The organism is Paeniroseomonas aquatica, from assembly GCF_030409335.1.
In the GTDB taxonomy this organism is placed as follows: Bacteria; Pseudomonadota; Alphaproteobacteria; order Acetobacterales; family Acetobacteraceae; genus Belnapia; species Belnapia aquatica.
On sequence record NZ_JAUFPN010000153.1, the window covers coordinates 109,907 to 220,941 of the forward strand.

The following is a 111,035-nucleotide window of genomic DNA, read 5'->3' on the forward strand; positions in this document are numbered from 1 at the left end:
CGGTGTCTTCATCGTGGCCAGCGGGGTGGCGATCTCCACCTCCTCAAGCGGCAGGTCGCGTGTCACCTCATAGGCCAACAGCATGCCGATTTCGTTCAGCAGGCGGCGGAAGCCCTGGGTGGACCGCTCCGCGCTGCGCATCAGCGACAGCTTGTGCTGGACCAGCGGGTGACGGACGACATGGACTTGCCTCATGACCGGGTCCTTCAAAACAAGGTGCCATCGCTGGCGATGATCAAAGGCGGGCCCCCATCGGCGCGCCGCTCCGCCGCCAGGCGCCGGCCGGCCCACCAGCTGCCCCCTTCCAGCACGCGGGCAAGGGGGAAGGCTTCGGCCGTCATGCCGAGCCGGTCGCGTACCAGGGGGGCCAGGGCATCCAGCAGGGCGACGGTCAGCGCCCGCCAGCCGACGATCAGCGGCGAGCCCGGCGCATGCTCCCGCGCCGCATCTTCGGGATCGACCAGGCGAATGACGCCGAGGTCGAGGAAGAGCCCGCCATTGCGATACTCCGGCAGGCCGGTGAGGGCATCGATTCCGCTGACGCGCAGGCCTGCTGCCTCCAGCGGTTCGATCAGCGAATAGGCCAGCCATTGGGACAGCTTGTGGAAGGGCACCAGCCCATCCGCGGCGTCGATGCCGGGGTGGCGCCAGCAGTCGCCGAGGTTCACGCCGCCCAGGGTCTCCCGCCCCGGCCAGATGCCGCCGAGGTGGTGCAAGATCGCCAGCAGGATGGCCCGCGCCGGAAGGATGCCGGCATCGGCCTGCGCCGCCAGATGATCGAACAAGCCGCCGGGACGGCCGGCGAAGACCGTGGGGGCCGCAGCGACGACGCCGCCCAGGCGGCGGAGCAGGGCAGCGCGCCCTTCCAGGCCGATGAGCGGGTTGCCGGGCCCGACCTGGAACCCGGTGGCGAGATCGTCTGCGGTGAGGCCGGCGAGGCGGGCGGCATCGGCCCGCGGGCTGCGGCGATCGGTGGCGAAGGCGCCAGCGGTGAACATGGCGAAGCTGGCGACGGCAAGCCCTTCCGAACGGGCGAACTCGCGGCCGGTGCCGCTCTCCCGGTAGCGCCAGGCCATGCCTGCGCCGGCATCGAGCAGGACGGAGGTGATTGCGAGGTCGAAGGCCATGCGGGGATCACGCGCCTGCACCGCAGCCCAGCGGTCGATACCGCCGATGGCGAAGTGGCGCCAGCGGGCGTGGAAGGGCACCTCCAGGCTTGGGTAGTTCTGCCGGATCACCGCGGTGACGAGGTCGGCGGCAGCCGGCAGACGGGCGAGGTCCAGGCTCCAGCCGGCCAACCGCCCTTCCTGGGCGAGGGCGAAGAGTTCGCCGCAGCGCTGGCGCACGGCCTCCGGTGTCAGCAGGCGGCCAGCCAGGGCCCGGTCGCCCTCGGGTTCCGAAACGGTGCTCACATGCTGTCCATGGGCCGGCCGATGGTGCGGGCCAGTTCGGCCTCCGTCGGGGCATCGGGGGCGAAGTAGCCGGCGGCCTTCTTCGCCTCCATCTCCACCGAGGCATCGAGCGGGATGCGGTCGGCCGGGATCGGGACCCGCTCGCCGATATCGATGCCCTGGTCCACCATCGCCTCGTACTTCATATTGGACATCGAGATCAGGCGGTGGATCTTCGTGATGCCGAGCCAGTGCAGCACATCCGGCATGAGCTGCTGGAAGCGCGCATCCTGCACGCCAGCGACGCACTCGGTGCGCTCGAAGTAGGTCGCCGCCTGGTCACCGCCCTCCTGGCGCTTGCGGGCGTTGTAGACCAGGAATTTGGTGACCTCGCCGAGGGCCCGGCCTTCCTTGCGATTGTAGACGACAAGCCCAACCCCGCCATCCTGGGCCGAGCGGATGCTCTCCTCGATCCCCTGGATGAGGTAGGGGCGGCAGGTGCAGATGTCGGAGCCGAACACATCCGAGCCGTTGCACTCGTCGTGGACGCGGCAGGTGAGGGGCACCTTGCGGTTGGCCAGGTCGTGGGGCTCGCCGAAGATATAGACGGTGATGCCGCCCACGGGCGGCAGGAAGACCGCGAGGTCAGGCCGCGTCACGAGCTCTGGATACATGCCGGCGGTCTGCTCGAACAGGGTGCGCCGGAGCTCATGCTCGGAGGTGCCGAAGCGTTCGGCGATCCCCGGCAGCCACCAGACCGGATCGATGGCGGCCTTGGTGACGGATACGTCGCCGCCCCGGTGCAGCACCCGACCGTCGGGCTGCAGGCTGCCGGCCTCGATCAGGGCATTGAGCTCGGCCATGTTCAGCCGCGCCTTGGTGATGGCGATGGTCGGGCGGATGTCGATTCCCTCGCCGATCGCGTCGCCGAAGGCCTCGCCCACCACATGGCCCCAGGGATCGAGCGAGACGATCTTCCCCGGCTCCGACCACTGCGGATAGGGGCCGATATCGGTCACCGGCTGGGTATTGGCCAGGTCCGGCCGTTGCAACGGGGAGAGGGTACCGGCGGAGACCGCCAGGGCCCGGTACAGGGAATAGGAGCCTCCGTGCGTCCCGATGACGTTGCGGTCGGCCGGGCGCGTGACCGAGCCGATGACCGGGCCCCGCTCGGCCGCCGTGGGGGCCGCCCAGCGCAGCGGCCAGCGATGCGCCTGCGGCTCCGGGTGCGAGGTCAGGCGGATATGGCGCGGGGCGTTGCTGCTCATGGATCCCATCGGTTACGGGTGCGTGGTTAAGCTTGGCCGGATGTTGTGTCGCATCAAGGGTAAAGCGTCGGTTGCCCCATCCGGCCCCTGCGTCTTTACTCGCTGCAACATGAGGGGGGCATCCCATGGCAGGCGCCCTGGATGGGCTGGTGGTGCTGGATCTGACCAGTTTCCTGTCGGGCCCTTATTGCACGATGCTGCTGGGAGACATGGGCGCCGACGTCATCAAGGTCGAGCGGCCGGATGGCGGGGATGATGCCCGTCGGATGCCGCCCTTCGTCGACGGCCCCCGGGGACCCGCGAGCGCCCCGTTCGGCATCTGGAACCGCAACAAGCGCAGCATCGCGCTCGATCTGAAGGCGCCGGCCGACCTCGACATCGTGCGGCGGATCGCGCTGCGGGCCGATGTGCTGGTTGAGAACTTCCGCCCGGGCGTGCTGGCGCGGCATGGCCTCGGCTGGGAGGCGATGGCCGAGGCGAATCCGCGGCTGGTCTACGCCAGCATCTCCGGTTTCGGCCAGACCGGCCCCTGGGCGGCGCATGGTGGCCTCGACATGATGGCCCAAGGGATGTCCGGCCTGATGGCCGGCAACGGGCCGCCGGACGGGGAGCCCTACCGGCTGCCGGTCGCCATCACCGACGTGACCTCCGGCATGTATGCCGCAATCGCCGTCCTCGGAGCCCTGCAGGCGCGGCAGCGGACCGGGCTGGGGCAGCGGATCGACCAGTCGCTGCTCGAGGCTGGCCTGTCGCTCGGGGTCTATGAGGCGGCGCATGTCTTCTCCCAGGGCACCAAGCCGCCGCGGATGGGCCAGTTGCACCGCGGCTCGGCGCCTTATCGGGTGTTCCGGACGCGGGATGGCTGGATCACCCTCGGCGCTTCCAAGGAGAAATTCTGGCGGGCCCTGTGCGGGATCATCGGCCTGCCGGAATTGGCCGAGGACCCGCGCTTCGCGGTGAATGCCAAGCGCGTGGCGAACAATGCGGCGCTGATCCCGCTGATCCAGGCACGGCTGGAGGCGGCGGACAACGCTCACTGGCTGACAGCGCTGGGCGAGGCCGGCATCCCCTGCGAGCCGGTGCTGTCCTATGATGAGGCGCTTGCGCATCCCCAGGCCCAGGCCCGCGGCGTGGTGGTCGACGGCGCCGACGGGAAGCCGGCGCTGGCGCCGCCGCTGCGGCTCGGTGGCACGCCGGCGAGCCTGCGGCGGCCGGCGCCCACCCTTGGCGAACATGACGCGGAGATCCGCGCCTGGCTGGCCGAGGGGTAGCGGCCACGGTCTGGCCTTCGGCGGCGCCGCATGCGTAACTTCCCGGCGTCAGCCCTCGGGAAAAGAGGGCAGCCCAGGGAAGGATCCTCATGAATCGTCGCCGCATCATCGCCAGCGGAGCCGCCGGCATTGCGGGCGCTTCCGCGCTCGCCGCCCCCAACCTCGCCTCCGCCCAGCCGCGCATCCGCTGGCGCTGCCCGAACAGCTTCCCGAAGACGATCGACACGCTCTATGGCGCCGCCGAGATCATCGCGCGGCGGGTGCGGGAGATGTCGGACGGCGCCTTCGAGATCACCGTCTCCGGCCCGGGCGAGATCGTGCCCGGCCTGCAGATCCTGGACGCGGTCGGACAGGGCTCGGTCGAGTGCGGCTTCACCTCCAGCCTCTTCTACTTCGGCAAGGACCCGAGCCTCGCCATCAGCACGACTTTGCCCTGGGGCATGGCGAGCCGGGGGATGTTCGCCTGGCTGAATTACGGCGGCGGCCGGGACCAGCTGCGCGAGGTGTTCCGCGACCAGGGCGTCGTCGCCATCCCCGCCGGCTGCACCGGCGCCCAGATGGGCGGCTGGCTGAAGAAGGAGATCAAGACGCCGGAGGATCTGCGGGGCCTCAAGTTCCGCATCGCCGGCCTCGGCGGCAGCGTGATGGCGAAGCTCGGGGTCATCCCGCAGCAGATCGCGCCCTCGGACATCTACCCGGCGCTGGAGCGGGGGGTGATCGACGGCGCCGAATACATCGGCCCCTATGACGACGAGAAGCTCGGCTTCGGTCAGGTGGCGAAGTACTACTATTACCCGGGCTTCCAGGAGATCGCGCCGAGCTCCGACCTGCTGATCAACCAGCGCGCCTGGGACGGGCTGCCGAAAGCCTACCAGTCCATGCTGGAGGTCGCCTCCGCCGAGGCCTGGGCCGCCACCGCAGCGAAATACGACGTGCTGAACCCGCCGGCGCTGCGGCGGCTGATCGCGGGTGGCACCCAGCTGCGGCCCTACCCGCGGGAGGTGATGACGGCGCTCTACCGCGCCGCCCAGGAGCTGTATGCCGAGATCGGCGCGCAGAATGCGCGGTTCAAGCGCATCCACGAGCATTGGGACAAGTTCCGGCTGGAGCAGGTCCAGTGGTTCCGCGTCGCCGAGGACAGCGCGGCCAATTTCGTCGCGGTGACGACGTCGCAGCGCTAGCCGCAACCCGTCAGGCGGCCGCCGCCGCCTGACGCCCGAGGATGAGGTCCGCCGCCTTCTCCGCGATCATCAGGGTGGTCGCATAGGTATTGGCCGAGGGCATGCTCGGCATGATCGAGGCATCGACCACGCGCAGCGCCTGCATGCCATGGACCAGAAGACGGTCGTTCACCACGGCGGTGGGGTCGGTCTCCGGTCCCATGCGGGCGGTGCCGATCAGGTGGTAGGTCGTGCTGCCGTTCTTCTTGGCGAAGTCCAGCAGCTCGTCGTCCGATTCGACCGAGGGTCCGGGCAGGGTCTCAGCCTCGAGGAAGCGGCCCAGCTCCGGCGTGTTCAGCATCCGCCGCAGCAGCCGCATGCCGCCGAGATGGACCCGCACGTCCATCGCATCCGAGAGGTAGTTCGGGTTGATCTCGGGATCCTCGAAGACATTGGTGCTGCGGGCCTTCACCCAGCCATGGCTTTCCGGCCGGTGCTGCCAAGCGCCGGCGGTGACGCCGGGGTAGTCGTCCAGCACGTAGACCTTGCCCTCGGCATAGCTGCCGGGGGTGAAGACGCATTGCAGGTCCGGCGCGTCGAGGCCCTCGAAGCTCTTCCAGAAGACATGGACGTGGGAGGGGGCGGTGGCCAGGATGCTCGGCCGCTTCAGCCCCCAGCGGGCGACCTGCAGGCCGAGGTTCAGGCCACGGGCTAGGCCGTTCAGGGTCTCGGTGCCCGGCTTGGCCCGCATCACGAAACGTGAGGCATAGTGGTCGCGGAAATTGGCGCCGACGCCGCGCAGGGCCTGCACCACCGGGACGCCGAGCTGGCCGAGCAACTCCGCCGGGCCGACGCCCGAGATCTGCAGCAGCCGCGCGGTATTGACCGTGCCGGAGGAGAGGATGACCTCGCGCCGGGCCATCACCTGCTTCGCCGGCGCCCCGGGCGCGGTGACGTAGCGGATGCCGGTGGCGCGCTTGCCCTCGAACAGGATTGCGCTGGCCCGCGCATTGGTGCGGACCTCGAGATTGCGGCGGGACCGGGCCGGCTTGAGGAAGGCGGTGGCGGCCGAAACCCGGCGGCCGTTCTGGATGGCGCGCTGGAAATAGCCGACGCCGGCCTGGTCGCCGCTGTTGTAGTCGGGGTTGCGGGGGATCCCCATGCCGACGCAGCCGGCGATGAAGGCCTCCGAGATCGGGTTGATCCAATCCATGTCGGTCACCGGGATGCCGCCCTCGGAGCGGCCCCGGTTGTCCTCGCCGAAGCCGACGCGGTTCTCGCTGCGGCGGTAGTAGGGCAGGCAGTCCTGGTAGCCCCAGCCGCGGTTGCCGCGCTGGGCCCAGTGGTCGAGGTCGGCGGGCTGGCCGCGGTTATAGATCATCCCATTGACCGAGGAGCCGCCGCCCAGGGTGCGCCCCTGGGTCGTGGCGATCCGCCGGCCGCCGGTCATCGCCAGGGGCTCGGTCTTGAACTGCCAGGTGACGCCGGGATCGGCCAGGGTCTTGATGAAGCCCGCCGGGATATGGATCCAGGGATTGCGGTCGGGCGGGCCGGCTTCCAGGACGCAGACCGTGGCGGTGCCATCCGCGGTCAGCCGGTTGGCGAGGACAGAGCCGGCGGCACCCGAGCCGACGATGACGTAGTCGAAGGTGTCGGCATCCGGTGGCATGCAGGCGTCCTCGTCAGGAAAAGCTCACGCTATAAACCGAACCGCGATGCTGCCAAGCACCCCGAAGTCGATCTCCACCGCATCGCCGGCCTGGATCTCGAGCGGAACCATGCAGGTGCCGGTGGTGATGTAATGCCCGGCCGCGAGGGTCACATCCTGCGCCGAGAGCTCATTCGCCAGCCAGGTCAGGGCGATGCGCGGATCGCCCAGGACATTGGCGCCGGAACCCTCGCGCCGGAAGCGATCGCCCACCCGGGCCGTGGCGGGATGGGCGGCCAAGTCCAGCTCGCGCCAATCGGCCGTGGTGGCCGGGCCGAAGACGAATTGGTTGGCGCAGGCATTGTCGGCGATGATCTGCGGACCGCCGGCCGAGACCACATCCTCGAAGCGGCTGTCCGGGATCTCGATGCCGAGGTGCAGGGTGCCGACCGCGGCCATGACCTCGGGCACCGTATAGGGCGCAGTGCGAGGCGGCAGGTCGCGGGCCAGGCGGAAGACGAATTCCGGCTCGGCCACCCGCATGGCATTGGCGCCGAGCGGCACCGCCACGCCCGGCGCGAGCAACTGGCTAACCAGCACCCGGCCGGCGATGGGACCATCGAGGCCGATATGCGCCTGGCCCGCGGCGCTGGTCGCGGCGATCTTCCAGCCGGCCTGCGGGCGGCCGTCCCGCGTGCCCAGCCGTGCCTGGATGGCATAGCCTTCCGCCCGGTTCTCCGGCCGCAGCACCGGCGGCAGCGCCGGCAGGCGACGGCCCTCGCGCCAGTGTTGCCATAGCAAGGCGGCCGCGGCTTCCATTCGCCCATCGTCGAGCATCATCATTCCTCCCCATGGTCGGTCGAGCGGACCGCGCTTGGTGGCGCGTTAGGCCGCTGTCCCGTTCAGTTCGGCGTGGCTTCGAATCCTGCAAGCACGATCTTGCCGACGACGCGGCCCGCCTCGACCGCGGCATGGGCCCGCCGCAGGTTCGCCGCGGTGATGCTGCCGTACTGCGTGGCCGGGCCGGGCCGGATGGTGCCCTGGTCGAGCAGGGTGGCCATCTCGGTCAGGATCTCGTGCTGGCGCTGCATATCCGCGGTGCGGAACATCGGCCGGGTGAACATCGCCTCCCAATGGATGGAGACGCTCTTGAACTTCACCAGCCGGAGGTCGAGCGGCTCCGGGTCGTCGATCAGGCCGAAGCGGCCCTGCGGCGCGATTAGCCTGGCGATCTCGGCCCAGGCGGCGGCATCGGTATGGGTGGAGAAGACGTAGCGGATCGGGCCGAGCGCCTTGGCCTGGGCAGCCAGCGGCCTGGTGTGGTCCAGCACGTGATGGGCGCCGCGGGCCCGCACCCATTCCGCGCTTTCCGGCCTTGAGGCGGTGGCAATGACCGTCAGCCCGGTGAGGACCCGGGCCAGTTGGATGGCGATCGAAGGCACGCCGCCGGCGCCGCCGAGGATCAGCACCGATTCGCCGGCCGTCCGGTCGCGCGGGATCGCCAGCCGGTCGAACAGCATTTCCCAGGCGGTGAGGGTGGTCAGCGGCAAGGCTGCCGCCTCCGCATGGCTGAGCGAGGCCGGCTTGTGGCCGACGATCCGCTCATCGACCAGCTGCAGCTCGGCGTTGGAGCCCGGCCGGTCCAGCACCCCGGCATAGAAGACGGCATCGCCGGGACGGAACAGGGCGCAATCGGGACCGACCGCCTCGACCACGCCGCTGGCATCGTAGCCCAGCACCATCGGCTTGTCGGGCGAGGCGTCGAAGACCGCGCGGCTCTTGGCGTCGCGCGGATTGACCGAGACGGCCTGCACCCGCACCAGGAGGTCCCGGCCGAGCGGCGGGCCGGGGTCCGGCAGGACCAGATCCTGCAGCGCGGCCGGATCGGCGATCGGCAGGCCTTTCGTCGTATAGCCGACGGCCTTCATGGCGTGGCCTCCCGCAGGCTGCGGAAGAAGGCGGCGATCTCGCCGGCGAGGGCTTCGGGCTGTTCCATGGCGGCGAAGTGGCCACCCTTGGCCATCGGCGTCCAGCGGCGGATATCGGTATAGGTCTGCTCCGCGATGCTGCGCGGCGGCCGCCGGATCTCCTTCGGGAAGGCGGCATAGCCCATGGGGACATCGACGGTGCGTCCCTCCGGGATGGGCCAGGAGCCATGCGCCCGGGCGTAGTAGGGCCAGAAGGATGCGCCGATGCAGCCGGTGAACCAGTAGAGCGCGATGTTGGCGAGCAGCCGGTCGCGGGGATGGGCGGCTTCGACATCGCCGTCGCAATCCGACCAGGCCCGGAACTTCTCCACGATCCAGGCGGCGAGACCGGCCGGGCTGTCGCTGAGGCCGAAGGCGAGGGTCTGCGGGCGGGTGCCCTGGATCCACTGGTAGCCGGTCTCCTCCTTCAGCCAGATGGCGACGTCTTCCGCGTAGCGGGCCTCCTCCGGCGTCGGGTTGGCGGGCGGCGGCTGGTCCGGCTTCAGCGACAGCAGGTTGAGATGGATGCCGAGCAGCTTCTCCGGATGCGCCACGCCCAGTCGGGAGGCGGTGAAGCCGCCCCAGTCGCCGCCCTGGGCGCCGAAGCGGGGATAGCCGAGCACGCCGGTCATCAGATGGGCGAGGCAATCCGCCACGGCCTCGATCGAGAAGCGCGGCTGTCCCGGACGGAAGGAAAGACCGTAGCCGGGCAGCGAGGGGGCGACGACGGTGAAGGCATCCGCCGGGTCGCCGCCGAAGCGGGCTGGGTCCGTCAGGCGCGGGATGATGTCGAGGAATTCGAAGACCGAGCCGGGCCAGCCATGCATCAGCAGCAGCGGCGTCGGATCGGGGCCGACCCCGGGGACATGCAGGTAGTGCAGGTCGATCCCGTGCAGCGGCACGGTGAATTGCGGGAAGGCATTGAGCCGGGCCTCCTCGGCGCGCCAGTCGAAGCCGTGCTGCCAGTGGTGGAGCAGGCCCTGGAGGTAGCCGACATCGGTGCCGAAGGCCCAGGCCTCGCCCGGGGCCTGATCGGGCAGGCGGGTGAGGGCGAGACGAGCCTTGAGATCGGCGATCGCTGCATCGGGGACGGCCAGGCGGAAAGGCTGCGGCTGCGGCGTCATGGATTGAATCCTCCGCCGTCCAGGCGAGCGCGGCCAGCGGGGCGCGTCAAGACCGTGCCGGGCCTGCCGTATTGACGGGGCAGCGTCCGGCATCGCCAATACGCGGCCTGACGGGAAGGACAACGCCATGAAACGCCGCCACATGCTGGGGGCCGCCGGCCTGCTATTCGGCACGCGCCATGCCGTGGCGCAGGAGGAGTGGCCCAGCCGCCCCGTCACCATCCTGGTGCCCTTCGCCCCGGGCAGTTCCTCGGACATCATCGGCCGCGCGGTGGCCCAGGGCATGCAGCAATCCCTGGGCAAGCCCGTGGTCGCGGAGAACCGGCCGGGTGCGACCGGGGAAGTCGGGGCGCGGGCGGTGATCCGCAGCGCCCCGGATGGCCACATGCTGATGCATGCGCCGATCAGCACCTGGGCCATCAACGTCGCCCTGCGGCCGAACCTGGCCTATGACCCGGTGACGCAGCTGACCCGCATCACCCAGACGGTGCGGACCCCGAATGTGCTGGTGGTGCATCCCGGCCAGGTGCCGGCGAAATCCCTGCCAGAGCTGCTCGACTGGCTGAAGGCCAATGGCGACAAGGCGGCCTACTCGACCAGCGGCATCGGCTCCTCCGACCATCTCACCATGGAGATGTTCAAACAGGCGACCGGGACCACCGCGGCCCATGTGCCCTATGCCGGCGGGGCACCGGCGACGACCGACCTGATTGCCGGCAACGTGCAGCTGTCCTTCCAGAACCTCGGCTCGATCGCGCCGCAGATCCGCGATGGCCGGGTGCGTCCCATCATCATCACGAGCGATGCCCGCAACCCGCTGCTGCCGGAGGTGCCGACCGCCGAGGAAAGCGGCCTCCACGACTTCGTGGTCTATTCCTGGCAGGGCTTCGGCGGGCCGGCGGGGATGCCGGCGCCGTTGGTGACCCGCATCCATGCTGCGGCGGTCGCCGCGCTGCGGGTGCCGCAGACCGAAGCGCGGCTGCGCGAGAATGGCTTCGAGGTGGTCGGCAGCAGCCCCGAGGAATTCGCCGCCTTCCAGCAGGCCGAAATCAGCCGCTGGAAGCGGGTGGTCACCCAGGGCGGGATCACCGCCGACTGATCAATCGGCGATCGGCGGCCGGCCCAGGAGCTTGAGGGTCAGCCGCCGTCCGGCCACCATCGCGGGATACAGGAATTTCCCGAGCCTCGGCCGGCTGAAGACCAGCCGGTTCAGCTTGTTGAAGGCACCATCCTCGCTGCCCAGCATGGCCAGGACATGCAGCGCATCGGCGCCGTGGTACAGGCGCCCGTTCCACTTCACCGCCATGCCATTCTCGAGGCTGAGGCCGCGTGCCTTGACCTCGGCCACCACCGGATGGTCGGAGCGCGCATCGATCATGTGAACCTTTTCCGCCAGCTGGCGGATGCGGTAGAGCATGACGTAGCGAGTGCAGAACGGGCACAGGCCGTCATAGACCACGAAGATTTCGCGGGCCGACGGATCCGCGGCGGACTGGCCCGTCGGGGCCGGGCGCATCGCGCCCGGCGTGGTGTCAGCGGACATCGAAGCGGTACTCGTCGCGCTTCTTCACATCCCGGACGAGCTGGCCGTCGCGGAGCGTGAGGCAGACCGACTCGACGACGTATTTATAGCCCACGATATCCTCGATGTTCAGCCGGTTGAACTCCCGGAACATCCAGGGGTTCGGCTGCATGTGGTGAGGGTAGAAGTAGTAGAGGTTGTCGTTCTTGATATAGGGATGGCGCAGCATGAAGCTATGGGTGTCGCGTACCAGATGCTCCATGTCCTTCAGCGTCGCGCCCGTCGTCTGCACCTCGGCGGTCCTGGGGCCGCAGGAAGTGGCGTCGTGCCAGTCGTTCAGGTTCAGATTGTTGCCGCCGATGCGGAAGTTGAAGTGGCCTTCCGGCACGTAGGTGGCGGCCTGAGCGATGGTGTAGGAGTAGATCCCGTAGTAGACCTGCGGCACCCACACGTCCCGGCCATCCCGCGTCACCGCGTAGAACTGTGGGCTGGCGAGTTTGGCGCCGTCCAGCCAACCGAGCCAGTTGGTATAGAAGATGGTGTGGCCGAACATCACGGTCAGCACGCAGACCAGCTTCATCATCGAGGTGATCTCATTCTCCTTCAGCCGCCAGGCCGAGGTGTAGATGATGAGATTGACCGCGATCCAGAAGTGGAACAATGCGCCAAGCGTCATGTAGACGCCGATGTGAAAGATATCGAACAGCAGCGTGAAGAACAGCAACCAGCGAACCCGAAGGATGGCCAGGGGGGCGAGCAGCTGCGCCGCGAGCACGAAGAAATTGAAGGCTAGGCCGAAGGTCGAAATGGTGTCCCAGCTGAACTGCAGCAGGGAGGGGAACATGGCCAGCGGGTTGTCGCCCCGCTCCGTGCCGATGACGATGGCCGTCTGCGTTGGATTCTGCAGCAACCAGGTCCAGGGTGCAGGCCCACCCGCCATCAGCTTGGCGACGCCGGAGCAAAAGTAGTTGCCGAGATGGGCGCCGACGATGACCGCCCAGACCAGGTTGGTGGCCTTCTGCCGCAGGACATCCGGCGGCATGTCCGCCATCATGGACCTGAGGGTCGGAAACCGGTTCAGGGTCCAGTCGCTGGTGGCGACGACCGCGATGACACCCCCGAACACGGCGAAAACGCCGGCGTCGAGCATCGACAGGAAATCCGTGTCGGACACCCAGATGCCCGCGGCCGGCCCTATCAGGAGCCGAAAGGCCACATAGTAGATGAACAGCGGCATCAGGAAGATCGGCCGCCACAGCGACGCGAAGCCGGCAATGACCGCGATCAGCGCGCCCCAGCGAAAGAACAGGGTATGCTCGTTCGCTGCGCCGAAGATGATGTTGGGCGCGGGCGGTACGGGGCCAAAGGCATCGAACAGGACCTGGACCAGCACCACGACACCGATGCCGCGCAGGATGGCGCGCAGCAGGCGCGGCACGTCGGCATAGCGGACACCGACGAAAGGCAGGGCGGCGACGCAGCAGAAGACCACCAGCGCGAAGCCATGCAGCTCCGACTGGCCGGAAGCGTAGAAGGTCACCTTCTTCGCCGCACTGAAGCCGACCAGCGCCAACAACAACAGCAGGAAGGGCAAGGAGACCGCAACCGAAGGGATGCGGAGCGCCTGGGGGCGGAGCCTCGACGAATACACCGATCTCTCCATGACAAATGGCGATGGAAGTTGCTAGCCGGGGAAATTCAACCCGGCCGCGATGTGTTTGGCATTAATGGACGGCCAGAGGCGACTCCGGCAAGCCAACGATCGCGATAGCGGATGCGAAGCCGCCGTGGCGAGGGCGGCAGGAATGCCAGGCCACGGGCGGCCAGGCGATAGGCAACGAGACGGACCAACAGGCCGAGCGAAAGCGATTTGGCGTAGTTGCGGCCCTCGCCGACGCCGTACCGAAAGGCGCGATCCAAGATCCATCGCTCCTCCATCTGCTCCGGCCGGATGATGTGCCGGACCCGGGCGTCCGCCGCGAACCAGCCGCGATGGCCGGCGGTGCCGAGGCGACGCAGCAGTTCCGTCTCGCTGCCCATGGCATACATTGGGTTTGTGCCGTCGGGGCCGACATGCTCGCCAAAGCGGGTGCCTGCCGCGAAGATGGCGCTGCGGACGGCCATGTTGGGCCCGAAGATGTCGGCATGGTCGCAGGGGCCGCTCGCCCGCCGCTGTTGCGCATAGAGCACGCTGAACTCGACGGCCTGCTCGGAGAGCCAGAGGGGAGGGGGACTCGGCCAATCCGGCAGCACCGTGCCGCCGAAGAGATCGGCCTCCGGATGGGCATCGGCCGCTGCCCGGAGCTGCACCAGCCAGTCCGTGTCCGGCAGCACGTCGTCGTCGGTGAAGACGGCGAGGTCCCCACGAAGCTCAGGCAGTGCCAGGTTGAGGGCGCGGTTCTTGCCAGGCGTGGGACAGGACAGCAGGGTCAGCGGCAACAGGTGACTGAAGCCCGCTATTACGGCCGCGGTGCCGTCATTGCTGCCGTTGTCGACGATCACCAGCTTCCAACCGGAATGCGGGGCCGTGAGGCCCGCAAAGGCGTTCAGCACGCGCGGCAGGGCCTGTGCACGGTTGCGCGTCGAAAACACAACCGTCATCGAGGGTTCGGTCACTGCGGCGGCTCCGCGGCTTCACGGGCCCGGGCGCCGATATCGAGGGTCGGGATGACAGGCTGCCCGCCGGGTTGCAGCAGGGCCCGCCAGATCCGCTGCGGCAAGGTCCGTTTGCGTTGCTCCCCCATCAGTGCCATGCGGGTGAAACCACGGGCATAGGCGAGACGCCAACGGAGCCCCAGAAGCACGGTGCTCTGCTTCGGCAGCAGCGAGGCTGGAAGGGTGAGGACCTCGACGATCAGGCGGCGCGGCAACTCCTTCCACACCGTCTGCGGTGCACCAAGGATGCGGCGGGTTGCAACGGCTGAGGCGCCTTGCCAATAGAGCCGGTCCAGCAGCCACTCCGGGCACATGCGGACGGCCTGGATCTGGTGGCGCACCAGGACCCGGCTGTCATACCAGGCGGAAAACCCGCGGTCCTGGAGCCGCCAACCGACCTGCACATCTTCGTCCGACAGCAACAACCTGCCGAAGCGGCCAAGCCGTTCGGCAAAGCCTCCCATCTCCAGCAACGGCTGGCGCTGGACGACCATGTTGACGCCATAGGGCTCGAGACCGGCAGGGACCGCCGTGGTCCGGAACTCGCCGCGGCCCTCCCATTCGATGATCGAGAGAACGCCCCGGAGGTCCTGCGGCCACCAGCCCGGCAGCGGAGCCTCCCAGACCGGCAGCACCCGGCCTCCGAGCACGCCCGGCCAAGGCCGCTGTTCGGCCAGCACGCGCTGGATCTGCTCGATCCAGTCCGGCATCGCCAGCCCGTCGTCGTCGATGTAGGCGATGAAATCCGCCGTGCTGGTTGCCGCACCGTAATTCCTGGCAGCGCTCGCGCCCGGGCGATCGATGCGCAACAGTTTTGCGTTCGGCATGGTTGCGACCAGCACGCCAAGCTCTACGTTGACATCGGCGCTGCTGCAGCTATCGACGACGATGATATCGAAGGCGTCCAGCCCCACGGTCTGCTGCCGGAGGCTCTCCAGGCAGGAGCGGACGTAGTGGGGGCGGTTATGCGTCACGATGCAAGCGGTGACGCTCGGTACCTGAACCAGGGTGGCCGGATCCGAGGATCGGACCGGTGCCTGGGGCATGTCGTCCTGGGTGCTCGCCGCGGTGTGCATTCGCATCCTACCCTGGGGGACTTGCTGTCAGAATAGTGGTCGTTGCCACAAAAACGGAAGATGTCCAGGGAACCTTGACGGGGGCGAAGCAGTCACGTTGCGTAGCGTTTTGATATCGGACGCGCCATGACGCATAAGGTGCATCAACATAAGGTGAAAAACAACCTTTTGGTTTGCGCCCCAGCCGCCGCAATTCATTGCAAAACGCTTTCTTTCTCTCACGCCAATGGCACTATCGCAGCCCCGGACGAAATGGGATTTTGCCCTGCGGCACGAGGATCAGTTCCTGCCATGCATGCTGTAGACAAGATCAAACCATACCCTGCCGCAAGTGCTCCGCTGCCGCTTGCGGTGGACCTTGATGGCACCTTGGTCGCCACCGATACATTGCATGAGGGTCTGGTCGCGGCCTTGATGCACGCACCTACCAGTGTTCCCTCGCTGTTGCGATCGCTGCCGCAGGGGCGTGCGGCCTTCAAGCGGCGTGTCAGCCGGCAGATGCCGGCCGACGCGACCAGCCTGCCGGTGCGCCAGAATTTTCTCGACTGGCTGCGCGTGGAGCATGCGGCTGGCCGTGAGTTGCATCTGGTGACCGCGGCCGACCAGTCGATCGCCGATGCCGTGGCGGCGCATGTCGGGTTGTTCCGCAGTGCCACCGGGAGCGATGGCACCCGGAATCTGCGAAGCGAGGAGAAGGCGCAGTTCCTGCAGAACGCCTTCCCCGGAGGCTTTGCCTATGCTGGCGACAGCCATCAGGATCTGCCGGTATTCGCAGCGGCGCAGGATATCGTCCTGGTGAATGCAAGCCCGTCGACCGCTGCTGCGGCACGGGCCATCAACCCGCGCATCATCGCAGAATTCCCGCCCCAGGCCGACCGGTTGCGGACCTGGATCGGGGCGTTGCGGATCCATCAATGGTCCAAGAACGTCCTCGTGCTGGTGCCCCTGGCACTCGGCCACAAGCTCGGCGACCCGACCGCGATCATCCACAGCTTGTTAGGGATGCTGCTGCTCGGGCTGGCTGCATCCGGCACTTACCTGCTGAATGATCTATCCGACCTCGTGTCGGACCGCGCGCACCGGACCAAGCGTTTCCGCGCCATCGCGGCCGGCCGGATCGCACCCCTGCATGCGCTCGCCGCCGCAATCGGTCTCATCGTCCTGGCGCTGGTCTTGCCGCTGTTGTTCAGGCCGATGCTGACGGTGGCGATCCTGGGCTACTGCAGTTTGTCGCTGCTGTACTCCGGGGTTTTGAAACGGATAGCGCTGATCGACACCCTGACGATCGCCGCGCTCTTCACCATCCGCCTGTCACTGGGCGTGGAACTCGCCGACGTCCCCTATTCTCCCTGGCTGATCGCCTTCGCCGGTTTCTTCTTCTTCTCCCTCGCCCTGGCCAAGCGGCATTGTGAATTGATGGAGGCCCGCGCCGCGGGCGGGACCGCGGTGGCGAGGCGGGGATGGGAGGTCGAGGATTGGCCGCTGACGCTGGGCTTCGGCGCGGCGGCCGGAATCGGCGCCTTGCAGATCATCATCCTTTACGTGGCGGATGACGCCTTGCCGTCCCGTATGTACGAGCATCCTGCCTGGCTTTATGTAGCGCCCGGGGCGGTCGCGGTATGGCTGATGCGCATCTGGCTGCGCGCGCATCGGCGGCTGCTGCGCGATGATCCCGTGGTCTTTGCGCTGCGGGATCCATGGTCCTGGGCCATCGGATCGGTCGTCGTCGTCGCCATCGTTTTAGCCTTGTAAGGAACTGGCGATGCCGGAGAGTTTCGCGCCCGCGATCCAGGAGGGTGCACGGGCCATGGGGTGGAAGGCGGTCACCCTGCAAGGCTGGGGGCGCAGCAGCAGCGCTGACTGTCTCGCCGCCCGGCCCGAGCGCTCGGGAGAGATGGCCGCCGCCCTGGCGCCGCCCGGGAACCGGACCCTCATTGCGCATGGGGGCGGGCGCAGCTATGGCGACGCTGCCCTGAACACGGGCGGCGCCGTCGTCCTCACCGGTCGGCTTGACCGCATACTGTCCTTCGATCCGTCGACGGGCCTGCTGGTCTCCGAGCCGGGCGTCACCTTCGCCGAGCTGCTGGCGATATTCCTCCCGCGCGGCTTCATCGCACCCGTTTCGCCGGGGACGGGCTTCGTGACGCTCGGGGGTGCCCTGGCGAATGACGTCCACGGCAAGAACCACCATGGCCTCGGCAGCATCGGCGACCACGTCGCGTGGTTCGACCTGCTCCTGCCGGACGGCCGTCTCCTGCGGGTGGCGGAAGCGACGGACCCGGACCTTTTTCGTGCGACCATCGGCGGGATCGGGCTGACCGGCATCATCACCGCGATCTGCCTTCGGCTGGCAGCGGTGCCGTCCAACGCCCTGACCGTGCAGCGTCGCCGGGTCGCCAACCTCGACGACTTCCTGCAGGGCTTCAAGGATGCGGCCGGCACCGCCTATTCCGTCGGCTGGATCGATGCCTTGGCACAGGGAGCGGCGCTGGGTCGCGGCGTGCTCGAGACCGCCGAAGCCAGTCCCCACGATGGCACCTTCCCCTCGCGCAAGGCCAAGCGCTTCCCGATCGACGCCCCCGGCTGGCTCCTCAACGGTCTGAGCGTCCGGGCCTTCAATGCCCTGTATTGGCGACGAGCCTCGATTGTCGGTCAGCAGACCACGGCGTCCTACGCCCAGTTCCTCTACCCGCTCGACGCCATCGAGGGATGGAACCGGATGTACGGCAAGCAGGGCTTCCGCCAGTTCCAGTGCGTGGTGCCGTTCGAGACGGGTGAGCGGGCCTTGCGCCGGCTTCTGGAAACGATTGCTTCGGCGGGGGCTGCGTCCTTCCTGGCGGTGCTGAAGGTCATGGGTGCCCAAGGCCGAGGCATGCTGTCCTTCGGCATGCCCGGCTATTCCCTGGCCTTGGACATTCCGTCCAGGCCGGGCAGCGAAGCGGTGTTTGCCGCCCTGGAGCGGATCACCCGCGATGCCGGAGGCCGAATCTACCTTGCCAAGGACAGCGTGATGTCGTCGGACGGCTTCAATGCCATGTATAGCGAGGCAGGGGCCTTCCGGGCGCTGCGCGAAAGGATCGATCCGCAACGCCGTCTGGCCTCGGACATGTCGCGGCGGCTCAAGCTATGAGCAGCGAGACCTGGTTGATCCTGGGTGCGTCATCGGCCGTCGCCCGCGCTTTCGCGCGGGAGGCTGCGGCGCATGGAGCAGCGCTTCTCCTGGCCGGGCGCGACATGCCGGATCTCGAATGTCAGGCCGCCGACCTGACCATACGGCATCAGGTCGCGGCCGTCCCGCTGCGGTTCGACGCAGGGGATTTGGCGTCGCATGCCGGCTTCGTAGCCCGATGCCTGTCCCAGGCCGGTGGCGGTTTTCTCAATGTCTTCCTGGCCTTTGGGGTGATGCCGGATCAAGCGGACGCCGACGCGGATCCGACGGTCGCGGCATCCATGGTGACGGCGAATTTCACCGGCGCGGCTTCGATTCTCGCCGCGCTGGCACCCGCTCTCGAGGCACAGGGCGGTGGCAGGGTCGTCGCGCTCGGGTCGGTCGCCGGCGACCGGGGGCGCAAGCGCAATTTTCTGTACGGGGCGACGAAAGCGGCGTTGCGAACCTATCTGCAGGGCTACGCCGCCCGCCTGGCAAAAGCAGGGGTCCGCGTCCTGTGCATCAAGGCGGGACCCGTCGACACCGCCATGACCTGGCCATTGCCGGGGCTACCTTTCATGGTCTCACCCAGCGCCTTCGCCAGTACGGCGTGGCGCCGGGCACGCCGCGGCTCCGGCAGCACCTACCTGCCGTCGATCTGGTGGCCGGTCATGAGCATCATCCGGCTGCTGCCCACGTCGATCTTCAACCGTCTCGATATCTGAATGATCAAGCCGCCGTTCCTTCCCGGTGCGAATTCCGCTGCATGGGTGGCCGTCGAGACGTTGGGCGCCGCGATCTTCGCCCTGGTGGGGCTGTTGTTCATTGCGCGGTTGATCGGACCTCATGCGGCCGGAGTCGGCGCCATCGCCGCCAGCGCCTTTCTCACCATCGACTTCCCTATTGCTGCCCTCTTCGGTGATGCGCTGCTGCAGCGGCGCGATCTGGAGGAAAAGCACCGATCGTCCGCCCTCTGGGCGACACTCGGCGCCGCCTTGCTCGGTACCGGCCTGCTGGCCCTGGCGGCACCTTGGATTGCCCTCGCCATCGGCGTGCCAATGCTGACCGACATGATCCGCATGCTGGCCTTGCTGCTGCCGGCATCGGCCGTGGCGGGGCTGCTGGCGGCATTGGCCTTGCGGGGACGCCGCTATCGGCTGCTTTCGCTGCGGGTGCTGATCTGCCAGCCGCTTTCGGTCGGCGTCGGAGTTATGGCGGCGCTGGCCGACTGGGGGGCCTGGGCCATGGTCGCGCAGCAGGCGACGGCGACGCTCTCGGTGTTCCTGCTGCTGGCGGCACTCTCCGGATGGCGGCCACGGTGGTTGCTGGATCGCGCGGCGCTCGGCGATCTTTGGCCGGTGGCCGGACCGCAGATCCTCGCCCTCCTCGTCTTCAACGGGCGCTACCGGATCTTCATCCTCGTCCTGGGTAGCATGGTCGCGGAGACGATCGTTGCCGTCACCCATATCGCCTTCCGCCTGCTGGATGTCGCGACGGCGGTGGTGACCGGCGCTGCCTCCCGTCTGGCGATGCCCCGGCTCTCGGCGCTGCAGCACGACCGGCCAGCCCTGGCTGCGGCCTACGGCGACCTGGCGCAGCTGCAGGCGCTCATTGGCTTGCCTGTCGCGGCCGGTCTCGCCATCACCGCACCGCAACTGGTCGAGCTGCTGATGGGTGGCCCCTGGGCGGCGGCGGCGGAGCCGGCGCGCGTGGTGGCCCTGGCGGCGATCCCCGCCTTCCTGATCGGCCCCGCCTCCGCGCTCTGGTTGGCGCTCGGTCGGACCCGGATCAACCTTCTTGTGCAGGTGGTCGCATTCACCGTTCCGCTGCTGGCATTGCTGGTGGTGCAGCCGAAGGATCCTGCCGGTGCGGCGCTCTGCTGGGCTTTGGGGAGTCTCGCAGTGCCGCCGGTCCAGCTGGTGATGGCGTTGCAGGCCCTGGGTCAATCAGCGCGATGGATGGCGGTGCGGCTGGTGGCCCCCATGCTCGGGACCGCGGTGATGGCCGTCGTGGCCCTGTTCGTTGCCAGGCAGGTGACGCAGATGCCGCCGATCCTGGCGCTGTCGATCATCGCCGGCTCCGGTGCCGCGGCCTATCTGATGACGCTCGCGGTGGTCCTGGGTGGGCGGATGCCGGCCGCCCTGCGTCAAGCGGCCTAGCAGGGCCAGGCCGGGGCGCTTCCGGCCCGACCCGTGAGACCTCTCACGGGCGCAGGTGAGACCCAGGCGCTTCGGTGGCGAGAGCGGCGTTGCTGGTGAGGTGCCGGCCAACGATGTAGAGCGGCCGGCCCTTGGTCTCGTTGAAAACCCGTCCGAGATACTCGCCGATGACGCCTAACGTCACCAGCTGGACGCCGCCAAGAAACAGCACCACCGCCATGATGCTGGGATAGCCCGGCACCGGGTTGCCGTAGAGCATCGCCTTAGCCACCACCTCCCCGCCATAGCCGAGGGCAAAGACGGCCGTTGCCACGCCAAGCCATGTGGCGAAGCGCAGGGGCAGGGTGGTAAAGCTGGTAATGCCCTCGACCGAGAGATTGAAGAGGCGGCCATAGTTCCACTTCGTGGTCCCGGCCGCCCGAGGGGCACGGTCATAGATCACGGCGCGGGAGGGAAAACCGACCCAGGCGAACAATCCCTTCATGAAGCGATGACGTTCGCGCAATTGCAGAAGCGCATCGACCGAGCGCCGGCTCATCAGACGGAAGTCGCCGACATCCGGCGGCAACCGCACCGGTCCCCCGAGACGCGCCATGAGGCGATAGAAACCGCTTGCCGTGGCCTTCTTCAGCCAGGTCTCGCCGGCCCGGCTGCGGCGCTGGGCGAAGACGACATCGACGCCCTCCTGCCAGACACTGACCAGCTCCGGAATGACTTCGGGGGGATCCTGCAGGTCCACGTCGATGACGATGATGGCGCCCGAGGCGCGGGCGTGATCAAGCCCCGCGGTCATCGCCGCCTCCTTGCCGAAATTGCGGCTGAGGCTCACCACCCCGATCTCGGGATGCCGCGATCGCAATGTTTCCAGAACCGCGAGGCTTCGGTCCTGCGATCCATCATCGACATAGACGGCTTCCCAGGGCATTCCCAGTGTGGCCATGACGAGAGCCAGCCGGGCCTGGAAAATCGGGATGACCGCCTCTTCGTTGAAAACAGGAACGACCACCGAAAGAATCGGCTCGGAACGCGTCAGCTGCGACGCGTCTGGCGACGTGGCGCCACTCAGATGGAGTCCGTCGTCCACGGCAGGGATCCGTATGAAAGGTTACCCATCCTAGTGAGATCGGTACGGATCTCAGAAGTCTCATGGGCGCGAGCGCATGGGCCTCACTGTTCTGTGAGAATCGCCTGTGGCGTGCTTTGCGGAGCAAATAAAACACCGCGTGAGAAACCATTGAGCGCATTGCGGCTCAGGCGGGCGACACGATACTTGACTAAGCCAGCGGCGCAAGGCCGGTACTGGAACCAACCTGTCGGCCGTAGGTAGCTTGCGCATGAACCAAAAGACCGCATTGCCCCGCATGCCGCTTGGCTCGCCTTCCCTGGCCTTGTTTGGAGCCGCTGCCAGCCCAGGCAAACGTGATCTCCTCTTCACCGTGCCCAGTCTGGCGCTGGCCCTGGTATTCGTGCTGCGGATGGCGCGCCACCTGCCCCTGCTGCCCATCACCACCGGCGACTCAGCGGCCTATCTGCAGATGGCGGGCTATCGGCCGCCAATCTATGGCTGGCTGGCCAATTGCTGGATATTTCTGACCGGTGGGCTGGAAGGCCTGCCGCTGGCGCAGCTGGTCGTGCTGGGCTGCGCCATAGCGGTCTTTGCGACCGAATTCGGCCGCTTGCTGCGCAGCCCGCTGGTATCCATCCTCGCCATTCCGCTGATCCTGCTGCAGACGGCCGTCTACGACAGCAGCCGGTGGCTGCTGACCGAATCGGTGTTCATCTCGCTGACCTTGATCGGCCTGGCGATGCTGTGCCGCCATGCCCGCCGGGGCGATCTGGCTCCGCTGCTGGTGGCGGCGGCCTGCTTCGGCATGTCCACCCTGCTGCGCAGCACCGGCATGGCCTTCCTGCCGCTGCCGCTTCTGGTCGCCGTCTTCGACCGACGCTTCCCGCTGTGGCCGGCATTGCAGCGTGCGGCGATCGCCGGGGTCATCGCGGTGAGTGTGCTGCTGTCCGGCATGGGTTGGACCTATGTGCGGCACGGCCATTTCGAGATCGGATCCTGGGCCGGCATTTCCCTTCTTGGCAAGGCACTGGTGCTGCTGCGGCCGGAGGATGCGGTGGGTAAGCCCAGCGCGGTCCAGGCCGTGCTGCCGGCCGCCGCCGAGGCGCGGCGCCTGATGGCGGAACAGCCGGATATTGCGGCGCGCCTGCGGGCGCAGGTGCAGTCCTCCGGCGACGTCCGCTTTCCCGCCTTCTGGCCCACCGCCGCCCGCGAGTGGCCGGAGTGGATCGCCGCCGATGGACGGGGCAAGGACCTGTTGGCGAGGGCCATCGCACGCGACCTGATCAGCGCGCATCCTGGCGAGTATTTGCAGCTCTGGGCGCATGACTGGCTCAGCCTGATCATCCAGCCCGCCTACTGGCCAGCCTGGGCCACCACCGTGCCGGCTGACCGGAATGCCTTTGCCTTCTGCCGTGAGATGAACAACTGCTGGGGGTTGGAACGCTATGATCTGCCCCTGCATGGTCAGGTGCTTCTCATCGGCGCGGCGGTCGGCGGCGCCGTGCTGGGGCTGGTGCTGATACCGCTGCTGGCCTGGCCGGTGATCCGGCGCCGTGCCTCGCCTGACATGGCGTTGATCTGGGGTACGGCCATCGTGCTGCACGGCAGCCTGCTGGTCACCTCCGCCGTGGAGGCGGGCCATGTCCGCTACACCGTGGCCCTCCACGTGCTCGACATCGTCATGCTGCTTTGGCTGCTGGTCCGCCTGCTGCCAGGACCCATGCGGCTCGGGTCCGCCCGCACCGAGGAATCGCTTCCATGACCCTTCGCCTCGGTCTGCTGCTCAGCGCGCTTGTGGTCCTCACCGCAGCCATGACGCCTCTGCTCGGCGTGCCGGTCTATGGCCGCAACTTCGCCCATGACGCCAATTTCGCGCTCACTGCCCTGTCCTTCATGGACGCCGGCATCAGCGAGGGTCGTTGGTGGCCGCGCTGGGTGATGGAGACGAATTTCGGCCTCGGCGGCATCACCTTCTTCACCTATCCGCCGATGGGCTATTGGATCGCCGCGCTGGTCCGTCGGGCCACCGGCCTGAATATCGCCGATACCTTGGCGGTGACCATGACCCTGTGGCGGCTGGTGTTCCTCGGCGGCTGCTTCCTCTGGCTGCGCCGGCACGTGCCGCCGGCAGCGGCGCTGGCGGCGGCGGCCCTGGCGGCCCTGCTGCCCTACCCGGCGCTGGTCAATCCCTGGATCCGCTTTTCCTATGCCGAGGTGGCCGGGGCGGCCATGCTGCCCTTCCTCCTGCTGGCCATCGAACGCGCCGCGGAAAGCCGCGACGGCCGCGGCATCCCCGGCCTGGCCCTGGTCTTCGGCGCCCTGGCGATGACGCACCTGCCAAGCTGCGCCCTCGTGGCCCATCTCGCCCCGATCTATGGCTGGGCCTATGGCGGCCCGCGTGGGGCGCTGCGCACCCTGGCGGGAGGCATCGGCGGTGCCGGCCTCGCCGCCTGCTTCATCCTGCCCGCGGCGGCGCTGCTGAAGGACGCCAATTTCGAGGGCCTGGACGGCGGCATCTGGCAGAACAGCCTGATGTTCTACGGCGGGCTCAATGGGACCGCGGTGTGGGTGCAGTTCCTGCTCGTGGTCTGGACGACGGGCTGGGCAGCGGTGCTCATGGCCCTGACCTTCCGCTGGCTGGCGCGGGCCATGCCGCAGTCGCCGCTGCGCCGGGCGGCGATGGTGCTGCTGTTTTCCTCCTTCGCGCTGATGACGGTGGTGACCCTGCCGCTGTGGATCGTGCTGCCGCAGCTCCGCTCGATCGAGTTCCCCTGGCGGGCGACCGGGGTGCTGACCATGCCGGTCGCCGCCCTGGCGGCCCTGGCGCTGGCCGGCGGTGCGCGCATGACCCGGCCGGCGGTGCTGCTGCTCGGTCTGGGCAGCGCGGCGCTGCCGCCGCTGTTCGTCTGGGTGATGACCGCCTTCGGCAATCCGGAATGGCCGCGGTTCCTGCCGCCCGAGCAGCGGCTGGAGCGTGCCCTGGTCTCACCGCGCGGGACCTCGCCGGAACACCTGCCGGTCTGGGCCCTGCACGCGGGATGGGACAGCCTGTGGCGCGGGACGGAGACGGAGAAGGGTCCCGAGCCCTTCCCCCGGCCGCCCCTGCCGGCCGGCACCCAGCGCATCCCCGGCGGCTTCGTGCTGCCGGAGGCCACCACCACCTTCAGCCTGCCGCAGTTCTACTTCCCGGCCTGGCAGGCCACCGATGGCAGCGGGCACGCCCTCCAGGTGCGGCCCGGGCCGGATGGCCTTGTCCAGGTGGTCGTGGATCGGCCGGTGCGGAACCTGCGGGTGGCGATCGGCCTGACCCAGTGGGAGTGGGGCGGCTGGGCGGTAACCGGCCTGACCGCCGCCAGCCTGCTGTGCCTGGCCTTCTGGCGCCGGCGGCCGGTGGCAACGCCGGCGGTGGCCCAGGTGGTCCCGCGGGTCGGCTCTAGATGACCTGGTAGCGGGCCCGCGCCGCCCGCTCGATGGCCCCGGCGATCAGCCGGTCGAGATCCATGGCGATGCGGAAATCCTGCAGGAATTGCAGTTCCTCCTGGGTCAGGTCGCCGTCGGCCGCGGCGACCTCGCAGGCCAGCACATAGGCCGTCTCCCGCAGGCGGGACGGCAGTGCCTCGCGGATCAAAGTGCAGGCGCGATCCAGCCCGTCGGTCCTGTCCAGCAGCGTCAGACAGGTCTCGGTGACGCTCGAGATGCCGTTGGGATGGAAATCGCTGAAGGCGGGGAGGGTCTGCACCAGCCGGGACATCATGGCGAGCTCGGCATCCGACATGGTACGGTCGGAGGCCGCCATCAGCACCATGGCGCAGACCAGGGCTTCCTGCGGATTGAATCGGGTATTGGGCATGGGGCCTCGCTTTCCCGGGGGTGGTCGCGCGCCGGGCGGCTGGCGTCAACAGCCCGCCCTGTCACCCTTCTGCCAGGAAGGACCGGGTTTCCGCCACCACTTCGGCAAGCCCGGTCCGGCGGATCGAAACCCCTTCCGGCAGCCCGGCCAGCAGGCGGCTGGGGCAGGAGCGGTCGAGCAGGACGAAGACCCCCTTGTCGTCGGCCCGGCGGATCAGCCGGCCGAAGGCCTGGCGCAGCCGGTGCCGCGCCAGCGCGTCGTCATAGCCCTTGGGGTCGCCGCCCGAGAGATGGATGCGCCGCTCCCGGTGCAGGATCGAGGGCCGCGGCCAGGGCACCCGGTCGAAGACCAGCAGCCGCAGCGACCGGCCGGGGACATCGACGCCGTCCCGCATGGCATCGGTGCCCAGCAGGCAGGAATTCTCCTCCGCCCGGAAGACATCCACCAGGGTGGCATTGTCCATCGCATCCATGTGCTGGGCGTACAGCGGGATGCCCGAGGCTTCGAGGTTCGGGGCCATGTGGCGGAAGCTGTCGCGCAGCCGGCGGATGGCGGTGAACAGCCCGAGCCCGCCGCCGCCGGAGGCCTGGAACAGCGCCTGCATCGCCGCCGCGACTTGGCCGGAGCGGGCCTTGTCGACGTCGGTCACCACGAAGGCGCGGGTATTGGCGGCATAGTTGAAGGGCGAAGCGACGGCGGCGCGGATCGCCGGCATCGCCAGATGGCTGGCGCCGGTGCGGGCCTCGGCTGCAACCCAGGCGGCCTCCTGGTCCTCGGCGAGACTGGCATCCCGCAGGGTGGCGGAGGTGATGAGCAGCCCATGCGCCGGGGCGGCGACATTCAGCGCGAAGGGGGTGGTCGGGTCCAGCCAGTGCCGGTGGAGGCCGGCATCCACCTCGCGGCCCTCGCGCCGGGTCAGCGCCAGCCAATCGACGAAGGTGCGGCGCTCGCCGGGGACCGGCGGCGCGGCGCGCAGCGCCTGCAGCATGCCCTGCCAAGCCGCCAGCGGGATCAGCGCACGGCGCTCGATGCCCTTCGCCGCGGTCTCCAGCCGGATGCGGTCGGCCGTCTCCAGCTCCTCGACCTCGTCCTCCAGCCGCGCCTTCAGCTTGTCGCAGAGGCTGACCAGGGGCTCGGCGATACGCTTCATCGCCCGCTCCAGCGCCTCGGCGGCATCGGGCAGGTCCTCGCCGAGCGGGAAGAGGTCGCATTGCACGTCGTACACGCCGTCCTCCTCCGGCGCGCGGGCCAGCACCTGGCGGCGGACGGCGCGGAGGAAGACCTCGGTCGGGTTGGCCAGCCGCTCGGCCGCGGCCTCGCTGGTGGGCTCGCGCGGTTCCTCCGAGAGGCGGCTCACCCAGCCGAGGCCGGGCAGGGCACGGGCGGCGTTCAGCGCGGCCTCCATCGGCGGCAGCACCTCGGGCAGGTCGCTGGCCAGTTCCTCGATCCGGCGCCGCAGTCCGCGGGCCCGGCTGCGGCCGCCTTCGGCGCCCAGCAGCCAGCGGCGCAGCTCGGCCGTCTCGGCGCCGCAGAGCGCGGCCGAGAAGGCGGCATCGGCGGCATCGAACAGGTGGTGGCCCTCGTCGAAGACGTAGCGCAGCGGGCGCGCATCCTCGGCCCCGCCCATCGCCGCCTGCACCATGACCAGCGCATGGTTGGCGACCACCAGCGTCGCGGTGCGGGCGCGGCGGATGGAATGCTCGACGAAGCACTGCTTGTAGCGCGGGCAGGCGGAGCGGATGCATTCGCCGCGCCGGTCGGCCAGCGGCCAGATCGCCGCGGGGCCGTAGAGTTCGGTGACCCAGCCGGGGAAGTCGCCGGCCATGAGGTCGCCGTCCTTGGTCGCCAGCGCCCAGCGGGCGACCAGGCCGAGCGGCACCGCCATGTCGGGATGGGATGCTTGGCCGAGCATCTCCTCGAGGTTCAGCAGGCAGAGGTAATTCTCGCGGCCCTTGCGGACCACGACGCGGCGGCGCCGCTCCTCCGGATCCGGGTAGAGCCGGCCAAGCTCCTGGTCGATCTGCCGCTGCAGGTTGCGGGTGAAGGTGCTGATCCAGACCGGGGCGCCGTTGCGTTCCGCCCAGAGGCTGGCCGGGGCGATGTAGCCCAGCGTCTTGCCGGTTCCGGTTCCCGCCTCGGCGAGGATCACGTGCGGCGAGCCCTTGTCCTCGCGCGGGGCGAAGGCGCCGCTGGCGGCGGAGGCGTAGTCGGCCTGCTGCGGCCGCTGTTCCGCGCCGTCGCCGAGGATATGCGCCAGCCGGGCGCGGGCATCGGCGGAGGAGACGTCGAAGCTGCCGGCCGGCTGGGCCGGACCCGGGTCCTCCCAATCCGGCAGGCGGCGCCAGACCTTGTAGGGATCGAGCGAGGCCTTCGCTTCGGCGCTGCCCCCGAGCGCGGCGATGACCGAGGGCGCCCAGGGCCAACCCGCCACCCGGTCCATCTGCGCCGCCAGCATCGCCGCGTCGCGGTTCAGCGGCAGGCCGCGGCCGGCGGCGAGGTGGCGCAGCATGATGGTCGCCATCTCCGGCAGCAGCGCGGCGGCGGCGGAGTCATCGGCCGGGGATGGCAGGTCGAGCGCCATGGCCAGGCCGCGCGGCGTCGGCGCGGCAGGGCGGCCGGGCATGCAGAAGGCGAACAGCTCCAGCAGGTCGAAGGCGGCATCGAAGGGCGGCAGATCCAGACGGCGTGCGGTGGCAGGGCCATGGACCAGCAGCGGCGGTGTGCCGGCGAGGTGGCGGGCGAGCTCCCTCGCCGGGATCTCCAGCAACTCCCCATCCGGGGTCAGCAGCGTGGCGCGCCCAAGCCCGGCGATCAGCGCGGGGGCATCGGGCAGCAACAGGCGGGGCGGCGCGGGTCGGGACTGCGACATCCGCGGCACCATAGGTGCGCAAGGTGCCGGGGGGAACAGATGTTCTCCAGCCGGGCTAGAGCTGGATCACCTCCAGCAGGCTGAGCGTCAGGAACACCACCGTACCCCAGGCCAGGAAGGCGCCGCCCAGGGTCACCCAGGGATTGCCGCCGCGTTGCAGGTCTAGCAGCCACTGCACCACGTCGATCCGGTGCGCGTGCCGGCGCCGGCGACGGGTCGGGGTGCTCGCCTTGGCCTGGGCACGCCAATGCCGCTGCGCCTCCGACCAGGTCGAATACGGCATCGTGCCTGCCGCGGTCCTGACGACCGAGGCGCTGGCACCGTGATCTGGTCGTTCCTTGGTCGCGGTCTCCACTGTCCCACCGTCACGCCGTTACGGGATGAACCATGGACCGAGTAAGCCGAGCCCGCACGTCAACCGCCCGTGCATCGCGCATCGGTGCATTCGGACGCGTCCGAGGCAGAAATACGATCCGGCCCGGATGACGTTGATGGCTTGCCTGTCAGGAGCTTCACCATGCCGGATGCCGCCCGCCTCGCCCGCATTCGCACCCGTGCCTATCTGCTGTGGCTCGACGATGCCTGCCCGGAAGGCCTGGCGGACGAGTATTGGCAGCGCGCCCGTACCGCCGAGGCCCTGGAGCGGATGGCCGGGATCGGCAGCAAGGCGCCGACCTCCGCCAGCCAGCCGGCGCCGCACCGTGCCGGGACCGCCGTGCTGCACTCCGCTTGACCCTCGCGTCCCCTGCCGTTGAGATGGGCGCCGGGACGAAGCAGGGCAGGGGGCGACAGCCATGCAGTGGACCATCGGCAAGGTCACCGTCAGCAAGCTCGTCGAACTGGAGGCGACCGGCGGCAGCCGCTTCCTCCTGCCGCAGGCGACCCCGGAGGAGGTGCGGCGCATCGACTGGCTGGTGCCGGATTTCGCGGACGAGAATGGTCGGCTGCGGCTCAGCATCCACGCCCTGGTGATCGAGGCACCCGGCCGCCGCATCATCGTCGATACCTGCCTCGGCAATGACAAGCAGGGTCGCAAGATCCCGCATTGGAACGACCGCCAGGGCCGGTTCCTCGCGGAGATGACGGCCGCGGGCTTTCCGCCCGAGAGCATCGACACCGTGCTCTGCACCCATCTGCACACCGACCACGTCGGCTGGAACACGCGCCTGGTCGATGGCCGGTGGCAGCCGACCTTCCCGAATGCCCGCTATCTCTTCGGTCGCCGGGAATTCGAGCACTGGTCGCAGGCGGCCGTTCCTGCGGCGCAGGCGGCGGTGATGGCGGATTCGGTGCTGCCGGTCATCGAGGCCGGGCTGCACGAGCTGGTCGCGCCCGACCACCGGCTGTGCGACGAGGTGCGGCTGGTGCCGAGCTTCGGCCATACCCCAGGCCATGTCAGCGTCCACATCGCCTCCGAAGGCGAGGAAGCCTTCATCACCGGCGACATCGCCCATCATCCCTGCCAGCTCGCCCGGCCCGAGTGGAACTCGACCGCCGATGCCGACCCGGTCCAGGCGGAGGCGACACGGCGCCGCATTTTCGGCGGCTTGGCTGGCAGGCCGGTGCTGGTCATCGGCACGCATTTCGCCGGCCGCACCGCCGGGCGGGTGGTGCGGGACGCCGGCGGCCTGCGGATGCTGATGTGCTGGTGACCGGCAGCCTCCGGCACGGCGATGGCCGGCCCTGCCGCAGCATGGCCTGATGCGCGGAAGCTGAAGGATCGGACCGCATGCCCGGATCGTCAGGCGACGCCCCGCCGAGCATCGAGACCCGCGCCTCCTGGGTCATCGCCATCACCGCCGTGACCATGCTGTCGGTATCCTTCGGGGCGCCCCTGCTGGTGGTGGTGGCACTGCCGGCGATCGCGGCCGACCTGGATGGGGCGCGATCGATCCCGGCGCTGGCCTCCTCGCTCGCCTATCTCGGGGCCGGCGCCGGCGGCATGCTGATGGGCTGGCTGGCCGGGCGGACCTCGACCCGCCTCGTCGCCTTCGTCGGCGGCGCCATGGTCGGCTGCGGGCTGCTGCTCGCCGCGGGCGGCGCGGCCTGGCAGCTTGTCGCCGGCTTCGGCCTGCTGGTCGGGTTCTTCGGCAATGGCGCGCTCTATCCGCCGATGATGACCTATGTCTCGCTCTGGTTCGACCGGCGGCGGGGCACGGCGCTGGCGCTGGTGTCCTCCGGGCAGTATGTCGCCGGCGCGATCTGGCCCATGGTCTTCGAGCGGGCGATTGCCGCCTATGGCTGGCAGCGGACGATGCTCGGCTACGGGGTTTTCGCCGCCGCCGTCATCCTGCCGCTGGCGGCGCTGGTCCTGCGTCCGGCGCCGCGGCCATTGGCGGTCGGCGGTGCCGCCCGAGACGCGATGGCGGCCCCACCGGTCTTCGGCCTGCCGCCCAACCAGGCCCTGGGGCTGCTGGCCTTCGCCTCCTTCCTGTGCTGCATCCCCATGGCGATGCCGGCCGCGCATCTGGTCGCCTTCTGCGGCGACCTCGGCATCGCCGGCTCGCATGGCGCGGCGATGCTGTCGGTCCTGCTGACCATGGCCTTCGTCGCCCGGCAGCTATGGGGCTGGGTCTCCGACCGCATCGGCGGGCTGAACACCGTGATCGCCGGCAACATCTGCCAGGCCGTCGGCATGGCCGCCTTCCTGGCCACCCAGGACGAAGCCGGGCTGTTCTTCATCGCCGCCGCCTTCGGCCTCGGCTTCAGCGGGATCGTGCCGGCCTACGTGCTGGCGGTGCGGGAGCTCTTTCCGGCACGGGAGGCTGCCTGGCGGGTGCCGGCGCTGCTGTTCCTCAGCCTGTCCGGCATGGCGGCGGGGGCTTGGCTGGCAGGCGTGCTCTATGATGCCTATGGCTATTATGCGATCGCCTGGCAGGTCGGCATCGGCTGCAACCTGGCCGCGCTGGCGCTGCTCGGGACGCTGGCGCTGCGGCGGCGGCCTGCGGCGGTGCCTGCCTGACGGCTACTGGCTGCCCCAGACGATCCGGTGCATCCATGTGATCTCGGTAAGGTCGAAGGCGTAGTCCGGATGCGCCGGGTTCAGGCTGCGCAGGTCGATCCGCCGCGCGGACTGCCGCTTGAGTTCCTTGGCCATGACCTCGCCCTTCTCGGTGCGGACCACCACGCGGTCGCCCCGGCGGATCGGTGCGCCGGGTGAGACGATGACGATGTCGCCGTCGCGGAAGACCGGCTCCATGCTCTCACCCGAGATCTCCAGCGCATAGGCATTGGGGTCGCCGACTTCCGGCACCGAGATCTCGTCCCAGCTGCCGCCGACGGGATAGCCGCCATCGTCGAAATAGCCCTCGCCGCCCGCCTGGGCGAGGCCGATGAGCGGGATGCGCCGTGCGGCGGGGCCGCGGCTGCCACGGGGCAGGGCGGCGGCCATGCCGGTGACCAGGGCGGCGAAGTCGGCCATGCCCGTGCTGGTCGCGGTCAGCACCTTGGCCAGGCTTTCGGTCGAGGGCCAGCGTGCCCGGCCATCCGCGCCGATGCGCTTCGAAGGATTGAAGGCGGTGGCATCAAGCCCGGCCTTGCGCGCCAGGCCAGAGGCCGAAAGCCCGTTCTCGGCGGCCAGGGCATCGAGTGCCCGCCAGATCTCGTCGTGTGTCACGCCCGCTCCTGCCGCCCGCTCCTGCCGCCCGCTCCTGCCGCCGCGCTCGACGGCAGACCCGCCATGCCCGCGGCCGCGGACGATGGACTAGATGTGGGGTCACTCCATGGGCATAACATCCTAGGTATGGGATCAAAGATCAATAGGCGAATTATCCTTTCTTTCCGCTTGCCGAAGCATCGGCGCGAGGTTTACGTTCTCGAAACGTTCTCATGCCCAGGAAGGACATGCCTCGATGACCTCCATCCGCGCCAGCCGCATCCCGGGTCGTGCCGGTCAGGCCGCCGAGGTGCCGTTCCACACGGTCGAGGAGGCCTGGTTCTGGACCATGGCGGCGCTGGTCGCCCGGCGCGACGGCGCGCGGATCGTCTCCGGCGCCGGCCTGGTCACCCGGCCCTGCGAGCCGGACGACGTGGTGAAGTGCCTGGACCGGCTCTACCGGCACCGGCGGGTCGACCTGCAGCATGCCCGCATCCTGCGGATCTGGGGGGAGCGCGGCACCGCCCCCGATGCCCGCCAGCCGGGCGAGGCCGGCGACTGGCGCCTGTGGCACGAGGCCATGAGCCGGCTCGACTGGCCGCTGCGGGTGAAGGGCATCGTCACCGGTCCGCTGCTGGTGGCCGGCCCGGCCCAGGTTCTGGCCTTCCCGCCGGGCGGGCGGTGACCGGACCGGCCCATCGGCGGGCCGCCCGGTCGGTCGGCCAGCAGGCCTTCATCGTCTTCGGCGGCCAGGCCGACCAGCCCTGGCTGCGGCTGCTGCGGCCCGGATTCCGGCACTGCTTCGCGGCCCTGGCCGACGAGGCCGGCTGGACCGTGCTGGATCCGCTGACCGGCCGGCTCGTGGTGGCGCGCCTCGACCTGCCGCCGGGCTTCGACCTGCCCGCCTTCTACCGCCGGGCTGGCCTCACCGTGCTCGGCCCCTACGCCCCCACGGAACCGCGACCGCAATGGCTGCCGCCGCTGGCGCCGTTTTCCTGCGTGGCCCTGTGCCGCGCGGTCCTGGGCGGCGGCGCCCCCTTCGCGCTGACGCCCTTCGGCCTGTTCCGCGCCTTGCAAGCCGGACTGCCGGCCGCATCCTGACGCGGGCGGCCCTGCCTCGGTCTCCTGCCTCCGGCCGGACCGACGCCGTCCCTGTCCACCCCTCGGATGACTGCGCGCGCTCCGGATGCGGCCTCGAGGTGGCCTGCCATGCAAGGCCATCCCGACATCGGACTTTCATCAACAATAAGAAATAAATCTTGCATTCCTCGAAATCATAGGATAAACAACCTTCATCAACGGGCGAGCTGCGCCCGCTGACCCCCCTCCCGTTCCCCAAATTGCCGCGAGCCCGGTCCCGACAGGGCCGGGCTCGCGGGCTTTTCGGGCCCGGGCCTTTTCCCCCTATCCCGAGGTGACGCGCATGGGTGGCCTGTTCCGTGCCCCGAAGCCGGTGATCATCCCGCCGCCCCCGGCCCCGACGCCCGCCGTCGCGCCGCCGACGCCGGAGCAGGCGGGCCAGCAGACCCAGGCCGAGGCCCGCAGCCGGGCTGCGCGCGGGCTCGAAGGCACCATCGCCACCTCCGACCGGGGCGTGCTCGCGCCGCTGCCCCGGGTGGCCCGCAAATCGCTGCTCGGCGAATAGGAAACAGCCGCATGCATGTCGAAGAGATCCTCCGGCGGCACGCCGCCGCGGTCGAGCGGCGCCGGCCGCTCGAGCCCCTCTGGCAGTCCTGCTACGAGCATACCCTGCCGCCCCTCGGCAGCGGCCCGGCGCTGTTCGACGCGACCGCCGCCGATGCCGCCGAGCAGCTCGCCGCCTCCCTGCTCGCGGAGCTGACGCCGCCCTGGTCGCGCTGGTTCGGCATCGCCCCGGCCCGGCCGTTGCAGGACGGGCCCGAGGCCCGTGCCGCCGCGGAAGCCCTGGAGGATGTGGCGGTGACGCTGCAGGGGCATTTCGACCGCTCGAATTTCGCGGTCGAGATGCACCAGGCCTTCCTGGAACTGGTCGTGGCCGGCACCGGCGTGCTGCTGGTGGAGGAAGCGCCGCTCGGCGAGGCGTCCGCCTTCCGCTTCGCCGCCGTGCCGCTGCGTGGCGCGGTGCTCGAGGAAGGCGCCGATGGCCGGCTCGATACCGTCTATCGCCAGCTCGCGTTGAGCGCCGGCCAGTTGCGCCAGCGCTTTCCCGCGGCCGAGCTGCCACCCGACCTCGCGCGCGCCGCGGCCAGCGACGACCCCGCACCGCACCCGCTGCTGGAAGCGATCTGGGCCGAGCGCGGCGGCAGCCGCTACGCCGCCATCCTCACCACGGATCCCGGCCGGCCGCTACTGCTGGCGGAGGGGCGCTTCGCCGAAAGCCCCTGCATCGCCTTCCGCTGGCTGAAGGTGCCGGGGGAGCTCTACGGCCGCGGCCCGGTGATGAAGGCGCTGCCGGATATCCGCACCGCCAACAAGGTGGTGGAACTGGTGCTGAAGAACGCCTCCATTGCCGCCACGGGCATCTGGCAGGCCGAGGATGACGGGGTGCTCAACCCCGCCACGGTGAAGCTGGTGCCGGGTGCCATCATCCCGAAGGCGCCCGGCAGCGCCGGGCTGACGCCACTCGCGGCGCCGGGCAATTTCGACGTCTCCCAGCTGGTGCTGCAGGATCTGCGCGGCCGCATCCGCGGCGCGCTGCTGGCGGACCGGCTGGGCGCCCTGCAGGACAGCCGGATGACCGCGACCGAGGTGCTGGAGCGCAGCGCGCAGACCGCGCGTCTGCTCGGCGCCACCTATGGCCGGCTGCAGACCGAGCTGCTGACGCCGCTGGTGACGCGCTGCCTCGGCATCCTGCGCCGGCGCGGCGAGATCCCCACGGTCCTGCTGGACGGCCGGGCGGCGGCGCTGCGCTACGAGAGTCCCTTGGCCCGGATGCAGGGGCGGGCGGATGCGGCGAATACGTTGCTGTTCCTGCAGGCGGTCGGCCAGCTCGGCGGCGCTGCCGCCGGGCAGGTCGATGCCGCCGCCGCGACGCGCTGGCTGGCCCGTACCCTCGGCGCGCCGGCCGAGGTGCTCATCCCCACCCAACCCAACCGGGAGTGACCCGACCGATGCCCGAGGATCTGTTGCAGCCCGTCGACGCCGCCCCGCCGGCCACCACGCCCCGCCCGGCCCCCCGTCCCGCCGACGTGCCGGAGAAATTCTGGGATGCCGAGGGCGGCATGCTCCGCATCGAGGCGCTGCTGAAATCCTATCGCGAACTGGAACGCCGGCTGTCGCAGCGGACCGCGCCGCCGGCCGCGGATACGCCGCCTGAGGATCTGCTGCGCTTCCGCCAGGCCATGGGCATCCCCGAGACGCCGGATGGCTACAGCATCACCTCCCCGCACGAGCTCTGCGGTGCCGATCCGGACGTGAACTGCCGGCTGCACGCTGCGCATTTCTCGAACGAGCAGGCGCAGCTCGTCTATGACCTCGCGGCCCAGCGGCTGCTGCCGCTGATCGCCGAGGCCGCCGCCGAATTCGAGGCCGATCGTCAGCGGGAGAGGCTGGTGACGCATTTCGGCGGCGCCGACCGCTTCAAGGCCATGGCCGCGCAGCTCGCCGCCTGGGGCAAGGCGAAGCTGCCGGGCCCGGTCTATGCCGCGCTCGCCTCCACCGCGGAGGGGGTGCTGGCGCTGGAGCGGATGATGCAGACCGAGGAACCCGGCCTTGCCCGGGACGCGGCAACGCCGCCGCAGGAGACCGAGGCGGAGCTGCGGGCCATGATGCGCGACCCGCGCTACTGGCGCACGCGCGAACCGGCCTTCGTCCGCCGCGTCACCGACGGCTTCCGCCGCCTCGTCGGCAGCTGATCCGCATCCGGCAGGGCTCGAGCCGCACACCCCCCCGGGTGCGCTCGCCCTGCCGAGGGGGCCCGCGGCATGGCCGCCGCTGGCCCCGGCGGGGGCGGGCCACGGCGCCGGCCAGGGCCGCGCCGCCCGCCCCCGCGTCATTTCCGCCACGAACAACCCCATCCGGCCGACGGACGGAGCCGTGGCGCTGCGTGCCGGCGCGGTCCCGCGAGGGGCAAACCGCGCCGGCGCGGCCTCCGCAACCGCAAGCAAAGGGCAACCCATGTCCAGCTCGATCGACCAGGCCTTCATCAAGCAGTACCAGGCCGAAGTGCAGGAAGCCTACCAGCGCCAGGGCAGCAAGCTGCGCCCCGCCGTGCGCAGCAAGGTCGACGTCCGCGGCGCCTCCACCATCTTCCAGAAGGTCGGCAAGGGCACCGCCGCGGCCAAGGCGCGCAACGGCGTCGTGCCGGTGATGAACATCGACCACACCAACGTCGAGTGCTTCCTGCAGGACTACTACGCCGGCGACTGGGTCGACCGGATGGATGAGCTGAAGACCAACATCGACGAGCGTTCGGTGGTGGCGAATGCCGGCGCCTATGCCCTCGGCCGCAAGACCGACGAGCTGATCATCGCGGCGCTCGACGGCGGCACCCGCGAGGCGCTCGGGGCGCTGTCCGGCCAGACCGATACGGATGGCCTGACCCGCGCGAAGGTGCTCCTCGCCTTCGAGATGCTGGGCGAGGCGGATGTCCCGGACGACGGCGGCCGCTTCGCAGTGGTCGGCTGGAAGCAGTGGAGCGAGCTGCTGACCATCCCGGAATTCGCCAATACCCAGTACATGGGCCCGGACGAACTGCCCTGGAAAGGCACCCAGGCCAAGCGCTGGCTCGGCGCCACCTGGATGCCGCACAGCGGCCTCACCAAGAACGGCCTGCTGCGGTACTGCTACTTCTTCCACAAGACCGCGGTCGGCCACGCCTCGGCCGCCGAGATCTCGACCGACGTGACCTGGCACGGCGACCGCGCCGCGCATTTCGTCAACACGATGATGAGCCAGGGCGCGGTGCTGGTGGACGACACCGGCGTGGTCCGGATGCGCTGCAAGGAATAACCGCGCCGCCCGCCCCACCCCCGCGCGGGGGTGGGGCATCCCCGTCATTGCCGGAGTTCCCCACCGATGGCCCTTTCCGCCCTCGCGCTGTGCACGCGCGCGCTGCTGAAGATCGGCGCCCAGCCGATCGCCTCGCTCGACGAAGGCACCGCCGAGGCCGAGGTGGCGGCGAACCTCTATGCCGGCACCCGGGATGCGTTGCTCTCGTCGCATCCCTGGAGCTTCGCCACGGGCCAAGCCTGCCTGCCGCGCCTGGCCGCCCGGCCGACCGCCGACTTCGCCTATGCCTACCAGCTTCCCGCCGACTTCCTGCGCGCCCTCTCGGCCGGGGTGCCGGACAGCGGCCGCGGCCTGACCTTTCGGCTGCTCGAGGACCGGCTGCACTGCAATGCCCAGCAGGTGGTGCTGAGCTACATCTTCCGCCCGGTCGAAGGCGCCTTCCCGGCCTTCTTCGCCGCGGCCTTGACCGCCCGCCTGGCGGCCGAGTTCTGCATCCCGCTGACCGAGAACACCGGCCGTGCCCAGCTGCTGCTGGCCCAGGCCGAGCAGGAACTGCGCAGCGCCCGCCGCACCGACAGCCAGCAGGCGACGCCGCGCGCCTTCGAGGACTTCCCCCTCATCACGGCGCGAGGCTGAGCATGTCGCAGTCCCGCACCCTGAAGACCAGCTTCACCGCCGGCGAGGTGGCGCCCGAATTGCTCGGCCGGCCGGACCTGCGCGCCTGGGCCAATGGCGCGCGGGTGCTGCGCAACGTCTTCATCCAGCCGACCGGCGGCGTCACCCGCCGCCCCGGCCTGCGCCACGTGGCCATGCTGCCCGGCGCGGCGCGCCTCATCGCCTTCGAGTTCAACACCGAGCAGACCTACCTGCTGGTGCTGACCGCGGGTCTGCTGTCGGTCTATGTCGACGACGGGCAGGTGGCCCAGGTTGCCGGCCCCTGGACCGCGGCCATGCTGCCGCAGCTCGCCTTCACGCAGAGCGCGGATACGCTGCTGCTGTGCCATCCGGAGATGCCGCCGCAGCGGGTCACCCGCAGCAGCCACACCAGCTGGACCGTCGCGCCGTGGTCCTTCGCCGGCGAGCCTTTCCATCGCTTCGCCGCCCTGGCGGTATCGCTGGCGCCATCCGGCACCGGCGGCTCGGTCACCCTCATCGCGTCCGCCCCGGTCTTCGTCGCGGCCCATGCCGGGGTCCGCTTCCGGATCGCCGGCAGGCGGGTGGTCGTCACCGGCATCGCCTCCGCCACCGTCGCGGTGGCCAATGTGGAGGAGACGCTGGCCTCCACTGCCGCGACGACGGACTGGGACGAGGCCGCCTTTTCCGCGGCGCGTGGCTGGCCGGTCTGCCTCTGCTTCCACCAGGACCGGCTGGTGCTCGGCGGCTCGCGGGACCTGCCGAACCGGCTCTGGCTGTCCCGCACCGGGGATCTGTTCAACTTCGACCTCGGCACCGGGCTCGACGACCAGGCGATCGAGTTCGGCCTCGTCTCCGACCAGGTGAATGCCATCCGCGGCGTCTTTTCCGGCCAGCACCTGCAGGTCTTCACCTCCGGCACCGAATGGATGGTCACCGGCGCGCCGCTGACGCCCGGGAGCATCCAGCTCACCCGGCAAACCCGCGTCGGCTCCCTCGTGACGCGGCTGGTGCAGCCGGTGGACGTCGACGGCGCGACCATCTTCGCCGCCCGCAGCGGGCGCGGGATCTTCGAGTTCACCTATACCGACCTGCAGCAGCTCTATCAGGCGAACGACCTCGCCCTGGTCGCCCAGCACCTGGTCCGCGACCCGGTCGGGATGTGCTACGACCAGCGTCGGCGCCTGCTGCACGTGGCCATGGCGGATGGCGGGCTGGCGACGCTCACGCTCTACCGGGCCGAGCAGGTCACCGCCTGGACCCGGCAGGAGACCGACGGCGCCTTCCGCGCCCTGGCCGAGGTCGAAGGCACCGTCTGGGCGGTGGTGGAACGCGACGGCACGCCGCGGCTGGAGTGCTTCGACGATGCCCTGGCGCTGGATGCGGCGCTGACCGGCACCGCGGCCGCGCCGCAGGACGACTGGTCCGGCCTCGCCCACCTCGAGGGCCGCGGCGTCGGCGTGGTGGCCGAGGGCGCCCCGCGCGGGGCCGCCACCGTCGTCGCCGGCCGGGTGACCATCGACCCGGCCTCGACCCGGGTGCAGATCGGCCTGCCCTTCCGCCACGTGATCGAGCCCCTGCCGCCCGACCTCACCGGGGTCGCCGGCACCCGGGCCGCGCCGTTGCGGCTGGTCGCGGTGACCTTCCGCCTGCTGGACACGGTGGCGCTCGCCGTCGACCTCGGCCGCGGTCCGGTGCCGGTGCCCTTCCGCCGGCTGGACACCGCGCTGCTGGATGCCGCGCCGCTGGCCTTCACCGGCGACGTCCGGCTGCGCGCGCTCGGCTGGCACCAGGATGCGATGCGGCCGCTCTGGCGGATCGAGGACGACACGCCGCTGCCGATGACGCTGCTTTCCGTCACCACCGAGACGAGGATCACCGACTGATGGGCGCACTCGCATCGATCGCCACCGTGCTCGGGGCCGGCGCCACCATCTACGGCAACGTGCGCCAGAGCCAGGCGCTGCATGCCAGCAACCGCGCACAGGCGCAGGTCACCGCCACGCAGGAGACCGCGCGGCAGGAGACGCTGGCGGCACAGGAGCAGCAGCAGGCGCTGCAGCGTCAGCAGACCCTGGCCCGCACCATCGCGGCCGCCCGCGCCCGTGCCGCGGCCAGCGGGATCTCGCCGGACGGCGGCTCGGCCGCGGCGCTGGCCGCCGGCCTCGCCGCCGAGTCGGCTGCGGCCCAGGGCGCCGACACCGCCACCCTGCAGGCCCGCATGGCGCAGGGCCGCAGCAGCCTGCTGAACCCGGACGGGACCCTGACCAGCCTGCTGCAATCCGGCCGCAGCTTCGGCGTGGCCGCCCGCAACCTGCTGGATTGAACCGCGGCGCGACCCGCATTTCCCTTGGAGCGAAGCATGGACGAGCACATCAAGATCGGCGACGTCGCGCCGCGCGTGCAGTACGTGGCCGACGGCGTCCAGACCAGCTTCACCTACCCCTTCCCGATCTTCGCCGCCGGCGACATCGAGGTGACGCGCAACGGGGCGCCGCTGGCCGGCGGCTTCGCCATCACCGGCGCCGGCGCTTCCGCCGGCGGCAGCGTGATCTTCGACAGCGCCCCGGCCGGCGGCAGCGCCATCACCCTGCGGCGGAACCTGCCCGTCGCCCGCACCACCGACTTCCAGGCCAATGGCATCCTGCGGGCCCGGACGCTGAACGACGAGCTGGACTACCAGGTCGCCATCCTGCAGGAGGCAAAGGACGGCATCGGCAATGCGCTGCGCCTCGATCCCTCGGAGACCGGCATCACCACCCTGCCGCTGCGGGGCGGCCGGGCCAACCGGCTGCTCGGCTTCGACAGCCTGGGCAACGTCACGACCTTCGCCCGGGACGAGGGGCTGCTGACCCTCAACTTTCCAGGCGCCGTGCCGCAGACCGTCGAGGACAAGCTGGGCGAGCGGCTGACCGCCCGGGACTTCGGCGCCACCGGCGACGGCAGCACGGATGACGGCCCGTCGCTGCAGGCGGCGATGACCGCCGCCGCCGCCAGCGGCAAGCTGCTCGAGATCGGCGAGGGCACCTTCCGCAGCAGCCAGCCTCTGCATCTGCCGGGGGCCGCGGCCGGCCTGGTGATGCGCGGCACCATCCTCTATGCCGGGCCGGCCGGCACCGCGGCGCTCACCCTCGGCGACGCCGGCGGTGCCAACAACCAGGGCAAGCGCTACCTCGGCCTCGGCGTGGTCCGCGCCACCCAGAGCGACTGGTCGAGCGAGGCCGACATCGGCATCCAGCTCCGCAACATCGACGCCTGCCAGGTCGAGGTGGCCCGGGCCGAGCGCTTCACCATCGGCGTGCAGGTCATCGGCGATGCCCGGGGCAGCGAGGACAGCGACCTGCGCTACGGCCGGATCGTCGATAACCGCATCGGCCTCGACCTGCGGACGCTGACCGCCAGCGCCTGGATGAACTCGCTGCGCCACCATGGCGGCCACTTCGCCTGTTCCAGCACGACCAATCCCTGGCTGGACCGCTTCGGCATCCGGCTCTCGGCGGCGGCGGGGGCCTATACCCTGCACAATGCCCATCTCTTCCTCGGTCCGGCCTTCGAGCTGCAGCGCCAGGGCACGCCCGGCACCGTGGACGCCATCCCCTTCCTGGTCGAGGTCGACGGCCGGGCGCTGACCGCCAGCGGCATCCGCATGGAAGCCTGCTCGCCCTACGTGGCCCGCCATACCGGCGGCTTCAGCGATGCGCGCTACGAGGTCGCCTATGTCGGCACCTACGGCTTCCTCGGCTGCGCGGTGGACTACGCCGGTGCCAGCCGGGCGGGCGGCACGGTGGTGCCGATGCACCAGGCGACCGCGGCGGTCGGCGCGCCACGGCTGGTGGCGGCGGCGGAGAACCTGCGCGCCATCGCCTTCCGCCAGTCCATCGCGGTGGCCGACGGCATCGGCTTCGACCAGCTCGCGGTCCTCTCGGGCAATCCGGCAGGGTCGCCCTCCACGCTCAACGGCTTCTGCTTCCCCGGCCTCAACCTCCTCACGCTGAACGCCGACGACGTCACCATCCCGACCTCCCGGGCGGTCGCCTTCGTCGTCGATTGCAGCCAGTGCAAGGAATTCCTCATCGCCGCCGAAGGCAGCGGCCTGCGGCCCGTGGCGATGCAGTTCGATGGTGCGGAGAATGTGCTCGGCAGCGGCAGCCCGCTGCTCTTCTCCAACATGAACACCGTCATGCAGGGCCCGCCCTCCTACTGGTGGGAAGGCAATGCGGACCTGGATGCGCCGACCGGGGGGCTGGCGCTCAACCGGCTGCAGCGGGTCACCCTGCATGCGGACGCGCACTATGCCGCCATCGGCGTCCGCGGCAGCTCGCCCGGCGCGGTGCTGCGGTCGCTGCGGCTCTATACCTCGGCGCTGGATGCGCCGCGGCTGCTGTTCGGCGCCGGCCGGGCCTGGGGCAAGCGGGAATACACCGTCGCCGACGTCGCCTGGACCGTGCCGACGCTGGCCGCCGGGGCGACGGCGACGCTCGACGTCACCCTGCCCGGGGTGCGGCAGGGGGATTTCGTCCGCGCCGGCTTCGCCCAGGCCATCGGCTTCCAGAATGGCGGGGTGGTCTTCCATGCCGCGGTCGGCGGCACCGCCAGCACCAACCAGGTCCGCGTGACCGCCCAGAACATCAGCGGCGGCAGCATCACCCTCGGCGCCGGGACGCTGTTCCTGCGCGCCGTGAAGCCGCGGCTCTGACCGGCATGGCTGCCAAGCGAAGGCCGCCCCGCGGCGACCTCCCCGCCGTGGCGAGGCTGCTGCTGGCGGATTACCAGGACTTCGTCGCCGGCGCGGCGGACGACGGGGCGACCAAGCTCTTCGCCGCCCGCCATGCCGCCGGCCGGGCCGCCCTCAGCCACATCGAGCAGCTGCTGAAGCTGGCGCAGGATACCGGCACCGCGGAGGAGGCGGGGGAGGTCGCCGCCTCCATCATCGAATGGCGCGCCCGCATGCCACCTCTGGCCCTGGAGGAACCCGAAGCCGATGACGCCGGCACCGGAAGCTGACTTCCTCGAATTCGCCTGGATCTGGAACGCCACCCAGAACCAGGGCACGCCCGCGCCGCACCAGCGCATGGCGCGCTGGCTGCAGGCCCGCTGGGATGCGGAGGACCGCCGCCTGCTGCTGATGGCCTTCCGCGGCTGCGGCAAGTCCAGCCTGGTCGGGCTGTTCTGCGCCTGGCGGCTGCTGCGGGCGCCGGAGACCCGCATCCTGGTGCTGGCTGCGGACCAGCCGCTGGCAGTGAAGATGGTGGCCCAGGTGCGCCGCATCCTGGAACGCCATCCGCTGTGCCGTCCGCTGCTGCCCGGCCATGCCGAGAGCTGGGCGATGGACCGCTTCACCGTGGCGCGCGAGCAGGTGCTGCGCGATCCCTCGATGCTGGCCCAGGGGCTCGGCGGCAACATCACCGGGGCGCGCGCCGACCTCATCATCTGCGACGACGTCGAGGTCGCCGGCAATTGCGACACCATCGCCAAGCGGGAGGAATTGCGCACCCGCCTGGCGGAGACGGAGTTCGTCCTGGTGCCGGACGGCCGCATCCTCTTCGCCGGCACGCCGCATTGCGCCGATACGCTCTACCTGCCCCCGACCGACCCGGCCGCCTTCCTGCGCGGCTACCGCCGCCTGGTGCTGCCGCTGCTGGATGCGGCGGGCCAAAGCGCCTGGCCCGAACGCTTCACCCCGGAGGCGATCGAGGCCCTGCGCCGCCGCGCCGGGCCGCTGCACTTCACCCGGCAGATGCTGCTGCAGCCGGTCGCCGAGGCGGCGCTGCGGCTCGATCCCGCGCTCATCATCCGCTACGCGGCCGAGCCCGAATACCGCGAGGCCGGCGGCCGCGCCCAGCTCTCGCTGCTCGGCCATCGCCTGCTCTCGGGCGGCGGCTTCTGGGACCCGGCCTATGGCCGGCCCGGCAGCGGCGATGCCTCGGTCCTCGCCGCCACCTATGCGGATGGCGAGGGCAACCACTACCTGCACCGCCTCGCCTACCTGACGCACGACCCGGACAGCCCGGTCGACCCGGCCACCCAGCAGTGCCGCGCAGTGGCCGGCCTGGCGCGGGAGCTGCTGCTGCCGGCCATCCGGGTCGAGACCAACGGCCTAGGTCGCTTCCTGCCGGCGCTGCTGCGGCGGGAATTGGCCCGGGCCGGGGCGCCCTGCACGGTCATCGAGCATGCCAGCCGCCGGGCCAAGGCGGAGCGCATCCTGGCGGCGCTGGAGCCGGCGCTGGCCGCGCGCCGCCTGCATGCCCATGAGGGGGTGTTCCGCACCCCCTTCGCCGGCGAGATGGCGGCCTGGCGACCCGATGCGGTGAATGCCCGGGACGATGCGCTGGATGCCCTGGCCGGCTGCCTGCTGGCCGAGCCGGTGCGCCTGCCGGCCGCGGTCCCGGCGCCCCGCAGCCTGCCCTGGCGCGGCTAGGGGGCGGCGCTAGCCCGCCTTCTTCCGGTGCAGGATCTCGCTGGCATGGCGGTCCAGGCCCGCCGGCGTCAGCTCATAGCGTTCATCCGCCCGCAGACGGGCCAGCCCCATGCCCTGCAGGCGGGCGAGGCAGGGCCCGTCCTTCAGCCCGTCGGGCCTGCCGCCGGCCCCCACCAGCGTCAGCCGGTGCAGCGCCGCGCGGCAACAGGTCTCGAGATAGGGCTGGTTCCAATTCGTCACGTGTCATTCGCGTCCCGGTGCCGCCCCCGAGGGTGGTCGTCCCGGCACGCGGCTTCAAGGAGGCAGGGAGAGCCGCGATGCAGATCGAACCCACTTGGTGGATCAGCGCAGTGGAGGCGCCGGTGGTCGCCGCCCTGTTCTGGATGGTCCATGGGCTCCGCAAGGACCTGCATGACCGCATCGACCGCACCACGGAACGGGAGAGCGACGCCGTCGGTCGCACCCGCGACGAGCTGGCGGAATTCAAGCTGGAGGTGGCGCGCAGCTACGTGCCGCTCACGCTCATCCGCGACGTGGACCGCCGGCTGTCGCAGCACCTGCTGCGGATCGAGGAGAAGCTGGAGGAGGTGAAGCATGCCGGCACCCTCCGCAGCCGTGACCGTGAGAGGGACGACGCATGACCGCGCCCGAGATCTTCGCCCTGACCCTCCGCGCCGAGGCCGGGGACCGGCCGGTGCGGGCGCTGGAGGCGCTGGCCGCCCTGGTGGTGAACCGCGCCCGCCTGGCGGCCGGGGAGGCCGGCTCCCGCGCCCGCTTCGCGCCCGGTGCAGCGCCCAGCGATGCCCCGGGTGGCCGGGCCGGGGGCTGGGCCGCGCTGCTGCCCCAGGTATGCCGGGCGCCCTTCCTGTTTGGCTGCTGGAATCCGCGCCATCCCAACCGCCGGGCGCTGCTGGCCGCACTGCGCGACCGCTCGGCCCCCAGCGGCGGCGCCCTGCCGGAGCCGCGGCCGGACCCGCTGCTGGAGGTCTGCCGCCGCATCGCCCAGCGCGCCGCCGCGGGCGCCCTGCCGGACCCGACCCTGGGCGCCACCCATTGGCACGACGCGGCCGAGATGCCGGGCTGGGCCATCGGCCATGTCCCGACCGCCGAGATCGGCGGCCTGGTCTTCTATCGCCTGCCCGCCGCTAGCGCAGGCTGACCGGCGAGACATCGACGAACCAGCTCTGCGCCTGCACCACGCCCCGGACCCGCGCCGAGACCGCGCGCGGGTTCACGTCGTGCACGACGAAGAGCCACACCGCCTCATCGACCATCCGCTCATGGATGCGGGCCAGCAGCGCATCCTGCTTCGCCGTGTCGAATTCGGCCTTCACCGCGGTCGCCAGCCGGTCGAATTCCGGGTCCGACAGCATGCCCCAGTTGAAGCCGGCCGGCGGCACCATGCGGGTCTCGACATGCCGCAGGAAGGCGCCGACCGGGTCCATCGAGTTCCAGCTGTTGTTCAGCGCATGGATGCCCCGGTTCTGCGGCCCGGCGGCGCCGCCGGCATCGCGCCGCGCCCGCATCGCCTGCCATTCCAGCACCTCGAAGCTGAGGTTCACCCCGACATCCCGGAAGTTCTGCTGGATGAACTCGTTCATCGGCAGCGGGTACATCTGCCCCGAGCCGGAGGGCGCAATCATGAAGCGCAGCGCCAGCGGGTTGCCCGGGCCATGGCCGGCCTCGGCCAGCAGCCGCTTCGCCTCAGCCGGGTCGTAGCGCACCGCGAATTGCGGCGCCCCGAACCAGGGGCTTTCCGGCTGCACCACGCCACGGGCCGGCCGGCCGAGCCCGCCCAGCAGCTCCCGCACCATGCCCTCGCGGTCGATCGCTAGGTTAAGCGCCCGGCGCACCCGGATGTCGTTCAGCGGGGAGCCATCGACCCGGCTGAAGACCTGCGGCCAGAGATGCGGCATCACCCCGGTCAGCACCTGCGCCCCGCCCGAGCGCAGCCGGTCCAGCATGTCCGGCGCCGGGCTCTCGATCCAATCCGCTTGGCCCGAGAGCAGCGCCGCCGTCCGCGTCGCCGCATCCGGCACCGGCAGCAGCACCAGCCGCTCGGTCTTCGGGATGCGGTCGCGGTCCCAGTAGTCCGGGTTGCGGCGCAGCACCGCCTGCTGCCGCGGCTCGTATCGCTCCAGGATCCAGGGGCCGGTGCCGGAGGGCCGCTTGCCGAACTCATCCCATTTGCCGCCCGCCGCCTCCCACCGCGCCGGGGAGGAGACCAGGAACCAGGCGAGCTGCCAGGGCAGCAGGCTGTCCGGCCCATGCGTCTCGATCTCGAGCGTGCGGGCATCGACCGCCCGGTACGCCTTCACGCTCGGGATGCGCGGCACCATCTGGCCCGATTGCGCCGGATCGAATTGCGGCGCGGCGCGGTTCAGCACCTTGTCGAAATTCCAGGCAACGGCCTGGGCATCGAGCAGGCTGCCGTCGTGGAAGCGCACCCCCTCGCGGATCTCGAGCCGCCAGAGCGCGCGGTTCTCCGCATCCACCTCCCATTTGGTCGCCAGCCCCGGCCGCAGCCCGGCCGGCCTATCCGCCCGGCTGAGGTCGAAGCCCAGCAGCGCGTCGTAGAGGGTGGCGCCCATGAAGCGGAACCCCTCGGTACCCTGGTCGGGGGGGCCGTTCTGGGTCGGCAGGGTCGCCAGGGTCATGGCGATGCGGAGCGTGCCGCCATCCTGGGCGGCGGCGGGCGACAGGGCAGGGGCGGCAAGGGCCGCGCCCAGCAGGGCGGGCAGCGAACGGCGGGGAAGCGTCATGGGGGAGTGATCCCTCCGGCAAGGGTTGGTGCGCGGCTTGCAAGCCCCGAGCCAATCCCGCGCCGGAGCGACCATGACCCCGCACGACCTGACCGCCACCGAGGCGCTCGCCGCCATCGCCGCCGGCCGCCTGACCGCCCCCGAACTCGCCGCGAGCTGCCTGGAACGCGCCGCCGCGCGGGCGCCGGTGGTGCGTGCCTTCACCCACCTCGACCCGGCGCAGGTCATGGCCCAGGCCGATGCCGCGCAGGCCCGCACCGGCGCCCTGCGCGGCATCCCGGTCGCCTTCAAGGACATCATCGACACCGTCGACATGCCGACCAGCTACGGCTCCGAGATCCATGCCGGGCATAGGCCGAACCGTGATGCCTCGGTCGTGGCGCTGACCCGCGCCGCGGCCGGCGTGGTCTTCGGCAAGGTCGTCACCGCCGAATTCGCCAACCGCCGCCCCGGCCCGACCACCAACCCGCACGATGCGGCCCGCACCCCCGGCGGCTCCTCCTCCGGCTCGGCGGCCGCGGTCGGCGCCGGCATCGTGCCGCTGGCGCTCGGCACCCAGACCTCCGGCTCGGTCATCCGCCCGGCGGCCTATTGCGGCGTGCATGGCTTCAAGGGGAGCTGGGGCGAGATCAGCTACGCCGGCATCCAGCTGACCTCGGCCACCTGCGACACGGTCGGCCTTTATGCCCGCTCGCTCGCCGATATCGCGCTGCTGCGGGCGGTGCTGACGGCGACGCCCTTCACCGGCCTCGCGGCCGGCAACGTCGGCGGCCCCCGCATCGGCTTGTGCCGCACCCCCTTCGCCGAACAGGCCGAGGCCTGCACCCACGCGCTGCTCGACGAGGCCGCCGCCGCCTGCGGCAAGACCGGCGCCCAGGTGGCGGACTGCACCCTGCCGCCCCGCTTCGCCCAGCTCGCCGACGCCCAGCGCTGGGTCTCCGCCTACGAGGGCGCCCGCAGCCTGGCCTATGAGGCGACGGTCCACCGCGAGCGCCTCTCGCCCGATATCCTGGAAGGCCGCATCCGCGACGGCGAGGCCTGCAGCCCGGAGCTCTACCGCGCCTCCGCCCGCTTCGGCGAGGCCTGCCGGATCGAAGCCGATGCCATCCTCGGCGGCTACGACGCGCTGCTCTGCCCGGCCGCGCCCGGGGAGGCGCCGCCCGGCCTCGCCTTCACCGGCAATGCGGTCTTCAGCACGATGTGGACCTTCCTGCAGGTGCCCTGCGTCACCATCCCCGGCGCCCGCGGCCCCGCCGGCATGCCGCTCGGCCTGCAGCTCATCGGCCCGCGCGGCAGCGACCGAAGGCTGCTGGAAGTCGCGGCCTGGGTGGAGCGCGCGGTTTTCGGCTAGGCTGCCGCCCATGGACGACATCATCTACACCATGGTCCGCGCCGCCGACTGGCGCGCGGCCGATGCCGCCGGCGCCTACCACGGCAGCGCCGACGACCGCCGCGACGGCTTCCTCCACTTCTCGGACGCCGCCCAGATCCGCGCCAGCGCGGCGAAGCACCGCGCCGGCGAGGCCGACCTGCTGCTGGTCGCCGTCGCCACCGCGCCGCTGGGCGAGGCGCTGCGCTGGGAGCCGGCCGGCAGCCGCCCCGGCCTGTTCCCGCACCTCTACGGCGCCTTGCCGCTCTCCGCCGTGCGCAGCGTGGTGGCCTTGCCGCTGGGCGCCGACGGCACCCACGCCTTCCCCGCCGGGATCGCCTGAGCGAGCGCCCGCCGCCGCGCCCGCTCGCTCATCAGGCAGGCGCCCACCACCACGGCGCCGCCGAGCAGGGTCGCCGCATCCGGCCAGCGGTCCCAGATCGCCAGGTCGAAGGCCACCGAGACCGGCAGCGCGGCGAAGCCCCAGGGGCCGAGCCGCGCCGCGTCCGAGGCCCGGTAGGCCGCCGCCGTGCAGATCACCGCGCCCCCGGCCAGTGCGCCATTCGCCAGCATGCGCAGGATGTCGCCCGGCGGCGCCGGCGCCCAATCCGCCGCGGCCATCGGCCCGAACAGCACCAGCCCGACCAGGCTCGGCCACAGGATCACCCCGACCAGCCCCGGTTCCGCCCGCAGCCGGCGGTTCAGCGTCTGGTTCACCGCGAAGGCCACGGTGCCCGCCAGCACCGCGAGGTAGCCGACCGCCGGCCCGCCGCCGCCGCCCAGCTTCGGCGCCACCGAGAGCAGCACCCCGCCGAAGCCGACCAGGCACCAGACCCAGGCGATGCGGGGCACCGGCTCCCGCAGGAAGGCCGCGGCCAGGACCAGCGTCAGCAGCGGCGCGGTGAAGAAGACGAGGTAGCCCTCGGCCAGCGGCAGGTGCCGGAAGCCGAGGAAGAAGCCCGCGGCCGAGACCATCATGGAACAGGCCCTGAATGCCTGCAGCCAGGGGTGCCGCGTCGCCAGCGGCCCGCCGAAGCCGGGCCGGCCGAACCCGGCGAGCAAGGCCCGCGCCGCCAGGAAGGCCGGGAGCAGCATGACGTAGCGGAGGAAGATCACCTGCCCGATGCCGTAATGGCCGGAAAGCAGCTTGCTGTTGGCGTCGTTCACGCTGAACAGCACGATGCCGGCGAGCAGCAGCGCCGGACCCTTCACGCGTTTCCTCCAGCCTTGTATTTCTCCCCTGGTTGTCGCGGCCTGGGCGCGCAGCGTCAACCGCGCCTTCCCATCCTGCCGCTGCTGAGGCACACACCCGCGGCATGACCCCACGCCTCGCATCCCTCGTCACGCCCCTGCTGCGCCGGCTGGATGCCGAGACCGCGCATGGCCTCGCCCTCCGGGGCCTGGCCGCCGGCCTCGCCGGCCGCGACGCCACCCCGCCCGACCCGATCCTGGCGACCGAGGCGCTCGGCCTCCGCTTCGCCAACCCGATCGGCCTGGCCGCCGGCTTCGACAAGGATGCGGTGGCCGTCCTGCCGCTGATGCGGCTCGGCTTCGGCTTCGTCGAGGCCGGCACCGTCACCCCCCGGCCGCAGCCCGGCAACCCGCGTCCCCGGCTGTTCCGGCTGGAGGAGGATGCCGCCGTCATCAACCGCATGGGCTTCAACAACGGCGGCATGGAGGAGTACCGCGACCGCCTCGGCGCCCTGCCGCGGCCGCTGCCGGCGCCCTTCGGCGCCAATATCGGGGTGAACAAGGAAGGCGCCGACCCCGAGCGCGACTACCCCGCGCTCTATGCCGCGCTGGCGCCCTTCGCCGACTACGTCGTGATCAACGTCTCCTCGCCCAATACCCCGGGCCTGCGCGACCTGCAGGGGGAGGAGCGGCTGGCGCGGATCCTGGCCGGCATCGGCGCGGTCTACCAGAGCGGCAACCCGCCGGTGCTGGTCAAGATCGCCCCCGACCTCGCCGATGCCGCGCTCGGCCCGCTGGTCGAGACCTGCGTGGCGCATGGCGTCTCCGGCCTCATCGTCTCGAATACCACCATCGCCCGGCCGGAGACGCTGCGCTCGGCCAACCGCACCCAGGCCGGCGGCCTCTCCGGCGCCCCGCTGCGCGAGCGCGCCACCGCGGTGCTGCGGCAATGCTACCGGCTGGCCCAGGGAAGGCTGCTGCTGGTCGGCGTCGGCGGCATCGCCACGGGGGCCGACGCGCTGGAGAAGATCAAGGCCGGCGCCAGCCTGGTGCAGCTCTACAGCGCCTTCGCCTATGCCGGCCCGGCGCTGGTGCCGGCGCTGAAGCGCGACCTCGCGGCGCTGCTGCGGCGGGACGGTTTCGCCAATGTCGCCGACGCGGTCGGCATGGACGCCTGAGGACAGCGACATGGATCTACTCGACGGCATCGCCCCCCTCGCGGAGCGCTACGACGGCTACGTGCTCGACCTCTGGGGCGTGGTCCACGATGGCAAGCGGATCTACCCCGGCGTCGCCGAGGCGCTGGGCGAACTCAAGTCCCGCGGCAAGCGCGTGGTCTTCCTGACCAATGCGCCGCGCCGCGCCTGGTTCGTCGGCAGCATGCTGGACCGCATGGGCCTCGACCGGGCGCTGTATGACGGGATCATGTCCTCCGGCGAGATCGCCTGGATGATGCTGCGCGACCGCAGCCATCCCTTCTTCGCCCCGCTCGGCCGCCGCGCCTTCCATATCGGCCCCGAGCGCGACCTCTCGGTGATCGAGGAGGATGTCGCCACGCTGGTCGCCGACCCGGCCGAGGCCGACTTCCTGCTGAACACCGGCCCCGACCCGGACCGCGGCTCGGACGACCCGGCGCCCTATCGCCCGGCGCTGGAAGCGGCCGCCGCGCATCGCCTGCCTATGGTCTGCGTCAACCCCGACCGCTACGTCATGGTCGGCGCCGACCGCCTCATCTGCGCCGGGGCGCTGGCCGATATCTACCTGGAGTTGGGCGGGCGCGTCTTCGAGGTCGGCAAGCCCGACCCCGCGGTCTACGACCCGGTCATGGCGATGCTGGGCCTTTCGGACCGCAGCCGTGTCGTGGCGATCGGCGATACCCCGCATACCGACCTCGCCGGCGCCCAGGCCGCCGGGATCGATGCGCTCTGGGCGATGACCGGCCTCGCCGCCCATGCTTACGGCGACAACCCGGACCCGGAGGCGCTGCGCCGGGTGGCGCTGGCCGAGGGCGTCGATCCGGTCGCCGCGATCCGCGCCCTGCGCTGGTAGCGCCGCGGCCATTCCGGCCTATGCTGCCGCGCAGTCGGCAGCGGAAGGTTCAGGCATGATCAAGCGGCGCGCACTTCTCCAGGCTTCGGCCCTCACCCTCGCGGCGCCACGGCTGGCCGGCGCGCAGGCCGGGCAGAAGCTGCTGCGCTTCGCGCCGCAGGCCGACCTCGCCATCCTCGATCCCATCGTCACCACCGGCTTCGTCACCCGCAACCACGCCTTCCTGGTCTTCGACACGCTCTATGGCTGGGACGAGCAGTACCGCGCCCAGCCGCAGATGGTCGCCGGCCATACCGTCGCGGACGACGGGCTGACCTGGACGATGACCTTGCGCGACGGGCTGCGCTTCCACGACGGGGAGCCGGTCAGGGCGCGGGACGCGGTCGCCAGCGTCAAGCGCTGGGGGCAGCGGGACAGCTTCGGCCTCGCCGTCATGGCGGTGACGGAGGAGATCACCGCCCCCTCCGACCGGGTGATCCGCTGGCGGCTGAAGCGGCCCTTCCCGCTGCTGCCGGATGCGCTCGGCAAGGTCGGCGCCAATGTCGCCTTCATCATGCCGGAGCGGCTCGCCGGCCAGGACGCCGCCCTGCCGATCTCCGAGATGGTCGGCAGCGGCCCCTTCCGCTTCCTGGCCGCCGAGCGCATCCCCGGCTCCCGCGCCGTCTACACCAGGTTCGAGGGCTACGTGCCGCGCCCCGACGGCACGCCGAGCCTGCTCGCCGGCCCGAAGCTCGCCCACCTCGACCGGGTGGAATGGCTGACCCTGCCGGATGCGACGACGGCCGCCGCGGCGCTGCGCCGCGGCGAGATCGACTGGTGGGAACAGCCGACCACCGACCTGCTGCCGACCCTGCAGCGCGGCCGCGGCATCAAGGTGGAGGTGCTCGACCCGACCGGGGCCATCGGCATGCTCCGCTTCAACCACCTGCACCCGCCCTTCGACAACCCGGCCATCCGCCGCGCCGTGCTCGGCGCGATCAGCCAGGAGGACGCGATGATCGCCGTCGCCGGCAGTGACCGCGCGCTCTGGCGGGACGGCGTCGGCTTCTTCGCCCCCGGCTCGGCCATGGCGAGCGACGAGGGCATGGCGGCACTCACCGGGCCCCGTGACATCGCCGCCTCCCGCCGCGCGATCGAGGCTGCCGGCTACAAGGGCGAGACGGTGCTGCTGATGGCACCGACCGACTTCCCCGCCATCAACGCGATGAGCGAGGTGGTGGGCGACGTCTTCCGCAAGCTCGGGATGAAGCTCGACTACGTGGCGATGGACTGGGGCAGCGCGCTGCGCCGCCAGGCCAACCGGGAGCTGCCGGACAAGGGCGGCTACAACGCCTTCTGCACCTTCACCGCCGGGGTGAACCAGTTCAACCCGGCGGCGCACAACTTCATCCGCGGCAGCGGGCTGACCGCGACCTTCGGCTGGTCCTCCAGCCCGCCGCTGGAGGAGATGCGGAACCGCTGGCTGCAATCGACCGACGACGCGGCGCGGCGCGACCTCGGGCGGGAGATGCAGCGCCAGGCCTTCCTCGACGTGCCCTATGTGCCGCTCGGCCAGTTCTACCAGCCGACCGCCTACCGCGAGGACATCTCCGGCCTGCTGAAGGGCCTGCCGCTGTTCTGGAACCTCCGGCGCGGGTGAGGGCGGCTACTCGGCCGGCGTGACCTTGAAGGGCCGCGCCGCCAGGAACCCCGCCGCCGCCCGCAGCACCAGCGCATCCGCCAGCCGCGGCCCGGCGAGCTGCAGGCCGACCGGCAGCCCATCCGCCGTGACGCCGCAAGGCACCGAGACGGCCGGGCCATGGCTGAGGTTGAAGGGGTAGGAGAACTCCGCCCAGACCAGCCAGTCCCAGTCGTGCGGCGGCCAATGCGGCGGCCGCTGCAGCCCGACCGGGAAGGCGGCGACCGAGGCGCTCGGCGTCACCAGCAGGTCGAAGCCCGCCGCCTCGAACCAGCCGTTCACCGCCGCCGCATAGGCGAAGCGCCGCCCCTGCGCCGCATGCGCCTGGTCGAAGCTGAAATCTTTATAGGCCCGGGTGCAGGCGACCAGCCCGGGATCCATCTGCGCCTCGGCCGCGGCATCCTTCGCCAGGAAGGGGCGCATCGCCCCGCCCCAGAGGTCGCGCTCCAGCGCCGGGCCTTCCGGGCCCCAGCCCGGCGTCACCTGCTCGACCACCGCGCCCGCGGCTTCCAGCGCGGCCACTCCGGCGGCGACCAGCGCCGCCACCTCCGGGTCCACCCGGGCATGGCCGAGGTCTGGGCTATAGGCGATCCGCAACCCGGCCAGCCCGCCCGGTGCGATCTCCGGGCCGAAGCGGTCGGGCAGGGTGGTGTGGTCGGCGTGATGCGGCCCGGCCATCACGGAGAACATCAACGCGGCATCGGCCACGTCGCGGGTGATCGGCCCGGCATGGGAGAGCGCGCCGTTGTTGGGCACCGGCGCATAGGGCACCCGGCCATAGGTCGGCTTGAAGCCGACCGCGCCGCAGAAATGCGCCGGCAGCCGGATGGAGCCCGCGCCATCGGTGCCGAGGTGCAGCGGTCCGCAACCGGCACCGGCCAGCGCGGCGGCGCCGGAGGAGGAGCCGCCCGCGGTCATGCCATGCTTCCAGGGATTATGCGTCGCCCCGGTCAGCGGATTGTGGCTCACCGCCGTCCAGCCCTGCTCGGTGCTGGTGGTCTTGCCGAGGATGATGGCCCCCGCGCCCCGCAGCCGCGCCACCAGCGGCGCATCGGCCCCGGCCGGCGTCGGGTCCGACAGCTTCGAGCCCCGCATCGTCGGCAGGCCTTCGACCGCCTGGATGTCCTTGATGGTCGCCGGCACGCCATGCAGCGGCCCGAGCGCCTCGCCCCGCATCACCGCCGCCTCGGCCGCCTTCGCCGCCGCCGTCGCCCGCTCGGCGTCGAGCGCGACGAAGGCGTTGAGCGAAGGCTCCTTCGCGGCGATGCGCGCCAGCACCGCCGCCGTCACCTCCACCGGCGAGGCGCGCCTCTCGCGCACCAGCGCCGCCAGTTCCACCGCCGAGGCGGTCGCCAAATCAGTCGCTGCTGTCCGCGGGGCCATAGGTCTTCCGATAGCTTTCGGTCATGATCTCATCCAGCCTACGACCAGCGGTGAAACCTGCCAAACCCGGCGGATAGGGCACGCCCGCCGGCATCCGCGGGCAGGGCTCCGAGGCGCCGATGGTCTGCACCACCGGGAAGCGCGTCGCATAGATCGGCAGCGCGTAATCCTCCTCCTCGTCGCCGATGCCCTTGCTGCGGATCTTGCCGCTTGCCTCCTCGATCGTCATGCCGATCACCATGGTCGCCTTCAGCTCCTGCGCGGTGCTGGGGCGCAGCTCGGCGTTCCGGCCGGGGTAGAAGCGGTCGATCATGATATCGAGCGCCTTCGCCTTCTCCTCCAGGTCCTCGATGATATGCGCGGTGCCGAAGCACATCGCCGACCGGTAGTCGACCGAGTGGTTGAAGCCGCAGCGGGCCAGCACCAGGCTGTCGAGGTGCGTCACCGTCAGGCAGACCGGGATGCCCGGCTTCTGCACCCGCAGCATCCGGCTGGCCGAGGAGCCGTGCCAGTACAGGTGCTCCCCCTCGCGCCAGAAGGCGGTCGGCGTGCAGTAGGGCTGGCCGTCGATGACATAGGCGATGTGGCAGAGCATCGCCGCGTCGAGGATGGCATGCACGCTGTCATGGTCGTAGCGCCCCCGCTCATGCAGCCGCTTCACCCGGTTGCGGACGGTGACGGGATAGGTCGGGGCTGGAACGGAATCGGGCATGGGGCTTCTCTCGGGTCGGATGATGCCGCATAAGGCTCCCTGGATTGGTCCGGCGCGAGGGCCAATCCTGCCCCCATAGGCTGGTCCAATCCGGATGGAACCCGAAGCCCTCCTCGTCACCCTGGACCGCGCCAGCCCCGTGCCGGTGCTGCGCCAGGTCTACCTGGAGCTGCGCCGCGCCATCCTCGCCGGCGCCATCCCGCCGGGCGGCCGCCTGCCGCCGACCCGCGCCCTGGCGGCGCACCTCGGCATCGCCCGCAACTCCGTCGTCGCCGCCTATGAGCAGCTGCTGGCCGAGGGCTTCATCGAGGGAAGGGTCGGCGCCGGCAGCTTCGTCTCCCGCGACATGCCCGAGCCCCTGGAACTGCCGCCCCCGCCGCGCCCCCCCCCGGCGCCCGCCGCCATCCCGCATGCCGGGCAATACGGCACCGCGCCCTTCAACACCGGCCGCTGCTCGCTCGACGACCGCACCCTGCAGGTCTGGCGCAGCCTGACCGCCCGCCACCTGCAGCAGCTCGACCCCGCCTTGCTGGGCTATGCCGACCCGCGCGGCGCGCTGGCGCTGCGCCAGGCCATCTCCCGCTACCTCCGTGCCGGCCGGGCGGTGCGCTGCGAGCCGGAACAGGTGGTGATCACCGCCGGCGCCCAGCAGGCGATCGACCTCGTGCTGCGGGTCGTGCTGCGCCCCGGGGCGCCGGTCTGGCTGGAGGATCCCTGCTACCCCGCGGTCCGCGCGGCGCTGGCCGCCGCCGGGGCGCGGATCGTCCCGGTGCCGGTCGATGCCCAGGGCATGGAGGTCGCCGCCGGGGTGGCCGCGGCGCCCGAGGCGCGGCTCGCCTATGTCACCCCCTCCTCGCAGTACCCGCTCGGCGTCACCCTCTCGATGGCCCGGCGGCTGGAATTGCTGGCCTGGGCGCGGCGGAGCGGCGCCTGGGTGCTGGAGGACGACTACGACAGCGAGTTCCGCTACGCCGGCCGGCCGCTCGCCTCGCTCCAGGGCATCGATGACGGCGGCCGGGTGATCTATGTCGGCACCTTCAGCAAGGTGCTGTTCCCCGGCTTGCGGCTCGGCTACGCGGTGGTGCCGCCGGAGCTGCTGGAGGCGGTGCTCTCGGCCCGGCTGCTCAGCGACTGGTACCCGGCCGCCCTGCAGGAAGGGGTGGTGACCGACTTCCTGGAGGAAGGCCATTTCGCCCAGCACCTCCGCCGCATGCGCCAGCACTACCGCCTGGCGCGGGACACGCTGGTCGAGGCGCTGCGCACCCACCTGCCGGACCACCTCAGCATCGAGGTGCCGGACCAGGGGATGAAGCTGCTGGCCCGGCTGCGCCCCGGCCTCGCCGACCTCGACGTCGCCGCGGCGGCGGCGCGGCGCGGCCTGGTCGCCCGGCCGGTCAGCCCGATGTTCCTGGCGGCGCCGCCGATCCAGGGGCTGATGCTGGGATTCTCGGGCCATGAGCCGGGCGCGCTGCGCTGGGCGGCGCGCGAATTGGCACTCGCCCTGGGATAATGCCGCGCCAAGCGGCAGCCATGCCGCCGCTGCGCATCACCCCGGCGTGCGGGGACGCATCCCCGGCTTTGCAACCGCCGGTCCCATGCCTAGAAAGCCCGGGTGAGCCCACGTGACATCCCAGAGGGCGATCTCCCCGCCGTCGCCGCCACCCCGCCGGCCCGGCCGAAGCCGGCGATCGCCCTGCTGATCCTGGCGACCGGGCTCGGCCCCTTCACCATGCAGATCATCATCCCCTGCATGCCGGCGCTGATGGGCGCGCTTTCCGCCAGCTACGGCACGGTGCAGCTCACGCTGACCCTCTACCTCGTCGGCGTCGCGGTGGCGCAGCTGGTCTATGGCCCGCTGTCCGACCGCTACGGCCGCCGGCCGCTGCTGCTCGGCGGGCTGGCGATCTACCTCGCGGGCAGCCTCGCCGCGGCGCTGGCGCCCTCCATCGGCTGGCTCATCGCCGCGCGCGTCCTGCAGGCGGTCGGCGGCTGCGCCGGCCTCGTCCTCGGCCGGGCGATGATCCGCGACGCCTACCCGCGCGAGCAGGCGGCCAGCGTCATGGGCTACGTCAGCACCGCCATGGCGGTGGCGCCGATGCTGGCGCCGCTGATCGGCAGCCTGCTGGAGGATGCCTTCGGCTGGCGCGCCACCATGCTGGCCTGCCTGGTCTTCGCCGCGCCGCTGCTGGTCGCGGTCAAGCTCCGGCTGCCCGAGACCCTGCGGGAGCCGCAGCCGCTGCCCGGCCTGGCCGGCATGCTCGGCGCCTACGTGCAATTGCTGCGGCTGCCGGCCTTCCGCGCCTATTGCGGGCTGACCGCCTTCGCCACCGGAGTCTTCTTCGCCTTCGCGGTCGGCGGGCCGCTCGTGGTCATCAACGGGCTCGGCTATTCTGCGACCGCCTATGCCACCGCGATGATGTGCATCCCCTTCGCCTGGAGCGCCGGGACCTTCACCGCCGCCCGGCTGGCGACCCGGCTCGGCATCGCCCGGATGCTGGCGCTCGGCACCATGGTCACCACCGCCGGCGGCGTGCTGGCGCTGCTGGCGCAGGTCTTCCTGCCGCCGCATATCGCGCTGTTCTTCGGCCCGATGGCGGTCGCCGCGCTCGGCAACGGCATGGTCCAGCCGAATGCCATCGCCGCCGCCATCAGCGTCCGCCCCAACCTGGCGGGCACCGCCTCCGGCCTGATCGGCGCCGCGCAGATGGGCTGCGGCGCGCTGCTGACGGTGCTCTGCGGCGTGACCGAGAGCGGCAGCGGCATCGCCACCGCGCTATGGATGCTGGCGGCGGCGCTGGCCACCCAGGTGGCGCTGGGCGCGGCGCGGCGCCTGCCGCAGCACTGAGGCCGAAGCCCTCAGGCATGCCCGGCGGCGCCCGAGAGCAGCACCGGGTCCACCTTCAGCTTGGCCATGGCCTGGCGCCATTTCTGGTCGTCTGCCTCGCCGAAGATCAGGGTCTCGTCCGGGTTCACCGAGAGCCAGGAATTGGCCTGGATCTCGTCCTCGAGCTGCCCCGGCCCCCAGCCGGCATAGCCCAGCGCCAGCACGCCGCTGCGCGGCCCGCCGCCGCCGGCGATCGCCTTCAGGATGTCGACGCTGGCGGTCAGCGCGAGGTCCTTGGTCACCTCGAGAGAGCCGTCGCTGGTCCAGTCGTTGGTGTGCAGCACGAAGCCGCGGCCGCCCTCGACCGGGCCGCCCTGGCAGAGCCGGATGCGCCGCTGCGGCGGCACCGGCTCGAGCTCGAGCTGCTTCAGCAGGTCGTCGAAGGACATGCCGTCGAGCGGCTTGTTCACGATGATCCCCATCGCCCCTTCCGGCGAATGGGCGCAGAGGCAAATCACGGTCCGGGCGAAGCGCGGATCCTGCATGTTCGGCATGGCGACCAGGACCTGGCCGCCGAGGTAGCCTTCCTCCTGGCTGGATTGGGCCGTGGGTAGGGTACGGTCGCGTTTCGCCATGCGCCTAAGATGGCGGCGCCCCGCCGGGCGTGCAAGCAGGGCGGCCGGGGCCATGTGCGGCACCGGCGGCGGCGCTTACCCCCTTGCCGAAGCCGGCGCCGATGGCCAGCCTTGGCCCGGCGATGACGCTCCGGCGGATGCGGTGACAGCTGGCGGCGAAGCGATTACATCGATCCATCAGAGGAGAGAATTTGATGACAATTCAGGTTGGCGACAGCATCCCGGCGATGAAGCTGATGCAGGCCACCGCGGAAGGCCCGAAGGAGGTCTCCACCGAGGAGCTCTTCGGCGGCAAGACCGTCGTCCTCTTCGGCGTGCCCGGCGCCTTCACCCCGACCTGTTCCGCCAAGCACCTGCCCGGCTTCGTCACGCAGTTCGACGCGCTGAAGGCCAAGGGCGCCGACGTCGTCGCCTGCATGGCGGTGAACGACGCCTTCGTCATGGGCGCCTGGGGCAAGGACCAGGGCGTCGGCGACAAGGTGGTCATGCTGGCCGATGGCAGCGCCGCCTTCACCAAGGCGCTCGGCCTGGAGCTGGACCTGACGGCGCGCGGCCTCGGCGTCCGCAGCCAGCGCTTCGCCCTGGTGGCCAAGGCCGGCAAGGTGACGCATGTCGCCGTCGAAGCCGCCGGCGCCTTCGAGGTCAGCTCGGCCGAGGCCGTCCTCGCCGCGCTGTAACCCTGTCGTCGCGGCGGGTCGGCTATGATCCGCCGCGACACCCCCACCGGACGAGGCGAGCCTGGCCATGAATCCCTTCACCGCCGCGGCTTTCGCCTGGCAGACGAGCGTCGTCTTCACCCTGCGCAGCGCCCAGCTCTGGGCCCGGCCGGCGGAGGCGCAGGCGACGCTTGCCGGCTATGCGCTGGAGAAGCAGAAGGCCTTCGCCGCCGGCGCCCTGGCGGCCGGGCAGGCGGCCATGGCCGGCGCCGCCGCCCCGGCGGTGCTCGCCGCCGCGGTCGCCCCGGCGCATCGCCGGGTGCGCGCCAACATGCGGAAGCTGACCGGCGGCTAAAGCGGCTTCCATTCGCATCGGCGCACGGAGCCCGCTCTGGCCTGTTGTTCTGGCGGGCGAACTCCGATCCGATGAGTCCATCGGATCGGAGTTCGCTCTGACCGGCCGCCGGCCTGGTCAGGCCTCGCGCGGCAGCAGTTCCCGCAGCTGGGCCAGGTCCTTCTCCGCCCGCAGCGCCAGGTAGAGCGAGCCCTCGCCGAGCGAGACGGCGGTCAGCCCGATATCCCCGTAGATCCGCAGCAGGTCGGGCCCGACCCGCCAGAAGGCCGGATCGACCCCCGCCCGCTCGCAGAGGTCGCGGAAGCGCCAGATCGCCGAGATCGCATCCCGCCGGTCCCCCGCCGGGTCGCCCAGCGCCAGCCAGACCCCATCCCGCTTGAGGAAGGCGAAGCCGGCCCGGTCGCCCTCGCCGAAGACCGCGCCATCCGCCTCGGCCGGGGCCAGGGCGCCGAGCGAGGCCAGCCGGGCGCGCGTCTCGGGGCCCCAGGCGGTGGCCACCATCCGGGCCGGCCGCAGCAGCCGCACCATCGCCGCCAGCAGCAGGACCCCGGTGATGCCGACGGTGAAGCGCAGGCTGTCCGGCGCCAGCGGGGAGATCACCACCGTCCACCAGCTCTCGTCCGCCACCTTGCCGCCATAGGCGATCAGCGCGAGGGTGAAGCCGCAGGCGCCGACCGCCAGCAGCGGCACCGCCGCCTCGGCCGAGAGCGGCTCCCGCGCCAGCCGGCTGTCGCGGTAGAAGGCGCTGCGGAGCGCCGCCACCAGCACCGCCAGCAGCAGGAAGGCCCCCCAGAGCCACCAGGCCTCGCCGCGCAGCCAGGCGATCCCGGCGCCGTTCACCAGCAGGAAGAGGGTGAAGCCCCAGGCGATGGTCAGCCGCCGCATCAGCCCGAAGGCCATGACCAGCAGCAGCGAACCCACCACCGAGGCGGCGAAATGCGAGGCCAGCGCCGCGATGTGCCCGGCCCATTCCTCGATGATCGTCCCCCGGGTCGGCAGTGCCCCGAGGAAGATCAGCAGCGCCCCCGCAAGTGCCACGAGGGAGGCGATGGCCGGCACCTCCAGCGCATCCGTCCCCTGGCCGAAGGCGGTGAGCCGCGACAGCGCCGCCTTGCGCTGGCCCAGCTCGAAGGAGACGAACAGCCCGCCGGCGATGAACAGCGGCACGATGTAGTAGTACAGCCGGAAGACCAGCAGCGCCCCGATCACCTCAGGCGCCGGCATGTAGGGCTGCAGCCCCAGCAGGATGGCCCCGTCGAAGACCCCGAGCCCGCCCGGCACGCTGGCGGCGATGCCGACCGCGTAGGACGCGAGGTAGATGCCGACGAAGCGCAGGAAGGTCAGGCCCTCCGCCTCCGGCAGCAGCACGTAGAAGATGGCCGCCGTCATGGCCACGTCGACCGTCGCCAGCGTGGTCTGCATCAGCGCCATGCGCGGGCTCGGCAGGTCGATCTCGTACTTGAAGATCTTCACGTGCCGGACGAAGCGGCTCATCACGACATAGGCGATGACGATGCCCCAGAGCGGGACCGCCATGGCCTGCAGCGCCCAATGCGGCAGGTGGCTGCCGAACCAGGGCACCACCTCCGGCTCGATCAGCAGCACCAGCCCGCCGAGCGCCATGCCGCCCAGGCCGAAGGTCAGGCTGGTGAAGCCGACGACCTTGGCGATCTCGAGCGGCGTCAGCCCCCAGGCCGAATACAGCCGGTAGCGCACCGCCGCGCCGGAAACCGCGGCGAAGCCCAGGTTGTGCGCCAGCGAATAGCCGCAGAAGGAGGCCAGCAGCGATTTCGGCCAGGACACCGGCTTGCCGGCATAGGCCGAGCCCAGCTTGTCGTACATCGCCAGCACGAGGTAGGCGACCACGGTCAGCCCGCCGCCGAGCCAGAGCGCCTTCGGCGACAGCGCGGCCATGGCGGTGCGGATGTCGGCGACCGACAGGCCGCGGAACTCCCGTTGCACGACATAGAGCGCGCCGACCAGCAGCGCGAGGCCGAAGACCGTCGGTCCATGCCGGCGCAGCCAGCCCAGCCAGCCCGCGCCCTTATCCGCCTTGGGGCCGGTCACGCCGAAGGCGCCTCGCGGTCCAGCGCCGCCTCGACCAGGCCGATGGTGCCGGGGATGCCGTAGAGCGCGACGAAGCCGCCGAAGCGCGGCCCTTCCTGCTGGCCGAGCAGGACCTGGTAGAGGCAGCCGAACCAGTCGCGCAGGCTGGCGAAGGCATGGCGCTTGCCGACCTCGAAGACCATGGCCTGGATCGCCTCGGCATCGCTGTCGGCCGGCAGGGAACGCAGCGCCTGCAGCAGGTCCCCGAGCGCGGCGCGTTCCAGCTCGGTCGGCATCCGGTAGCGCTTCTGCGGCGCGACGAAGTCCCGGTAGTAGGAGACCGCATGCTCGGCCAGCCGCGCCAGCATCGGGTGGCTCTCCGCCGTGACCCCCGGCGCATAGCGGCCGATGAAGCCCCAGAGGATCTCCGGCCCGTCGGCGTTCACCACGCTGGCCAGGTTCAGCAGCATGGCGAAGGAGATGGGCGAGCCCGGGTCGTTGCTGGCGCCGTTGTGGATGTGCCAGGCCGGGTTGGCCGCGTCCGGCGCCGCCTTCAGCTTCTCGAGGTTGGCGAGGTAGTCGTCCACCGCCCGCGGGATGACGTCGAAGAACAGCCGCTTGGCCCGCTGCGGCTGGCCGTACATGAATTGACTAAGGCTTTCCGGGGGGGCGTAGCGCAGCCATTCCTCGATGGTGAGGCCATTGCCCTTCGACTTGCTGATCTTCTGCCCCTGCTCGTCCAGGAACAGCTCATAGGTGAAGCCGACCGGCGGAGTTCCGCCGAGGATCCGGCAAATCGCCGAGGAGAGCTTCACGCTGTCGATCAGGTCCTTGCCGGACATCTCGTAGTCGACGCCGAGCGCGTACCAGCGCATCGCCCAGTCGGCCTTCCACTGCGCCTTGGCATGGCCGCCGGTGATCCGCGTGCCATGGCGGCGGCCGGTTGCGGGGTCGGTCCAGACCAGCAGGTCCTCGGCTGGGCGGACCTCCTCCATCGGCACCTGCATCACGACGCCGGTCTCGGGGTGGATGGGCAGGAAGGGCGAATAGGTCGCCCGCCGGTCCGGCCCAAGGGTCGGCAGGATCACGCCCCGGAGCTGCTCGTGCCGCTCCGCCATCCGCAGCAGGGCCGCATCGAAGCGGCCGTCGCGGTAGTAGTCGGTGGAGGAGGCGAATTCATACGCGAAGCCGAAGGCATCGAGGAAGGCCTGCAACCGCGCGTTGTTGTGCGCCCCGAAGCTGGAATGCGTGCCGAAGGGGTCCGGGATGGCGGTCAGCGGCCGGCCGAGGTAGCCCGCCAGCATCTCCTTGTTCGGAACGTTGTCCGGAACCTTCCGCAGCCCGTCCATGTCGTCCGAGAAGGCCACCAGCCGGGAGGGCAGGCCGGTCAGCCGCTCGAAGGCGCGCCGCACCCAGGTGGTCCGCGCCACCTCCCCGAAGGTGCCGATATGCGGCAGCCCGGACGGCCCGTACCCCGTCTGGAACAGGGCGCCCTCGGTTTTGGGGGTCGCAGCCAGCCGGGCTTCGACCTTGAGGGCTTCCTCGACAGGCCAGGACTTGACGGCACGGAGAGATGGATCGGCGCTCATGCTAGGGCAGATGGCAGGGGGCGGCGGCGGGGTCAACGCAGGACACCGCCGCCGGTGCATGGCACCCCGGCGCGGGGCGGGGTCACGCCCTTGTGGAATTGCCCGCCGGGCTGGGGTAATCGGCATTGCATTGTCACGGGAGATGCAGGTGTCATGCGGGTTGGCGTGATCGGAGCCACGGGCGCGGTCGGCAAGGAATTGGTGGAGGTGCTGCACAAGCGGCGCTTCCCGGTCACCGAGCTGCGGCTTTTCGCCTCCACCCGCAGCGCCGGCACCCGGCAGAAAACGCCCTTCGGCGAGGTCACCATCGAGGAATACAGCCTCGAGGCGGCCCGGGGCCTGGACCTCGCCCTGCTCGCCGTCTCCGGCGAATTCGCCAAGGCGCATGCCCGGGCGCTGGCCGCGGCCGGCGTGGCGGTGGTGGACAACTCCTCCGCCCTCCGGCTCGAGGACGACGTCCCGCTGGTGGTGCCCGAGGTGAACGCCGGGGCGATCGGCACCGGCCGGCTCATCGCCAACCCCAATTGCACCACCGCCATCCTGGTGGTGGCACTCGAGCCGCTGCGCCAGGCCTTCGGCCTCAAGCGGGTCATCGTCTCCACCTACCAGGCCGCCAGCGGCGCCGGCGCCGAGGGCATGGCCGAGCTGGAGCGCGAGACGCGCCGGGTGCTGCTGGAAGGCGGCCCGGCCGGCCACGAGGTCTTCGCCCATCCGCTCGCCTTCAACGTCATCCCGCAGATCGATAGCTTCCAGCCGAATGGCTACACCCGGGAGGAGATGAAGGTCGCCTGGGAGAGCCGGAAGATCATGGGCCTGCCCGACCTTCTCATCTCCTGCACCGCCGTCCGCATCCCGACCTTCCGGGTCCATGCCGAGGCGGTGACCATCGAGACCGAGCGGCCGGTCACGGCCGAGGCCGCCCGCGCCGTGCTGGCCAGGGCGGCCGGGGTGAAGCTGGTGGATGACCCCGCCGCGCAGCTCTACCCCATGCCGATCACCGCGACCGGCCAGGACGAGGTCGAGGCCGGCCGCATCCGGGCGAACCCGGTCTTCGGCGATTGCGGCCTGGACTTCTTCCTCTGCGGCGACCAGCTGCTGAAGGGCGCGGCGCTGAATGCGGTGCAGATCGCGGAGCGGCTGAGGAAGTGAAGCAAGGTCGGGGAGGACAAGTATTCCTCCCCGACCTTGCTTCCTTTCTGTTCTCAAAGAAGAGAAACAGATGAGGGGCCGGGAGAATGCCTTCTCCCGGCCTGCCTTCACACCGCTATGTTCAGCAGCTTCGCGGCCGTCCCGCCCAGCACCGCGATCTTCTCCGCGTCGCTCAGCGACTCGCAGGCGAAGATGTGGTCCACCGGCTTCAGCGCCCAGGGGTAGGGATAGTCGCTGCCCAGCACGATCTGCGAGGCGCCGACCTGCGCCTGCAGGTGCCGGATCGCCTCCGGCGTGAAGATCAGCGAATCGAACCACATCTGCTTCAGGTATTCGGTCGGCTTCTTCTTCAGGGTGATGGCCGGGTTGCAGCCCGCCGGGCTGACCGTGCAGGAATGGTCCGAGCGGTCGGCATAGGAGGGCAGGAAGCCGCCGCCATGGGCGGCCAGCAGCTTGAGGCCGGGGAAGCGGTCCAGCGTGCCCTCGAAGATCAGCTTCGAGAGGGCAATGGTCGTATCCAGCGGATTGCCGATGGTATTGCCCAGCCAGCCATTGCCGGCAAAGCGCTGATTCAACTGCGGCGTCCCGCCCGGATGGATGAAGAGCACCGCGCCCAATTCCTCGGCCTTGGCCCAGACCGGATGGAATTTCGCATCCGAGAAATCGACGCCGGCGACATTGCCGCCGATCGCCGCGCCCTTCAGCCCCTGGTTTTTCATGGCCTTTTCCAGCTCGGCCACCGCCAGCTCGGGCGCCTGGAGGGTGAGGGAGGCGAAGCCGGCGAAGCGGTCGGGATGGGCGGCGCAGAGCTCGGCCATCTTCTCGTTGTTGATCTTCACGATCTGCGCGGCGAGGTCGCGGTCCCGGCCGTACCAGTAGGGATTGACCGAGAGCACCTCCATGTCGACCCGCTGCGCATCCATGGCGGCGAAGCGCTGGGCGACGTCGATCGGGGTCTCGTCCGCGCCGCGCACGCTGTTGAACAGCACCGAGCGGTCGTTGTTCAGCAACGGCAGCACGTCCAGGAAGACGCAATGGGCATGGGTATCGATGGTCTTCACGGTCTTGCCGCCCACCGCGACCGCAGTGCGCCGGGTACCCTGGGCATGCGCGGCCTGCAGCATGCCGCAGCCGCAGAAGGCGACGCCGGCAGCGGCGCCGAGGAAATTCCTGCGTGATGTCATGAATCGATCCTCCAAGCTTCGCTCGCGCTGCTTTTTGTGCTGCAGCGTCTCTTGCATACCCGGCAGGCGAGGCTGGCGTGATTTACCGGTCCGCGCCAGCGGGATTCGATGCTGCGCTACGTCGATGGCCCCCGGCTAACCGGCCCGGCGCATCCGCGCTACACTGGCCGCAACCTTGTCGGAGCCTTGCATGACCGGCCTCCAGATCGTCCTGCTTGCCCTGATCCTGCTCGCCCTGGTCACCGCCGCGCGGGGCATCCGCACCGTGCCGCAGGGCCAGGTCTGGACGGTGGAGCGCTTCGGCGCCTTCATCCGCCTGCTCCAGCCCGGGCTGAATTTCCTCATCCCCTTCGTCGATGCGGTCGGCCACAAGCTGAACGTGCAGGAGGTGGTGCTCGACATCCCCGAGCAGTCGGTCATCACCAAGGACAACGCGACGGTCGTGGTGGACGGCATCGTCTACTACCGGGTCATGGACCCGGCCAAGGCGGCCTATCAGGTGCAGAACCTGCAGCAGGCGCTGAATGCCCTGGCGATGACCAACATCCGCGCCGTCATCGGCGAGATGGACCTCGATTCCACGCTTTCCTCCCGGGAGAGGATCAACTCCTCCCTCATGGCCATCCTGGACGGCGCGACCGATCCCTGGGGCGTGAAGGTCAGCCGGGTCGAGCTGCGCAAGGTCGAGCCGCCGGAGAACCTGATCCGCGCCATGAACCTGCAGATGACCGCCGAGCGCGAGCGCCGCGCCACGGTCATGCGGGCCGATGGCGACCGCGCCGCCGCCATCCAGCGGGCCGAGGGCGAGAAGCAGGCCCTGGTCCTGCAGGCCGAGGGCCGCCAGCAGGCCGCCATGCGCGACGCCGAGGCGCGCGAGCGGCTGGCCGAGGCCGAGGCCAAGGCGACCCACATGGTGGCCGAGGCGGCCGCCGGGGCCGGGGCCGATGCGCTCCGCTACTTCATCGCCGACAAATACGTGAAGGCCTTCGAGGCCCTGGCCGCCAACCCCAGCAGCAAGCTGGTGGTGGTGCCGATGGAGGCCGCCGCGCTGGCCGGCGGCATCACCCAGGCAATGGAGCTGCTGCGGCACAACGGCACCTCGCCACCCGCCCTGCCACCCGCCCCGCCGCCGGCGACGCCCCCGGTGAGCGGCCCATGGAACCGGGGCTGATCTGGGTCCTCGGCGGCCTGCTGCTGCTGGTCGCCGAGCTGGCGCTGCCGGGGATCTACCTGCTCTGGGTCGGCCTCGCCGCCATCGGCACCGGCCTGCTGCTGCTCGTCACCGTCCCCTCGCTCGAGATGGCGACGGCGCTGTTCCTGGCGCTGCTCGGGGGCGGGATCTGGCTCTCGCTGCGGCTGCGCCGCGGCCGGCGCCCCGCGCCGCAGCTGAATACGCCGGGGTCCGGCTTGGTCGGGCGCATGGGGCTGCTGCTGCCGCTCGGCGAGGCCTCCGCCGGCCCCGGCCTTCGGGTCCGCATCGGCGATTCCGAATGGCAGGCCCGGCTGCCGCGCGACCTGAAGGTCCCCGAGGTCGCCACCAGGGTCCGGGTCGAGGCGGTGGACGGCACCACCCTGATCGTCCGCCCGGAGTAGCCCCGCCGGCCGGAGGCGCGCCCGGGGACGGTTACCCGGCGAGGCCTTGAACCGGCGCCCGGCACGGGCAACATCCCACGCCATGGACAGCTTTCGGCGCCCCGGTCCGCCTGACCGGGACCCGTCTCCCCCCGTGCTCGACATGACGGCAGACGGACAATTCCGCGACCCCCTGCCGCCGCGGCGGACATGGCTGGACCGTGCCCTGGCCCGGGTCGGCGGTGCGGCGCTGCTGGTCACCCTGGCCGCGGCCGGGCTGGTGGTGGTGGCGCTGGCCATCCTCTTCGTCGGCCTGCTGCTGCCGGTGGTCATCGGCGCCGGGCTGATCGCCTTCGCCTCGCTCTGGTGGCGGTTGCGGCGGCTGCGCCGGGCCGGGGGCGGCAATCCCGTTCCCTTCGTCATCCTCCGCCGCTGACGCCGGCCGGCCCATGCCGGAGCCGCATCCGGGTTTTTCCGTCGATCCGCGGCGGCTCTACGATGTCGCCGACGACGGCACCCCCCGCACGGACACCGCCGTGCCGGCGGCTTGGCTCGGGCCGCGGCACCGGCGACTGCTGGCCTGGGCCGGTGCGGGTGCCGTGGCGACGGGTGGCCTGGCCGGGCTGACCGTATTCTGCTTCGTCCTCGGCGCCCGCTTCTGGGCGGCGATCTTCGCCCTGGGAACGCTGGCGGCCGCGCCCCTGCTGGTGGTCGGCCCCTGGCTCGACTGGTGGCGGCACAAGCGGCCCCTGCGCCGCCGCCACCGCAGCCGCAGCCCGGATTTCCCGGCCGGCTGACCGGCCCGCCCGGCAACCCCGCGCGGCAAGACGGTGCAGCATCGTTCCGAAATCTGGTAGTCTCGCCCCATGTCGGCGACCCACCCTTTCTGGCGCCCCGCCCTCGCGGGCGGGCTCGCCTTCGGCCTGGCCTTCCTCGGCCATGCCCTGGTCGCCGCGGGCCTGGGCTGGGGCCTGCGCCAGGCCGGCCCGGGCAGCCTGGCCTGGCTGGTCCTGGTCCCGCCGGTCGTGGCCGAGCTGGGCAAGCTGCTCATGCTGCGACTCGCCGGCGGCGTCCCGGCCTGGCCCCTGCTGGGGACGGTCTTCGGCCTGTGCGACGCGGCGCTGCTTCTGTCGCAGCCGGGGCCCGCGCTGGCGACGGCGGCCGGGACGATCCTGCTGCATGGCGCCCTGGGCGGGCTGGCCGCGGCCGTCGCGCGGCGGCGGGGCCTCGCCGCCGGCGCCCTGCTGGCGCTGCTGGCCCATGTCCTGGCCAGCCTCGCCCTCATCCTGGCCACGGTGGCCCTGGCCCGCCATCAGGGTATCCCGCCGGCCACCGCCGCCGGCATGGCCGGGCTGGTCCTCGCCCTGCTGCTGGCCCTGGCCGCCCGGAGCTATTCGGCCGCCACCGCCAGGGAGGCCGAAAGCCCGAAGGCCTCGGCCAGCAGCCGGTAGCTGCGCTGCCGCGCCGCCGGATCATGGCAGGGGCTGAGGATCGCCACCTCCTGCGCCCCATGCGCCGCGGCCAGCGCTTCGAGCCGGGCCTTCACCTGTTCCGGCGCGCCGACGATCGCCTTGGCGCGGATGCCGTCGAGATGGCCCCGTTCCGCCGCCGTATAGGGATAGGCCTCGGCCTCCGCCACGCTCGGCAGCGGCGGGAAGCGCCCGCTGTCGCGGAACAGCCGCCAGAGCTCGCGCGACTTGTAGAGCCGCCAGGCCTCCGCCTCGGTATCCGCCGTCAGGGCGAAGACGCCGAGGGCGCAATGCGGTGCCGCGAGCCGCCCGGGCACGCCCGGCTGCGGCCGGAAGCCCTCCCGGTAGAGCGCCGTCACCTGCTCCGAGCCACGGTCCGAGATGAAATGCGCGAAGCAATAGGGCAGGCCGAAATAGGCCGCGACCTGGGCGCCGAAATCGCTGGAGCCGAGGATCCAGACCTCCGGCCGGGTCGGCACCGCCGGCATGGCGGCGACCGCCTTGAAGGGGTGGTTGTCCGGCAGACCGTCGCCGAGCCAGCCCAGCACCTCCTGCACCTGCTGCGGGAAGCGGTCGGCGGCCTCATTGGCATTGGGGTTCAGGGCGAAGGCGGTGCGGCCGTCGCTGCCCGGCGCCCGGCCCAGCCCGAGGTCGATCCGCCCCGGCGCGATCGCCTCCGCCACCTTGAACTGCTCGGCCACCTTCAGGGAGGCATAATGCGGCAGCATCACCCCCGCGGTGCCGACCCGGATGCGCCGCGTCGTCGCGGCGATGGCCGCGACCAGCATCTCCGGCGCCGAGCCGGCATGGGACTGGCTGTTGTGGTGCTCCGCCAGCCAGTAGCGGCCGTAGCCCCATTGGTCCGCCAGCCTCGCCAGCGCCAGGGTTTCGCGGATCGCCTCGTCGGCACCGCGGCCGGAGGCGATGGTGGATTGGTCGAGGATGCCGAGGCTGATGGTCATTCGACCAATCTAGCCCCGCGGCCCGCCGGTGGAAGGGCTAAACCGCCTGGATCGGCAGGCCGAGCGGCGCCGCCATCAGGCTGAAATCCCGGTCCCGGTGCAGCAGCGGCACCGCATGCACGATGCACCAGGTAGCGATCAGCATATCGGCCGAGTTGCGCGGGGTGATCCCCAGCCCGCGCAACCGTCGGTAATGCCCCGCCGCCCGCACCGCCAGCGCCTCGTCCAGCATCGGCACGATGCCGAAGGCCCTGAGCCAGCCCTCCACCGCCTGCGCCCGGCTATCCGAGGACGTGCCCTGCAACACCTCCAGCAGCACGATATCGCCGATGACGATGGGCTCTCGGCCCGCCAGCCGCATGAATTCCCGCACCGCCGGATTGTCCTCCCGCCGCAGCACATCGATCAGCACGCTGGTATCGACCGCGATCAGCGGAGCGGCGCCTGCTCCTCATGGAGGCCCGGCCGGGCATCGAGGCCCCAATCCGGGTCGCCGCCCCACATCGCCTGCGCCGCCTCCCGCTGCCGGGCGAGGCGGACGACGAGGCGCAGCCCTTCCTCGACGGCCGCCTTCTTGGTGGGATGACCGCCCCGCCGCATCGCTTCCGCGATCAGCCCGTCGTCGATCTCAATATTCGTCCTCATGCCCTGATGTGTACCATGCTGCCAATCGGTGCACAACAACTCAATACGTAACCCGACCGAACAGCGCCGTCAGCAGGGCGAACAGCGCCCCGCCGACCAGGAAGCCGACCAGGGTCCCGTTCATCCGCACGTATTGCAGGTCGCGCCCGACCCGCAGCTCGATCTTCTCGGTGACCTGCCGGGTGTCCCAGCCCGCCACGACCTGGGCGATGAAGCCGGAGAGCTGCAGCCGGGCCGCCGGCAGCATGGTGGCCAGCAGGCCTTCCACGGCGTGGTTCAGCTTCGCCCGGGCGGCCGGGTCCTGCTGCAGCAGGCTGCCGGCATTGGCGAAGGCGTTCTCCAGAAGTGCCACGGTGCGGCCCTGCGGATTGGCCGCATCCGCCACCAGCGCCGCCTTCAGCCGGCCCCAGATATCGTCGATCCAGGCCGCCACGGTCGGGTGGCTCACCGCCTGGCGCAGCGCCCGGCCGACCGCGGCCGCGCGCTCGGGGTCGTTCTCCAGCCGGTCGATCTCCTCCCGCACCCAGACCTCGAAGGCGGCCCGGAGGTCGCTGTCGGAGGGCTCCATCTTCGCCAGCTCGGCATTCACCGTCGACAGGATCCGCCGCGCCACCGCCGCCCCGGCCAGCCAGCCGACCAGCGCCCCGCCCTCGGCCCGGACCCGGGACTCGATCGCGGTGCGGAGCTGTTCCTCCTTGCTGCCGAGGATCACCCGCAACTGGGCGATGGCGAGGTCGAAGACCTCATGGTGCTTGCCGCCGGCGACCAGCGCCCGCAGCGCCCGGGCCAGGATGCGCGCGCCGCCGGGGCCGCCGGCCATGCGCGGCAGCAGCTTGCCCAGCAGCCGCTTCGCCCTGCCGTCCTCCAGGCTTTCGAGCAGCCGCGGCAGGGTGGCCGCCATGGCCTCGGCGGCCGGGCGGGCGGCGGCCGGGTCGGCCATGACGCTGCGGAAGATGCCGGCGAGGTCGAGCCGCCCCAGCACCCGGCGCACCTCGGCCTCGGTGAAGACATGGTTGGCGACGAAGCGGCCGAGCCCCTGGCCCAGCCGTTCCTTCTGCCGCGGGATGATCGCGGTATGCGGGATCGGCAGGCCGAGCGGGTGGCGGAACAGCGCCGTCACTGCGAACCAGTCGGCGATGCCGCCGACCACCCCGGCCTTGGCCGAGGCCTGCAGCAGGTTCAGCCAGTACTCCGGCAGGGTGCCGGGCGGGATGGCGTAGGAGCCGAACAGCAGCGCCGCCATCGCCACCAGCAGGCCGGTGGCGACGGCACGATGACGGGCGAGGGCGCGGCGGAGCGGCGCCTCGGGGTCAGGAAGCGTGGCGGGTGGGATCATGCGAACCAAAAGCTGGGCTGCGCCACGGCCGGCCGGAAGGGGATGGGGCTACTTCGCCGCCTTCGCCCGCTCGATCGCCTCCATGATCAGCGTCTTGGCTTCCGCCGCATCGCCCCAGCCGGCGATCTTCACCCACTTGCCGGGCTCGAGGTCCTTGTAGTGCTCGAAGAAGTGCCTGATCTGGTCGAGGGTGATCTGCGGCAGGTCGGTGTAGTTGAAGACCTTCTCGTAGCGCTTGGTCAGCTTCGGCGAGGGCACGGCGATGATCTTCTCGTCGATGCCGCCGTCGTCCTCCATCTTGAGCACGCCGACGGGGCGGACATTGATGACCGCGCCGGGGACGATCGGCCGGGTATTGGCGATCAGCACGTCGATCGGGTCGCCGTCGTCGCTCAGCGTATGCGGGACGAAGCCGTAATTCCCGGGGTAGCGCATCGGCGTGTAGAGGAAGCGGTCGACCACCAGGGTCCCGGCCTCCTTGTCCATCTCGTACTTGATCGGCTCGCCGCCGATCGCGACCTCCACCACCACATTGACGTCCTCGGGCGGGTTCTTGCCGATGGCGATGGCGTCGAGACGCATGTACTCAATCTCCGATGGAGCGTGGCTGCCCGGGGGCTTCGCAACCGCAGGCGCAACCGACGCGAAAAAACCAGGAACGGGGGCTGGCACCCTGCGCCAGCCCCCGCTCCTTAGCCCAGTAGCCTTTCCTTAGCATTGACAATCCGCGGCGGGAAATCGGCCCCGCCGCGCAGGGTTCAGGCAGCGCGGGCCAACTCGATCGCCTTCCACACGCTCTCCGGGGTCGCCGGCATGTCCATGTCGGTGACGCCGACGGCCGAGAGCGCATCGACCAGAGCATTCATCAGCGCCGGCGGCGAGCCGACCGCCCCCGCCTCGCCGGCGCCCTTGACGCCGAGCGGATTGGTCTCGCAGGGCACCGAGAGGAATTCGACCTCGATGTCCGGCAGGTCCTCGGCCCGCGGCAGGGCGTAGTCCATGAAGGAGGCGGACAGCAGCTGGCCGCTTTCCTTGTCGTAGGCGGTCCGCTCGTGCACCGCCTGGCCGATGCCCTGGGCGACGCCGCCATGCACCTGGCCGCGGACGATCATCGGGTTGATGGCATGGCCGACGTCATCCACCACCACGTAGCGCGGCACTTCAATCAGCCCGGTATCCGGGTCCACCTCGACCTCGGCGATGTGGCAGCCGTTCGGGAAGGTATGCGACTTGATGTCGGCCACCTCGGCCGCATCCAGCAGGGTCGCCGCCTCGCCCTTCGCCGCCCGCTCCCGCTGGATCTGCGCCAGGGAGAGGATATCGACGCCACGGTCGGTGCCGACCACGGTGAACTTGCCGCCCACGGTGGCAAACTCGATGTCGGAGACCGAGGCTTCCAGGTGCTCGGAGGCGGCCTGCTTGCCCTTCTCGATGACCGAGGCGGCGGTCAGCAGGATCGCCTGGCCTTCCGAGTAGAGCGACCGCGCGCCGCCGGTGCCGCCACCGGTCGGGATCTCGTCCGAATCGCCCTGGACGATGCGGATCTTCTCCATCGGGATGCCCAGCTCATGGCTGGTCAGCATGGCATAGGCGGTCTCGTGGCCCTGGCCGGTGGACTGGGTGCCCACCAGCACGTCGACGAAGCCGTCCTTGGCGAAACGCACCTCGGCCCGCTCGGTCGGCCCGCCGCCGGTCGCTTCCAGGTAGTAGGCGACGCCGATGCCGCGCTGGCGGCCCTTGGCCTTGGAGGCCGCCTGGCGGGCCGGGAAGCCGGCCCAGTCGGCGTTCTTCAGCGCCGCATCCAGCACCGCGACGAAGTCGCCGCTGTCGTAGCGCTGGCCGACCGCCGTGGTGTAGGGCATGGCGCTGGAGGGCACCATGTTGCGCTTGCGCAGCTCGATCCGGTCGATGCCCAGCTCGCGCGCCGCGGCATCGATCAGCCGCTCGACCACGTAGTTGCTCTCGGGCCGGCCGGCGCCGCGATAGGCGTCCACCGGGACGGTATTGGTCAGCACGCCGATGACATGGGCGTGGATCGCCTGGAAATTATAGACGCTGGCCAGGACCTTGGTGCCGGCGCCGGTCGGGATCATCGGCGCGAAGGTCGAGAGATAGGCGCCCATGCCGGCGTAGTTGGTGGTCCGCAGCGCCAGGAACTTGCCGTCGGCATCGAGCGAGAGCTCGGCCTCGGTGATGTTGTCGCGGCCCTGGGTGTCGGACTGGAAGGCCTCAGTCCGCTCGCTGGTCCATTTCACCGGCCGGCCAAGCCGGCGGGCGGCCATGCAGACCAGGGCGTATTCGCCGTAGAGGTAGAGCTTCATGCCGAAGCCGCCGCCCACGTCCGGCGTCACCACCCGGAACTTCTCCGGCGCGGTCTTGAAGACGCTGCCGGCCAGCAGGTTCTTGACCAGCCAGCTTCCCTGGGTGCCGCAGTAGAGGGTGAATTTCTCGAGTTTCGGGTCGTATTCGGCGGTGGCCGCACGGACCTCCATGCTGTTCACGATGACCCGGTTGTTCACCACGGTCAGCTTGGTGACATGCGCCGCCTTGCCGGCGAGCTCCGCCGCCTTGGCCTTGTCGCCGGTCTCCCAGTCGAAGACGGTATTGTTCGGGATGCCGTCCCAGACCTGCGGCGCGCCGGGCAGGCGGGCGGTGGCGAGGTCGGTCGCCGCCGGCAGCAGGTCGTAGTCGACCATCACCGCCTCGGCGCCGTCCTTGGCGGCTTCGGCGGTCTCGGCGACGATGAAGGCGACCGCGTCGCCGACATGCCGGACCCGGTCGGTCGCCAGCGCGCCGCGCGGGGTATTGGCGCGGTCGGTGCCGTCGATGTTCTTCAGCGGGATGACGCAGGGGATCTCGCCCAGGCCTTCCTCGGCCCAGTCCTTGGCGGTCAGCACCGCCAGCACGCCGGGGACCTCGAGTGCCGCGGCGGTGTCGATGGACAGGATCTTCGCCGCCGCATGCGGGCTGCGCAGCACCACGCCATGCGCCGCCCCGGCCATGACGATGTCGTCGGTATAGCGGCCGCCGCCGATCAGCAGCCGCGGATCCTCGATCCGTCGCATCGGCTGGCTCAGCCCGAACTTGGCCATGGGGACCTCCCGTCAAATGTCTGCCGCATCATTTGCGGAGGATGGGGCCGCAGGGAAGGGGGGACGGCAGGAAATCCGTCCCCCGGGCCTGGCCGGATCAGTGCCGGGGGGCGTCGGTCCGGTCGGGGGCCGGGTGCGGGCCTTCGCCCGGGCCGATCGAGGCCGGCTCGACCGGCCGGGCGCCGAGCCAGCCCTTCACCCTCTCCCGGGTGCCCTGGAACACCACGTAGAGCATCGGGATCATGAAGATCCCGAAGATCGAGGCCGCCAGCATCCCGCCGAAGACCGGGGTGCCGACCGCCCGGCGGGAAAGCATCGCCGCGCCGCTGGCGGTCACCAGCGGCACCAGGCCGAGGACGAAGGCGATCGAGGTCATCATCACCGCGCGGAACCGCAGCCGCGAGCCCTCGATGGCCGCGTCGCGGATCGACAGCCCCCGCTCCCGCGATTCCTTGGCGAATTCGATGATCAGGATGCCGTTCTTGGCGGCCAGCGCGATCAGCACCACCAGCCCGATCTGGGCATAGACGTCGAGGCTCATGCCCGCGAGCTTGATGGCGAGGAAGGAGCCGAGGCCGCCGACCGCGACCGACAGCAGCACCGGCACCGGAATGGTCCAGCTCTCGTACAGCGCCACCAGGAAGAGGTAGGCGAAGAGGATGGCCAGCGCGACGACGTAGATGGTCTGCCCCGCCGCCAGCCGCTCCTGGTAGGCGGTGCCGGTCCACTCGTAGCTGTAGCCCGCCGGCAGCACCCGGCCCGAGAGCTCCTGCATGGCGTTCAGTGCATCGCCCGAGGAGACCCCGGGCTTGGGCGCGCCGTTGATCAGCACCGCCCGGTAGTTGTTGTACCGGCTGATGGTCTGCGGCCCGACCACGATCCGCACGTCGGCGAAGGCCCGCAGCGGCACCATCTCGCCGCGGGTGTTGCGGACCCGAATGCGCCAGATGTCCTCGATGTCGTCGCGGTCGTTCGCCTCCGCCTGGATGTTCACCTGCCAGGTGCGGCCGAAGAGGTTGAAGTCGTTGACGTAGAAGCCGCCGAGCGTCGCCTGCAGGGCCGAGAAGATGTTGTTGATCGGCACGCCCAGCGCCTGCGCCTTGTCCCGGTCCACGTCGAGGAACAGCGAGGGCGTGGCGGCCGAGAAGGTGGAGAAGACCTGCTGCAGCCGCGGGTCCTGGTTGGCCGCGACCACCAGCCCGAGCATGGCGCTGCCGAGCTCCGCCGGGTCGCGCCCCTGGAGATCCTGGAGCTGGTACTCGAAGCCGCCGCCGGTGCCGAGGCCGATGATCGGCGGCAGGTTGAAGGCGACGACGGTCGCCGTCCGCACATTGGCCCCGGCGCCGAAGACCCGGCCGATGGAGGCGAAGACGCTGTCCGCCGCGCTGGTCCGGTCCTCGAAGGGCTTCAGCCGGGCGACCAGGAAGGCGGAGTTCGACTGCGCGCCCTGGTCGATCAGGCTGAAGCCGACGATGGCCAGCACGTTCTCGACCGCCGGGATGTCCTTCAGGATGCCCTCGACCTGCTCGACCACCGCCCGGGTGCGGGAGAGCGAGGCGGCCTGCGGCAGGGAGACCTGGATGAAGAAGGTCCCCTGGTCCTCCTGCGGCAGGAAGCCCTGCGGCGTCCGGGAGCCTAGGGTGAAGATGCCGAAGCCGATCGCCGCGGTCAGCACCAGCGAGATGACCGAGAACCGCACCAGCCGGCGGACCACCGCGGCATAGCCGTCCCGCACCTTGTCGATCGCCCGCAGCACGTACTTGATCGGCCCGCGCTTCGGCCCGGTGTGCCGCAGGAACAGCACGCAGAGCGCCGGCGACAGGGTCAGCGCGTTGATCGCCGAGATCACCATCGCCGCCGAGATCGTCACCGCGAACTGCCGGAACAGCACGCCCGAGAGGCCGGGGATGAAGGCGATGGGCACGAAGACCGAGAGCAGCACCAGGGTGATGGCGATGATCGGCGCGGTGATCTCGGCCATCGCCTGCTTCACCGCCCGGTTCGGCGTCCAGTCCGGGTGCTCCTCCATCACCCGCTCGACGTTCTCGACCACCACGATGGCATCATCGACCACGATGCCGATCGCCAGCACCATGGCCAGCAGCGAGACGGTATTGGCGCTGTAGCCGATGGCCAGCAGGATGGCGAAGGCGCCGATGAGGGAGACCGGCACCGCGACCGTCGGGATGATGGTCGCCCGCAGCGAGCCGAGGAACAGGTAGACGACCACCACGACCAGCACGAAGGCCTCGAGCAGGGTCTTGATGACCTCCTGGATGGTGTCCACCACGAAGGTCGAGCTGTCGTACAGGACCTGCACCCGCATCCCCTCGGGGAAGCGGGTCGCCATGTCGTCGAGCGTCCGCTGCATGGCGCCCGAGACGGTGACGGCATTGGCGCCGGGCGAGAGATAGACGCCGGTCGTCACCGCGCCCTGGCCGTTCAGCCGGCTGACCGTGTCCATGGACTGGGCGCCGAGCTCGACCCGCGCCACGTCGCGCAGCCGCAGCACCGAGCCGTCCGAATTGGCCCGGATGACGATGTCGCTGAACTGCTCGGGCGTGACCAGCCGGCCGAGCGTCTGGATGTTCATCTGGAACTGCTGGGTGTCCGGGATCGGCTGGGCGCCGATCCGGCCGACCGCGGCCTGGACGTTCTGCGACTGGATGGAGGTGATGATGTCCTGCGGCGTCAGGTTCAGGCTGGTCAGCCGGTCCACCTCGAACCAGACCCGCATGGAGTAGTTCTGCGCCCCGAACAGGTTCACCTGGCCGACGCCGGGCACCCGCGACATCCGGTCGATCATGTTGATCGTCAGGTAGTTCGACAGGAAGAGCGGGGTGTGCTCGGGGTTGGTCGAGGTCAGCGCGATGAACTGCAGCACCGCGCTGGATTGCTTCCGCACCACCAGCCCCGAGCGCTGCACCTCCTGCGGCAGGCGGGCGATATTGGCCTGGATGCGGTTGTTGACGTTGACGGTGTTGATGTCGGGGTTGGACCCCAGGGCGAAGCTGACGCTCAGCGAGTAGGTGCCGTCGTTGGCGGAGTTCGAGCGCATGTAGATCATGTTCTCGACGCCGTTGACGGCGCTCTCGATGATCTGCGCGACGGTCGACTCGATCACCGCCGCCGAGGCGCCGGGGTAGTTGGCGTTGACCGAGACCTGTGGCGGGACGATGTCCGGGAACTGCGCGACGGGGATCCGCAGCAGGGCGAGCAGCCCGGCCAGGGTGATGACGATGGCGATGACGATCGCCAGCCGGGGCCGGTCGACGAAGACGCTCGAGATCATGGCGGCTCAGCCCGCCCGGCCGGCCGGGGCCGGGGGCGAAGCGGGTGCCCCGGGGGGGCGTGCGCCCGGCGGCGGCGCGCCGGCCGGGGCCGGGTTCACCTCCTGGCCCGGTCGCACCCGCTGCAGGCCTTCGCTGATGACCTGCTCGCCGCCGGCCAGGCCGTCCTCGACCACCACCTGGTCGCCGATGGTCCGGCCGAGCCGCACCGGCTTGCGCTGCGCCTTCTTCTCGGCGTCCACCGCCAGGACGTAGTTGCCGCCCTGGTCCTGCAGCACCGCGGCGCGGGGCAGCACGATGGCCTGCACCGGCTCGTTGCCCTCGACCGTGACGGTGACGAACTGCCCGTCGATCAACGCCCGGTCGCCGGCGGCGCCGGCCTGCACGCCCTCCCGGCGCGGGTTGGGGATGAGCGCGCGGATCAGCAGGCTGTCGGTGTTGCGGTCGACCTGGGTATCGATGAACTCGATCCGCCCGGCCTGGGGATAGGGCCGGCCGTCGCTCAGCCGCACCCGCACCACCACCGCGCTGGGGCCGCCGCGGCTTTCGTAGCGCGCCTGCAGCTCGCCCGCCGCGCGGGAGGAGACGGTGAAGGCGACCCGCATCGGGTCCTGGCTGACGATGGTCGCCAGCGGCTCGGTCAGGGTGGGGGAGACCACGTTGCCCGGGGTGAGCGAGGCGCGGCCGATCTTGCCGTCGATCGGGGAGAGGATGTCGGTGTAGCCGAGGTTGATGTCGGCCACCCGCACCGCCGCCTGGGCGCCGAGCAGGGTGGCGTTGGCGGTGCGTTCCTGCGCCTGGGCATTGTCGAGGGCGACGCGGGTGCCGGCACCGGTCGATTGCAGCTCCCGCGCCCGGGCGAGCGCCACCCGGGCATTCTCCAGCGTCGCCTGGGCCGAGGCGACATTGGCCCGCGCCTGCTCGAGCTGCGCCTCGAAGGGCGGCCGCTCGATCCGGAACAGCACGTCGCCGGCCTTGACCTCCTGGCCTTCCTGGAAGGTGCGCTCCTGCAGGAAGCCGGTGACGCGGGCGCGGATGTCGACCCGGTTCACCGCCTCGATCCGGCCGGTGAAGTCGGTGCTCTCGGTCACCGGCTGGCGGGCCGCGGTCATCACCCCCACGGCCGGCGGTCCCTGCGGGCCGAATTGGGCGAGCGCCGGGGCGGCGCCGAGCAGGGTGACCAGGAGGGCAGCGGTGAGACGACGCATCAGGGGCATCCGGATCGAGGCCTCTGGCGATACCAGGGCCGGCGGCCGGACGCCAAGGCCTCTTTGCGAACGGCGCGCATCAGCGGCCGGGGGCGCTAGGCCTTTCGCCGCAGCCCCAGGTAGCCGAGGGTGCAGACCAGCAGCGCCAGCGCGAAGCTGGCCAGCGCCGCGCCGATCCCGCCCCAGGCCGCCGCCACGCCCGAGACCCCCTGCATGATGGCGGCGCCGCCGAAGAAGGAGATGTTCTGCGCCGAGAGTGCCCGGCCGGTCTGCTCGGCCGGGACCAGGCCGCGGATGACCCCGAAGGTGACCATCTGGAAGGAGATGACGGCGCCGATCAGCACGAAGATGAGCGCATCGAAGCCGAGCGGCAGCCCCCGCCCGGCCAGCAGCGCCAGGATCAGCCCGGCGACGATCAGGTGGCTGCCGGCCAGCAGCAGCACCGGGCGCTGCAGCCAGCGGTCGATCCAGCCGCAGGCGACCGGCGCCACGACCAGCGCCAGGGCGCAGCCGGACAGCACATGCCCGGCCTCGATCCGGGAATAGCCCTTCACCTCCATCAGCCAGGGCCCGCCCCAGAGCCCGCGCACCCCCAGCACCACGGCGAAGCTGGCGAAGGCGAAGACCATCAGCGGCCGCAGCCGCGGCGAGGCGGCGATCGCCAGCACCTCCCGCGCATCCTGCAGCAGCGAGCGGGGCTCCCGGCGCGCGGGCGGCGGCTGGTGGACCGTCAGCGCCACGGCGGCGAAGGCGATCGCGGCCAGCGCCGCCATGGCCCAGAAGCCGGCCCGCCAGCCCTGCCAGTCCACCAGCCAGGCCAGCGGGCTGCCCGAGAGCAGCATGCCGGTATTGCCGAAGGTGAGGATGATGCCGGACCAGAGGCTGAACTTCGCCGGCGCGACGGCCCGGGCGGCATAGGTCATCGGCCCCATCAGCATCCCGGCGCAGCCGATGCCGAGCACCACCTGCGCCAGCAGCATCACCGCCGCATTGGGTGCCGCGGCGGCCATGACCGCCCCCGCCATGCCGGTCGCCAGCAGGCTGAGCGCGGTGCGCCGCACCCCGAAGCGGTCGAGGCCGATGCCGACCGGGACCATGGCGAGCGCGAAGGCGAAGGGCAGCACCGCGGTCAGCGCGGCGAGGCCCTGGGCGCCGAGCCCGAGGTCGCGGGCCAGCACGTCGGCGGCCAGCGCCGGCAGGGTGCGCACCGCGTTGGAGAAGACATGGCCGAGCGCGAGCGCCAGGATCGGCACCGCGTAACCGCTGGTTCGCGGCACGTTTCTCTCCCTAAAGGCAGGCGGCCCCGAGGTCGGGCAACCGGCAGGCTCAGTTGCGGAACATCTTGCCCGGGTTGAGGATGCCCTTGGGGTCGAGGCTGGCCTTGATGCCGCGCATCACCGCCAGCGCCTCGGCGCCGTGCTCCGTCTCGAGGAATTCGCGCTTGCCGAGGCCGACGCCATGCTCGCCCGAGCAGGTGCCGCCGAGGGCCAGGCCGCGCGCCACGATCTTCTTGTCGATCTCCCAGGCCTTCTCGTGGCCCTGCGGGTCGTTCGGGTCGAACAGGATTACCTGGTGGAAATTGCCGTCCCCCACATGGCCGACGATGCAGGTGGTCATGCCGGAGGCGACGGCATCCGCCTTGGCGCCGACGATGGCCTCGGCCAGGCGGGAGATCGGGACGCAGACATCGGTGGTGATGCCGCGGGAGCCGGGGATCAGCGCGAGGGCGGCCCAATAGGCGTCGTGCCGGGCCTTCCAGAGCCGGCCGCGGGCCTCGGCGTCGGTCGCCCAGGCGAAGCCCTCGCCGCCGAAGTCGGCGGCGATCTCCTCCACCGCCTCGGCCTGCTCCTTCACCCCGGCGGGGCTGCCGTGGAATTCGAGGAAGAGGGTCGGCGTCGGCCGGTAGCCCTCAAGCTTCGAGTAGTTGATGCAGGCCTGCATCTGGTCGGCGTCCAGCAGCTCGATCCGGGCCACGGGGATGCCGGCCTGCATGGTGGCGATGGTCGTCTCGACCGCCGACTTCAGGTCGGGGAACTGGCAGACGGCGGCTGACATCGCCTCCGGGATGCCGTGCAGGCGGAGGCGGATCCTGGTGATGACGCCGAGGGTGCCCTCGGAGCCGATCATCAGCCGGGTCAGGTCGTAACCATTGGCGGCCTTGCGGGCGCGGCCGCCGGTGGTGATGACGCGGCCATCGGCCAGCACGACCTCGAGGCCCAGCACGTTCTCCTTGATGGTGCCGTACCGGACGGCGGCGGTCCCGGAGGCGCGCGTCGCGCACATGCCGCCGATGGTGCAGACGCTGCCGGGGTCGACGGGGAAGAACATGCCCTGGTCGCGCAGGTGGTCGTTGAGCTGCTGGCGGGTGACGCCGGGCTCGATCAGGCAGTCCATGTCCTCGGGGTTCACTTCGAGCACGCTGGTCATGCGGCTGAGGTCGAGCGAGATGCCCCGGCGGACCGGGTTGACGTGGCCCTCCAGCGACGTGCCGGCGCCGAAGGCGACGAGGGGGACGCCATGCTGGTTGCAGAGCGCCAGGATGCGGCTGACCTCCCCGGTCGTCTCCACATAGGCGACGGCGTCGGGCAGGGTCGGCGGGGTCTGGTCCTCGCCGCGGCTGTGCTGCTCGCGGATGGCCTGGGCGGTCGAGAGCCGCTCGCCGATGAGGTCGCGGACGGCGGCGATGACGGCATCGACGGGGCGGGGGGAGATCGTATTCATCGGGTTTCCTCCTCCCGCGCGAGCGGGCAGGTGAGACAATGCGGGCCGCCGCCGCCGGCGGTGAACAGCGACAGGGCGGGGTCGAGGATGGTGAGCCCCTCGGACCGCAGGGCGGCGTTCAGGGGGAGGCTTTCGCGGGCCGATATCACGCGCCCGCCGCCGAGGGAAAGGATGTTGCAGCCGAGCTGCATGGCCTCCCGGTACGGCACCGGAATGCAGCGGATGCCGTGGGCGGCCAGCCAGGCGATGAAATCCTCCGGCAGCACGTCGAGGCAGGCGACGGCAAGGCCGGGGGCGGCGAGGCAGAACAGCACGTCGAGGTGCAGGAAATGCTCCTCGAAGGGCTGCACCCGCACCTCCCAGCCCTCGGCGCGGAGCCAGCCGGCGAGCTGCCCGGCGCCGGCCTCGTCGGTGCGGCCGCCGCTGGCGCCGATCAGGGCGAGGCCGGGGCGGAGGATGTGGATGTCGCCGCCCTCCAGCGTGCCGGCCGACGACTTTCGCCAGAAACCATCGCCCCCTGGGCCGCCGTGCCAGTCGATCAGCGCGGCATACTCGCCGCGGCGCTGCGGCCGTTCGAGCTGGCAGAGCACCGGGCCGCGGTGGGTGACCACGACGCTGTCCCTTGTATAGGCCATGTAGGGCAGGTGCGGCTCGGGCGGCAGGTGGTGGACGCGGGCCCCGCCCTGCTCCAGCGCCTGGACCAGTTCGCGGTGCTGGGATTGCAGGCCCTGCAGGTCGGGCTGGCCGCCGCCCGCGAGCGTGCGGCGGGCGATGGTATTGGTCGGCAGCCAGCGATAGTGGTCGGGCGCGCACACCAGCACATCGGTAAGGCGGCCGGTCTCCGAGGCGACGGTCCAGCGAGGGGGTTCGGCGGGCATCCGGTCAAGGTGGCGCCGCGGGCGGGCGGCGTCCAGGGCTACGGGGGGGCGCTCAGGCGGGGGCGATGACCTCCTCCGCCTCCCAGGTGCCGCCGTAGCGGGCGAGGGCATCCTCGAAGGCGCTTTCGCCGGCGGGGAAGGGGCCGATCATCGGGCAGGCGGCCTCGCCCGCGGCATTGAGCAACTGCCAGGCCCAGGCGCCTAAGCTGACCTCCCAGCAGACCCGGACGCGGGCCTAGCGGCGGATGAGCAGGCCGGGCTCGGCGGGGTCGTCGCGGCTGAGGACGAGGGTGCGGATGTGCATGGCGCGCGTCCCGGGGATGGCGAAGGCTGCCCGCGGCGGCATTGCCGGGCGATGGCGGCAGGGTTGCGGCGCCGCGGGGCGCTCGTCGGAGGCGCTAAAATTCCGCTCAATTCCGCTCAATTTCCCTAAATTCCGGCGCCTCCCCGCCCCGCCCAGGCCCCCTAAGGTATTGATTTTAAATGCCGACATCCGTGATGGACCGGCGCCGGTAAAAATTTTGAGGATTTGAGCCGCCCCCTGGCCGGAGGCGGCACGGACCCCGGGCGTTGGCCGGCGCAGCCTAGCATGAGCGACAGGAAATTGGAACGTTATTGGAACGGTAGCGCCGCCGTGCCCTCGCGTTGACGCCTTCCCACCCCGCGCCTAGCGTCACGACCCCGTGCAATACCCCTGGGGGAAATGATGGCGAACAAGGTCAAGGCAGCGTGGCAGGCCGGCAAGCCGGTGGTGAATGGCTGGCTCGCCATCCCCAACGCGTTCAGCGCCGAGATGTACAGCCAGGCCGGCTGGGACAGCGTCACGGTCGACATGCAGCATGGCGTGCAGGACTACCTGAGCTGCGTCGCCTGCTTCCAGGGCATGCAGCCCTCCGGCGTCACGCCGATGGTGCGGGTGCCCTGGAACGAGCCGGGCATCATCGGCAAGGTGCTGGACGCCGGCGCCTATGGCGTGATCTGCCCGATGATCAACACCGAGGCCGAGGCCCGCGCCCTGGTGCAGTACTGCAAGTACCCGCCGCGCGGCACCCGCAGCAACGGCCCGATCCGCGCCGGCGTCTACGGCGAGGCCGGCGGCTACCAGAAGACCGCCAACGACGAGATCCTGGTCATCCCGATGATCGAGACGCAGACCGCGCTCGACAATCTGGACGCCATCCTCGACGTGCCCGGCATCGACGGCATCTACGTCGGCCCCTCCGACCTCGGCCTGTCGATGGGCATGATCCCGATCCTCGACCGCGAGGAGCCGAACATCCTCAAGATCTACGAGCGGCTGATCGCCGAGACGTCGAAGCGCGGCATCGCAGCGGGGCTGCACAACTCCTCGCCGAAATACGCGAAGAAGATGATCGACATGGGCTTCAAGCTGGTGACGGTCGGCGGCAACGACGTCGGCCTCATGGTCAACGCGGCCAAGGCGGCGATCAAGGAAGTCCGCGGCTAATACCGCATGGTCGGGCTCGTCCTCGGCCGGCTGGGGCAGATGGTGGTGACCCTGGTCATCGTCTCCGCCCTGGTCTGGCTGGCGATGGACCTGATGCCGGGCGACCCGCTGGATCTGGCGATGCTGTCGGATCCGGCGATGGGCGCGGCGGACGTGGCGCGGATGCGGGCGCTGCATGGGCTGGATCAGCCGCTATACCAGCGCTACCTCGCCTGGGCCGGTGCCGTGCTGCGGGGCGACTTCGGCTATTCCCGGCTCTATGCGGTGCGGGCGGCGCAGGTGCTCTGGCCGGCGCTGGGCTCGACCCTGGTGCTGCTGGGCTGGGCGCTGGCGCTCTCGGCGGTGCTCGGCATCGGCGCCGGGGTGTGGGGCGCGGTCCGCCGCGGGGCGGCGCCGGTGGCGGATGGCGCGGCCATCCTGGCGCAATCGGTGCCGAGCTTCTGGCTGGGGATCATGTTCATCATCGTCTTCGCGGTGGGGCTCGGCTGGCTGCCGGCGGGGGGCAGCGCCGAGGCCGGGGGCGTGCTCGAGGCGGCGCGCTTCCTGGCGCTGCCGGTGGCCACGCTGGCGGTGGTGAATGCGGCGGCCTATCTCCGGCATTCAATGGCGGCCATGCAGCATGAGATGGCGCAGCCCTATGTGCGGACGGCGCGGATGAAGGGGCTGCCGCCGCGCGCCGTCATCTGGGGCCATGCCTTCCGCAACGCGGCTATCCCGGTGGTGACGGTCGCGGCGCTGGATGCCGGGGCGCTGGTCTCGGGCGCGCTGGTGACCGAGACGATCTTCGCCCGGCCGGGGATGGGCAAGCTGATCTACGACAGCATCATGGGCAACGACTACAACCTGGCGCTGCTGGCGCTGCTGCTGGCCGGGCTGGTGACGATGCTGGCGACGCTCGCCGCCGACGTGGCGCAGCGGCTGATCGACCCGCGGCTGGCCGGCTGATGCGGCTCTGGCTGGGGCTGGCGCTGCTGGCGGCGCTGGGGCTCGGCGCCGCGGCGGCGCCGCTGGTGCAGGCCCTGCTCGGCCACGATCCCTTCGCGCCCGACCTCTTCTCCCGCTTCGGCGCAGGCTCGGCCGCGCATCCGCTCGGCACCGACGAGCTGGGGCGGGACGTGCTGCTGCGGCTGCTGTTCGGGGCGCGGGTCTCGCTGGCGGTCGGCGTCGCGGTGGCCTTGGGGGCGACCGGGCTCGGCACGCTGGTCGGGCTGGTCGCGGCCTGGCGGGGCGGATGGGTCGATGCGGTGCTGATGCGGCTGGCGGACGGGCTGCTGGCCTTGCCGGCGCTGCCGCTGCTGGTGGTGCTGGCGGCGGTGGATACCGGGCGCTTCGGCCTGCCGCGGGGCGAGGCGGCGGCCGATATCGCCCGCATCGTCCTCATCCTGGTGGCCTTCGGCTGGGTCGGGGTGGCGCGGCTGGCGCGGGCGGCGGCGCTGACCCAGTTCAATCTGGACTACGTGGCGGCGGCGCGGGTCTCCGGCGCCTCCGAGGCGCGGGTGCTCTGGCGGCACGTGCTGCCGAACATCGCCGGGCCGGTCTCCGTCGCCGCGGCGCTCGCCGTCGCCGGGGCGATCCTGGCCGAGAGCACGCTGAGCTTCCTGGGCCTCGGGATCCAGCCGCCGGCGCCGAGCTGGGGCAACATGCTCTCCAATGCGCAGGAGATGGTCTTCGCCGCGCCGATGGGGGCGGTCTGGCCGGGGCTGGCGATCCTGGCGGCGGTCGCCGGCTGCACCCTGGTGGCCGACGGGGTGCGGCGCGGCTGACGTGTTGCACCGCGGCAAGGCGGCAGCTAGGCTGCGGCACTCGTCAGGACCCGGTGCAAATCCGGGTGGCTCTTCCGGCCGCCGATCCGCCGGATAACGCCTAGGGCGCCACCGCAGGACGGGGCGCGAGGCTGATTCTTCCCATGCAAACATTGAATGGCTCCCTGCGGGCCTGGTTCGCCAATCCGCGCGCCGAGATCCTTTCCGGGATCGTCGTCGCGCTGGCGCTGATCCCGGAGGCGATCGGCTTCTCCGTCATCGCCGGGGTCGACCCCAAGGTCGGGCTCTATGCTTCCGTCGTCATCGCCATCGTCATCGCCTTCCTCGGCGGCCGGCCGGCGATGATCTCCGCCGCGACCGCCGCGACCGCGGTGCTGATGGGCGGGCTGGTGCGCGACCACGGGCTGCAGTACCTGCTGGCGGCGACCGTGCTGATGGGCGTCTTCCAGCTCATCGCCGGCGCGCTGCGGCTGGGGCGGCTGATGCGCTTCGTCTCGCAGTCCGTCATGACCGGCTTCGTCAACGCCCTGGCGATCCTGATCTTCCTGGCGCAGCTGCCGGAGCTGCTGGGCGTGCCGCCGGCGACCTACGGGCTGGTCGGGCTCGGGCTGGCGATCATCTACCTGTTCCCGCTGGTGACGAAGGCGGTGCCGGCGCCGCTGGTCGCCATCGCGGTGCTGACGGTGCTGGTGGCAGCCTTCGGGCTGGATGTGCGGACGGTCGCGCATCTCGGCGCGCTCCCGAGCACCCTGCCGAGCTTCGCGCTGCCGGACGTGCCGCTGACCTGGGAGACGCTGCGCATCATCGCCCCGGTCTCGCTGACGCTGGCCGCGGTCGGGCTGCTGGAATCGCTGCTGACGGCGCAGATCGTCGACGACATGACGGATACGCCGAGCGACAAGAACCGCGAATGCTACGGCCAGGGCGCGGCGAACATGGCCTCCGCCGTCTTCGGCGGCATGGGCGGCTGCGCGATGATCGGGCAATCCGTCATCAACGTGACCTCGGGCGCCCGCGGGCGGCTCTCGACGCTGGTGGCCGGCGTCTTCCTGCTGGCGCTGCTGGTGCTGCTGCAGGACCTGCTGGCGATCGTGCCGGTGGCGGCGCTGACGGCGGTCATGGTGATGGTCTCGATCAACACCTTCTCCTGGGCTTCCGTCGTGCGGCTGCGGCGCAACCCGGTGCCGTCCTCGGTGGTGATGCTGGCGACGGTCGCGACCACGGTGGCGACGGCCGACCTCGCCAAGGGCGTGCTGGTCGGGGTGCTGCTCTCGGGCGTGTTCTTCGCCGGCAAGGTCTCGCGCCTCAGCCGGGTGAGCTCGACCCTGTCGCCGGATGGGCGGGAGCGGCGCTACCTGGTGGAGGGGCAGGTCTTCTTCGCCTCCGCCGGCACCTTCGCCGAGGCGATCGACGTGCAGGAGGATGTGGACCGCCTCGTCATCGACGTCGGCGCGGCGCATTTCTGGGACATCTCGGCGGTCGGCGCGCTGGACAAGGTGGTGCTGAAGGCGCGCCGGCACGGCAAGGCGGTCGAGGTCATCGGGCTGAACGCGGCGAGCGAGACCATGGTCGAGCGCTTCGGGGCGCATCGGCAGGAGGGCACCGCCGCGCCGCTGCACTGACGGTGCCCGGAGGCCCTCCGGCCTCCGGCGGGGGGAGCCCGAGGGGAGCGGCGCTCCCCTCGGATGACGCCTACCGCCCCTGCTGCTTCCGCCAAGCCGCCAGCAATTCGCGGTTGGCCGGATCGGTCATCGGATAGAGACCGCGGATGGTATGGCCGGCGGCGACGCGGCCTTGCACGAAATCTTCGACCACCGTCTGCTCGAAGGCCTCCGCCGCGACCTGGTCCGCCAAGTGGGCGGGGATGCAGACCACGCCCTCGCCGTCGCCCACCATGATGTCGCCGGGATAGACCGGGACCTCGCCGCAGGCGATCGGCACGTTCAGATCCACCGCATGGTGGCGGATGAGGTTGGTCGGGGCGCTCGGCGCGGCGTGGTAGATGGGCCAGGGCATCTCCGCCAGTTCGGGCGTGTCGCGGAAGCCGCCGTCGGTGACGGCGCCGGCGGCGCCGCGGGCCATCAGCCGGGTCAGCAGGATGCCCCCGGCGCTCGCGGCCTTGGGGTCGCCGCGGCTGTCGACCACGAAAACCGCGCCTTCCGGGCAGGCCTCGACGCCGACGCGCTGCGGGTGGGCGGGATCGAGGAAGGCGTCGAGCGTGTCGAGGTCCTCCCGCGCCGGGATGTAGCGCAGCGTATAGGCGGGGCCGACCAGGCGCGGCGCCCGCGGGTTGATCAGCCGCGGCCCCTGCAGGAAGAGGTTGCGGAAGCCGTGCTTGAACAACACGGTGGTGAGGGTGGCGGTGCTGACCTCGGCCAGCTTGCGGCGGGTGTCGGAGTTCATGGCGTTCCCTGGGCAGTGAGGTGGGGGGCGAGGAAGCCGGCCAGGCGGGCGCCGAAGCGGGCGTCGAATTCGGGGTCGCGGGCGCCGCCGTGGCCGCGGGGCTCGGCCGGGCGGTCGAGCAGCAGGGATTCGATGTGGCGGCGGGCCATGGCGCTGCGGAAGGCCCTGGCGCGGGCCTCCGGGTCCGGGTCGTAGGGGTCGTCGCGGAACAGCACCAGGGCGGCGCGGGCCAGGCAATCGGGCGCGGCGGCCTCCAGCGCGGCCTCGAATTCGGCCAGGGCCTGGGGCTTGCGGGCGTCACTCGTGCCGTGGGCGGCGGGCGCCAGCAGCAGCATGGCATCGGCGAGATGCGGGGTGCGGAGCGCGGTGAGGGCGATGAAGGCGCCGCGGGATTCGCCGATGACCGCCACCTGCCGGTAGCCCCCGGCGCGCAGCGCCGCGGTGCCGGCGGCCAGCGCCTCGGCGCCCTCGGCCAGCGGGTCGCGGGCGCCGATGCGGTCGAGCCGCCAGAGGTCCCACCCGTGATCCCCGGCGGCCAGGCGGGCGGCGAAGGGCGGCAGGCCCGGCGGCGGCCCCTCGGCGTAGTGGGCGTGGGCCCAGACCAGGGCGCCGCGGGCCTCGGCCGGGCCGCGCTGCGGACCTTCCGGGGCCTGGCGCAGCGCCCGCCCCTCCGCGGCCGGCGCGGCGGCCGGCGGCAGGGCGCACAGCGCCAGCAGGCTGCGGCGGGGCAGGGCTCGGATCATGCCGCCAGCCTATACCCGGGCGGCGCCGCGGGTCAGGCCCCGCCGCGGCCCAGCCAGGCCGCTTCCAGCGCCGCCCGGTCCAGCAGGTCGGCGTATTTCTGGCCGATGTCGAAGAGGCTGGCCTCATGCGGCCCGAGCGCGCGGTCGCCGACGCAATCGGTGACGCAGAGGGTGCGGAAGTTGGACTGCAGCGCATCCACCACCGTCGCCCGCACGCAGCCCGAGGTGGTGCAGCCGGCGACCGCCACCGTGTCCACACGCCGCATCGCCAGCCAGCCGGCCAGGGCGGTGCCGAAGAAGGCGGAGGCGCCCTGCTTGCGCACCACCAGCTCGCCCGGCCGCGGCGCCAGTTCGGGGACGATCTGCGACAGCGGGCTGGCCTCGGTCAGCCGCAGCAGGGCCGGGACCTTGCGGCTGAAGACGCCGCCATCGGCGCCGTCCTCGGCATAGACCACGCGGGTATGCGCGACCGGCCAGCCCTGCGCCCGGGCGAAGTCCAGCAGCCGCACCGTCTCTGCGATCGCCGCGCCGATGTTGCCGCCGCCGAACTGGTCCGCCATGGTGAAGCCGACCACGAAATCGACGATGACCAGCGCCGGCGCCAGGCCGATGCCGCTGCTCCCGCCGAAGCCCTGCTGCCGGTAGATGTCGTCCGCCCCGGTCATGCCACCGCCTCCAGCTCGTGCAGCGACCGGATCATCGAGGCCTGCAGCAGATGCGCCCGGTGCCTCGCCGGGTCCTGCTCCGTCGCCCGCAGCCCGGCATGGTAGGCCGCCCGGGCCGCGGGGTCGCGCCGGTTCCGCCGCCGCCGCAGCACCCCGTCCTGCACCAGCCCGAGCGCCGCCTGCCGCCGCTGCCGCTCGTAGCGGCCGAGCGTCGCCACCGGCTCGCCGCGGCAGACCGCGGCCAGCCTGGCGGCGAGGTTGATCGCGTCGTGCAGCCCGCCGTTCATGCCCATGCCGCCGAGCGGGTGGCTCACATGCGCCGCATCGCCGGCCAGCAGCACGCGGCCGGCGACGTAGCGCTCGGCCACCCGCTCATGCACCCGGTAGGCGGTGCGGTGGCGCAGCTCATAGGCGGTGCCGGTCGGCAGCACCTCCTGCAGCCGCGCCTGCAGCCGGCTCTCGGACATCATGCGCTCCCCCGGCTCGGCCGGGTCGGGCGGCAGGAGCAGCTGCCACAGCAGGCGGGTCCGCAGCAGCACGAACCAGTCCTCGGGGTCCGAGACATGGGCGATGTCGGCCAGGCCGGGGATCGCCTCCTGGAAGGCGAAGGGGGTCGAGAGCGCCAGATAGACCTCCGGGGCGGCCATCCCGGCGAAGCCGATCCCGGCCGCCTGGCGCACCGCGCTGCGGGCGCCGTCGGCGCCGATCAGGAAGGCGCCGGCCAGTTCCTCGGTGCTGCCGTCGGCCCGGGCGACGGTCAGGACGACGCCATCGGCATCCTGCCGCACCCCGGTCGCCCGCGCGTCGTAGACGAACTCGACCTCGCCCCGCGCCGCCAGCCGGTCGCGCAGCAGCCGGGTCAGCCGCCACTGCTCGCACTGCAGCCGGTAGGGATGCCGGGTCTCGTCCCGCAGCCGCCCGAGGTCGAAGGTGGCGACCGGCCCGGCGGCGCGGTCGCGGACCTGCCAGGTCGGGCAGACCCGGCCCACCGCCAGCAGCGCCGGCACCACGCCGAAGCGCTCCAGCATGTCGAGCGTCGGCGGGTGGAAGGTCGAGGCCCGCAGGTCGTCCGGCAATTCCCGCTCGGCCTCCACGATGGTGACCCGGATGCCGTCCTCCGCCAGCGCCGCGGCGGCGACCAGGCCGACCGGCCCCGCCCCCGCGATGAGGATGCGCTGCGCCTTCATGAGCCTGTCCTTGTGCTGTCGTTGATCCAGGCCCAGGCGCCCAGCGCCAGGCCCAGCATGCCCCAGGTGGCGTTGTAATTCGCCACCGCCACGGCACCGAGGGCCACCGCGGCCACCCGGGCGGCGAAGGGCGCGCCGTAGAGCGACCAGGCGCCCAGTCCGAGGGCGGCGCAACCCCAGAGCTGCCAGTGCTGCAGCCAGAGCAGCGCCTCCCGCGGCAGGCAGGCCGGCCGCGGCATCGCCGCCGCGCAGGCGGCCGCCCAGTCCCGCGGTTCCACATAGGCGGCGCGGTAGGCCAGCAGCCCGGCCAGCGCCACCACCACCGCCAGCAGGCCCAGGGCGTCACGTTTCGTCATGGGGCGATGGGATGCCACGCCTTGATGGCGGCGCCGCGGCGGGCATCTGTTCAAGCCATGATCAAATCACTCCTCCGCTCCATTCCCGGCCCCTGGTCGTCCCAGGCGCCGCGCATCGCCGTGGTCCGGCTGCAGGGCAGCATCAGCGCCCGCCCCGGCTTCGCCGGCGGCATCAGCCTCGCCGGCGTGGCGCCGGTGCTGGACCGGGCCTTCGGGTTGAAGCGGGTCGCCGCGGTCTTCCTGGTGATCAATTCCCCCGGCGGCTCGCCGGTGCAGTCCAGCCTCATCGCCCGGCACATCCGCCGGCTGGCCGAGGAGAAGCAGGTCCCGGTCGTCGCCTGCGTCGAGGATGCCGCGGCCTCGGGCGGCTACTGGATCGCCTGCGCGGCGGACGAGATCGTGGCCGACCCCGCCTCCATCCTGGGCTCGATCGGCGTGGTCGCCGCCGGCTTCGGCTTCGAGGGTGCCCTGCAGCGGCTCGGCGTCGAGCGCCGGATGCATACCGCCGGCAGCGAGAAGAACTTCCTCGACCCCTTCCGGCCGGAGGTGCCCGAGGATGTCGCCCGGCTCGAGGTGCTGCTCGAGGACCTGCACGGGGAATTCCGCACCTGGGTGCTGTCCCGCCGGGCGGAGAAGCTGAAGGCGGCGCCCGAGGCGCTGTTCACCGGCCGCTTCTGGCCCGGCCGCAAGGCGGTGGAACTGGGGCTGGCGGACCGCCTGGGCGATGCGGCGGGGGAGGCGAAGCGCCGCTTCGGCGACAAGGCGAAGCTGATCCCCGTCGGCGGCCGCAGGCCGGGGCTGCTGCGGCGGCTGTTGCCGGGCCTCGAGGCCGAGGCGGTGATCGGGGCGCTGGAGGAGCGTGCGGCCTGGGGGCGGCTGGGGCTCTGACGTCGCATGGGCCAATTGGACAGCGCATTCTAAAACGGTCATTCTAATTGGTATGGTCAGGACGGCGCGTTACTCCGAGGAGGATTTCATCGAGGCCACGATGGCGCTGGTCGGCGAGGGCGGCCCCGCGGCCGCCACGATGCAGGCCATCGCCCGGCGGGTGGGGGCGCCCACAGGCTCGATCTACCATCGCTTCGAATCGCGCGCGGCGGTCCTCGGCGCGGCCTGGAATGCGGCCTATGGCTCCTTCACCAGGGCGCTGGCGCCCTTGCTGCATGAAGGCCGTCCGCGGGATGCGGCGCTCGCCATCCTGCCCTGGTCGCGGGAGAACGGGCACCGCGCCCGCTTCCTGCTCCTGCACGAGCCGGTCACCCTGTTCGAGGATACCCCGCCGCCGGCGCCGCAGCGGCTGGAGCTCGAGCGGCTGGAGGAGGCCTTCGACGGCGCCTTCCGGGCCTGCCTCGCCGTCCGAAGGGGGGACACCCAAGGGGCGGATGCCCTTTGCGAGGAGGAACTGGCCCGCGCCAAATTCCTGATCTTCGACGCGCCGATCGCGATCCTTCGTCCCCACCTGATGCGGGGCGGCACGCTGCCGCCTTTCGTCGAGCGGATGATCGCCGAGCTGCATGCCGGAATGCCCGTCGCCGCCACGCAGGCCAGGGGCCCGCGGCCCGCGGCTTCGCATGAAGGCGGGCCTGCCGGCATCCCTTCCCACGCCGCCTGAACTGCCGATGGACGAACCTGTCATGCGCCGAAGCATCAAGCTGCATTCCCCCGAGGATTTCGCCGGGATGCGGGCGGCCGGGCGGCTCGTGGCGGCTACCCTCGACATGATCACCCCGCATGTGCTGGAGGGCATCACCACCGCCGGGCTCGACCGGCTCTGCCATGAATTCGTGCTGGACCACGGGGCCACGCCGGCCTCGCTGGGCTACCGCGGCTATGCGCATGCGACCTGCATCTCGCTCAACCACGTCGTCTGCCATGGCATCCCCGGCGAGCGGCGGCTGGCGGAGGGCGACATCCTCAACATCGACCTGGCGGTGATCCTCGACGGCTGGCATGGCGACAGCAGCCGGATGTACGGGGTCGGCAAGGTCGGCACCCGCGCGCTGCGCCTGATGGAGGTGACCCATGCCGCCATGATGCGCGGCATCGCGGCGATCCGCCCCGGCGCGACGGTGGGGGACATCGGCTTCGCCATCCAGCGGCATGCGGAGGCGGAGCGCTTCAGCATCGTCCGCGACTTCTGCGGCCATGGCCTCGGGCGCGTCTATCACGACGCGCCGGATGTGCTGAACTACGGCCGCCGCGGCGATGGACCGGCGCTGCGGCCCGGGATGTTCCTGACGGTCGAGCCGATGGTGAATGCGGGACGGCCGGAGGTGAAGGTACTGGGCGACGGCTGGACCGCGGTGACCCGCGACCGGAGCCTCTCCGCGCAATTCGAGCATAGCGTCGGGGTGACCGAGACGGGCTACGAGATCTTCACCCTCTCGCCCGCGGGGCTGGCCCGGCCGCCTCCGGCCGTGGCCTGATCGCCGCGGCGGGCCAGCGTCCCCTGCCGCGGAGAAAGACAAGGAGCGGTTCGGGGAGGGACTGCCTTTCCCTCCCCGGCCCGCCTCAGGCGGTGCGGTCGCCGCCGCCCGACGACAGCGCGGCCTGCGCCGCCGCCAGCCGGGCCACCGGCACCCGGTAGGGCGAGCAGGAGACGTAATCCAGCCCGGCTTCCTCGCAGAAGGCGATCGAGGCGGGGTCGCCGCCATGCTCGCCGCAGATGCCGAGCTTCAGGTCGGACTTCACCGACCGGCCCTTCTCCTTGGCGATCTTGACCAGGGCGCCGACGCCCTCGATGTCGATCGAGACGAAGGGGTCCTTCGGCAGGATGCCCTTCTCGACATAGACCGGCAGGAACTTGCCGGCATCGTCGCGCGACAGGCCGAAGGTGGTCTGGGTCAGGTCGTTGGTGCCGAAGCTGAAGAAGTCGGCGACCTCGGCGATCTTGTCGGCGGTCAGCGCGGCGCGCGGCAGCTCGATCATGGTGCCGACGTAGTACTCGATGGTCACGCCGCTCTCGGCGAAGACCTCCTTGGCCACCTTGTCCACCTGGGCGCGGGTGATCTCGAGCTCCTTCTTGGTGGCGACCAGCGGGATCATGATCTCGGGCACCGGCGCCGCGCCGGTCTCCTTCGCGGTGGCGACCGCCGCCTCGAAGATGGCGCGGGCCTGCATCTCGTAGATCTCGGGGTAGGAGATGCCGAGCCGGCAGCCGCGGTGGCCGAGCATCGGGTTGGCCTCGGCCAGGTCCGCCGCGCGGCGCTGCATGGTGACGAGGTCGCTGCCCATCGCCGTCGCCAGCTCGCCGATCTCCTCCTCGGAATGGGGGAGGAATTCGTGCAGCGGCGGGTCGAGCAGGCGGATGGTCACCGGCAGCCCGGCCATGATCCGGAACAGCTCGATGAAATCGGCCCGCTGGAAGGGCAGCAGCCGCGCCAGCGCCTCGCGCCTTCCGCCCTCGGAATCGGTCATGATCATCTGCCGGACCACGCCGATGCGGGCGGGGTCGAAGAACATGTGCTCGGTGCGGCAGAGGCCGATGCCCTCGGCGCCGAATTTGCGCGCGGTATCGGCATCGAGCGGCGTCTCCGCATTGGCGCGGACCTTCAGGCGGCGGACGCCGTCGGCCCATTCCATCAGCGTGGCGAAGTCGCCCGAGAGCTGCGGCTCGACCATGGCGACGGAGCCGATGAAGATCTCGCCGGTCGCGCCGTCGAGGGTGATGATCTCGCCGCCCTGGACCACCTGGCCGCCCGACATCAGCGCCTGCGCGGCATAATCCACCGTCACGCCGCCGGCGCCGGCGACGCAGGGCCGGCCCATGCCGCGGGCGACCACCGCCGCGTGGCTGGTCATGCCGCCGCGGGTGGTGAGGATCCCGGACGCGGCATGCATCCCGTGGATATCCTCCGGGCTGGTCTCGATGCGGACCAGGATGACCGATTCGCCCTTGGCCGCCCGCGCCTCCGCTTCATCGGAGGAGAACACCACCGCGCCGCAGGCGGCACCGGGGCTGGCCGGCAGGCCCTTGCCGAGCAGCTTCCGGGGTGCCTTGGGGTCGAGGGTCGGGTGCAGCAGCTGGTCGAGCGCCGAGGGGTTCACCCGCTTGATGGCCTCGGTCTGGTCGATCAGCCCCTCGCGCGCCATGTCGACCGCGATCTTGAGGCTGGCGGCGGCGGTGCGCTTCCCGTTGCGGGTCTGCAGCATGTACAGCTTGTTCTGCTGCACCGTGAACTCGATGTCCTGCATGTCCGCGTAGTGCTGCTCGAGCCTGGCGCGGACCGCGACGAGCTCCTGGTAGGCCTTGGGCATGGCGACTTCCATGCTGCGCTCATGCGGCTTGGCCTTGAGCTGGGCCATCGGCTGCGGCGTGCGGATGCCGGCGACCACGTCCTCGCCCTGGGCGTTGATCAGGTACTCGCCGTAGAAGATGTTCTCGCCCGTGCTGGGGTCGCGGGTGAAGCAGACGCCGGTCGCGCAATCCTGGCCCATGTTGCCGAAGACCATCGCCTGGACGTTCACCGCGGTGCCCCAGCTGGCGGGGATGTCGTGCAGCCGGCGGTAGGTATTGGCCCGGGCATTCATCCAGGAGCCGAAGACGGCGCCGATCGCCGCCCAGAGCTGTTCCTCCGGGTCCTGCGGGAAGGGCTTGCCGATGACCTGGGCCACCATGTCTTTGTAGCCGGTGACGACGGTCTGCCAGTCCTCGGCCTTGAGGTCGGTGTCCTCGTGGACGTCGCGGTCGAGCTTCACGTGCTCGATGATTTCCTCGAAGCGGTGGTGGTCGACGCCGAGCACCACGCTGCCGAACATCTGGATGAAGCGGCGGTAGCTGTCCCAGGCGAAGCGCGGGTCGCCGGAGGCGGCGGCGAGGCCGGCGACCGTCGCGTCGTTCAGCCCGAGGTTCAGGACGGTATCCATCATGCCGGGCATCGAGACCCGGGCGCCGGAGCGGACCGAGACCAGCAGCGGCTTCTTCTCGTCGCCGAAGCGCATGCCGACGGCCTGCTCGACCAGCCCGAGCGCGGCGGCGACCTGGTCCTTCAGCTCCTGCGGGTATTTCTTGCCGTTGTCGTAATAGGCGGTGCAGACCTCGGTCGTGATGGTGAAGCCGGGGGGCACGGGCAGGCCGATGCTGGCCATCTCGGCCAGGTTGGCGCCCTTGCCGCCGAGCAGGTTGCGCATCTCGGCCTTGCCTTCGTTATGGCCGGCCCCGAAGCTGTAGACCCACTTGTTCACGGTGACGTCCTTCTTGCAGATGGCATGGCATTTGACGTGTCATGCAGCGTCCGGGCGGGCACTGTGCCATGCCGGAAGCGATTCAACCTTCGATTTTCGCGAAATCCGCCACCGCATCCATGGCGGTGCAGAGCCGACGCAACAAACGCAGGCGGTTTACCCGAAGTTTCGGATCGGGGTCGTTCACGACCACGCTCTCGAAGAACGCATCGAGCGGAGCGCGCAGCCCGGCAAGGGATTCCATGGCCCGCAGCGGCTCCTCCGCCGCGAGCGACGCGGCCACCTCCGCCGCCCTGGCCCCGACCGCGGCGGCCAGCGCCTGCTCGGCCGGCAGGACCAGCAGGGCCGGGTCCACCGGGCCGTCGTGCGGGCCATCCCGGCGGGTCTCGATCCTGAGGATGTTGGCCGCCCGCTTGTAGGCGGCCAGCAGGTTGGCGCCATCGGGCGTCGCCAGCATGGTCCCCAGCGCCTCGCTGCGGGCCAGCAGCCGGGTCAGGTCGTCGTCCGGCGAGGCGCCGAAGACCGCGGTCACCAGGTCGTGCCGGGCACCCTCGGCGCGGAGCTGCACCCGCAGGCGGTCGGTCAGGAAGTCCAGCACCCCGGCGGCGAAGGCGGCGACCATCGGCGGGTGGTCCGAGTCGGCCGGCGGCTGCCAGCCGGCATTCAGCTTCTCGGCGGCGACCGCCATGCCGAATTCGGGGCTGGCGGTCGCGCCGGTCGCCTGGGCGAAGCCGAAGAAGGCCTCCCCGATCAGCCCGGCGAGGCCGAGCCGCAGCCCGCCCTCGCGGATCATGCGGATGACGCCGAGCGCGGCGCGGCGCAGCGCGTAAGGGTCGCCCGAGCCGGTCGGCTTCTCCCCCACCGCGAAGAAGCCGGCCAGCTGGTCCAGCTTGTCCGCCAGCGCCACCGCGACGGCCACCGGCTCGGACGGCACCGCATCCCCCGGGCCCATCGGCCGGTAATGCCCGCCGATCGCCTCGGCGACCCGCGGGTCCTCGCCGTCGGCCAGCGCGTAGTAGCGGCCCATGATGCCCTGGACTTCGGGGAATTCGCCGACCATGCCGGAGGCGAGGTCGGCCTTGGCCAGCAGCCCGGCCCGGGCCGCCAGCTTGATGTTGGCATCCACCTGGAGGGCGATCAGCCCGGCCAGCCGCTCCAGCCGCCGCACCCGCTCGCCCTGGGTGCCGAGCCTGGCGTGAAAGACCACGGCGTCGAGCTTCGGCAGGAAGCTCTCGAGGGTCTGCCTGCGGTCCTGGTCCCAGAAGAAGCGGGCATCGGCCAGGCGGGCGCGCAGCACCCGCTCGTTGCCGGCGACGATCGCCCGGCCGCCGTCCGCGGGGGTTATGTTGGCCACCAGGGCGAAGCGCGGGGCAGGGCGGCCATCGGCACGGCGGAGGGCGAAGTAGCGCTGATTCACCCGCATGGTGGTGCGCATGACCTCAGGCGGCAGGTCCATGAAGGCCTCGTCGATCCGGCCCAGCAGCGGCACCGGCCATTCGACCAGCCCGGCGACCTCGGCCAGCAGGCCGCGGTCGGGGACGACCTCCAGACCCTCGGCGGCGGCGAGGGCGGCGACGCCGTTGCCGATCAGCCGCTCCCGCTCGGCCGGGTCGGCGATGACGAAGCGCTGGCGCAGCCCGGCTTCGTAGTCAGCGAAGCCGGTCACCGCGAAGGGCGCGGTGCCGGCCAGGATGCGGTGGCCCTCGGTCAGGTCGGCGGCGGCCAGCCCGTGCACGGCATCGCCGCCATGGGCCAGGGGGAAGCGGACCGGCGCGCCGTCGAACAGGCAGAGCACCCGCTGCAGCGGCCGGACCCAGGCGAAGTCGCTGCTGCCCCAGCGCATGGATTTCGGCCAGGGGAAGGTGCGCAGCACGGCCGGGACGGCCTGGGCCAGCAGCTCGGTCGCCAGCGTCACCTCGGCCGGCTTGGCCAGGACCCAGAACTGGCCTTCTTGCGTCAATTGGTCCTGGGTCGCGCCATGCTTGCGCAGGAAACCGTCCAGCGCCTGCGGCGGGGCGCCGATGCGGGGGCCGCGCTCCTCCTTGCCCGGGGTCTCGGCCCGCGCCGCCATCTCGCCGACCAGGGCGATGCGGCGGGGGCCCGACAGCGGCCGGGGGGCCGTGGGCATCAGGGCGCGCAGCTCGGTCTGCAGCAGGCGGGCGAAGTCCTCCGCCGCCCGGGCCTGCATGCGGGCGGGGATTTCCTCGGAGAAGAGCTCGATCAGCAATTCGGGCATGGGTTACAGCGCGGCCTTCACATCGGTCTGGGCGAAGTCGGTGCCCTTGAACAGCAGGGGCTCGCCGCGCGATCGCGCCAGCGCATAGGCGAAGCAGTCGCCGAGGTTCAGCCCGGCGGGGTGGCGGCCCTTGCCATAGCGGCGCCAGCCCTCGGCCGCCAGGGCGGCGTGCTCGGCGGTGAAGGCTGCCACCTCGGTCCGGGCGCGGGCGAGCAGGGCTTCCATGTCCTCGCGCAGCGGCGCGCCGCCGCGGCCTTGGGCGACGATCCCGGCCTCGACCAGGGTCGCGGCCGAGATTGCCCGCCGCGGCGCCGCGGCGATGGCATCGGAGAAGCGCTGGGCATCGGCCTCCTGGAACAGGATGGCCATGATCGCCGAGGTGTCGAGGATGACCGCCGCCGTCATCGCGGCAGCCCGCGGTCGTCGTAGAGCTCGGCGTGGTCCGGCCGGCGCTGCTCCGGCGTCAGCCGGGCGGCGGCGCGGCGGCCGATGGCCATCAGCTCCTCGGCGAGTGCGGCGCGGTCCCGGCGCTCCTGGGCCAGCCGGGTCTGCACCGCCTCCCGCAGCGCGGCGGTGGCGGAGGTGCCGAGCAGGGCCGCCAGCTCCTTCGCCTCGGCGATCAGCGTCTCGTCCTTGATGTTCAGCTGACCCATCGGACCCTCCGGGTATAACGCCGCGAGGTATTCTACCCTAATGGTCCCCGGCCAACCAAGCCTCGCAGCAGCCCTTCGCCAAAGCGCGGACCCGGCCGATATAGGCGGCCCGCTCGGTCACGCTGATGGCGCCGCGGGCGTCCAGCAGGTTGAAGCGGTGGCTGGCCTTGATGCACTGGTCGTAGGCCGGCAGCGCCAGCCCGTGGGCCAGCAGCGCGGCGCATTCGCGCTCGGCATCCTCGAAGTGGCGGAACAGCACGGCGACGTCCGCGTGCTCGAAGTTGTGCGCGCTGTACTCCCGCTCGGCCCGGAGGAAGACCTCGCCGTACTTCACGCCCTCGTCGTTGAAGTCGAGGTCGTAGATGCTCTCCTTGCCCTGGAGGTACATCGCCAGCCGTTCCAGCCCGATGGTCAGCTCGCAGCAGGGCACGGCGCAGGGGATGCCGCCGACCTGCTGGAAATAGGTGAACTGGGTCACCTCCATGCCGTCGCACCAGACCTCCCAGCCGAGGCCCCAGGCGCCCAGCGTCGGGCTCTCCCAGTCGTCCTCGACGAAGCGGAAGTCGTGCACCCGGGGGTCGAGGCCGAGCGCCCGGTAGGCGTCCAGCAACAGGGATTGCGGGTCCGGCGGGCTCGGCTTCAGGATGACCTGGTACTGGTAGTAGTGCTGCAGCCGGTTCGGATTCTCCCCGTACCGCCCGTCCGAGGGCCGCCGGCTGGGCTGGACGTAGGCCGCCTTCCAGGGCTTCGGCCCCAGCGCCCGGAGGGTTGTCGCCGGATGGAAGGTGCCGGCGCCCACCTCCATGTCGTAGGGCTGCAGGATCAGGCAGCCCTGGGCCGAGAAATAGGCGTGCAGCGTCAGGATGATGTCCTGGAAGCTGAGCGGCTTCGTCCGGAGGCCGGGGGCGGCAGGGCTGGGTGCGGGGGCGGTCTGCATGCGCCGCCTTTTGCCATGGCCGCGGCCTCGAACATAGTGGGCCGCCAATTGCCGGGATGGACGCGATGACCGAAACCGAGACCGAAAGCCTGATCCGCACCTACTACGCCGCCTTCGGCCATGGCGACCGGGAGGCGATGCTCGCCCTGCTGGCCGAGGATGTGGTGCACGACGTGAACCAGGGCCCGCGCGAGCGGGGCAAGGCGGCCTTCCGCGACTTCCTCGGCCACATGGACCATTCCTACCGGGAACGCCTCACCGGCCTCACCATCATGGTTGATGCCTCCGGCAGCCGGGCGGCGGCGGAATTCGTGGTGGAGGGGGAGTACCTGGCGACCGACGCCGGCCTGCCGCCCGCCCGCGGCCAGCGCTACAGCCTGGCCGCGGGCGCCTTCTTCGCGGTTGCGGAGGGCCGGATCACCCGGGTGACGACCTACTACAACCTGCAGGAATGGCTGCGGCAGATCGGCGGCGCGGCGTGAGGCGACCGGGCCGGCCGGCTTCCGTCCGCACGGGCCCAAGGGGCCCGCGCTAGAGCGGTTTCCGTTCGCACCGGCTCATGGAGCCCGCTCTAGCCTGTTGTTCTGGCGAGCAAATTTCTCCGATCTGATGAGTCCATCAGATCGGAGTTTGCTCTAGCCGGCCGGGTCGCGCGGTGCCGCCCGCGTCGCCAGCGCATAGGGCAGGGCGGCGAAGTCGCGCAGCCGGCGCTCGACCGCGGCGAAGCTGCTGCGCTGGGCCGGGCTCAGCGGCGCCTCCGGGGTCGTGCTGCGGTGCTGCAGGTAGCGGGCCACGCTGGCGGCGCCGCGCCGGTGCGCCGCGGCGACCAGCCCCGCCTCGGTCAGCGGCACCGCCTGGCCGTCGAGGCCGCTGACCGCCCCGCCGCTGCGGGCGAGGCTGCCGTTGCGGCCGAGCTGCTGCTCCGCCCGCCGCAGGTAGGCGGCCATCGCGGCCTCCTGCGCCGCCGGGGCGGCGAGGAAATCCGCCGCCGAGCGCACGCCGTGCCCGGCCGCGACCCGGGTCCAGGCGCCGCCCGCGTCCTGCCAGCCGAGGTCCTGCAGCGCCTGCGGCGTAAGCTGGTAGCGGCCGAGGGCGCCCGAGCCGGGGTTGCGCGCCGCCAGCCCCTGGCCCGGGCCGCGGGCATTGCTCTCCAGCAGCGCGATGCGGTCGCGGAAGGCGGCGTCGGCCGGCCGGGGGCGGCCGGCAGGTGCCGCCGGGGCCGCGCCGGCGAGGCTTGCCGGCCGTGGCCGCAACTGCGCGGCCGGGGCCGGCGGCCCGGCCCCGTCCATCGCCCGGGCCATGGCCTGCTTGAAGCCGTCCGCCTTGGCCGGGCGCTGCGGCTTGCCGGCCGCCTTCGCCGAGGTGCCGGGGCGGGCGATGCCGGTCGCGGGATCCATGGGCTGCCTCCTCGCGGCTGCGGTGCGCAGCATGGCCGGGCGGCCCTTAAGCCTTCGTTGCGCCGGCTTCGTTCCGCCCGCCCCGCGGCAACCCGCGCCGGGCGCGGCCTGTTGTCGCAGCAGCCGAACGCCTCCACCCGGAAAGGCCCCTCCCATGTCCGACCAGCAGCAAGCCCCCCAGCACCAGGATCGCCAGCCCGGCCTGACCGCGCCGATGGACCCCCAGCCGCAGGACCGCATGGCGAACTGGCGCCCCAGCGGCAAGCTCGCCGGCCGCCGCGCCGTGGTCACCGGCGGCGACAGCGGCATCGGCCGGGCGGTGGCCATCGGCTTCGCCAAGGAGGGCGCCGACGTCGTCATCCTCTACAAGGACGAGACCGAGGACGCGGCCGAGACCCGGCGCCTGATCGAGGCCGAGGGCCGCCGCTGCCTCGCCCTGCCCGGGGACATCGGCGATGCCGGCTTCTGCCGCGGCGCGGTGGACCAGGCGGCCAAATTCCTCGGCGGCCGGATCGACCTGCTGGTGAACAACGCCGCCGAGCAGCACATCTGCGAGGATTTCGCCGAGATCCCGGAGGAGCAGGTGGAGCGGACCTTCCGCACCAACATCCTCGGCATGTTCTGGGTGACCAGGGCGGCGCTGAAGCACATGCCGGCCGGCAGCGGCATCATCAACACCACCTCGATCACCGCCTACAAGGGCAGCGCCGGACTGGTGGACTACGCCAGCACCAAGGGCGCCATCCTCGCCTTCACCCGCAGCCTGTCGCAGCAGCTCTGGGAGAGCCGGCAGATCCGGGTGAACGCGGTGGCGCCGGGGCCGATCTGGACCCCGCTGATCCCGGCCAGCTTCGACGACGAAGGCTCGGCCAAGCACGGCGCCTCGACCCTGCTCGGCCGCGCCGGCCAGCCCGACGAATGCGCCCCGAGCTACATCTTCCTCGCCGCCGACAGCGACAGCGGCTACATCACCGGCCAGGTGCTGCACCCGAACGGCGGCACGGTGGTGAACGGCTAGGCGGCGGGGGGCTGAGCGGCTGGCAGCACCATCCAGCCCGGCCGCCGCGTCACCAGCGCGGCCTCGCCGCAGCGGAGCGCCCTGCCGTCCAGCGCCTCGAGCCGGAGCTGGGCGATGCCCAGCCCGTCCCGGCCGGAGCGCATCTCGCCGACCTCGGCGGCGCCGGCCAGGACCGGCGTGCTGGGGGCGGGCAGGGGACCCTCGATGGCCACCGGCACCAGCCGGCGCTTCAGCAGCCCGCGGTACTTGGTCCGCGCCGTCAGCTCCTGGCCCATGTAGCAGCCCTTGGTCCAGGAGACCCCGTGCAGCTCGTCGAAGCCGGCCTCCAGCAGCAGGCTCTGCTCGGCGAGCAGGTCGCGGCTGCCGTCGGGCAGGCCGAGCGCCAGGCGGTGGCGGTCGTAGTCCTCGGCCGTGGCATCGGCCGCGACCTCGGCGCCGATCGCCCGCCAGCCGGCCGCCTCCAGCCGCGGGTCGGGCACCGCGCCCGGCGGCGGCGGCGCGCCGCCCCAGCCGGCGGCGACCGCCAGCGGCAGCGGCTGCAACGCGACCCTGGAGCGCAGCCGGAACCGCGCCAGCCGCTGCGCCAGCATCGCCGCCTGCGCCGCCTCGCAGTCCAGCAGCAGGCGCTCGCCGGCCGCGACCACGAAAAAATCGGCCAGCCACTTGCCCTGCGGCGTCAGCAGGGCGGCAAAGACCGCCCGGCCCGGCGCGGCCAGGGCGACGTCATTGGAGACCAGTCCCTGGAGGAAGGCGACCCGGTCCTCCCCGGTGACTTCGAGCACGCCCCGGTCGGGCAGGATGGCGATCGGCATGGCGGGGACTTGGGCCGCCCGCCCCTCTGCGACAAGGCGCAGCCGTGCTAAGGCCCTCCGCGTGCGCATCCTATTCATCACCGCGACCCGGATCGGCGATGCCGTGCTCTCGACCGGGCTGCTGGACCACCTCATACGAACCTGGCCCCAGGCCAAGATCGTCGTCGCCTGCGGCCCGGTGGCGGAGGGCGTCTTCGCCCGCATGCCCAACCGGGCCTGGACCATCCTGCTGACCAAGCGCCGGCTGCGGCTGCACTGGCTGGAGCTGTGGCGGGAGGTGGGACTCGAGCGCTGGGACATGGTGGTCGACCTGCGGGGCTCCGCCTTCTCCTGGCTGGTGCGGGCGAAGCGCAGGGTGGTCATGCGCGGCGGCCGCCAGCCGGGGCCGCGGCTGGGCCATCTCGGCGCGCTGTTCGGCCTGGATCCGCCGCCGCTGCCGGTCGCCTGGTTCAATGCCGCCGACCGCAGCCGCGCCGCCCTGCTGCTGGCCGCGGATGGACAGGGGGGCGAGGGCCGCTGGATCGGCCTCGGCCCCACCGCCAATTGGGACCGCAAGGTCTGGCCGGCCGAGCGCTTCGTGGCGTTTTTCGAGGCGCTGGTCGCCCCCGGCCAGCCACTCGAGGGCGCCCGCGCCGTCATCCTCGGCGGCCCCGGCCCGCAGGAGGCCGCCATGGCCGCCCCGGTGCTGGCCGCGCTTGGCGACCGGGCGGTGAGCCTGATGGGCAGCGTTTCCCTGCCCGAGGCGGCGGCGGTGCTGGCCCGCTGCGCCCTGTTCGTCGGCAACGACAGCGGGCTGATGCACCTTTCGGCGGCGGCCGGCACGCCGACGCTCGGCCTGTTCGGCCCCTCCCGCGTCGGCGAATACGCCCCCTCCGGCCGCCGCACCGCGACCGCCATCGCCCCGGGCTCGCCCGCCCTCGACAGCATGGCGGGGCTGACGCTGGACCAGGCCCTGGTCGCGGCGCAGGGCTTGCTCACCCAGGGCCTGCCGGCGTGAGCATCACCGCGCTGGTGGTCGCCCGCGACGAGGCGGCGCGGCTGCCGGCCTGCCTCGCCAGCCTGGCCCCGGCGGATGCGATCCTGGTCGTGCTCGACCGCAGCACCGATGCCAGCGCCGCCATCGCCGCCGCGCATGGCGCCCGGGTGCTGGAAGGCGCCTGGGCGCTGGAGGGCGAGCGCCGCAACGCCGGGATCGCGGCCTGCACCACCGACTGGGTGCTGGAGGTCGATGCCGACGAGCGGGTCCCGCCCGAACTCTGGGCCGCGATCCGCGCCGTCACCGCCCGCTCCGCCCATGCCTTCCACCGGGTGCGGATCGACAACTACGTCGGCGAGCGGCTGATCCTGCACGGCTGGGGCGGCAGCTTCGGCACCACCCTGAAGCCCATCCTGTTCCGCCGCGGCGCCAAGCGCTGGCGCGCCCAGCGGGTGCATCCCGGCCTCGACTGGACCGGGGCCCAAGGGGCGACCCTCGAGGGGGAGCGGATCACCGGCGTCGGCATCCGCCACGAGCTGGACCGCGACATCTCCGACATGCTGCGCCGCCTGGACCGCTATTCCTCGGCCAAGGCCGGCGACCTGCTGGCCGCGGGCGACATCGGCTCGCTGCCGGACAACATCCGCCGCTGCCTGTCGCGCATCCTGAAATGCTACGTGGCGCGGCGCGGCTACAAGGAGGGCGGCTGGGGCCTGCTGATCGCGCTCTGCGCCGGGCTCTTCCCGCTGCTGTCGCACCTCAAGGCCCGGCTGGAGCCGGAGCGGCACCGGTGAGGATCGTGATGGCGACGGAGGGCCCCCGCATCGGGGCCGCCGCGCTCGCCACCCGGCCGCTGGGCGGGGCCGAGACCGCCTTCGCCCTGCTGGCCCAGGCCTTCGCCCGGCGCGGCCATGCGCTGGAGCTCCGCGCCGGCGAGGACCCCGCCGAGACCCGGGACGGGCTCGACTGGGCACCGCTCGCCCCCGGCGGGCCGCCGGCGGACCTCGTCCTCGCCAACCGCCTGCCGCGGCTGTTCCGCCGGCTGCCGCGCGGCCGCCGGGTGCTCTGGCTGCACAACCCGCTGGGCTACCTGCGGAAGCCGCGCCATGCCTGGCCGCTGCTGGCCGCCCGGCCGCGGCTGGTCACCCTCGGCGCCAGCCATGCCGCCACCCTGCCGCGCTGGCTGCCCTTCACCCCCGCCAGCATCCCGCTCGCGGTCGCCGCCCCCTTCGATGCGCCCTTCGCGCCGCGGCCGCCGCCGCCGCCGGTGGCCATCTTCACCTCCAACCCGCTGCGCGGGCTGGACTGGCTGCTGGAGCTCTGGGCCGGGCGGATCCATCCGGCGATGCCCGCGGCGGAGTTGCACCTCTTCGCCGGCGCGGCCACCTATGGCGGCGATGCCCGCCTCGCCGCCCGCGCCGCCCCGGTCCTCGCCCGCGCCGCCGCCCTGGCCGGCGCCGGGGTGCGGGTCTTCGACCCCCTGCCGCGCCCGGCGCTGGCCGCCCGCCTCGCCGGGGCCCGGGTGATGCTCTACCGCGGCGACCCCGGGGAGACCTTCTGCCTGGCGCTGGCCGAGGCCCAGGCGGCCGGCCTGCCCTGCGTGGTGACGCCGCTCGGCGCCGTCGCCGAGCGCATCGCCGAGGGCGTCACCGGCCATGTCGCCGCGACGCCGGAGGATTTCGCCGCCGCCGCGCTTCGCCTGCTCGGCGACGATGCCGCCTGGCGCGCGATGCACCACGCCTGCCTGGCCCGCGGCCCAGGCCCTGGCTGGGACGCCATCGCCGCCCGCTTCGAGGCGCTGGCATGACCGCCGATGCCCCCTTGCGCATCGCCCATGTCATGGCCGGCGCGCCCATGGGCGGCGCCGAGGCCTTCTTCGAGCGCCTCACCGCCGCCCAGCACGCCGCCGGCGAGCAGGTGCTGGCCGTCATCCGCCGCGACCCCGGCCGCGCCGCCCGGCTCCGCGCCGGCGGGCTGGCGCCGGTCGAGCTGCCCTTCGGCGGCTTCCTCGACCTGCGGACCACGCCCCGGCTGCGCCGCGCCCTGGCGGAATTCCGCCCCCAGGCCGTCGTCTCCTGGGCCAACCGCGCCAGCCGCTTCGCCGGCCGCGTCAGGCGCGGCGGCGTCCCCTGGCCCTTGATCGGCCGCATGGGCGGCTACTACGACCTGAAATACTACCGCCACTGCGACCACATCATCGGCAATACCCGCGACCTCCGGACCTGGATCATCGACCAGGGCTGGCCGGCCGGGCGCAGCCATTACGTGCCCAATTTCGCCGCCGACCTCGCCGGCTGCGCCCCCGCCGCCCTGCCGGGCCAGGGGCCCCATCTGCTCGCCCTCGGCCGGCTGCACCGCAACAAGGGCTTCGACATCCTGCTCCATGCCCTGGCCCTGCTGCCCGGCGCCCAGCTCTCGATCGGCGGGGAGGGGCCGGAACGCCCGGCGCTGGAGGCGCTGGCCGCCAGCCTCGGCCTCGGCGGGCGGGTCGATTTCCTCGGCTGGCGCCAGGATACCGGCGCGCTGCTGGCCGCCTGCGACGTCTTCGTCTGCTCCTCCCGCCACGAACCGCTGGGGAACATCATCCTGGAAGCCTGGTCCGCCACCCGCCCCGTCGTCGCCGCCGCCGCCCAGGGCCCGACCGAGCTGATCCGCCCCGGCGAGACCGGCCTGCTGGTCCCGCCGGAGGACCCGGAGGCGCTGGCCGCCGCCATCGCCGGGCTGCTGGCCAATCCTGGCCGGGCCGGGCGCCTCGCCGCCGCCGGCCGGGCGGCCTTCGTCGCGGAGCATGCGGCGGCGCCGGTCCTCGCGCGCTGGCGCGCGTTCCTCGCCGGTGTGAGTATCCGCTGATGTGCGGCCTCGCCGGTCTCGCCCTCCGCCCCGGGCAAACCCCCTCCGCCACCGTGCTCGACGCGCTGACCCGGGCGCTGGCGCATCGCGGCCCGGACGGCCATGGCCATCACCTGGCCGGCAATGTCGCGCTGTCGCATACAAGGCTCTCGATCATCGACCTCGTCACCGGCGACCAGCCGCTGTTCGCCGGCGCCGCCGCCCTGGTCGCCAACGGCGAGGTCTACAACTACCGGGAGTTGCGCGAGCGCAACCAGCTCCACTGCGCGACCGGCAGCGACTGCGAGCCGCCGCTGCACCTGTTCCGCCGCGACGGCCTCGGCTTCGCCGACACGCTGCGCGGCATGTACGCCATCGCCCTGCACGACCGCGGCAGCAAGCAGCTCGTGCTCGCGCGCGACCCCTTCGGCATCAAGCCGCTCTATATCGCGGAGATCGCCGGCGGCCTCGCCTTCGCCTCCGAGCCGCAGGCGCTGATCGCCGCCGGGCTGGTCGAGCCGGTGGTCCGCCCCGAGGCCCGGACCGAGCTGCTGCAGATCCAGTTCACCACCGGCGCCGAGACCATCTTCCAGGGCATCCGCCGCATCCTGCCCGGCGAGACCGTGGTCATCGCCAATGGCGCGGTGACCGAGCGCCACCGCCGCGCCGCGCTGCCCGAGGGTGGGCCGGAGGAGATCGAGGCCGAGGCCGCGCTGACCCGGCTGGACGCCGCGCTCGAGGAAAGCGTGCTGCTGCACCAGCGCAGCGACGTGCCCTACGGCATGTTCCTCTCGGGCGGCATCGACAGCAGCGCCATCCTGGCGCTGATGGCCCGGCTCAACGACAAGCCGGTGCTGGCCTTCACCGCCGGCTTCGACGTGCCCGGCGCCGCCGACGAACGGGCGCAGGCCGCCCACCTCGCCGCCGCGGCCGGGGCGAAGCACGTGACGGTCGCGGTCACCGAGGCCGAGGTCTGGCGCCACCTGCCCGAGATCGTCGGCGCCATGGACGACCCGGCCGCCGACTACGCCATCATCCCCACCTGGTTCCTCGCCCGCCGGGCGCGGGAGGAGGTGAAGGTGGTGCTCTCGGGCGAGGGCGGCGACGAGATCTTCGGCGGCTACGGCCGCTACCGGGCGGCGATGCGCCCCTGGTGGCTGGGCGGCAAGGCGCCGCGCTCGCGCGGCAGCTTCGACCGGCTGGACGTCCTGCGGGCCCCGACGACCGGCTGGCGCGACGGCATCGGCGCCGCCGAGGCCGCCGCCGCCTCGCCCGGCCGCACCCGGCTGCAGGCCGCCCAGGCGCTGGATTGCGCCGACTGGCTGCCGAACGACCTGCTCATCAAGCTCGACCGCTGCCTGATGGCGCATGGCGTCGAGGGCCGCACGCCGCTGCTGGATGCCGGCGTCGCCGCCGCCGCCTTCCGCCTGCCGGATGCGCTGAAGGTCCAGCGCAGCAGCGGCAAGTGGCTGCTGCGGCAGTGGCTCGCCCGCCACTTCCCGGCGGCCGAGCCCTTCAAGCCGAAGCAGGGCTTCACCGTCCCGGTCGGCGCCTGGATCGAGGGGGTGGGCGACAGGCTCGGCCCGCTGGTCGCGGCCCAGCCCGGCATCGCCGAGATCGCCCGGCCCGACCGGGTCGCGGCATTGTTCCGCCATGCCGGCGGCGAGAAGCACCGCGGCTTCGCCGCCTGGCACCTGCTGTTCTACGCCCTGTGGCACCGCCGGCATATCGAGGGCCGGGTCTCCACCGGGGATGTGTTCGCCACGCTGGCCGAGCGCTGAACCCGCAACGCTATCGCATCGGCGAGCGATGCGAAACCGGTACGTTATTGTGGTGCGTCGCACAAAACCTTGAGATGGGGCTCGGCGGGGTGGCGCGACGGTGGAGTTGACCTCTACCAGTAGGGCAGGCCCGGCCCCCCAGGGGCCCCAGGCCTTCCCCCTGCCGCCACAGAGCGCCGGCGCGGTCGGGTGCCACGGCGCCCGGCCGGGACGGCCGACCGGAGCCCCTGCCTCTTGCCCCAGCGCATCATTGCCGCCGCCCTGCCCGTCAGCGATGCGGAGGCACATGCCCGCTATCTCGACACCCGGTTCTTCGGATCGCTCGACGGGCTGCGCGCCGTCAGCATCCTCGCCGTGGTCTGGCACCACACCGGGGCGGCGGCGATCGCCAGTACCCTCGGCCAGCAGGGGCGCTACGGCGTCACCCTGTTCTTCGTCATCAGCGGCTACCTCATCGCCACGCTCATCCTGCGCGCCAAGGAGGCCGGCACCTTCCGCCTGCCGACCTTCTGGTGGCGCCGGTCGCTGCGGATCTTCCCGGTCTATTTCGCCGTGCTGGCGCTCTATGCCGGGCTGACCTGGATGCTCGAGCGCGACAACCCCTATGGCCAGGCCTTCTTCGACACCCTGCCCGCCTTCGCCACCTTCACCGCCAACTGGGTGGTGCCGATGGAAAGCGACCGGGTGATCTTCTACTTCTCATGGTCGCTGGCGGCGGAGGAGCAGTTCTACCTCGTCTGGCCCTTCCTCGCCCTGTGGCTGGCCGGGATGCGGCCGGCGCTGGTGGCGGTCCTGGCGCTGCTGCTCAGCCAGTTCATTGCCCTGGAGTTCACCGGCCTGTTCGGCCCGGACCTGCCGGACCGGATAGCCGCCTGCCTGCCGCCCGGCATCCTGCTCGGGGTGATCCTGGCCTATCTGCTGCATTCGCCCGCAAGCTTCGCCACCGCCTGGCGGCTGGCCGGGCATCGCTGGAGCGCGCCGGCGGCGGCCCTCGCCGCCCTGGTCGTGCTGGCGATCGGCCCGGACTTCGGCCCCGCCGAGGGGCTGGCGGTCGCCCTGCCGCTGGCCTGGCTGGTCGCCGCCTGCGTCCTGCGCGAGGACAACGGCCTCGCCCCCGGGCTGCGGCTGGTGCCGCTGGTCTGGATCGGCAAGGTCAGCTACGGCATGTACCTGCTGCACATGCTGGCGGTGAACGCCTCCCGCCGCGGCCTGGCGCTCGCCGGGATCGAGAACCCGCTGGCGGATTTCGCCCTCGGCACGCTGATTGCATTGACCGCCGCATCGGCCAGCTTCCTTTGGTACGAGAGGCCCTTCCTGCGGCTGAAGGAGAAGGTCTGACGCGGCATGCCGCGCAACGGCGGCACCCCGGCCACGTTGCGCGCCGGATCAGTGATGGAACAGCAGAATGCTCATTCGAATCGGCTACGAGCTGACCTATGAATTCCCGATGCAGACCGATGCGGTGTTCCTGCTGAACGTGCATCCGAGCCGCAGCGCCGACCTCGTCAGCCCCGACGGCGTCGTCGTCACGCCCTTCCTGCCGGTGCATTTCTACACCGACGGCTTCGGCAACACCTGCCAGCGCATCTCCGCCCCGCCCGGCCGCTACACCCTGACCGCCGATGCGGTGATCCGCGACAGCGGCCTGCCCGACGTGGTCGCGCCGCATGCCCGGCAGGTGCCGGTGGCGCAGGTGCCGGACGACGCGCTGGTCTTCCTGCTGGCCAGCCGCTACTGCGACACCGAGGCGCTGTCCGACATCGCCTGGCGGACCTTCGGCCAGACGCCCCTCGGCTGGGCCCGGGTGCAGGCGATCTGCGACTTCGTGCACGACCGCATCCGCTTCGATTACCAGCGCGCGCGCAATACCCGCACCGCCTCGGAAGGCTACCAGGAGCAGGTCGGCGTCTGCCGCGACTTCACCCACCTCGCGGTGACGCTCTGCCGCTGCATGAACATCCCGGCCCGCTACTGCACCGGCTACCTCGGCGACATCGGCGTGCCGCCGGTGCCCGACCCGATGGACTGGTCGGCCTGGTTCGAGGTCTATCTCGAGGGCGGCTGGTACACCTTCGATGCCCGGCACAACCGCCCGCGCATCGGCCGGGTGCTGATGGCGCGTG

Annotated in this window: 106 protein-coding genes and 1 other annotated feature (2 of these 107 running past the window's edge); of the genes, 57 read left to right on the forward strand and 49 right to left on the reverse strand. The window is 71.5% G+C overall.

Annotation, left to right across the window (positions count from 1 at the left end; translation table 11 throughout):
• The 3 genes in view from upp to QWZ14_RS15700 are tightly spaced (at most 11 nt apart) and all read right to left on the reverse strand, a layout consistent with a single transcriptional unit that may run on beyond the window.
• Positions 1-195: the start of a uracil phosphoribosyltransferase gene (gene upp / locus QWZ14_RS15690; RefSeq protein ID WP_290317677.1), read on the reverse strand. It extends 435 nt beyond the left edge of the window; the window shows 195 of its 630 coding nt (coding positions 1-195); the start codon lies at positions 193-195; the stop codon falls past the left edge of the window.
• Positions 196-206: 11 nt separating this feature from the next.
• Positions 207-1,412: a URC4/urg3 family protein gene (locus QWZ14_RS15695; RefSeq protein ID WP_290317679.1), complete on the reverse strand. Its 1,206-nt coding sequence runs from the start codon at positions 1,410-1,412 to the stop codon at positions 207-209.
• A complete protein-coding gene (locus tag QWZ14_RS15700) occupies positions 1,409-2,659 on the reverse strand; it encodes a GTP cyclohydrolase II (RefSeq protein WP_290317680.1) in 1,251 nt (416 codons plus the stop codon). The genes QWZ14_RS15695 and QWZ14_RS15700 overlap by 4 nt, the downstream gene beginning before the upstream one ends.
• A 125-nt stretch (positions 2,660-2,784) precedes the next feature.
• On the opposite strand from QWZ14_RS15700, the gene QWZ14_RS15705 reads away from it, so the two are divergent.
• Positions 2,785-3,930, forward strand: coding sequence for a CaiB/BaiF CoA transferase family protein (locus tag QWZ14_RS15705; RefSeq protein ID WP_290317681.1), 1,146 nt, complete (start codon positions 2,785-2,787; stop codon positions 3,928-3,930).
• An 89-nt stretch (positions 3,931-4,019) separates the two neighbouring features.
• Positions 4,020-5,111 (forward strand): TRAP transporter substrate-binding protein, encoded by a 1,092-nt coding sequence (locus tag QWZ14_RS15710; protein WP_290317682.1) that lies wholly within the window; start codon positions 4,020-4,022, stop codon positions 5,109-5,111.
• Positions 5,112-5,121: 10 nt separating this feature from the next.
• Here QWZ14_RS15710 and QWZ14_RS15715 read toward each other — a convergent pair whose 3' ends face one another.
• The 4 genes from QWZ14_RS15715 to QWZ14_RS15730 all read right to left on the reverse strand — a co-directional run bounded on the left by QWZ14_RS15715 (position 5,122) and on the right by QWZ14_RS15730 (position 9,829).
• The gene (locus tag QWZ14_RS15715) at positions 5,122-6,759 is read right to left on the reverse strand and encodes a GMC family oxidoreductase (RefSeq protein WP_290317683.1); all 1,638 of its coding nucleotides are present in this window, start codon (positions 6,757-6,759) and stop codon (positions 5,122-5,124) included.
• A gap of 24 nt (positions 6,760-6,783) precedes the next feature.
• Positions 6,784-7,578, reverse strand: a complete 795-nt coding sequence (locus QWZ14_RS15720; RefSeq protein WP_290317684.1) for a 2-keto-4-pentenoate hydratase — start codon at positions 7,576-7,578, stop codon at positions 6,784-6,786.
• A gap of 62 nt (positions 7,579-7,640) precedes the next feature.
• Positions 7,641-8,666: a zinc-binding alcohol dehydrogenase family protein gene (locus QWZ14_RS15725; protein ID WP_290317685.1), complete on the reverse strand. Its 1,026-nt coding sequence runs from the start codon at positions 8,664-8,666 to the stop codon at positions 7,641-7,643.
• Positions 8,663-9,829, reverse strand: coding sequence for an epoxide hydrolase family protein (locus tag QWZ14_RS15730; RefSeq protein ID WP_290317686.1), 1,167 nt, complete (start codon positions 9,827-9,829; stop codon positions 8,663-8,665). The genes QWZ14_RS15725 and QWZ14_RS15730 overlap by 4 nt, the downstream gene beginning before the upstream one ends.
• Positions 9,830-9,956: 127 nt before the next feature.
• Here QWZ14_RS15730 and QWZ14_RS15735 point away from each other — a divergent pair, with 127 nt between their 5' ends.
• Positions 9,957-10,928 (forward strand): Bug family tripartite tricarboxylate transporter substrate binding protein, encoded by a 972-nt coding sequence (locus QWZ14_RS15735; protein WP_290317687.1) that lies wholly within the window; start codon positions 9,957-9,959, stop codon positions 10,926-10,928.
• On the opposite strand, the gene QWZ14_RS15740 is transcribed toward QWZ14_RS15735, so the two are convergent.
• The 4 genes from QWZ14_RS15740 to QWZ14_RS15755 all read right to left on the reverse strand — a co-directional run bounded on the left by QWZ14_RS15740 (position 10,929) and on the right by QWZ14_RS15755 (position 15,082).
• Positions 10,929-11,372: a DCC1-like thiol-disulfide oxidoreductase family protein gene (locus QWZ14_RS15740; RefSeq protein ID WP_290317688.1), complete on the reverse strand. Its 444-nt coding sequence runs from the start codon at positions 11,370-11,372 to the stop codon at positions 10,929-10,931.
• Entirely contained in the window at positions 11,362-12,945 is a 1,584-nt protein-coding gene (locus QWZ14_RS15745) for a hypothetical protein (protein WP_290317689.1), read from the reverse strand. The genes QWZ14_RS15740 and QWZ14_RS15745 overlap by 11 nt, the downstream gene beginning before the upstream one ends.
• A gap of 104 nt (positions 12,946-13,049) precedes the next feature.
• A complete protein-coding gene (locus QWZ14_RS15750) occupies positions 13,050-13,967 on the reverse strand; it encodes a glycosyltransferase (RefSeq protein ID WP_290317690.1) in 918 nt (305 codons plus the stop codon).
• Positions 13,964-15,082, reverse strand: a complete 1,119-nt coding sequence (locus QWZ14_RS15755; RefSeq protein ID WP_290317692.1) for a glycosyltransferase family 2 protein — start codon at positions 15,080-15,082, stop codon at positions 13,964-13,966. Before QWZ14_RS15755 ends, QWZ14_RS15750 begins: the two co-directional genes overlap by 4 nt.
• Before the next feature lie 291 nt (positions 15,083-15,373).
• On the opposite strand from QWZ14_RS15755, the gene QWZ14_RS15760 reads away from it, so the two are divergent.
• Genes QWZ14_RS15760 through QWZ14_RS15775 form a run of 4 tightly spaced genes read left to right on the forward strand, consistent with a single transcriptional unit; the run spans position 15,374 to position 20,389 of the window.
• Positions 15,374-16,834 (forward strand): UbiA family prenyltransferase, encoded by a 1,461-nt coding sequence (locus QWZ14_RS15760; protein WP_290317693.1) that lies wholly within the window; start codon positions 15,374-15,376, stop codon positions 16,832-16,834.
• A 10-nt stretch (positions 16,835-16,844) separates the two neighbouring features.
• Entirely contained in the window at positions 16,845-18,212 is a 1,368-nt protein-coding gene (locus tag QWZ14_RS15765) for an FAD-binding oxidoreductase (protein WP_290317694.1), read from the forward strand.
• Positions 18,209-18,955 (forward strand): SDR family NAD(P)-dependent oxidoreductase, encoded by a 747-nt coding sequence (locus tag QWZ14_RS15770; protein WP_290317695.1) that lies wholly within the window; start codon positions 18,209-18,211, stop codon positions 18,953-18,955. The genes QWZ14_RS15765 and QWZ14_RS15770 overlap by 4 nt, the downstream gene beginning before the upstream one ends.
• Entirely contained in the window at positions 18,956-20,389 is a 1,434-nt protein-coding gene (locus QWZ14_RS15775; RefSeq protein ID WP_290317696.1) for an oligosaccharide flippase family protein, read from the forward strand.
• Between the two features lie 43 nt (positions 20,390-20,432).
• On the opposite strand, the gene QWZ14_RS15780 is transcribed toward QWZ14_RS15775, so the two are convergent.
• The gene (locus QWZ14_RS15780; protein WP_290317889.1) at positions 20,433-21,395 is read right to left on the reverse strand and encodes a glycosyltransferase family 2 protein; all 963 of its coding nucleotides are present in this window, start codon (positions 21,393-21,395) and stop codon (positions 20,433-20,435) included.
• Between the two features lie 328 nt (positions 21,396-21,723).
• Here QWZ14_RS15780 and QWZ14_RS15785 point away from each other — a divergent pair, with 328 nt between their 5' ends.
• Both QWZ14_RS15785 and QWZ14_RS15790 read left to right on the forward strand, forming a co-directional pair.
• Positions 21,724-23,217: a hypothetical protein gene (locus QWZ14_RS15785; protein ID WP_290317697.1), complete on the forward strand. Its 1,494-nt coding sequence runs from the start codon at positions 21,724-21,726 to the stop codon at positions 23,215-23,217.
• Positions 23,214-24,896 carry a hypothetical protein gene (locus QWZ14_RS15790; protein ID WP_290317698.1) on the forward strand — a complete coding sequence of 561 codons (1,683 nt, stop codon included), beginning with the start codon at positions 23,214-23,216 and terminating at the stop codon, positions 24,894-24,896. The genes QWZ14_RS15785 and QWZ14_RS15790 overlap by 4 nt, the downstream gene beginning before the upstream one ends.
• Here QWZ14_RS15790 and QWZ14_RS15795 read toward each other — a convergent pair.
• The 3 genes from QWZ14_RS15795 to QWZ14_RS15805 form a co-directional block, all read right to left on the reverse strand.
• Positions 24,889-25,305 (reverse strand): tellurite resistance TerB family protein, encoded by a 417-nt coding sequence (locus tag QWZ14_RS15795; protein ID WP_290317699.1) that lies wholly within the window; start codon positions 25,303-25,305, stop codon positions 24,889-24,891. The two genes, QWZ14_RS15790 and QWZ14_RS15795, sit on opposite strands and share 8 nt — an antisense overlap.
• Before the next feature lie 61 nt (positions 25,306-25,366).
• Positions 25,367-28,174, reverse strand: a complete 2,808-nt coding sequence (locus QWZ14_RS15800) for an ATP-dependent DNA helicase (RefSeq protein WP_290317700.1) — start codon at positions 28,172-28,174, stop codon at positions 25,367-25,369.
• A gap of 55 nt (positions 28,175-28,229) precedes the next feature.
• Positions 28,230-28,457 (reverse strand): hypothetical protein, encoded by a 228-nt coding sequence (locus QWZ14_RS15805; RefSeq protein ID WP_290317701.1) that lies wholly within the window; start codon positions 28,455-28,457, stop codon positions 28,230-28,232.
• A gap of 234 nt (positions 28,458-28,691) precedes the next feature.
• Between QWZ14_RS15805 and QWZ14_RS15810 the strand changes: the two genes are divergently transcribed.
• The 3 genes from QWZ14_RS15810 to QWZ14_RS15820 all read left to right on the forward strand — a co-directional run bounded on the left by QWZ14_RS15810 (position 28,692) and on the right by QWZ14_RS15820 (position 31,136).
• On the forward strand, positions 28,692-28,907 hold the full coding sequence (locus QWZ14_RS15810) for a DUF2934 domain-containing protein (RefSeq protein WP_290317702.1): 216 nt from the start codon (positions 28,692-28,694) through the stop codon (positions 28,905-28,907).
• Positions 28,908-28,968: 61 nt separating this feature from the next.
• Complete coding sequence (locus QWZ14_RS15815; RefSeq protein ID WP_290317703.1) at positions 28,969-29,826, forward strand: MBL fold metallo-hydrolase; 858 nt, start codon at positions 28,969-28,971, stop codon at positions 29,824-29,826.
• A gap of 77 nt (positions 29,827-29,903) precedes the next feature.
• Positions 29,904-31,136, forward strand: coding sequence for an MFS transporter (locus QWZ14_RS15820; RefSeq protein WP_290317704.1), 1,233 nt, complete (start codon positions 29,904-29,906; stop codon positions 31,134-31,136).
• Positions 31,137-31,139: 3 nt separating this feature from the next.
• Here QWZ14_RS15820 and QWZ14_RS15825 read toward each other — a convergent pair whose 3' ends face one another.
• The gene (locus QWZ14_RS15825; protein WP_290317705.1) at positions 31,140-31,790 is read right to left on the reverse strand and encodes a S24 family peptidase; all 651 of its coding nucleotides are present in this window, start codon (positions 31,788-31,790) and stop codon (positions 31,140-31,142) included.
• A gap of 235 nt (positions 31,791-32,025) precedes the next feature.
• On the opposite strand from QWZ14_RS15825, the gene QWZ14_RS15830 reads away from it, so the two are divergent.
• The 12 genes from QWZ14_RS15830 to terL all read left to right on the forward strand — a co-directional run bounded on the left by QWZ14_RS15830 (position 32,026) and on the right by terL (position 43,749).
• A complete protein-coding gene (locus tag QWZ14_RS15830) occupies positions 32,026-32,454 on the forward strand; it encodes a hypothetical protein (protein WP_290317706.1) in 429 nt (142 codons plus the stop codon).
• Positions 32,451-32,870, forward strand: a complete 420-nt coding sequence (locus QWZ14_RS15835; RefSeq protein WP_290317707.1) for a hypothetical protein — start codon at positions 32,451-32,453, stop codon at positions 32,868-32,870. Before QWZ14_RS15830 ends, QWZ14_RS15835 begins: the two co-directional genes overlap by 4 nt.
• 322 nt (positions 32,871-33,192) lie before the next feature.
• Entirely contained in the window at positions 33,193-33,414 is a 222-nt protein-coding gene (locus QWZ14_RS15840) for a hypothetical protein (protein ID WP_290317708.1), read from the forward strand.
• A gap of 11 nt (positions 33,415-33,425) precedes the next feature.
• The gene (locus tag QWZ14_RS15845) at positions 33,426-34,850 is read left to right on the forward strand and encodes a portal protein (RefSeq protein WP_290317710.1); all 1,425 of its coding nucleotides are present in this window, start codon (positions 33,426-33,428) and stop codon (positions 34,848-34,850) included.
• An 8-nt stretch (positions 34,851-34,858) separates the two neighbouring features.
• Positions 34,859-35,602: a capsid assembly protein gene (locus QWZ14_RS15850; RefSeq protein ID WP_290317711.1), complete on the forward strand. Its 744-nt coding sequence runs from the start codon at positions 34,859-34,861 to the stop codon at positions 35,600-35,602.
• Positions 35,603-35,864: 262 nt separating this feature from the next.
• A complete protein-coding gene (locus QWZ14_RS15855; RefSeq protein ID WP_290317712.1) occupies positions 35,865-36,698 on the forward strand; it encodes a phage capsid protein in 834 nt (277 codons plus the stop codon).
• Positions 36,699-36,764: 66 nt separating this feature from the next.
• Positions 36,765-37,334, forward strand: coding sequence for a hypothetical protein (locus QWZ14_RS15860; protein WP_290317715.1), 570 nt, complete (start codon positions 36,765-36,767; stop codon positions 37,332-37,334).
• A 2-nt stretch (positions 37,335-37,336) separates the two neighbouring features.
• Positions 37,337-39,217 (forward strand): hypothetical protein, encoded by a 1,881-nt coding sequence (locus tag QWZ14_RS15865; RefSeq protein ID WP_290317716.1) that lies wholly within the window; start codon positions 37,337-37,339, stop codon positions 39,215-39,217.
• The gene (locus QWZ14_RS15870; RefSeq protein WP_290317717.1) at positions 39,217-39,657 is read left to right on the forward strand and encodes a DUF2570 family protein; all 441 of its coding nucleotides are present in this window, start codon (positions 39,217-39,219) and stop codon (positions 39,655-39,657) included. Before QWZ14_RS15865 ends, QWZ14_RS15870 begins: the two co-directional genes overlap by 1 nt.
• Positions 39,658-39,693: 36 nt before the next feature.
• Positions 39,694-42,027 carry a phage tail fiber protein gene (locus QWZ14_RS15875; RefSeq protein ID WP_290317719.1) on the forward strand — a complete coding sequence of 778 codons (2,334 nt, stop codon included), beginning with the start codon at positions 39,694-39,696 and terminating at the stop codon, positions 42,025-42,027.
• A gap of 5 nt (positions 42,028-42,032) precedes the next feature.
• Positions 42,033-42,335 (forward strand): hypothetical protein, encoded by a 303-nt coding sequence (locus QWZ14_RS15880; protein WP_290317720.1) that lies wholly within the window; start codon positions 42,033-42,035, stop codon positions 42,333-42,335.
• Entirely contained in the window at positions 42,313-43,749 is a 1,437-nt protein-coding gene (gene terL / locus QWZ14_RS15885) for a phage terminase large subunit (protein ID WP_290317721.1), read from the forward strand. Before QWZ14_RS15880 ends, terL begins: the two co-directional genes overlap by 23 nt.
• Positions 43,750-43,758: 9 nt before the next feature.
• Here terL and QWZ14_RS15890 read toward each other — a convergent pair whose 3' ends face one another.
• A complete protein-coding gene (locus tag QWZ14_RS15890; RefSeq protein WP_290317722.1) occupies positions 43,759-43,989 on the reverse strand; it encodes a hypothetical protein in 231 nt (76 codons plus the stop codon).
• Between the two features lie 77 nt (positions 43,990-44,066).
• On the opposite strand from QWZ14_RS15890, the gene QWZ14_RS15895 reads away from it, so the two are divergent.
• Together QWZ14_RS15895 and QWZ14_RS15900 are read left to right on the forward strand one after the other, a co-directional pair.
• The gene (locus QWZ14_RS15895) at positions 44,067-44,390 is read left to right on the forward strand and encodes a hypothetical protein (protein ID WP_290317723.1); all 324 of its coding nucleotides are present in this window, start codon (positions 44,067-44,069) and stop codon (positions 44,388-44,390) included.
• Positions 44,387-44,908, forward strand: a complete 522-nt coding sequence (locus tag QWZ14_RS15900; protein ID WP_290317724.1) for a cell wall hydrolase — start codon at positions 44,387-44,389, stop codon at positions 44,906-44,908. Before QWZ14_RS15895 ends, QWZ14_RS15900 begins: the two co-directional genes overlap by 4 nt.
• On the opposite strand, the gene QWZ14_RS15905 is transcribed toward QWZ14_RS15900, so the two are convergent.
• A complete protein-coding gene (locus QWZ14_RS15905; protein WP_290317725.1) occupies positions 44,895-46,511 on the reverse strand; it encodes an ABC transporter substrate-binding protein in 1,617 nt (538 codons plus the stop codon). The genes QWZ14_RS15900 and QWZ14_RS15905 overlap by 14 nt on opposite strands.
• A 73-nt stretch (positions 46,512-46,584) precedes the next feature.
• Here QWZ14_RS15905 and QWZ14_RS15910 point away from each other — a divergent pair, with 73 nt between their 5' ends.
• Both QWZ14_RS15910 and QWZ14_RS15915 read left to right on the forward strand, forming a co-directional pair.
• Positions 46,585-47,862, forward strand: a complete 1,278-nt coding sequence (locus QWZ14_RS15910; protein ID WP_290317726.1) for an amidase — start codon at positions 46,585-46,587, stop codon at positions 47,860-47,862.
• Positions 47,863-47,872: 10 nt separating this feature from the next.
• A complete protein-coding gene (locus QWZ14_RS15915; protein ID WP_290317727.1) occupies positions 47,873-48,223 on the forward strand; it encodes a DUF952 domain-containing protein in 351 nt (116 codons plus the stop codon).
• Here the strand turns inward: QWZ14_RS15915 and QWZ14_RS15920 are convergent.
• Positions 48,130-49,092 (reverse strand): DMT family transporter, encoded by a 963-nt coding sequence (locus tag QWZ14_RS15920; RefSeq protein ID WP_290317728.1) that lies wholly within the window; start codon positions 49,090-49,092, stop codon positions 48,130-48,132. The two genes, QWZ14_RS15915 and QWZ14_RS15920, sit on opposite strands and share 94 nt — an antisense overlap.
• 104 nt (positions 49,093-49,196) lie before the next feature.
• Here QWZ14_RS15920 and QWZ14_RS15925 point away from each other — a divergent pair, with 104 nt between their 5' ends.
• Genes QWZ14_RS15925 through QWZ14_RS15935 form a run of 3 tightly spaced genes read left to right on the forward strand, consistent with a single transcriptional unit; the run spans position 49,197 to position 52,759 of the window.
• Positions 49,197-50,249 carry a quinone-dependent dihydroorotate dehydrogenase gene (locus QWZ14_RS15925; RefSeq protein ID WP_290317729.1) on the forward strand — a complete coding sequence of 351 codons (1,053 nt, stop codon included), beginning with the start codon at positions 49,197-49,199 and terminating at the stop codon, positions 50,247-50,249.
• A gap of 10 nt (positions 50,250-50,259) precedes the next feature.
• Complete coding sequence (locus QWZ14_RS15930) at positions 50,260-51,120, forward strand: TIGR01459 family HAD-type hydrolase (RefSeq protein ID WP_290317730.1); 861 nt, start codon at positions 50,260-50,262, stop codon at positions 51,118-51,120.
• Positions 51,121-51,175: 55 nt separating this feature from the next.
• Positions 51,176-52,759 (forward strand): ABC transporter substrate-binding protein, encoded by a 1,584-nt coding sequence (locus QWZ14_RS15935; RefSeq protein WP_290317731.1) that lies wholly within the window; start codon positions 51,176-51,178, stop codon positions 52,757-52,759.
• 6 nt (positions 52,760-52,765) lie between these two features.
• On the opposite strand, the gene QWZ14_RS15940 is transcribed toward QWZ14_RS15935, so the two are convergent.
• Both QWZ14_RS15940 and QWZ14_RS15945 read right to left on the reverse strand, forming a co-directional pair.
• Entirely contained in the window at positions 52,766-54,154 is a 1,389-nt protein-coding gene (locus QWZ14_RS15940; protein WP_290317732.1) for an amidase family protein, read from the reverse strand.
• Between the two features lies 1 nt (position 54,155).
• Positions 54,156-54,893, reverse strand: a complete 738-nt coding sequence (locus QWZ14_RS15945) for a pyridoxamine 5'-phosphate oxidase family protein (protein WP_290317733.1) — start codon at positions 54,891-54,893, stop codon at positions 54,156-54,158.
• A gap of 94 nt (positions 54,894-54,987) precedes the next feature.
• Between QWZ14_RS15945 and pdxR the strand changes: the two genes are divergently transcribed.
• Together pdxR and QWZ14_RS15955 are read left to right on the forward strand one after the other, a co-directional pair.
• The gene (gene pdxR, locus QWZ14_RS15950) at positions 54,988-56,403 is read left to right on the forward strand and encodes a MocR-like pyridoxine biosynthesis transcription factor PdxR (RefSeq protein WP_290317734.1); all 1,416 of its coding nucleotides are present in this window, start codon (positions 54,988-54,990) and stop codon (positions 56,401-56,403) included.
• 102 nt (positions 56,404-56,505) lie between these two features.
• Positions 56,506-57,738 carry a multidrug effflux MFS transporter gene (locus tag QWZ14_RS15955; RefSeq protein ID WP_290317735.1) on the forward strand — a complete coding sequence of 411 codons (1,233 nt, stop codon included), beginning with the start codon at positions 56,506-56,508 and terminating at the stop codon, positions 57,736-57,738.
• Between the two features lie 11 nt (positions 57,739-57,749).
• On the opposite strand, the gene QWZ14_RS15960 is transcribed toward QWZ14_RS15955, so the two are convergent.
• Positions 57,750-58,352, reverse strand: a complete 603-nt coding sequence (locus tag QWZ14_RS15960) for a YqgE/AlgH family protein (protein ID WP_290317736.1) — start codon at positions 58,350-58,352, stop codon at positions 57,750-57,752.
• A 194-nt stretch (positions 58,353-58,546) separates the two neighbouring features.
• Between QWZ14_RS15960 and QWZ14_RS15965 the strand changes: the two genes are divergently transcribed.
• Positions 58,547-59,029: a peroxiredoxin gene (locus QWZ14_RS15965; RefSeq protein WP_290317737.1), complete on the forward strand. Its 483-nt coding sequence runs from the start codon at positions 58,547-58,549 to the stop codon at positions 59,027-59,029.
• A gap of 67 nt (positions 59,030-59,096) precedes the next feature.
• Positions 59,097-59,363 carry a hypothetical protein gene (locus QWZ14_RS15970; protein ID WP_290317738.1) on the forward strand — a complete coding sequence of 89 codons (267 nt, stop codon included), beginning with the start codon at positions 59,097-59,099 and terminating at the stop codon, positions 59,361-59,363.
• Between the two features lie 117 nt (positions 59,364-59,480).
• On the opposite strand, the gene QWZ14_RS15975 is transcribed toward QWZ14_RS15970, so the two are convergent.
• Both QWZ14_RS15975 and QWZ14_RS15980 read right to left on the reverse strand, forming a co-directional pair.
• The gene (locus QWZ14_RS15975; RefSeq protein ID WP_290317739.1) at positions 59,481-61,430 is read right to left on the reverse strand and encodes a lysylphosphatidylglycerol synthase domain-containing protein; all 1,950 of its coding nucleotides are present in this window, start codon (positions 61,428-61,430) and stop codon (positions 59,481-59,483) included.
• Positions 61,427-62,998, reverse strand: a complete 1,572-nt coding sequence (locus tag QWZ14_RS15980; RefSeq protein WP_290317740.1) for a lysine--tRNA ligase — start codon at positions 62,996-62,998, stop codon at positions 61,427-61,429. The genes QWZ14_RS15975 and QWZ14_RS15980 overlap by 4 nt, the downstream gene beginning before the upstream one ends.
• A gap of 153 nt (positions 62,999-63,151) precedes the next feature.
• Between QWZ14_RS15980 and QWZ14_RS15985 the strand changes: the two genes are divergently transcribed.
• Positions 63,152-64,147, forward strand: a complete 996-nt coding sequence (locus QWZ14_RS15985; protein ID WP_290317741.1) for an aspartate-semialdehyde dehydrogenase — start codon at positions 63,152-63,154, stop codon at positions 64,145-64,147.
• A 107-nt stretch (positions 64,148-64,254) separates the two neighbouring features.
• Here QWZ14_RS15985 and QWZ14_RS15990 read toward each other — a convergent pair whose 3' ends face one another.
• Entirely contained in the window at positions 64,255-65,331 is a 1,077-nt protein-coding gene (locus tag QWZ14_RS15990; protein ID WP_290317742.1) for an amidohydrolase family protein, read from the reverse strand.
• Positions 65,332-65,521: 190 nt separating this feature from the next.
• On the opposite strand from QWZ14_RS15990, the gene QWZ14_RS15995 reads away from it, so the two are divergent.
• The 5 genes from QWZ14_RS15995 (at position 65,522) to QWZ14_RS16015 (ending at position 68,354) form a co-directional block, all read left to right on the forward strand.
• Positions 65,522-66,502, forward strand: a complete 981-nt coding sequence (locus QWZ14_RS15995) for an SPFH domain-containing protein (protein WP_290317744.1) — start codon at positions 65,522-65,524, stop codon at positions 66,500-66,502.
• Complete coding sequence (locus tag QWZ14_RS16000) at positions 66,487-66,924, forward strand: NfeD family protein (RefSeq protein WP_290317745.1); 438 nt, start codon at positions 66,487-66,489, stop codon at positions 66,922-66,924. Before QWZ14_RS15995 ends, QWZ14_RS16000 begins: the two co-directional genes overlap by 16 nt.
• Before the next feature lie 142 nt (positions 66,925-67,066).
• A complete protein-coding gene (locus tag QWZ14_RS16005; RefSeq protein WP_290317890.1) occupies positions 67,067-67,339 on the forward strand; it encodes a hypothetical protein in 273 nt (90 codons plus the stop codon).
• Between the two features lie 13 nt (positions 67,340-67,352).
• Positions 67,353-67,700, forward strand: a complete 348-nt coding sequence (locus tag QWZ14_RS16010; RefSeq protein ID WP_290317746.1) for a hypothetical protein — start codon at positions 67,353-67,355, stop codon at positions 67,698-67,700.
• 69 nt (positions 67,701-67,769) lie between these two features.
• The gene (locus QWZ14_RS16015) at positions 67,770-68,354 is read left to right on the forward strand and encodes a hypothetical protein (protein ID WP_290317747.1); all 585 of its coding nucleotides are present in this window, start codon (positions 67,770-67,772) and stop codon (positions 68,352-68,354) included.
• On the opposite strand, the gene QWZ14_RS16020 is transcribed toward QWZ14_RS16015, so the two are convergent.
• The 12 genes from QWZ14_RS16020 to QWZ14_RS16075 all read right to left on the reverse strand — a co-directional run bounded on the left by QWZ14_RS16020 (position 68,294) and on the right by QWZ14_RS16075 (position 82,688).
• Entirely contained in the window at positions 68,294-69,334 is a 1,041-nt protein-coding gene (locus tag QWZ14_RS16020; protein ID WP_290317748.1) for an LLM class flavin-dependent oxidoreductase, read from the reverse strand. The genes QWZ14_RS16015 and QWZ14_RS16020 overlap by 61 nt on opposite strands.
• A gap of 37 nt (positions 69,335-69,371) precedes the next feature.
• The gene (vapC, locus tag QWZ14_RS16025) at positions 69,372-69,767 is read right to left on the reverse strand and encodes a type II toxin-antitoxin system VapC family toxin (protein ID WP_353959316.1); all 396 of its coding nucleotides are present in this window, start codon (positions 69,765-69,767) and stop codon (positions 69,372-69,374) included.
• Positions 69,764-69,979 carry a type II toxin-antitoxin system VapB family antitoxin gene (locus QWZ14_RS16030; protein WP_290317749.1) on the reverse strand — a complete coding sequence of 72 codons (216 nt, stop codon included), beginning with the start codon at positions 69,977-69,979 and terminating at the stop codon, positions 69,764-69,766. Before QWZ14_RS16030 ends, vapC begins: the two co-directional genes overlap by 4 nt.
• Positions 69,980-70,019: 40 nt before the next feature.
• On the reverse strand, positions 70,020-71,315 hold the full coding sequence (locus QWZ14_RS16035) for a DUF445 domain-containing protein (protein WP_290317750.1): 1,296 nt from the start codon (positions 71,313-71,315) through the stop codon (positions 70,020-70,022).
• 48 nt (positions 71,316-71,363) lie between these two features.
• Entirely contained in the window at positions 71,364-71,897 is a 534-nt protein-coding gene (gene ppa / locus QWZ14_RS16040; RefSeq protein WP_290317751.1) for an inorganic diphosphatase, read from the reverse strand.
• Positions 71,898-72,073: 176 nt separating this feature from the next.
• Positions 72,074-74,407, reverse strand: coding sequence for a xanthine dehydrogenase family protein molybdopterin-binding subunit (locus QWZ14_RS16045; RefSeq protein ID WP_290317752.1), 2,334 nt, complete (start codon positions 74,405-74,407; stop codon positions 72,074-72,076).
• Positions 74,408-74,504: 97 nt separating this feature from the next.
• On the reverse strand, positions 74,505-77,699 hold the full coding sequence (locus tag QWZ14_RS16050) for an efflux RND transporter permease subunit (protein WP_290317753.1): 3,195 nt from the start codon (positions 77,697-77,699) through the stop codon (positions 74,505-74,507).
• 6 nt (positions 77,700-77,705) lie between these two features.
• Positions 77,706-78,905: an efflux RND transporter periplasmic adaptor subunit gene (locus QWZ14_RS16055; RefSeq protein WP_290317754.1), complete on the reverse strand. Its 1,200-nt coding sequence runs from the start codon at positions 78,903-78,905 to the stop codon at positions 77,706-77,708.
• Between the two features lie 95 nt (positions 78,906-79,000).
• On the reverse strand, positions 79,001-80,182 hold the full coding sequence (locus tag QWZ14_RS16060) for an MFS transporter (RefSeq protein WP_290317755.1): 1,182 nt from the start codon (positions 80,180-80,182) through the stop codon (positions 79,001-79,003).
• Positions 80,183-80,231: 49 nt separating this feature from the next.
• Entirely contained in the window at positions 80,232-81,626 is a 1,395-nt protein-coding gene (locus tag QWZ14_RS16065; protein ID WP_290317756.1) for an FAD-binding oxidoreductase, read from the reverse strand.
• Positions 81,623-82,504: a dimethylarginine dimethylaminohydrolase family protein gene (locus QWZ14_RS16070; RefSeq protein WP_290317758.1), complete on the reverse strand. Its 882-nt coding sequence runs from the start codon at positions 82,502-82,504 to the stop codon at positions 81,623-81,625. Before QWZ14_RS16070 ends, QWZ14_RS16065 begins: the two co-directional genes overlap by 4 nt.
• A 52-nt stretch (positions 82,505-82,556) precedes the next feature.
• The gene (locus QWZ14_RS16075) at positions 82,557-82,688 is read right to left on the reverse strand and encodes a hypothetical protein (protein WP_290317759.1); all 132 of its coding nucleotides are present in this window, start codon (positions 82,686-82,688) and stop codon (positions 82,557-82,559) included.
• 522 nt (positions 82,689-83,210) lie between these two features.
• Between QWZ14_RS16075 and QWZ14_RS16080 the strand changes: the two genes are divergently transcribed.
• From QWZ14_RS16080 to QWZ14_RS16095, 4 genes are all read left to right on the forward strand, one after another.
• Positions 83,211-83,972 (forward strand): HpcH/HpaI aldolase family protein, encoded by a 762-nt coding sequence (locus QWZ14_RS16080; RefSeq protein ID WP_290317760.1) that lies wholly within the window; start codon positions 83,211-83,213, stop codon positions 83,970-83,972.
• Between the two features lie 6 nt (positions 83,973-83,978).
• On the forward strand, positions 83,979-84,917 hold the full coding sequence (locus QWZ14_RS16085; RefSeq protein ID WP_290317761.1) for an ABC transporter permease: 939 nt from the start codon (positions 83,979-83,981) through the stop codon (positions 84,915-84,917).
• Positions 84,917-85,735 carry an ABC transporter permease gene (locus QWZ14_RS16090; protein WP_290317762.1) on the forward strand — a complete coding sequence of 273 codons (819 nt, stop codon included), beginning with the start codon at positions 84,917-84,919 and terminating at the stop codon, positions 85,733-85,735. Before QWZ14_RS16085 ends, QWZ14_RS16090 begins: the two co-directional genes overlap by 1 nt.
• Positions 85,736-85,778: 43 nt before the next feature.
• Positions 85,779-85,834 (forward strand) — a sequence feature (sul1 is cis-regulatory element that is thought to sense ions involved in sulfur or methionine metabolism; They are found in Alphaproteobacteria).
• A 44-nt stretch (positions 85,835-85,878) separates the two neighbouring features.
• Positions 85,879-87,357, forward strand: a complete 1,479-nt coding sequence (locus QWZ14_RS16095; protein WP_290317763.1) for a SulP family inorganic anion transporter — start codon at positions 85,879-85,881, stop codon at positions 87,355-87,357.
• Between the two features lie 70 nt (positions 87,358-87,427).
• Here the strand turns inward: QWZ14_RS16095 and QWZ14_RS16100 are convergent, their stop codons facing one another.
• From QWZ14_RS16100 to QWZ14_RS16120, 5 genes are read right to left on the reverse strand one after another with little or no spacing between them, the layout of a single operon-like run.
• Positions 87,428-88,138 (reverse strand): ribonuclease activity regulator RraA, encoded by a 711-nt coding sequence (locus QWZ14_RS16100; RefSeq protein ID WP_290317764.1) that lies wholly within the window; start codon positions 88,136-88,138, stop codon positions 87,428-87,430.
• Positions 88,135-88,881: a hypothetical protein gene (locus QWZ14_RS16105; protein ID WP_290317766.1), complete on the reverse strand. Its 747-nt coding sequence runs from the start codon at positions 88,879-88,881 to the stop codon at positions 88,135-88,137. The genes QWZ14_RS16100 and QWZ14_RS16105 overlap by 4 nt, the downstream gene beginning before the upstream one ends.
• 32 nt (positions 88,882-88,913) lie before the next feature.
• Entirely contained in the window at positions 88,914-89,546 is a 633-nt protein-coding gene (locus tag QWZ14_RS16110; RefSeq protein WP_290317767.1) for an isochorismatase family protein, read from the reverse strand.
• Positions 89,543-90,733 carry an FAD-dependent oxidoreductase gene (locus QWZ14_RS16115; RefSeq protein ID WP_290317768.1) on the reverse strand — a complete coding sequence of 397 codons (1,191 nt, stop codon included), beginning with the start codon at positions 90,731-90,733 and terminating at the stop codon, positions 89,543-89,545. Before QWZ14_RS16115 ends, QWZ14_RS16110 begins: the two co-directional genes overlap by 4 nt.
• Entirely contained in the window at positions 90,730-91,089 is a 360-nt protein-coding gene (locus QWZ14_RS16120) for a hypothetical protein (RefSeq protein WP_290317769.1), read from the reverse strand. Before QWZ14_RS16120 ends, QWZ14_RS16115 begins: the two co-directional genes overlap by 4 nt.
• A gap of 57 nt (positions 91,090-91,146) precedes the next feature.
• Here QWZ14_RS16120 and QWZ14_RS16125 point away from each other — a divergent pair, with 57 nt between their 5' ends.
• Genes QWZ14_RS16125 through map form a run of 3 tightly spaced genes read left to right on the forward strand, consistent with a single transcriptional unit; the run spans position 91,147 to position 93,515 of the window.
• Entirely contained in the window at positions 91,147-91,977 is an 831-nt protein-coding gene (locus tag QWZ14_RS16125) for a S49 family peptidase (protein WP_290317770.1), read from the forward strand.
• Positions 91,978-92,029: 52 nt separating this feature from the next.
• Complete coding sequence (locus QWZ14_RS16130) at positions 92,030-92,701, forward strand: TetR/AcrR family transcriptional regulator (RefSeq protein ID WP_290317771.1); 672 nt, start codon at positions 92,030-92,032, stop codon at positions 92,699-92,701.
• A 22-nt stretch (positions 92,702-92,723) separates the two neighbouring features.
• Positions 92,724-93,515 (forward strand): type I methionyl aminopeptidase, encoded by a 792-nt coding sequence (gene map, locus QWZ14_RS16135; protein WP_290317772.1) that lies wholly within the window; start codon positions 92,724-92,726, stop codon positions 93,513-93,515.
• Between the two features lie 85 nt (positions 93,516-93,600).
• Here the strand turns inward: map and ppdK are convergent, their stop codons facing one another.
• From ppdK to QWZ14_RS16160, 5 genes are all read right to left on the reverse strand, one after another.
• Positions 93,601-96,273: a pyruvate, phosphate dikinase gene (gene ppdK / locus QWZ14_RS16140; protein WP_290317773.1), complete on the reverse strand. Its 2,673-nt coding sequence runs from the start codon at positions 96,271-96,273 to the stop codon at positions 93,601-93,603.
• Between the two features lie 82 nt (positions 96,274-96,355).
• Entirely contained in the window at positions 96,356-98,509 is a 2,154-nt protein-coding gene (gene glyS / locus QWZ14_RS16145; protein WP_290317774.1) for a glycine--tRNA ligase subunit beta, read from the reverse strand.
• 3 nt (positions 98,510-98,512) lie between these two features.
• On the reverse strand, positions 98,513-98,914 hold the full coding sequence (locus tag QWZ14_RS16150; RefSeq protein WP_290317775.1) for a type II toxin-antitoxin system VapC family toxin: 402 nt from the start codon (positions 98,912-98,914) through the stop codon (positions 98,513-98,515).
• Positions 98,911-99,162 carry a type II toxin-antitoxin system VapB family antitoxin gene (locus tag QWZ14_RS16155; protein WP_290317776.1) on the reverse strand — a complete coding sequence of 84 codons (252 nt, stop codon included), beginning with the start codon at positions 99,160-99,162 and terminating at the stop codon, positions 98,911-98,913. Before QWZ14_RS16155 ends, QWZ14_RS16150 begins: the two co-directional genes overlap by 4 nt.
• A 37-nt stretch (positions 99,163-99,199) precedes the next feature.
• A complete protein-coding gene (locus QWZ14_RS16160) occupies positions 99,200-100,099 on the reverse strand; it encodes a glycine--tRNA ligase subunit alpha (RefSeq protein ID WP_290317777.1) in 900 nt (299 codons plus the stop codon).
• Positions 100,100-100,164: 65 nt separating this feature from the next.
• Between QWZ14_RS16160 and QWZ14_RS16165 the strand changes: the two genes are divergently transcribed.
• Positions 100,165-100,581, forward strand: coding sequence for a ketosteroid isomerase-related protein (locus tag QWZ14_RS16165; protein WP_290317779.1), 417 nt, complete (start codon positions 100,165-100,167; stop codon positions 100,579-100,581).
• 153 nt (positions 100,582-100,734) lie between these two features.
• On the opposite strand, the gene QWZ14_RS16170 is transcribed toward QWZ14_RS16165, so the two are convergent.
• Positions 100,735-101,496: a hypothetical protein gene (locus QWZ14_RS16170; RefSeq protein ID WP_290317780.1), complete on the reverse strand. Its 762-nt coding sequence runs from the start codon at positions 101,494-101,496 to the stop codon at positions 100,735-100,737.
• A 154-nt stretch (positions 101,497-101,650) separates the two neighbouring features.
• On the opposite strand from QWZ14_RS16170, the gene QWZ14_RS16175 reads away from it, so the two are divergent.
• Entirely contained in the window at positions 101,651-102,514 is an 864-nt protein-coding gene (locus QWZ14_RS16175) for an SDR family oxidoreductase (protein ID WP_290317781.1), read from the forward strand.
• On the opposite strand, the gene ygfZ is transcribed toward QWZ14_RS16175, so the two are convergent.
• Entirely contained in the window at positions 102,511-103,326 is an 816-nt protein-coding gene (ygfZ, locus tag QWZ14_RS16180; protein ID WP_290317782.1) for a CAF17-like 4Fe-4S cluster assembly/insertion protein YgfZ, read from the reverse strand. The genes QWZ14_RS16175 and ygfZ overlap by 4 nt on opposite strands.
• A 61-nt stretch (positions 103,327-103,387) precedes the next feature.
• On the opposite strand from ygfZ, the gene QWZ14_RS16185 reads away from it, so the two are divergent.
• From QWZ14_RS16185 to QWZ14_RS16215, 7 genes are all read left to right on the forward strand, one after another.
• A complete protein-coding gene (locus tag QWZ14_RS16185; protein ID WP_290317783.1) occupies positions 103,388-104,323 on the forward strand; it encodes a glycosyltransferase family 9 protein in 936 nt (311 codons plus the stop codon).
• Positions 104,320-105,096, forward strand: coding sequence for a glycosyltransferase family 2 protein (locus tag QWZ14_RS16190; protein WP_290317784.1), 777 nt, complete (start codon positions 104,320-104,322; stop codon positions 105,094-105,096). Before QWZ14_RS16185 ends, QWZ14_RS16190 begins: the two co-directional genes overlap by 4 nt.
• Positions 105,093-106,109, forward strand: a complete 1,017-nt coding sequence (locus tag QWZ14_RS16195; protein WP_290317785.1) for a glycosyltransferase — start codon at positions 105,093-105,095, stop codon at positions 106,107-106,109. The genes QWZ14_RS16190 and QWZ14_RS16195 overlap by 4 nt, the downstream gene beginning before the upstream one ends.
• Positions 106,106-107,152: a glycosyltransferase gene (locus QWZ14_RS16200; RefSeq protein ID WP_290317786.1), complete on the forward strand. Its 1,047-nt coding sequence runs from the start codon at positions 106,106-106,108 to the stop codon at positions 107,150-107,152. The genes QWZ14_RS16195 and QWZ14_RS16200 overlap by 4 nt, the downstream gene beginning before the upstream one ends.
• A complete protein-coding gene (gene asnB, locus QWZ14_RS16205) occupies positions 107,152-108,912 on the forward strand; it encodes an asparagine synthase (glutamine-hydrolyzing) (RefSeq protein ID WP_290317787.1) in 1,761 nt (586 codons plus the stop codon). The genes QWZ14_RS16200 and asnB overlap by 1 nt, the downstream gene beginning before the upstream one ends.
• Before the next feature lie 234 nt (positions 108,913-109,146).
• A complete protein-coding gene (locus tag QWZ14_RS16210) occupies positions 109,147-110,250 on the forward strand; it encodes an acyltransferase family protein (protein ID WP_290317788.1) in 1,104 nt (367 codons plus the stop codon).
• A 67-nt stretch (positions 110,251-110,317) separates the two neighbouring features.
• Positions 110,318-111,035, forward strand: the 5' portion of a protein-coding gene (locus tag QWZ14_RS16215) for a transglutaminase-like domain-containing protein (protein ID WP_290317789.1). The gene runs 92 nt beyond the window's last position; the window shows 718 of its 810 coding nt (coding positions 1-718); it begins with the start codon at positions 110,318-110,320; its stop codon lies beyond the right edge, outside the window.

Coding starts and splice junctions, on each gene's coding strand:
- QWZ14_RS16130 (WP_290317771.1), top strand. CDS start 92,030: ATGGTCAGGACGGCGCGTTACTCCGAGGAGGATTTCATCGAGGCCACG.
- QWZ14_RS15705 (WP_290317681.1), top strand. CDS start 2,785: ATGGCAGGCGCCCTGGATGGGCTGGTGGTGCTGGATCTGACCAGTTTC.
- QWZ14_RS15740 (WP_290317688.1), bottom strand. CDS start 11,372: ATGTCCGCTGACACCACGCCGGGCGCGATGCGCCCGGCCCCGACGGGC.
- QWZ14_RS15845 (WP_290317710.1), top strand. CDS start 33,426: ATGCATGTCGAAGAGATCCTCCGGCGGCACGCCGCCGCGGTCGAGCGG.
- QWZ14_RS16100 (WP_290317764.1), bottom strand. CDS start 88,138: ATGAACTCCGACACCCGCCGCAAGCTGGCCGAGGTCAGCACCGCCACC.
- QWZ14_RS16200 (WP_290317786.1), top strand. CDS start 106,106: ATGACCGCCGATGCCCCCTTGCGCATCGCCCATGTCATGGCCGGCGCG.
- QWZ14_RS15720 (WP_290317684.1), bottom strand. CDS start 7,578: ATGATGCTCGACGATGGGCGAATGGAAGCCGCGGCCGCCTTGCTATGG.
- QWZ14_RS16125 (WP_290317770.1), top strand. CDS start 91,147: ATGATCAAATCACTCCTCCGCTCCATTCCCGGCCCCTGGTCGTCCCAG.
- QWZ14_RS15860 (WP_290317715.1), top strand. CDS start 36,765: ATGGCCCTTTCCGCCCTCGCGCTGTGCACGCGCGCGCTGCTGAAGATC.
- QWZ14_RS16010 (WP_290317746.1), top strand. CDS start 67,353: ATGCCGGAGCCGCATCCGGGTTTTTCCGTCGATCCGCGGCGGCTCTAC.
- QWZ14_RS15855 (WP_290317712.1), top strand. CDS start 35,865: ATGTCCAGCTCGATCGACCAGGCCTTCATCAAGCAGTACCAGGCCGAA.
- QWZ14_RS16155 (WP_290317776.1), bottom strand. CDS start 99,162: ATGGGTCAGCTGAACATCAAGGACGAGACGCTGATCGCCGAGGCGAAG.
- QWZ14_RS15790 (WP_290317698.1), top strand. CDS start 23,214: ATGACCCTTCGCCTCGGTCTGCTGCTCAGCGCGCTTGTGGTCCTCACC.
- QWZ14_RS16175 (WP_290317781.1), top strand. CDS start 101,651: ATGTCCGACCAGCAGCAAGCCCCCCAGCACCAGGATCGCCAGCCCGGC.
- terL (WP_290317721.1), top strand. CDS start 42,313: ATGACGCCGGCACCGGAAGCTGACTTCCTCGAATTCGCCTGGATCTGG.
- QWZ14_RS15980 (WP_290317740.1), bottom strand. CDS start 62,998: ATGAGCGCCGATCCATCTCTCCGTGCCGTCAAGTCCTGGCCTGTCGAG.
- QWZ14_RS15970 (WP_290317738.1), top strand. CDS start 59,097: ATGAATCCCTTCACCGCCGCGGCTTTCGCCTGGCAGACGAGCGTCGTC.
- QWZ14_RS16020 (WP_290317748.1), bottom strand. CDS start 69,334: ATGACCATCAGCCTCGGCATCCTCGACCAATCCACCATCGCCTCCGGC.
- QWZ14_RS15755 (WP_290317692.1), bottom strand. CDS start 15,082: ATGCACACCGCGGCGAGCACCCAGGACGACATGCCCCAGGCACCGGTC.
- QWZ14_RS15945 (WP_290317733.1), bottom strand. CDS start 54,893: ATGCCCGATTCCGTTCCAGCCCCGACCTATCCCGTCACCGTCCGCAAC.
- QWZ14_RS16120 (WP_290317769.1), bottom strand. CDS start 91,089: ATGACGAAACGTGACGCCCTGGGCCTGCTGGCGGTGGTGGTGGCGCTG.
- QWZ14_RS16015 (WP_290317747.1), top strand. CDS start 67,770: ATGTCGGCGACCCACCCTTTCTGGCGCCCCGCCCTCGCGGGCGGGCTC.
- QWZ14_RS15925 (WP_290317729.1), top strand. CDS start 49,197: ATGACCCCACGCCTCGCATCCCTCGTCACGCCCCTGCTGCGCCGGCTG.
- asnB (WP_290317787.1), top strand. CDS start 107,152: ATGTGCGGCCTCGCCGGTCTCGCCCTCCGCCCCGGGCAAACCCCCTCC.
- QWZ14_RS16070 (WP_290317758.1), bottom strand. CDS start 82,504: ATGCCCGCCGAACCCCCTCGCTGGACCGTCGCCTCGGAGACCGGCCGC.
- QWZ14_RS15710 (WP_290317682.1), top strand. CDS start 4,020: ATGAATCGTCGCCGCATCATCGCCAGCGGAGCCGCCGGCATTGCGGGC.
- QWZ14_RS15915 (WP_290317727.1), top strand. CDS start 47,873: ATGGACGACATCATCTACACCATGGTCCGCGCCGCCGACTGGCGCGCG.
- QWZ14_RS16170 (WP_290317780.1), bottom strand. CDS start 101,496: ATGGATCCCGCGACCGGCATCGCCCGCCCCGGCACCTCGGCGAAGGCG.
- QWZ14_RS15895 (WP_290317723.1), top strand. CDS start 44,067: ATGCAGATCGAACCCACTTGGTGGATCAGCGCAGTGGAGGCGCCGGTG.
- QWZ14_RS15820 (WP_290317704.1), top strand. CDS start 29,904: ATGCCCGGATCGTCAGGCGACGCCCCGCCGAGCATCGAGACCCGCGCC.
- QWZ14_RS16160 (WP_290317777.1), bottom strand. CDS start 100,099: ATGCAGACCGCCCCCGCACCCAGCCCTGCCGCCCCCGGCCTCCGGACG.
- QWZ14_RS15770 (WP_290317695.1), top strand. CDS start 18,209: ATGAGCAGCGAGACCTGGTTGATCCTGGGTGCGTCATCGGCCGTCGCC.
- QWZ14_RS15910 (WP_290317726.1), top strand. CDS start 46,585: ATGACCCCGCACGACCTGACCGCCACCGAGGCGCTCGCCGCCATCGCC.
- QWZ14_RS16095 (WP_290317763.1), top strand. CDS start 85,879: ATGCAAACATTGAATGGCTCCCTGCGGGCCTGGTTCGCCAATCCGCGC.
- QWZ14_RS15805 (WP_290317701.1), bottom strand. CDS start 28,457: ATGCCGTATTCGACCTGGTCGGAGGCGCAGCGGCATTGGCGTGCCCAG.
- QWZ14_RS15935 (WP_290317731.1), top strand. CDS start 51,176: ATGATCAAGCGGCGCGCACTTCTCCAGGCTTCGGCCCTCACCCTCGCG.
- QWZ14_RS15735 (WP_290317687.1), top strand. CDS start 9,957: ATGAAACGCCGCCACATGCTGGGGGCCGCCGGCCTGCTATTCGGCACG.
- pdxR (WP_290317734.1), top strand. CDS start 54,988: ATGGAACCCGAAGCCCTCCTCGTCACCCTGGACCGCGCCAGCCCCGTG.
- QWZ14_RS15840 (WP_290317708.1), top strand. CDS start 33,193: ATGGGTGGCCTGTTCCGTGCCCCGAAGCCGGTGATCATCCCGCCGCCC.
- QWZ14_RS16110 (WP_290317767.1), bottom strand. CDS start 89,546: ATGACCGGGGCGGACGACATCTACCGGCAGCAGGGCTTCGGCGGGAGC.
- QWZ14_RS15870 (WP_290317717.1), top strand. CDS start 39,217: ATGGGCGCACTCGCATCGATCGCCACCGTGCTCGGGGCCGGCGCCACC.
- QWZ14_RS16090 (WP_290317762.1), top strand. CDS start 84,917: ATGCGGCTCTGGCTGGGGCTGGCGCTGCTGGCGGCGCTGGGGCTCGGC.
- QWZ14_RS15850 (WP_290317711.1), top strand. CDS start 34,859: ATGCCCGAGGATCTGTTGCAGCCCGTCGACGCCGCCCCGCCGGCCACC.
- QWZ14_RS15960 (WP_290317736.1), bottom strand. CDS start 58,352: ATGGCGAAACGCGACCGTACCCTACCCACGGCCCAATCCAGCCAGGAG.
- QWZ14_RS15865 (WP_290317716.1), top strand. CDS start 37,337: ATGTCGCAGTCCCGCACCCTGAAGACCAGCTTCACCGCCGGCGAGGTG.
- QWZ14_RS15900 (WP_290317724.1), top strand. CDS start 44,387: ATGACCGCGCCCGAGATCTTCGCCCTGACCCTCCGCGCCGAGGCCGGG.
- QWZ14_RS15700 (WP_290317680.1), bottom strand. CDS start 2,659: ATGAGCAGCAACGCCCCGCGCCATATCCGCCTGACCTCGCACCCGGAG.
- ygfZ (WP_290317782.1), bottom strand. CDS start 103,326: ATGCCGATCGCCATCCTGCCCGACCGGGGCGTGCTCGAAGTCACCGGG.
- QWZ14_RS15795 (WP_290317699.1), bottom strand. CDS start 25,305: ATGCCCAATACCCGATTCAATCCGCAGGAAGCCCTGGTCTGCGCCATG.
- QWZ14_RS15995 (WP_290317744.1), top strand. CDS start 65,522: ATGACCGGCCTCCAGATCGTCCTGCTTGCCCTGATCCTGCTCGCCCTG.
- QWZ14_RS15775 (WP_290317696.1), top strand. CDS start 18,956: ATGATCAAGCCGCCGTTCCTTCCCGGTGCGAATTCCGCTGCATGGGTG.
- glyS (WP_290317774.1), bottom strand. CDS start 98,509: ATGCCCGAATTGCTGATCGAGCTCTTCTCCGAGGAAATCCCCGCCCGC.
- QWZ14_RS16005 (WP_290317890.1), top strand. CDS start 67,067: ATGACGGCAGACGGACAATTCCGCGACCCCCTGCCGCCGCGGCGGACA.
- QWZ14_RS15830 (WP_290317706.1), top strand. CDS start 32,026: ATGACCTCCATCCGCGCCAGCCGCATCCCGGGTCGTGCCGGTCAGGCC.
- QWZ14_RS16115 (WP_290317768.1), bottom strand. CDS start 90,733: ATGAAGGCGCAGCGCATCCTCATCGCGGGGGCGGGGCCGGTCGGCCTG.
- QWZ14_RS15800 (WP_290317700.1), bottom strand. CDS start 28,174: ATGTCGCAGTCCCGACCCGCGCCGCCCCGCCTGTTGCTGCCCGATGCC.
- QWZ14_RS16050 (WP_290317753.1), bottom strand. CDS start 77,699: ATGATCTCGAGCGTCTTCGTCGACCGGCCCCGGCTGGCGATCGTCATC.
- QWZ14_RS16000 (WP_290317745.1), top strand. CDS start 66,487: ATGGAACCGGGGCTGATCTGGGTCCTCGGCGGCCTGCTGCTGCTGGTC.
- QWZ14_RS15930 (WP_290317730.1), top strand. CDS start 50,260: ATGGATCTACTCGACGGCATCGCCCCCCTCGCGGAGCGCTACGACGGC.
- QWZ14_RS16080 (WP_290317760.1), top strand. CDS start 83,211: ATGGCGAACAAGGTCAAGGCAGCGTGGCAGGCCGGCAAGCCGGTGGTG.
- QWZ14_RS16150 (WP_290317775.1), bottom strand. CDS start 98,914: ATGACGGCGGCGGTCATCCTCGACACCTCGGCGATCATGGCCATCCTG.
- QWZ14_RS16105 (WP_290317766.1), bottom strand. CDS start 88,881: ATGATCCGAGCCCTGCCCCGCCGCAGCCTGCTGGCGCTGTGCGCCCTG.
- QWZ14_RS16085 (WP_290317761.1), top strand. CDS start 83,979: ATGGTCGGGCTCGTCCTCGGCCGGCTGGGGCAGATGGTGGTGACCCTG.
- QWZ14_RS15730 (WP_290317686.1), bottom strand. CDS start 9,829: ATGACGCCGCAGCCGCAGCCTTTCCGCCTGGCCGTCCCCGATGCAGCG.
- QWZ14_RS16055 (WP_290317754.1), bottom strand. CDS start 78,905: ATGCGTCGTCTCACCGCTGCCCTCCTGGTCACCCTGCTCGGCGCCGCC.
- ppa (WP_290317751.1), bottom strand. CDS start 71,897: ATGCGTCTCGACGCCATCGCCATCGGCAAGAACCCGCCCGAGGACGTC.
- QWZ14_RS15875 (WP_290317719.1), top strand. CDS start 39,694: ATGGACGAGCACATCAAGATCGGCGACGTCGCGCCGCGCGTGCAGTAC.
- QWZ14_RS16045 (WP_290317752.1), bottom strand. CDS start 74,407: ATGGCCAAGTTCGGGCTGAGCCAGCCGATGCGACGGATCGAGGATCCG.
- QWZ14_RS15880 (WP_290317720.1), top strand. CDS start 42,033: ATGGCTGCCAAGCGAAGGCCGCCCCGCGGCGACCTCCCCGCCGTGGCG.
- QWZ14_RS16035 (WP_290317750.1), bottom strand. CDS start 71,315: ATGATCCCACCCGCCACGCTTCCTGACCCCGAGGCGCCGCTCCGCCGC.
- QWZ14_RS15985 (WP_290317741.1), top strand. CDS start 63,152: ATGCGGGTTGGCGTGATCGGAGCCACGGGCGCGGTCGGCAAGGAATTG.
- QWZ14_RS16165 (WP_290317779.1), top strand. CDS start 100,165: ATGACCGAAACCGAGACCGAAAGCCTGATCCGCACCTACTACGCCGCC.
- map (WP_290317772.1), top strand. CDS start 92,724: ATGCGCCGAAGCATCAAGCTGCATTCCCCCGAGGATTTCGCCGGGATG.
- QWZ14_RS15990 (WP_290317742.1), bottom strand. CDS start 65,331: ATGACATCACGCAGGAATTTCCTCGGCGCCGCTGCCGGCGTCGCCTTC.
- QWZ14_RS15965 (WP_290317737.1), top strand. CDS start 58,547: ATGACAATTCAGGTTGGCGACAGCATCCCGGCGATGAAGCTGATGCAG.
- QWZ14_RS15785 (WP_290317697.1), top strand. CDS start 21,724: ATGAACCAAAAGACCGCATTGCCCCGCATGCCGCTTGGCTCGCCTTCC.
- QWZ14_RS15765 (WP_290317694.1), top strand. CDS start 16,845: ATGCCGGAGAGTTTCGCGCCCGCGATCCAGGAGGGTGCACGGGCCATG.
- QWZ14_RS15810 (WP_290317702.1), top strand. CDS start 28,692: ATGCCGGATGCCGCCCGCCTCGCCCGCATTCGCACCCGTGCCTATCTG.
- QWZ14_RS15815 (WP_290317703.1), top strand. CDS start 28,969: ATGCAGTGGACCATCGGCAAGGTCACCGTCAGCAAGCTCGTCGAACTG.
- QWZ14_RS16065 (WP_290317756.1), bottom strand. CDS start 81,626: ATGAATACGATCTCCCCCCGCCCCGTCGATGCCGTCATCGCCGCCGTC.
- QWZ14_RS15760 (WP_290317693.1), top strand. CDS start 15,374: ATGCATGCTGTAGACAAGATCAAACCATACCCTGCCGCAAGTGCTCCG.
- QWZ14_RS15905 (WP_290317725.1), bottom strand. CDS start 46,511: ATGACGCTTCCCCGCCGTTCGCTGCCCGCCCTGCTGGGCGCGGCCCTT.
- QWZ14_RS15725 (WP_290317685.1), bottom strand. CDS start 8,666: ATGAAGGCCGTCGGCTATACGACGAAAGGCCTGCCGATCGCCGATCCG.
- QWZ14_RS15715 (WP_290317683.1), bottom strand. CDS start 6,759: ATGCCACCGGATGCCGACACCTTCGACTACGTCATCGTCGGCTCGGGT.
- QWZ14_RS16030 (WP_290317749.1), bottom strand. CDS start 69,979: ATGAGGACGAATATTGAGATCGACGACGGGCTGATCGCGGAAGCGATG.